The sequence below is a fragment of the Sorangium sp. So ce375 genome (assembly GCF_051473855.1).
Classification (GTDB): domain Bacteria; phylum Myxococcota_A; class Polyangia; order Polyangiales; family Polyangiaceae; genus Sorangium.
The window spans coordinates 692,060-807,402 of record NZ_CP150335.1 but is presented as its reverse complement, the minus strand read 5'-3'; the positions used below and the strand labels follow the sequence as shown (position 1 = coordinate 807,402).

79 protein-coding genes (1 of these 79 cut by a window edge) are annotated in these 115,343 nt (G+C 71.8%); 30 read left to right on the top strand and 49 right to left on the bottom strand.

The genetic code is table 11. The annotated features are described in order from the left end of the window. Positions 1-487: 487 nt before the first annotated feature. Positions 488-1,441: a hypothetical protein gene (locus WME90_RS03170; RefSeq protein ID WP_437279571.1), complete on the bottom strand. Its 954-nt coding sequence runs from the start codon at positions 1,439-1,441 to the stop codon at positions 488-490. A gap of 261 nt (positions 1,442-1,702) precedes the next feature. On the opposite strand from WME90_RS03170, the gene WME90_RS03165 reads away from it, so the two are divergent. The 6 genes from WME90_RS03165 (at position 1,703) to WME90_RS03140 (ending at position 8,148) form a co-directional block, all read left to right on the top strand. After that, positions 1,703-2,248 (top strand): RNA polymerase sigma factor, encoded by a 546-nt coding sequence (locus tag WME90_RS03165; protein WP_437279570.1) that lies wholly within the window; start codon positions 1,703-1,705, stop codon positions 2,246-2,248. Beyond that, positions 2,248-2,997: a tetratricopeptide repeat protein gene (locus WME90_RS03160; protein ID WP_437279569.1), complete on the top strand. Its 750-nt coding sequence runs from the start codon at positions 2,248-2,250 to the stop codon at positions 2,995-2,997. The genes WME90_RS03165 and WME90_RS03160 overlap by 1 nt, the downstream gene beginning before the upstream one ends. Beyond that, positions 2,994-3,701 carry a hypothetical protein gene (locus tag WME90_RS03155; RefSeq protein ID WP_437279568.1) on the top strand — a complete coding sequence of 236 codons (708 nt, stop codon included), beginning with the start codon at positions 2,994-2,996 and terminating at the stop codon, positions 3,699-3,701. Before WME90_RS03160 ends, WME90_RS03155 begins: the two co-directional genes overlap by 4 nt. A gap of 163 nt (positions 3,702-3,864) precedes the next feature. Further along, on the top strand, positions 3,865-5,598 hold the full coding sequence (locus WME90_RS03150) for a DUF1592 domain-containing protein (protein ID WP_437279567.1): 1,734 nt from the start codon (positions 3,865-3,867) through the stop codon (positions 5,596-5,598). Beyond that, complete coding sequence (locus tag WME90_RS03145) at positions 5,595-6,986, top strand: DUF1552 domain-containing protein (RefSeq protein WP_437279566.1); 1,392 nt, start codon at positions 5,595-5,597, stop codon at positions 6,984-6,986. Before WME90_RS03150 ends, WME90_RS03145 begins: the two co-directional genes overlap by 4 nt. A gap of 154 nt (positions 6,987-7,140) precedes the next feature. Beyond that, on the top strand, positions 7,141-8,148 hold the full coding sequence (locus WME90_RS03140; protein ID WP_437279565.1) for an AraC family transcriptional regulator ligand-binding domain-containing protein: 1,008 nt from the start codon (positions 7,141-7,143) through the stop codon (positions 8,146-8,148). Positions 8,149-8,240: 92 nt separating this feature from the next. Here the strand turns inward: WME90_RS03140 and WME90_RS03135 are convergent, their stop codons facing one another. Together WME90_RS03135 and WME90_RS03130 are read right to left on the bottom strand one after the other, a co-directional pair. Further along, complete coding sequence (locus WME90_RS03135) at positions 8,241-9,914, bottom strand: VWA domain-containing protein (RefSeq protein ID WP_437279564.1); 1,674 nt, start codon at positions 9,912-9,914, stop codon at positions 8,241-8,243. A gap of 202 nt (positions 9,915-10,116) precedes the next feature. Then, on the bottom strand, positions 10,117-15,717 hold the full coding sequence (locus WME90_RS03130) for a DNRLRE domain-containing protein (protein WP_437279563.1): 5,601 nt from the start codon (positions 15,715-15,717) through the stop codon (positions 10,117-10,119). Positions 15,718-16,053: 336 nt separating this feature from the next. Between WME90_RS03130 and WME90_RS03125 the strand changes: the two genes are divergently transcribed. The 4 genes from WME90_RS03125 to WME90_RS03110 all read left to right on the top strand — a co-directional run bounded on the left by WME90_RS03125 (position 16,054) and on the right by WME90_RS03110 (position 22,760). Next, entirely contained in the window at positions 16,054-18,519 is a 2,466-nt protein-coding gene (locus WME90_RS03125; RefSeq protein WP_437279562.1) for a membrane dipeptidase, read from the top strand. 476 nt (positions 18,520-18,995) lie between these two features. Beyond that, positions 18,996-20,348: a glycosyltransferase gene (locus WME90_RS03120; RefSeq protein ID WP_437279561.1), complete on the top strand. Its 1,353-nt coding sequence runs from the start codon at positions 18,996-18,998 to the stop codon at positions 20,346-20,348. Positions 20,349-20,421: 73 nt separating this feature from the next. Next, on the top strand, positions 20,422-20,715 hold the full coding sequence (locus WME90_RS03115; RefSeq protein WP_437279560.1) for a hypothetical protein: 294 nt from the start codon (positions 20,422-20,424) through the stop codon (positions 20,713-20,715). After that, positions 20,712-22,760, top strand: a complete 2,049-nt coding sequence (locus WME90_RS03110; protein WP_437279559.1) for a hypothetical protein — start codon at positions 20,712-20,714, stop codon at positions 22,758-22,760. Before WME90_RS03115 ends, WME90_RS03110 begins: the two co-directional genes overlap by 4 nt. A gap of 173 nt (positions 22,761-22,933) precedes the next feature. Here the strand turns inward: WME90_RS03110 and WME90_RS03105 are convergent, their stop codons facing one another. Genes WME90_RS03105 through WME90_RS03095 form a run of 3 tightly spaced genes read right to left on the bottom strand, consistent with a single transcriptional unit; the run spans position 22,934 to position 24,818 of the window. Further along, positions 22,934-23,503 carry a manganese efflux pump MntP gene (locus tag WME90_RS03105; protein WP_437279558.1) on the bottom strand — a complete coding sequence of 190 codons (570 nt, stop codon included), beginning with the start codon at positions 23,501-23,503 and terminating at the stop codon, positions 22,934-22,936. Then, positions 23,500-24,534 (bottom strand): CDF family Co(II)/Ni(II) efflux transporter DmeF, encoded by a 1,035-nt coding sequence (dmeF, locus tag WME90_RS03100; protein ID WP_437279557.1) that lies wholly within the window; start codon positions 24,532-24,534, stop codon positions 23,500-23,502. The genes WME90_RS03105 and dmeF overlap by 4 nt, the downstream gene beginning before the upstream one ends. A gap of 11 nt (positions 24,535-24,545) precedes the next feature. After that, positions 24,546-24,818, bottom strand: a complete 273-nt coding sequence (locus tag WME90_RS03095; RefSeq protein WP_437279556.1) for a metal/formaldehyde-sensitive transcriptional repressor — start codon at positions 24,816-24,818, stop codon at positions 24,546-24,548. A 244-nt stretch (positions 24,819-25,062) separates the two neighbouring features. Here WME90_RS03095 and WME90_RS03090 point away from each other — a divergent pair, with 244 nt between their 5' ends. The 4 genes from WME90_RS03090 (at position 25,063) to WME90_RS03075 (ending at position 31,072) form a co-directional block, all read left to right on the top strand. Beyond that, the gene (locus WME90_RS03090) at positions 25,063-26,244 is read left to right on the top strand and encodes a hypothetical protein (protein WP_437279555.1); all 1,182 of its coding nucleotides are present in this window, start codon (positions 25,063-25,065) and stop codon (positions 26,242-26,244) included. A gap of 145 nt (positions 26,245-26,389) precedes the next feature. Further along, positions 26,390-27,214, top strand: coding sequence for a GNAT family N-acetyltransferase (locus WME90_RS03085; protein WP_437279554.1), 825 nt, complete (start codon positions 26,390-26,392; stop codon positions 27,212-27,214). A 373-nt stretch (positions 27,215-27,587) separates the two neighbouring features. After that, positions 27,588-29,981 carry a DEAD/DEAH box helicase gene (locus tag WME90_RS03080; RefSeq protein ID WP_437279553.1) on the top strand — a complete coding sequence of 798 codons (2,394 nt, stop codon included), beginning with the start codon at positions 27,588-27,590 and terminating at the stop codon, positions 29,979-29,981. Beyond that, positions 29,978-31,072, top strand: a complete 1,095-nt coding sequence (locus WME90_RS03075; RefSeq protein WP_437279552.1) for a hypothetical protein — start codon at positions 29,978-29,980, stop codon at positions 31,070-31,072. Before WME90_RS03080 ends, WME90_RS03075 begins: the two co-directional genes overlap by 4 nt. A gap of 66 nt (positions 31,073-31,138) precedes the next feature. Here WME90_RS03075 and WME90_RS03070 read toward each other — a convergent pair whose 3' ends face one another. From WME90_RS03070 to WME90_RS02980, 19 genes are all read right to left on the bottom strand, one after another. Then, a complete protein-coding gene (locus WME90_RS03070; protein ID WP_437279551.1) occupies positions 31,139-31,534 on the bottom strand; it encodes a hypothetical protein in 396 nt (131 codons plus the stop codon). Positions 31,535-31,809: 275 nt separating this feature from the next. Beyond that, complete coding sequence (locus WME90_RS03065; RefSeq protein WP_437279550.1) at positions 31,810-35,157, bottom strand: GAF domain-containing protein; 3,348 nt, start codon at positions 35,155-35,157, stop codon at positions 31,810-31,812. A gap of 161 nt (positions 35,158-35,318) precedes the next feature. After that, positions 35,319-36,164: a lysophospholipid acyltransferase family protein gene (locus WME90_RS03060; RefSeq protein WP_437279549.1), complete on the bottom strand. Its 846-nt coding sequence runs from the start codon at positions 36,162-36,164 to the stop codon at positions 35,319-35,321. Between the two features lie 156 nt (positions 36,165-36,320). Beyond that, positions 36,321-37,778, bottom strand: a complete 1,458-nt coding sequence (gene gatB, locus WME90_RS03055) for an Asp-tRNA(Asn)/Glu-tRNA(Gln) amidotransferase subunit GatB (RefSeq protein WP_437279548.1) — start codon at positions 37,776-37,778, stop codon at positions 36,321-36,323. Positions 37,779-37,979: 201 nt separating this feature from the next. Beyond that, positions 37,980-38,654, bottom strand: coding sequence for a NuoI/complex I 23 kDa subunit family protein (locus WME90_RS03050; protein ID WP_437279547.1), 675 nt, complete (start codon positions 38,652-38,654; stop codon positions 37,980-37,982). A gap of 12 nt (positions 38,655-38,666) precedes the next feature. Beyond that, positions 38,667-40,433, bottom strand: coding sequence for a complex I subunit 1/NuoH family protein (locus WME90_RS03045; protein WP_437279546.1), 1,767 nt, complete (start codon positions 40,431-40,433; stop codon positions 38,667-38,669). Further along, positions 40,430-42,112 (bottom strand): 2Fe-2S iron-sulfur cluster-binding protein, encoded by a 1,683-nt coding sequence (locus WME90_RS03040; RefSeq protein WP_437279545.1) that lies wholly within the window; start codon positions 42,110-42,112, stop codon positions 40,430-40,432. Before WME90_RS03040 ends, WME90_RS03045 begins: the two co-directional genes overlap by 4 nt. Positions 42,113-42,191: 79 nt before the next feature. After that, positions 42,192-43,406: an NADH-quinone oxidoreductase subunit D gene (locus WME90_RS03035; protein ID WP_437279544.1), complete on the bottom strand. Its 1,215-nt coding sequence runs from the start codon at positions 43,404-43,406 to the stop codon at positions 42,192-42,194. A gap of 3 nt (positions 43,407-43,409) precedes the next feature. Next, positions 43,410-44,075 (bottom strand): NADH-quinone oxidoreductase subunit C, encoded by a 666-nt coding sequence (locus tag WME90_RS03030; protein ID WP_437279543.1) that lies wholly within the window; start codon positions 44,073-44,075, stop codon positions 43,410-43,412. Then, positions 44,072-44,617, bottom strand: a complete 546-nt coding sequence (locus WME90_RS03025) for an NADH-quinone oxidoreductase subunit B (RefSeq protein ID WP_437283553.1) — start codon at positions 44,615-44,617, stop codon at positions 44,072-44,074. The genes WME90_RS03030 and WME90_RS03025 overlap by 4 nt, the downstream gene beginning before the upstream one ends. A 26-nt stretch (positions 44,618-44,643) precedes the next feature. Continuing rightward, positions 44,644-45,000 (bottom strand): NADH-quinone oxidoreductase subunit A, encoded by a 357-nt coding sequence (locus tag WME90_RS03020; protein ID WP_437279542.1) that lies wholly within the window; start codon positions 44,998-45,000, stop codon positions 44,644-44,646. A 277-nt stretch (positions 45,001-45,277) separates the two neighbouring features. Then, positions 45,278-46,384 (bottom strand): hypothetical protein, encoded by a 1,107-nt coding sequence (locus WME90_RS03015; RefSeq protein WP_437279541.1) that lies wholly within the window; start codon positions 46,382-46,384, stop codon positions 45,278-45,280. A 317-nt stretch (positions 46,385-46,701) separates the two neighbouring features. Beyond that, positions 46,702-49,230 carry an MXAN_6577-like cysteine-rich protein gene (locus WME90_RS03010; RefSeq protein ID WP_437279540.1) on the bottom strand — a complete coding sequence of 843 codons (2,529 nt, stop codon included), beginning with the start codon at positions 49,228-49,230 and terminating at the stop codon, positions 46,702-46,704. A 235-nt stretch (positions 49,231-49,465) separates the two neighbouring features. Beyond that, a complete protein-coding gene (locus tag WME90_RS03005) occupies positions 49,466-52,396 on the bottom strand; it encodes an MXAN_6577-like cysteine-rich protein (RefSeq protein ID WP_437279539.1) in 2,931 nt (976 codons plus the stop codon). A gap of 263 nt (positions 52,397-52,659) precedes the next feature. Then, positions 52,660-53,859 (bottom strand): alpha/beta fold hydrolase, encoded by a 1,200-nt coding sequence (locus WME90_RS03000; RefSeq protein WP_437279538.1) that lies wholly within the window; start codon positions 53,857-53,859, stop codon positions 52,660-52,662. 838 nt (positions 53,860-54,697) lie between these two features. Further along, the gene (locus tag WME90_RS02995; RefSeq protein ID WP_437279537.1) at positions 54,698-55,735 is read right to left on the bottom strand and encodes a TIGR02757 family protein; all 1,038 of its coding nucleotides are present in this window, start codon (positions 55,733-55,735) and stop codon (positions 54,698-54,700) included. Continuing rightward, positions 55,732-57,423 (bottom strand): sensor histidine kinase, encoded by a 1,692-nt coding sequence (locus tag WME90_RS02990; RefSeq protein ID WP_437279536.1) that lies wholly within the window; start codon positions 57,421-57,423, stop codon positions 55,732-55,734. Before WME90_RS02990 ends, WME90_RS02995 begins: the two co-directional genes overlap by 4 nt. 12 nt (positions 57,424-57,435) lie before the next feature. Beyond that, positions 57,436-59,133 carry a GAF domain-containing protein gene (locus tag WME90_RS02985; protein WP_437279535.1) on the bottom strand — a complete coding sequence of 566 codons (1,698 nt, stop codon included), beginning with the start codon at positions 59,131-59,133 and terminating at the stop codon, positions 57,436-57,438. Between the two features lie 472 nt (positions 59,134-59,605). Then, entirely contained in the window at positions 59,606-62,056 is a 2,451-nt protein-coding gene (locus tag WME90_RS02980; RefSeq protein WP_437279534.1) for a thioredoxin domain-containing protein, read from the bottom strand. A 552-nt stretch (positions 62,057-62,608) separates the two neighbouring features. On the opposite strand from WME90_RS02980, the gene WME90_RS02975 reads away from it, so the two are divergent. The 8 genes from WME90_RS02975 to WME90_RS02940 all read left to right on the top strand — a co-directional run bounded on the left by WME90_RS02975 (position 62,609) and on the right by WME90_RS02940 (position 74,754). Beyond that, positions 62,609-64,984: a hypothetical protein gene (locus WME90_RS02975; protein WP_437279533.1), complete on the top strand. Its 2,376-nt coding sequence runs from the start codon at positions 62,609-62,611 to the stop codon at positions 64,982-64,984. Between the two features lies 1 nt (position 64,985). Then, on the top strand, positions 64,986-67,433 hold the full coding sequence (locus WME90_RS02970) for a hypothetical protein (RefSeq protein ID WP_437279532.1): 2,448 nt from the start codon (positions 64,986-64,988) through the stop codon (positions 67,431-67,433). A 38-nt stretch (positions 67,434-67,471) separates the two neighbouring features. Next, positions 67,472-67,912: an HU family DNA-binding protein gene (locus tag WME90_RS02965; protein ID WP_437279531.1), complete on the top strand. Its 441-nt coding sequence runs from the start codon at positions 67,472-67,474 to the stop codon at positions 67,910-67,912. A gap of 184 nt (positions 67,913-68,096) precedes the next feature. Then, positions 68,097-69,326: a tyrosine--tRNA ligase gene (tyrS, locus tag WME90_RS02960; protein ID WP_437279530.1), complete on the top strand. Its 1,230-nt coding sequence runs from the start codon at positions 68,097-68,099 to the stop codon at positions 69,324-69,326. Then, a complete protein-coding gene (locus WME90_RS02955; RefSeq protein ID WP_437279529.1) occupies positions 69,319-70,365 on the top strand; it encodes a hypothetical protein in 1,047 nt (348 codons plus the stop codon). The genes tyrS and WME90_RS02955 overlap by 8 nt, the downstream gene beginning before the upstream one ends. A 42-nt stretch (positions 70,366-70,407) precedes the next feature. Further along, on the top strand, positions 70,408-72,546 hold the full coding sequence (locus tag WME90_RS02950; protein WP_437279528.1) for an alpha/beta hydrolase: 2,139 nt from the start codon (positions 70,408-70,410) through the stop codon (positions 72,544-72,546). 179 nt (positions 72,547-72,725) lie between these two features. After that, entirely contained in the window at positions 72,726-74,063 is a 1,338-nt protein-coding gene (locus WME90_RS02945) for a metallophosphoesterase (protein ID WP_437279527.1), read from the top strand. Positions 74,064-74,148: 85 nt separating this feature from the next. Then, positions 74,149-74,754: a Uma2 family endonuclease gene (locus tag WME90_RS02940; protein ID WP_437279526.1), complete on the top strand. Its 606-nt coding sequence runs from the start codon at positions 74,149-74,151 to the stop codon at positions 74,752-74,754. 46 nt (positions 74,755-74,800) lie between these two features. On the opposite strand, the gene WME90_RS02935 is transcribed toward WME90_RS02940, so the two are convergent. The 9 genes from WME90_RS02935 to WME90_RS02895 form a co-directional block, all read right to left on the bottom strand. Next, complete coding sequence (locus tag WME90_RS02935; RefSeq protein ID WP_437279525.1) at positions 74,801-75,439, bottom strand: DUF2914 domain-containing protein; 639 nt, start codon at positions 75,437-75,439, stop codon at positions 74,801-74,803. A 240-nt stretch (positions 75,440-75,679) separates the two neighbouring features. Continuing rightward, positions 75,680-77,020: a multicopper oxidase family protein gene (locus WME90_RS02930; RefSeq protein ID WP_437279524.1), complete on the bottom strand. Its 1,341-nt coding sequence runs from the start codon at positions 77,018-77,020 to the stop codon at positions 75,680-75,682. Between the two features lies 1 nt (position 77,021). Then, entirely contained in the window at positions 77,022-78,503 is a 1,482-nt protein-coding gene (locus WME90_RS02925) for a TolC family protein (protein WP_437279523.1), read from the bottom strand. Then, on the bottom strand, positions 78,493-78,927 hold the full coding sequence (locus WME90_RS02920; protein WP_437279522.1) for a hypothetical protein: 435 nt from the start codon (positions 78,925-78,927) through the stop codon (positions 78,493-78,495). Before WME90_RS02920 ends, WME90_RS02925 begins: the two co-directional genes overlap by 11 nt. Positions 78,928-79,134: 207 nt before the next feature. Then, complete coding sequence (locus WME90_RS02915) at positions 79,135-80,724, bottom strand: L,D-transpeptidase (protein WP_437279521.1); 1,590 nt, start codon at positions 80,722-80,724, stop codon at positions 79,135-79,137. Between the two features lie 663 nt (positions 80,725-81,387). Further along, positions 81,388-81,711 carry a hypothetical protein gene (locus WME90_RS02910; protein WP_437279520.1) on the bottom strand — a complete coding sequence of 108 codons (324 nt, stop codon included), beginning with the start codon at positions 81,709-81,711 and terminating at the stop codon, positions 81,388-81,390. After that, a complete protein-coding gene (locus WME90_RS02905) occupies positions 81,696-82,646 on the bottom strand; it encodes a hypothetical protein (RefSeq protein WP_437279519.1) in 951 nt (316 codons plus the stop codon). The genes WME90_RS02910 and WME90_RS02905 overlap by 16 nt, the downstream gene beginning before the upstream one ends. Before the next feature lie 23 nt (positions 82,647-82,669). Then, positions 82,670-84,274, bottom strand: coding sequence for a S53 family peptidase (locus tag WME90_RS02900; protein WP_437279518.1), 1,605 nt, complete (start codon positions 84,272-84,274; stop codon positions 82,670-82,672). Between the two features lie 46 nt (positions 84,275-84,320). Then, positions 84,321-84,821: a hypothetical protein gene (locus tag WME90_RS02895; protein ID WP_437279517.1), complete on the bottom strand. Its 501-nt coding sequence runs from the start codon at positions 84,819-84,821 to the stop codon at positions 84,321-84,323. Between the two features lie 528 nt (positions 84,822-85,349). Between WME90_RS02895 and WME90_RS02890 the strand changes: the two genes are divergently transcribed. The 3 genes from WME90_RS02890 to WME90_RS02880 all read left to right on the top strand — a co-directional run bounded on the left by WME90_RS02890 (position 85,350) and on the right by WME90_RS02880 (position 88,188). Then, positions 85,350-86,219 carry a homocysteine S-methyltransferase family protein gene (locus WME90_RS02890; protein ID WP_437279516.1) on the top strand — a complete coding sequence of 290 codons (870 nt, stop codon included), beginning with the start codon at positions 85,350-85,352 and terminating at the stop codon, positions 86,217-86,219. A 167-nt stretch (positions 86,220-86,386) separates the two neighbouring features. After that, positions 86,387-87,076: a glutathione S-transferase N-terminal domain-containing protein gene (locus WME90_RS02885; RefSeq protein WP_437279515.1), complete on the top strand. Its 690-nt coding sequence runs from the start codon at positions 86,387-86,389 to the stop codon at positions 87,074-87,076. A gap of 497 nt (positions 87,077-87,573) precedes the next feature. Further along, the gene (locus WME90_RS02880) at positions 87,574-88,188 is read left to right on the top strand and encodes a hypothetical protein (protein ID WP_437279514.1); all 615 of its coding nucleotides are present in this window, start codon (positions 87,574-87,576) and stop codon (positions 88,186-88,188) included. A gap of 104 nt (positions 88,189-88,292) precedes the next feature. Here WME90_RS02880 and purU read toward each other — a convergent pair whose 3' ends face one another. From purU to WME90_RS02865, 3 genes are all read right to left on the bottom strand, one after another. Next, positions 88,293-89,186, bottom strand: a complete 894-nt coding sequence (gene purU / locus WME90_RS02875; RefSeq protein WP_437283552.1) for a formyltetrahydrofolate deformylase — start codon at positions 89,184-89,186, stop codon at positions 88,293-88,295. Between the two features lie 99 nt (positions 89,187-89,285). Next, complete coding sequence (locus tag WME90_RS02870) at positions 89,286-90,023, bottom strand: histidine phosphatase family protein (RefSeq protein WP_437279513.1); 738 nt, start codon at positions 90,021-90,023, stop codon at positions 89,286-89,288. Positions 90,024-90,145: 122 nt separating this feature from the next. Then, complete coding sequence (locus WME90_RS02865; protein WP_437279512.1) at positions 90,146-90,451, bottom strand: hypothetical protein; 306 nt, start codon at positions 90,449-90,451, stop codon at positions 90,146-90,148. Between the two features lie 318 nt (positions 90,452-90,769). Between WME90_RS02865 and WME90_RS02860 the strand changes: the two genes are divergently transcribed. Further along, positions 90,770-91,375: a hypothetical protein gene (locus tag WME90_RS02860; RefSeq protein ID WP_437279511.1), complete on the top strand. Its 606-nt coding sequence runs from the start codon at positions 90,770-90,772 to the stop codon at positions 91,373-91,375. A gap of 78 nt (positions 91,376-91,453) precedes the next feature. On the opposite strand, the gene mgtE is transcribed toward WME90_RS02860, so the two are convergent. Together mgtE and WME90_RS02850 are read right to left on the bottom strand one after the other, a co-directional pair. Next, entirely contained in the window at positions 91,454-92,788 is a 1,335-nt protein-coding gene (gene mgtE, locus WME90_RS02855; RefSeq protein WP_437279510.1) for a magnesium transporter, read from the bottom strand. Positions 92,789-93,156: 368 nt separating this feature from the next. Then, the gene (locus WME90_RS02850) at positions 93,157-93,777 is read right to left on the bottom strand and encodes a Maf family protein (protein WP_437279509.1); all 621 of its coding nucleotides are present in this window, start codon (positions 93,775-93,777) and stop codon (positions 93,157-93,159) included. A gap of 330 nt (positions 93,778-94,107) precedes the next feature. Between WME90_RS02850 and WME90_RS02845 the strand changes: the two genes are divergently transcribed. Continuing rightward, on the top strand, positions 94,108-95,796 hold the full coding sequence (locus tag WME90_RS02845) for a right-handed parallel beta-helix repeat-containing protein (RefSeq protein ID WP_437279508.1): 1,689 nt from the start codon (positions 94,108-94,110) through the stop codon (positions 95,794-95,796). Positions 95,797-95,812: 16 nt separating this feature from the next. On the opposite strand, the gene WME90_RS02840 is transcribed toward WME90_RS02845, so the two are convergent. Then, a complete protein-coding gene (locus WME90_RS02840; protein WP_437279507.1) occupies positions 95,813-98,002 on the bottom strand; it encodes a bifunctional alpha,alpha-trehalose-phosphate synthase (UDP-forming)/trehalose-phosphatase in 2,190 nt (729 codons plus the stop codon). A gap of 99 nt (positions 98,003-98,101) precedes the next feature. Then, the gene (locus WME90_RS02835) at positions 98,102-99,805 is read right to left on the bottom strand and encodes a serine/threonine protein kinase (protein WP_437279506.1); all 1,704 of its coding nucleotides are present in this window, start codon (positions 99,803-99,805) and stop codon (positions 98,102-98,104) included. Between the two features lie 462 nt (positions 99,806-100,267). On the opposite strand from WME90_RS02835, the gene WME90_RS02830 reads away from it, so the two are divergent. Next, complete coding sequence (locus WME90_RS02830; protein WP_437279505.1) at positions 100,268-101,236, top strand: tetratricopeptide repeat protein; 969 nt, start codon at positions 100,268-100,270, stop codon at positions 101,234-101,236. Positions 101,237-101,288: 52 nt separating this feature from the next. Here WME90_RS02830 and WME90_RS02825 read toward each other — a convergent pair whose 3' ends face one another. Next, entirely contained in the window at positions 101,289-102,671 is a 1,383-nt protein-coding gene (locus WME90_RS02825) for a hypothetical protein (RefSeq protein WP_437279504.1), read from the bottom strand. A gap of 407 nt (positions 102,672-103,078) precedes the next feature. On the opposite strand from WME90_RS02825, the gene WME90_RS02820 reads away from it, so the two are divergent. Further along, positions 103,079-104,056 carry a hypothetical protein gene (locus WME90_RS02820; RefSeq protein WP_437279503.1) on the top strand — a complete coding sequence of 326 codons (978 nt, stop codon included), beginning with the start codon at positions 103,079-103,081 and terminating at the stop codon, positions 104,054-104,056. Between the two features lie 60 nt (positions 104,057-104,116). Here WME90_RS02820 and WME90_RS02815 read toward each other — a convergent pair whose 3' ends face one another. Together WME90_RS02815 and WME90_RS02810 are read right to left on the bottom strand one after the other, a co-directional pair. Beyond that, on the bottom strand, positions 104,117-104,881 hold the full coding sequence (locus tag WME90_RS02815) for a hypothetical protein (protein ID WP_437279502.1): 765 nt from the start codon (positions 104,879-104,881) through the stop codon (positions 104,117-104,119). A 43-nt stretch (positions 104,882-104,924) separates the two neighbouring features. Next, positions 104,925-107,633 (bottom strand): hypothetical protein, encoded by a 2,709-nt coding sequence (locus tag WME90_RS02810; protein ID WP_437279501.1) that lies wholly within the window; start codon positions 107,631-107,633, stop codon positions 104,925-104,927. Between the two features lie 120 nt (positions 107,634-107,753). On the opposite strand from WME90_RS02810, the gene WME90_RS02805 reads away from it, so the two are divergent. Beyond that, positions 107,754-109,280, top strand: coding sequence for a WD40/YVTN/BNR-like repeat-containing protein (locus WME90_RS02805; RefSeq protein ID WP_437279500.1), 1,527 nt, complete (start codon positions 107,754-107,756; stop codon positions 109,278-109,280). Between the two features lie 28 nt (positions 109,281-109,308). Here WME90_RS02805 and WME90_RS02800 read toward each other — a convergent pair whose 3' ends face one another. The 5 genes from WME90_RS02800 to WME90_RS02780 all read right to left on the bottom strand — a co-directional run. Next, the gene (locus WME90_RS02800) at positions 109,309-110,214 is read right to left on the bottom strand and encodes a hypothetical protein (RefSeq protein WP_437279499.1); all 906 of its coding nucleotides are present in this window, start codon (positions 110,212-110,214) and stop codon (positions 109,309-109,311) included. A 10-nt stretch (positions 110,215-110,224) separates the two neighbouring features. Then, complete coding sequence (locus WME90_RS02795; protein WP_437279498.1) at positions 110,225-111,076, bottom strand: hypothetical protein; 852 nt, start codon at positions 111,074-111,076, stop codon at positions 110,225-110,227. Between the two features lie 276 nt (positions 111,077-111,352). After that, the gene (locus tag WME90_RS02790) at positions 111,353-112,918 is read right to left on the bottom strand and encodes a vWA domain-containing protein (RefSeq protein WP_437279497.1); all 1,566 of its coding nucleotides are present in this window, start codon (positions 112,916-112,918) and stop codon (positions 111,353-111,355) included. 11 nt (positions 112,919-112,929) lie between these two features. Further along, positions 112,930-114,495, bottom strand: coding sequence for a hypothetical protein (locus tag WME90_RS02785; RefSeq protein WP_437279496.1), 1,566 nt, complete (start codon positions 114,493-114,495; stop codon positions 112,930-112,932). Positions 114,496-114,825: 330 nt separating this feature from the next. Then, positions 114,826-115,343, bottom strand: partial view of a zinc-dependent alcohol dehydrogenase gene (locus WME90_RS02780; RefSeq protein WP_437279495.1) — the end only. The gene runs 640 nt beyond the window's last position; only the last 518 of its 1,158 coding nucleotides appear in the window; the start codon falls outside the window, past its right edge; the stop codon is at positions 114,826-114,828.

Genomic DNA, 115,343 nt, shown 5'->3' with positions numbered 1-115,343 from the left:
CGGTCCTTCCGATGATTCCAGGTCGCCCGTTCGGTTCCGGATCGACCCGCATCCCCTGGCGAGGGGGTGCCGGCACGTCGCGACCTCCCGCGACGGCCTCCGAGGCCCTCCGTTTCGGTTCCAGATCGACCCGGACCCCCTGGCGAGGCGGCGCCGGCACGTCGCGACCTCCCGCGGCGGCCTCCGAGGCCCTCCGTTTCGGTTCCAGATCGACCCGGACCCCCTGGCGAGGCGGCGCCGGCACGTCGCGACCTCCCGCGGCGGCCTCCGAGGCCCTCCGTTTCGGTTCCAGATCGACCCGGACCCCCTGGCGAGGCGGCGCCGGCACGTCGCGACGTCCCACGGCCCTTCAAGGGCGTCGCTTTCGATCCCGATGCTCCGCGACGCGCTCCGCGCCGGCAACCCAGCGCGCGCGGCCGAGCAACTGGTCGCCACCCTGTCTCGAGCGGGTGATCGCGCGGACAGCTGAGCGGCGGCGTGGGAGCATCTAAAGCACCCAGACCCCGACGCCGCGGAGCGACACCAGCACACCGACCGGCGGCGACCTGTACGCGACCCCCACGCCATCCACCGAGAAATCGTTGCGCCGGAGCGGCACCAGCGCGGCGGCACCGACCTCGAAGCCGAGCGGGCCTGCCAGGCTCGCCAGCGACAGCTCGATCGGCACCGCCAGCCACGTTTTCTCGACGGCGTCGTTCCGCGTGAAGCCGCTCGCCGCCGCCTTCAGCCGGCCAGCGTGAATGCCGGAGCACACGTCAAGGCGCAGCACCTCCGTGCCAGCAGCTGCGAAGCAGGCGCGCACGACGCCTCCAAGCATCGTCTCGCGGAGCTCGCCCGGTCCGTGCTCCAGCGTCTGAGGAACGAGCCAGAGCGCGCCAATCGCCGCTCGAAACTGCGCGCCACCGATGCCGACCTCCGCCGAGAGCGCAGGCGCGAAGGGGCGCACCACGCCGAACAGGCCGGCGGCGCCGACCCCCAGCGTGAGCCGCGTGGCGCCACGCTCCGAGCTCGGAGCCTCGCCCCGCGGCTCGCCGCCGGCGCCCGCGGGCTCGGGCCGCGCGAGCGCCGGCGCCGCCGGAGCTTCGGGCGAAGGCGCCGGCGCTGCTGGGGTAGACGCCGCCCCTTCAGGGGCAGTCGGAGACCCGGCGCCCGCGTCGGCCTCCGGAGCTCGCACGGCCGGCTCCCGGGCGTCGGAGTCGAGCAGCAGCGCGAGCGTGACCGCGGTCGCTTGCTCGAGCGCGGCGCAGCTGCGGCTGCGATCGTGCAGCTCGCGCGCGCTGCTCCCGCTGCGGATGGAGGCGTGGAAGCCATCTGGACCACGGGTGAATTCGACGAGGTAGGCGCCGCTCGCACCCGTCTCCGGTCGACCGCGCAGCTGCTCGACGCGCTCGATGAGGCGCGCCGCGTCCGGGCAGCTCTCGGCGCCAGCACCGCGCGTCACGCTCAGAAACGGCTCGGTTTGTGCCGTGGCGGTCCCAGAAGCGGCAAGCATCGCACAAAAGACCACGGAAAGAGCGCGACGCCTCCGCATCGGGACGACGCGAGGGTAGCCGCCCCGCCGTGTACGCGCATTTTTTTGTGATCGTCTCGGGCCGGCATCCCCACTAGCTGGCCGAGTGAACTCGTCCCTGCACAATTCCGCGCCAGAGCTCGCGGTGTCTGCTCATCTCGTTCGCTGACAGGTCACCTCGACGTTACGGGCATGAGCACACCGGACTCCGAGTTTCGAGCCCTCTACGACGCGCACTTCAACTTCGTCTGGTGCTCGCTCAGGCGCCTCGGGGTGCGCGAGGCGGACGTGCTCGACCTGGCGCAGAAGGTGTTCCTGACGGCGCACGTCAAGCTTCCCGAGTTCGAGGGTCGCTCGCTCCTCACGACATGGCTCTTCGGCATCTGCCAGCGGGTGGCGAGCGACTACCGGCGCTCCGCGCGGTTCCGGCGAGAGGTCGCGACGGACGCCGCAGAGATGGACCTCTACGGCGGCGCGTCCGAGGAGCTCGCGCTGAGCGCGGAGTCGCGGCAGCGCGCCCAGGCGGCAGAAGCCATCTTGAACAAGCTGCCGGAGCCGCAGCGCCTCGTGTTCGTCCTGTTCGAGCTCGAGGAGATGTCGGGCCAGGAAATCGCGGACCTTCTGGGCATCTCCGTGGGTACCGTGCGCTCGCGCCTCCGCCTGGCGCGCGAGACGTTCTCGCGCGAGGTCAAGCGCCTCGCGCTGATACAAGACACGAGCCGAAAGGAGGCCGTGTGATGGGCGATCCGGAACGGCTGCTGAGCATCAAGAGCGGAGCGGACCCGATCGAGCGGGAGCTCCTGGGGAGCGTGCGCCACGTCGGTCCGCCCGAAGGCGCGAAGGAGCGCGCATGGCGCGGCATCGCGGGCCAGCTGGCGGCAGGCACCATCGTCGGCGCCGCGGCCGGCTCCAGCGCGGCTGCCGCGACGAAGCCTGGAGTCGGCTCGCTGCTGTCATCGGCGCTCTCGCTCAAGGCAGCGGCGGTGCTCGTGGGCGGCGGCCTGCTGCTCGGCGGAGGGTACTGGGCCCTCTCCTCCTCGGCCGAGGCGCCTGCGCCGCCCCGCGCTGCGGCCCCGGAACGCGCGCCGGCCGAGGCGCCGCAGGCCCCGGTGGCGCCGGCGCCTGAGCCCAAGGCGCTTCCTCCCGAGCCGCCGCTCGATGCCTCCACCGGGGAAGAGCCAACCCGGAGGCCGAGCGGACCGAAGCCGACGGAGACCGATCTGCTGCGCGCGGAGAGCGCGCTGCTCACGGAAGCGCGCGCCGCGCTGCGCTCCGGCGACGCGGCGGCGGCCGCGGCGATCCTCGATCGCCTGCGCGCGCAGTTCCCGAAGGGCGTGCTCCGGCAGGAGCGCGAGGTGCTGGCCATCGACGTGCTGGCCGCGCGCGGCAACGCGCAGGAGGCGAAGCGGCGCGCTCAGGCCTTCGTGAAGCAGTATCCCAAGAGCCCCCACAGCGCGAAGCTGAAGCGGTTTCTGGATCAGCCGTGAAGCGCTGGTCGCCCGCTCGCATCGTGGCGTTCGGCTGCCTTGCGGCCTCCGGGTGTGATGCGGAGATCGCCTCTGTGGGCGCCTGGACGCCCGTCGTGTCCGGATCTTCGTACATCGAGGCGGAGCTCGGAGAGCTGACCGATGGCTTCACCGTGGGTGAAGACAGCCGCGCTTCCGAGGGCCGCTTCATAATGCCCCCCGCCGGGATGACCTCGGACGACGCGCCGGGGCTCGCGCGAGCGCGTTACCGCTTCGACGCGCCGAGCGGCGCAGAGTACCTGATCTGGGGGCGGATCCACGCTCCAAACGCGATCAACAACCGCTTCTGGTTCCAGGTGGACGGCGGCACCTGGTACCTCTGGCGCATCAGCGTCGGCGACATCTGGTTCTGGGACGATTTCCACGACAACACGCGCTACGGCGAGCCGCTCCGCTTCTCCCTCTCGGCCGGAGCTCACGAGCTCGTCATCGCGAACGCCGTCGACGGCGTCCAGCTGGATCGGCTGTACTTCACGCCGGACGGCGACGAGCCTCCCGGGAACGACACGCCCTGCGATCCGCCGCATTCGATCGAGGTGGCCGGTGAATGCCTCCCGAGCTGCGGCTCCTTGAAGGGAACCGCGTGCGGCGACGTCGCGTGCGCCGGGCGTGAATTGCTCGAAGCCTACGATTGCTCGGTGTGCTGTCGTATCGAAGGGCCGTGAGCCGACGGCGCTCCCGCCATCGGGTCGGAGCTCGTCGACCACCGGCACACCTCTTCGTACCCAATCGAAATGCCTCCGCGTTTCGATGACGAAAAAGGTGATCGCGCCCGAGCTGGTCTCCCACCGACCCCGGAGTAGCCAGCAGCCTCGAGCGGAGCACTGAATGACTACATCATCGATTGATAAGTTCACGGTCCACGGAAGCGTGGGCCTGCTCGCCGTGGCGCTCGCGCTGTCGGCGTGCATCGGCAACCTGGGCAGCGAAGACGGCTCGCCGCCCGCGGACGGCACGAGCGGCAGCTCGAGCAGCAGCGGCAGCTCGGGCTCGGGGTCGATGGGCCCTGTCGAGACGCTGCGGTGCGACGCGGACGACATCGATCCTGGGCCTTCTCCGATGCGCCTGCTCTCGCGGGAGCAGTACCTGAACACCGTGCGCGACCTCGTCGGCGACGTGCCCGGCCTCGATGCGGCGCTCGGCCCCGCGAGCGAGGCGTCGGCGTTCGGCCTCTTGCAGCCGGACGTGACGCAGGTCGAGCTCGAGCACTTCCAGACCGCGGCGGACGTCATCGCCGCGGCGATCGTCGGCAATCCGACGGCGCTCGAGGAGATCGCGCCTTGCGAGGCCGGTGCCGAGGCGCGCGAGTGCGCACGCCAGCTCGTCGTGCGCTTCGGCGCCCGCGCCTACCGCGCGCCGATCACGGACGCGGCGGACATCGAGCGACACCTCCAGCTCTTCAGCGTGGGCGCGGAGACGAGCTACGAGCACGGGGTCGAGCTCCTGCTCCGCGGCATGCTGCAATCGCCGCGCTTCCTTTACCGCGTCGAGATCGGCACCTCGGAAAAGGTGAGCGGACGAGCGGTGAAGCTCTCTCCGTACGAGGTGGCGGCTCGCCTCTCCTACATGCTGTGGGGCACCCTGCCAGATGCCAGGCTGAACGAGGCCATCGAAGACGGCAGCCTGACCACCAAGGAGGGCGTCGCCGAGCAGCTCGAATGGATGCTCGAGGACGAGCGCGGCAAGGAGCTCGTCAATCGCTTCCTCGGCAGCTGGATGCACCTGAACGGCCTGAACAGCGCGGTGAAGGACGCGGACGCCTTCCCCGAATGGCAATCGCGGTCGTTCCGAGAGTCGCTGCGCGGGCAGGCCGACGCCTTCTTCGACCACGTGCTCAACAGCGAGGGCGGCACGCTGAGCGCGCTCCTCACCTCGACGACGGTCTTCTACGACAAGGAGCTCGGCGGGTATTACGGCGTCACCGGCGACGACGCCTTCCAGGCGCTCACGCGCACCGACGGCACCGCCTCGGGCATCCTGACGCTCCCGGCGCTGCTCGCCATCCAGGCGAAGCCCGCAGAGAGCTCGCCGATCTACCGCGGGAAGTTCGTGCGCGAGGCCCTGCTCTGCCAGCAGCTGCCGGCCCCGCCGGCCAACATCCCCAAGCCGCCCGAGGTCGACCAGAGCAGCTCGACCCGCGAGCGGCTGAGGCAGCACGAGGTGGACCCGGGCTGCGTCGGCTGCCACCAGCTGCTCGACCCGATCGGCTTCGGCTTCGAGCACTACGACGCGCTCGGCCGCTACCGCGAGCTCGACGGCGGCGAGCCGGTCGACGCGAGCGGCAAGGTCATCGCCACCCGCGACATCGACGGCGATTTCGACGGCGTGACCGAGCTCGGCGAGAGGCTCGCGGGCAGCGCCGAGGTCGAAGAGTGCGTGGCGCGCCAGTGGTTCCGCTTCGCGATCGCCCGCTTCGAGCAGGACATGGATGGTTGCTCGATGAAGCGCTTGCTCGAGACGTTCAAGGCCGCCGGCCAGGATCTGAACGCCCTCCCCCGCGCCGTCGTGGAGACGGACGCCTTCCTTTACCGTCGCGCGATCGACACGAAGGAGACGCCATGAACCGAAGAGGCCCGATCGATCTCCGCACCCAGATCAGCCGCCGCAAGCTGCTGGGTGGGCTGAGCGCCCTCGCCGTCGCGCTCACGAGCCCCGTCTGGCGGAGCGCCACGGTGTTTGGACAGGACGCAAAGCAGCCTGGCGCCAGGCGCTTCATCGGCATCTTCTCGGCGAACGGCACGGTGCCTTCGGCGTTCTTCCCGCCGGGGGACGCGCACGAGGCGCCGCTCTCGCTCGGCCCGATCCTGGCGCCGCTCGAGGAGCACAAACAGAGGATGCTTGTGCTCAAGGGCGTACACATGAACTCGACGGTCGAGGACGAGCTCGGCGTCCCGAGCGAGAACAAGCCCGGCGGCCCCCACATGAAGGGCCCCGGCGCGATGCTCACGGGCGGCTCGCTGCTCGCCGGCAGCTTCACCGGCGCGGGCGGCCCCGCCGGCTGGGCAGATCGCATCTCGGTCGATCAGTACATCGCCAGTCGCATCGGCGGGAACAGCCAGTTCCCGTCGCTCGAGTTCGGCGTGCGCATCGAGGGGCAGGAGCCGCTCCGCGTCATCTCGTATCGCGGTCCGAACCAGCCGAACACGGCGGTCGACGATCCATTCCAGATGTACTCGCGCATCTTCGCCAACGCCGACCTGTCCGAAACGGAGCTGAAGCGGCTGATCGCCGAGCGCCAGAGCGTGCTCGACTTCCTCAAGGACGATATCGGCCGCCTGAAGACGCGCGTCAGCTCCGAGGACAAGGCGCGGCTCGAGGCGCACCTCGGCGGCATCCGCAACATCGAGCAGCGGCTGCAGAGCAGCGCGGTCTCGTGCACGCCGCTCACGATGCCGGAGAAGTTCGACACACGCGCGATGGAGAACTATCCGAAGGTTGGCCGGCTGCAGACCGATCTGATGCTGCTCGCGCACATCTGCGGCATGACCCGCGTGTCCACGTTCATGTGGGCCAACGCCGATAGCTGGCAATATTATCCCTGGATTGGCGTGAACGAGGAGCACCACGAGCTCTCCCACGCCGGCGACGACGACGCGGTCGCGAACGAGAAGCTCGTGAAGATCAACGTCTGGCACAGCGAGCAGGTGAAATACGTGCTGGATCAGCTGGCGCTCGCGAAGGAGGTCGACGGCAGCTCGGTGCTGGACAACACGCTGCTGCTCTGGGGAAACGAGCTCGGCGTCGGCAACACGCACACGTACAGGGACATCCCCTGGGTGCTCGCGGGCGGCGCGGGCGGCTACCTCAAGATGGGCCGCTATCTGAAGTACGCCGACCTGCCGCACAACGACCTGCTCGTGTCGGTGTGCAACGCCATGGGCTTCGACGACGTGACCACGTTCGGCATTCCCGGCGTGTGCACCGGGCCGTTGCCGGGGCTCGTGGCCTGAGCCCCCCTTTTTTCGCCTCGCACGCCCGCGCGCCCCGCGCACGCCGCGAGCGGGGCCGGGCGCGCAGGAATCCAACGCCAGGATCCGGGCTGCCTCGGGTTGCCCCGGGCGGCTTCGGCCCCTACGCTCGGGAACATTTAGCTTGTGAGGAACCTTGGTCCCGGCGCCAGCTCAGTCCGCGTTCTCTGACTTCGTCCTGCTCCTTCTCTCCGCAGCGCCCAAGCTCGGGCTCCCGATCGACGCCGTCCTGCGCGACGCCGCGCTCCCGCCGGGGGCGCTCCGCCAGCGCGGGTTGCCGATCTCCCTGAGCGCAGCGCGGCAGATCTGGTCCTCCGCCGAGAAGATGAGCGGGAACCCTCTGCTCGGGCTGCACGCCGCGGAGCAGCTCGAGGTCGGCTCGCTCGATCTCCTGGACTACCTGACACGGAGCAGCAGCAGCTTTGGCGCAGCGCTGGACCGCGTCATCCGCTTCGCACCGCTGGTCGCCAATGCGGGCGTCCTGAGCCTCCAGGTGACCGGTCGCCGCGCGCACTTCCGCCACGTCTCGCCGGACGGCGTGCCCGCCGTCGCGGATTTCATCGTCAGCTTGATGGTGCTCCGGACCCGGGCGTTCTCGGGCGAGCACATCCGCCCTCTGGCGGTGCGCTTCCGGCACCGCCGCGAGCGCGTCGCAGGCGAGTACGAGCGCGTCTTCGACGCGCGGGTCGAGTTCGACGCCCCCTACGACGAGCTGGTCTTCGATCGGGATCTCCTGGAGCTGCCCTTCCACTCTGCCGAGCCGCGCCTCTGTGAGATCCTCGAGGATTGCGCGGCGGCGCGGCTCCAGGCGCTCGGCAAGGCCGCCAGCGGGGCGCTCGCGCCCGCGGCCGCCGCCGCCGCTCCGTCGAGCTTCGTCGTCGACGTCCGGCAGGCCCTCCAGCTCTGCATCGCCCAGGGCAACCCGAACGTCGATCGCGTCGCCGAGCACCTCGGCGTGAGCTCGCGGACGCTCCAGCGGCAGCTGCGAGAGCAGGGCACGTCGCACCGCGCCCTCTTGACGGAGGCGCGAACCGAGCTGGCGAACAGCTACCTGGCCTCGTCCAACCCAACGCGACGCGCGCTCGCCGCCGGGCTCGGCTATACGAGCACGCGCTCGGTGTCCCGCGCACTGCGCCGCCGGTGAGCCGGAGCTCACCGGCGGTCCCGACAGGGACGCCAGGCGCGCGCGGTCCATGACGGGTCAGCGGCTCACCGCGCCGAGACCGTCGCGCAGCGTCACGGATACCATTGAATCCGAAGCTGCCTGCTGGTCGTCGTGCTCACCTGATAGATCACGTCGTTCGCGGTGCCCGGGAACGGGATCGCCGTCGTCGCGGACCAGCTGTTCGCCGGGGCGTTCTGGGGCGCCCCGCCGTTCGCCGACACGCTGACGCCATTCAGCGGGACGCCGTCCGTCGGGCTCATCTGCAGCGTCAGGGTCGCCGGCGTCCAGCCGGTCGGGAGGCTCGCCCGATCGATCTGGAAGCAAGAGGTGCCGTTGACCGACGCGACGATCGCCGTGCTCATCGCCCCGAGGCTCTGGCAGGGGGGCGCGGGGTTCTTGTAAAACCCGAACGTGTGCTGCCGCGTGAACATCGGGACGGTGGCGCTTCCGGCGTAGTCCGCGAACACCGTGACCTCGTGGCTCCCCGTCTCGGCGAACTGGCCGATCTTGAGCGAGTAGACGCCGTCGTTGGCCGTCGTGTCGCCGTGCGCGGGGGCGCCGTCGTCATGGAACGACAGGGGCGTGACCGCGCCGCTCGGGCCGGTCATCTCCGCGCTGACCGTGGCGCCCAGGACCGGGCTGCCCAGGTGGCTCACCTCGGCCTCCACGATGAGCGGCGCCGTCCCGACGTTCAGCGTGCTCGGCGTGACCCGGAGCGAGATCGTGTCGGCCAGGGTCGACACCGCGGAGTAGAGGTAGATGGGCTGGTCCGAGGTGTTCGTTGCGCAGAACTGCCAGGACCCCTCCTCGTACGACTGCGTCAGGTTCAGGGAGAAACGCTTGAAGTTCTCGGCCGAGAAGAAGGTCAGGTCGGAGCCAGACGCGGCGAAGTTCGTCTCGGTGATCTCGAAAGTCTGGTCCCAAGGGGGCAGCAAGTGGACTTTCGGCGCGGCCGCTCCGACGAAGATCATGGTGAAATCGACGATCTGCGCCGCCGAGACGAACGCGTCCGCGCACGACGTCGACTGCGGCAGGATCTCCGTCAGCACCTGATCGATCATGCCGCCGTCGCGACAGTCGTTCGCCATGCGGTTGAACGCGCCGATCAGCTCGAGCTGGTCGATCGCGGTGTCGCTGTCGGCGCGCAGGTAGAGCCCGGGTGAGACCCCGTAGTTCGCCGCGATGTCGCTCATCATCGCCTCGTCCGCCCCCGATCCGAGCGCGATCGAGTGGACCTCATCCACGCGGCTGTAATAGTCCGCATAGACGTCGCTCGGGGCAGGCGGCGTGTTGTGCTGCCCGTCCGACAGCAGGATGACGCACTCGCGCGCGCCCTTGGTCGGGCTCTCGGCGATCAGCATGTCGAGCGCCTCCTCTAGGCCCGCCCCGATCGAGGTCGACCCGTCCGCGACGAGCGCGTCGACCGCCGTATCCAGGCCGGACGCCGGCAGCGCCGTCAAGGGGTACGTGATCGACGAGGTGTCGGAGTAGCTCGCCACGCCGAGCATCTCCGTGAACGACTGGGACGCGGGCACGTTGCTCGATACGAGCGTGTTCCAGTAGATCTTGGCCGCCTTCTTCGCGAGCGCGAGGCGATCGCCGTACATGCTGCCGGACCGGTCGATGATCACCACATGGTTGGTGTCCAGCGGGGCGACCTGGGCAACCGCGGCGGACACCCCCGTCACGCTCGCGACGAGACCGCCGGCGACGCACGCGAACATTCTGAATGACCTTCTCATCATCTCCAATCCTTCTTGAGTGTCGATCAAAACCAAAGGCCTACAGCGGTTTCTGCCCACCTTTGCACCATGCAGAGCGGCGGTCTCCCGCACAGGAGACGGGCCCAGATCGGCGTTTTCGGCGCGCAGGCGCACTCCGGTGCGCTGAGCACCGAAAATGCCGAGGTGGGCCCGTATCCGAAGCGGGTGACCGTCGCTCCGGCGTTCAGGGCCTCCGGAACACCACCTCGAGCTTGGGGCGCCGCACGTCGACCGCGTAGTCGCTCGACGTGAACGAGACCTCCCGGTGCTTCGCCACCTCGTCCTGGAGCCGCATCAGGAAGCCGTGGTTGCTCGAGGGCGCGCTCAGCATGTCCCGCACGAGCTCCGTCACGTCCACGCCCGCGTAATCCTGACCGTCCGACGTGCTCTGCGGCAGGAGCACCTCGTGGAGCGACGTGGTCGTGGGCTGGTTGGCCCAGGTCACGGTGTTCTCCTGCCACGCCGAGGTGACGCGCTGGAGCAGGAAGGCGTTGGAGCCGCCGAGCGTCGCGTGCCCCGGGCCGAGGCCGTTCGAGGTACCCTGGCCGTAGAGGCGCGCGGCGGGATCGGCGTAGAGGCTGAGGCGCGCCCGCTCGATCGTGGAGCCCGCCGGGATGGGCGACAGATCGAAGCGGAGCAGGCCCCGGTTCGCGTACTTGGTGCCGCCAGAGGTCCACAGCCCCGCGGTCAGGTTCGGGGAATTCCCATTGTTGGTCCCGACACCCGCGCTCAGGCTGGTGATCGTCGCATCGACGCCAGCGCTGCCGGGCTGGAGCGTCAGCCGCTCCGGCTCGTTCTCGCAGTGGCCGCCGACGACGAACACGCCGCTCACCGCGTCGCACTGCGCCTCGTAGGTCGGCGTGTGACAGGCGCCGTCGGGCTCGGTGCACGAGCCGATGGGCTCGGCCCCGCAGGCGTCGATCTGCGCGCAGGTGTAGCCGCTCAGGAAGTAGCCGCCGGCCTCGCGGCAGCTCGCCCTGGAGCTGATGCCGCCCGTGCCGAGGTCGGTGCAGCCCTGGGACTGGCAGCACGCGCCCTTCGTCTCCAGGCGGCAGCTCGACGAGCAGCCGTCGCCGTTCTGCGCATTGCCGTCGTCGCACTGCTCGGACGTTTGCTGCACGCCGTCGCCGCAGCAGCGCTCGACGGTCACGCCCGCGTTCTTCACGACGGAGCACTGGATGATGTCGTCCTCGGGGCCCTGGCACGTCCCGCTCACGCAGGTCTGCCCCGGTCCCGTCGTGCAATCCGCGTCGTCGAGGCACGAGCAAGGCACGGTGTCCTCGGAGTGTTCGTCGAAGCAGGCCTCCACCTCGGCGAGCCACGCCTCGGCCAGAGCGCTGGGGTGCACCAGGTTGGACGCCTCGAGCCCGTTGCTCGTGTCGTACAGCAGCGCGGTCAGATCGAACGTGGGCGTCGGGGTGTTGACGACGGCGCCGCTGAAGGCGCCCACCCGCAGCTGGTTGGCGACGGCGGAGCCCTCCGCGTCGAGGCAGCCCCAGTGCTTGAGCAGGTTGATGTGCGCGTCCTGGCACGGGAAGCTGAGGTTGCCGCGCAAGCCGCTCACGAGTCCGACGTACGTGCAGGTGCCGGTCACGAACTTCTCGGCGAGCGCGTCCTTGTCCTGCAGCCACTCCATCATGGGCCGACCTTCGATGCAGAGGTTCTCCATCGTGGACACCTGCTCTCCCAGGTCGAAGCCGAAGTTGAGGACCTCCTGCACGCCGCCCGTGACGTCCTCCGTGGTGGGGGGCAGCGGGTCCTCCGCGTAGAGCGGCAGCTCGTCCTTGCACCACGCCAGGAAGTCGGCGGTCTCCGACGTGACGGTCGCGTAGCGCTTCACCTGTTCCGGCTGGTAGTTCGTCACCTGGCCGAGCGACGTGCTGTCCCACTGGTACGTCGCCTCGAGCCCGGGCTGGAACTTGGCCTTCTCGACAGAGCCGATATCCCAGGACCGGCGCCAGTCCCAGAGCGTGAACTTCTTCGGCTTCTTGAACAGCTTGACCTCGAGGCCGACGTGAATGCCCGCGTTGAGCGCGGCGATCAGCTCGATCTCGCTCATGCCGTAGGTGGCGATCGCGTGGGCGGGCGCCTCCGGGTTCTTGAGCCCCCAGATCACCTGCTCGGCGAACTGGGCGCCACCCTGCGGCGCGCACGCTCCGTCAGGCGTGCAGACCTGACCGTAGCCGCAGACGGTGTCCGCGGTGGCAACGTCGTAGTTGCAGCGGCGGGCGCACGCGCCCTCGACGCACGTGCGGCCTGGCTCGCTCGCGCAGGTCGGGTTCGGGTCCGCGGTGCACAGGCAGTCGACCGGCGTTCCGCCGACGGTGCACAGCTTCTTCACCGCGTCGCACGTCTCGCCGCTCGCGCAGTCGGCGTTCGACGCGCAACCGCACGCGGACTGGAAGCCCGAGTGGAGCGGGTGGCACCCGGGGCCCCTCCACTCGACGACATCGCTCTTTGTCTCGGTCACGCAGCGGTACGCGCCGAAGTTGCCAGGGCACTCGGCCTCCGTGACGTCGTAGGTGACGGCTCCCGGGATCGTCGAGTCGCAGTTGCTCCCGATCTTGCGGACCGTCGACGGCAGCGTGTCGCTCACGTAGATGTCGCCGGAGGGCAGCACGGCGAGGCCGCCGGGCAGCTCGAGGACGGCGGTCGTGGCCAGGCCGTCTTGCCACACGGTGCCAGGCCCGCCGGCGACCGTGGCCGTGGCGCCGAGCGCCGGGTCGAAGCGCCGGATGCGACCGGGCCTGTTGCCCTCGCCGATGAACACGCTCCCAGAGCCGTCGATCGCGAGCGCCTGCGGGGAGCTGAGCCGAGCGGCCGTCCCGACGCCGTCCGCGGAGCCCGCGGTGCCGTTGCCTGCCACGGTGGTGACCATCGAGGTCGCGATCTCGAACCGGCGCAGCGAGTGATTGAACGCGTCGGCGATGTACAGGTTGCCGTGCCCGTCGGCGACGATGCCGGACGGCTCCGCGAACCGCGCGGTCGTCCCCACGCCGTCGGCGTTCCCGGACGCGGAGGCCAGGCCGGCGACCGCGATGTTCGCGCCCGTCGCGAGGTCGATCCAGACCAGCGTGCGGTCTCCGCTGTTCGTGACGTACAGGCTGCCTCCGACCACGGCCACGTCACGCGGCGTGCCGACAACGGTGCGGTCGGCGATCGTGGTGACCTGGCCGCTGCTCAGCGTGAGCTTGCGGATCGTGCGGCTGCCGCGATCCGCGATGTAGAGGGCGCCGTTGTGGAGCGTGATGCCCGAGATGGTGTTGAACCGCGCGGCGGTGCCCACGCCGTCGGTGGTGCCCGAGGTCGTCGACCCGGCGATCGTCGTCACCGCGCCGCTCGTCAGGTCGATGCGGCGCACGGCGGTCCGGTCCGCGACGTAGAGCATGCGCGTCGACGCGTCGTAGGCAAGGTCGCCGGTCTGGAGGAAGCGGGCCTGAGCGTAGCTGGCGTTCACGAGGCCGCGCGACCCCGCCAGGCCGAAGGGCGATGACGCCACGGGGAGGCAGCAGACGCCGTGCTTCTGGCAGCCCGAGATGTCGCGGAGATCGTCGCTGCGCACGTCGGTCGCGCAGGTGCCGTCGCTGTCGCACTCGTCACAGGTCTTGTTCGCGTTCCACTTGGCGGTGAAGCCTTGCTGGAAGGCGGTCTTGAGCTGCTTCGCCTTCTTCTCCTTCATGAAGGTGGAGAACAGCTCGTACGAGAGCTTGCCGGGATTGCACAGCTCCTGGGTGATCCCCGTCCAGTCGTCGATGCAGGCGCGGCCGCCGGTGATGAAGGAGAGGCAGCAGGAGTTGTTCGTGTCGAGCGGGGAGCAGCCGAGGTTCATCCCGGACTCCTCGACGAAACGGTTCGAGCAGTACGTCTGATCTTTGTAGTTGAAGACGGGCTTGCACTCGAGCGACTCGTCAGGGTTGCTGTTCACGAGCGCCTGCTCGAGCGAGGTGTTGAGGTCGACCACGCCGCCGGAGCCGCTCGGCTTGAGATCCACGGAGAAGCCGATGCTCGCCTCCACGCCGACCTTCAGCCGCTTGCCGAGCGGCACGCCGAGGAAGAGCTTCGCGCCGATCTCCGGGCGCACCGAGATCTGCGTCCCCGCCTCGCCCGTCACGTCCGGCGCCTGGAACGGGTGCATGTTGCGATCGAAATCGACGTTCTCGATCTTGTGGTTCGTGTGCTTGTTGAGCGCCTCCTGCAGGCGCTTGCGCATGAAATAGGCCTCGTCGTACCACTTGACCCCGGCGCCGAGCTTGAAGTACGGGATGAGGAACGCGCCGGGGACCGGGGGGAGCGGGATCTTCGTCAGCTCCTTCTCGATCGGCTTCAGCTGCATATCCAGGTTGAGCGCCGCGGCCATGACGGCGGCGGAGCGCCCCTCCCAGTCCTCGACCGGCTCCGCCGCGTCCCTGGGCCAGGTGGCCGGGCTCGGAGCGCCGGCCGGCGTGTAGTCCGCCGTGTAAGAGAACGGCATGTAGGTCCCGATGAGGAACTCCTGCGGAGACACCCGGCCGTCGTGGTCGGTGTCGAGCGATTCGACCTGTTTCCCGTTCGCGAGGTAGAAGACCCCGTTCTTCTTGGCGGCGGAGAGGCTCAAGCCCCCGCCGCCCGAGTGGCCGAAGGCCGGGATGCCGAGGGGGGCCTCGCGGTTGAACCACTTGTACCCGTCGAGCTGCATGTTGAACTCCATCCCCGGGAGGATGCTCAGCGTCTTGCCGAACGCCGTCACGGCGAAGCCGCCGGTGCGCATCTGGGCACGCCGCTCCTCGCTCAGGTTACGCGACTCGTAGCGGCCGCCGATGCCCCACCTGCCGTCGCCGCTCTCGGCCATCGTGGCGTACGCGCCATGGCCGGCCCAGGGGATGCACATGTGCAGATCGGGCCGCTGCTCGGAGTAGCTGCCGAGGTGGTAGCCCTCGGTGTAGAGGTCGATATAACACTGGATCTTCCCGAGCACCTCCGTCGCGTTCTCGAGCCCACCGCCGACCTGCTCCAGGAAATCGGCGAAGCGCCCGTCGGAGATCTCGCCGGCCATCTTGTCGAGCCACTTGACCACCTTGAAGGCCCATTTCTCCTTGCCCGCCTGGGTCTGCTGGACGTCGTTGGAGAGCCAGACGAGCACGCCCATGCTGCAGGTGTTCGTCGGCGTCGTGGCCGGATCGCAGAAGTCGGAGCACTCCTCGTAGGTCGTCTGGCTCTTCTGGATGACGTCCGTGCACCCGGGGATCACTTGCTGGGTGCAGATGCACCTGCCTTTGCCGGCGTCCTCGATGGTCTCCGTGTCGGCCGAGTTGATGGCCTCGGCCGTCTTGTTGACGATCGACGAGAGGAGCTGCATCGACTGCAGGACATGGAAGTTCGTCGTGATGTTCTGGAGATCGGCGCCCTTCGGGTTCGGGCTCTTCGGCATCTTGCCGAGCAGGTTCGGGTCGCACGCCTTGGGCTTGAACTCGACGCCTGAGCCTCCGCCGGCCCCGCTCGAGCTGCTGGCGCTGCTGGCGCTGCTCGACGCGCTGCTGGCGCTGCTGGAGCTGGCGCTGCTCGACGCGCTCCCGGCGCCCGAGCCGGTCTCGAACTCCTCGAAGACGGCGGCCGGCCGGTCGGGCTGCTGGGACCACCTCGGCCAGCTCGGGGCGCCGCTCTGGCAGCCCACGTCGTCCGCGGAGCAGAGCGCTTGCTGCACGCTTCCGATCGGCTCGCTCGGCTCGTCGGCGCCGCCCGCGCAGGCCGATGTGACGATGCCCAGGCAAAGGAGGAGCGGGAGGCTTCCCGCACGCCTCGAATGCACGAGGGCGTCTCGTGGTTGGATGAGCTGACGTATCAGCAAGGACCTAAGAACTGTCATTGAATCAACCCCAACGGCCTGGTCGGCCGAGATGAGCGGACGTGACGCGGTCGGCCGCCGTGCCCGCTCGCGGAGCGGCTCGCGGTCTCCCATCGTTGCGTGGTTTAGCTGCCTCCGGGCCGGCGGCGAAGGCGACAAATCGCGCCAGGCGCTGACAAAACCCGCCACGCGGCGCGCGGGCCGGTTCACCACTTGAAAACGCGGTGGGAACTACCCCAGCTAACCGGGCGCCCTCAGCGCATGGAACACCCACGACCGAACCCCCGGACCGCGACGCCCATGACCTGCCCCGACGATCGCCTGACCCGTCCTCTATCGGCTCGACCCGGCCCGGCGCCCCGAGATCGCCGCCGGCGCTGGCCGCGCCCCTTCGCGACCGCGGCAGTGGCCGCTTTCGCGCTCATGACGGCCGCCTGCGATCCGGGAGCGCCCTCGCCTCCCGGCGGACAGGCCGCGACGGACGATCTCGCGCTCTCTGCCTCGCTCGGCCTCTCCGCCGGCGCGGAGGCGGCAGGCGACACCGCCGCGGCGCTCCCGGTCCCGGCCCCGGCGGCGCTCGGCGGAGCCCCGGTGAGCGGGTTCGCGGATCTGCACTTCCACATGATGTCGGAGGAGGCGTTCGGGGGTGGATGGCTCCACGGCAGGCACGACGGCGCCGGCGCCCTGGACGATTGCGACGGCGGCAGTCCAGGGAGCGATCACGGCCGCGTTCGACAGGATCTCAGCGCGCTCCTGGACCGGTGCCCTCAGTCGACGATGCTCGATTTCGCCAGCAGCGGCGCGCTGTCGGCGCTGCTCGGCCTGGGAGGCGGCGCCCTCGGCTCGGAGGTGATCGGCGAGACCGAGGGGACGAGCGGCGACACCGGGCTCCACCTCGGGCGAAAGCGCTTCTCCGACGGGTGGCCGCGCTGGGACACCATCGCTCACCAGCAGGGTCATGTGAGCTGGCTGCGCGCGGCCCACGATCGCGGGCTGAGCCTCATCGTCATGTCGGCGGTGAGCTACGACTGGCTCTGCTCGATCTTGCCGGAGCAGAACCGGCAGCGAGGGTGCGACGAGATGGTGGATGTCGATCTCCAGATCCAGATGACCCACGCGCTGGCCGCGCGAAACGCCGGCTGGATGGAGATCGCGCTCTCGCCCTCGCACGCCCGGCAGATCATCGGCGCGGGCAAGCTGGCGGTGGTGCTGTCCATCGAGGCCAGCCACCTGTTCGGCCGAGACGTCGACGCGTCGAAGATGCGCGCGCAGCTCGCCAAGTACCACGCTCTGGGGGTCCGGACGCTCCAGCCGGTGCACCAGGTCGACAACGCCTTTGGCGGGGCGGCGCTGCACAACCCGATCTTCCAGTTCGCGCAGTACACCGAGAGCTGCTTCATCGACACCGACTGCGGCGCCACCCTCGCGGGGGTCACGCTGGGCATGGATGTCGACGCGAGCTGCCGCAACATGCGCGGGCTGACGCCCCTCGGCGAAGCGCTCGTCGGCGAGATGATGGATCGGGGGATGCTGCTCGACGTCGCGCACCTCTCGGAGCGCGGCGTGGATCGGGTGTTCCAGCTGGCGCGGGCGCGCGACTATTATCCGCTCTACATCTCCCACGGTCACTTCCGGGAGATCATGGCCCCTGCGGTGGCGGAGAAGGAGAAGTCCACGCCGGCCCGGATCATCCGGATGCTCCGGCAGACCGGCGGCATCTTCGGCCTGCGCACCGCGCACGACGAGACGCGGCAGTACAGCCGCAGCGCGGTCGAGAACAGCTGCCAGGGCTCGTCGCGCTCCTTCGCGCAGGCGTACGAGTACGGGCGGCTCGGCCTGAAGGTCCCCATGGCCTTCGGGGCCGATCTCAACGGCTTCATCCAGCAGACCCGGCCGCGCTTCGGCGAGGACGGCGCCTGCTCGGCGGCGTTCCGGGCAGAGGCCGATTGCCAGGCATGGGAGCAGCGCGAGCAGGGGCCCGGCCCCCTGGGGACGGAGTTCGACGAGAAGGGCCTGGCCCACGAGGGGATGCTGCCCGATCTCCTGGCCGACCTGGATCGCCTGGGCGTGGACACGGCCGGCCTGAGATCCTCGACCGAGTCCTTCCTCCGCATGTGGGAGCGCGCCCAGGGGCCGCGGGCCGGGATGGCCGATCCCGCGACAGATCTCGACGAGAGCGGCGTCGCGCCCTTCGCGCCGGCCGAGGAGCGGGAGTCTGTCTATCCCACGAAGTGCGGCGCGGCCTACTGCCCCGGATTTCAGGCGCTGGGCGGGAGCTGCCGGTTCGATGAGGAGTGCGAGAGCGGCCAGTGCACGGCCGTCGCCTGCAACGCGATCCCGGGGCGCTGCGTCTGCAACGACGACGCCGATTGCGGCAGCGGCCTCCGCTGCGCGCTCAAGACGCCTGGCGTCGGCGGCGACAACGCGTGCGAGCCGAAGAAGGCCGAGCATCAATTGTGTACGCGCGACAGCGAGTGCGCCTCCGGCCGCTGCGGTGGGCTGGTCGCCGGCGCGGGCTTCTGTTACACGCCCGGCTCGAAGACCATCGGCCAGGGGTGCCGCGTGAACGAGGAGTGCCCCAGCAACCGCTGCGGCGATCTCACCCAGACGTGCCTCTGCCGCTCCGACGCGCACTGCGCGGCGAGCCAGTTCTGCGGGTGGGGGACCAACGAGGGCGAGTGCGTCGGCAAGCGCGGCCGGGGAGCGGCGTGCACGAAGGACAACCAGTGCGCGTCCGACAACTGCAGGTTCCTCTTCTGCCGCTGACCCGTCGCGCGACATGCCACCTTCAATGCCTCTCCGTCCCGTAGGCGCTGGCGCCGCGGGATGAACCGCACGTGGCCGCGGAAGAGACCCGACAGCCTCGCCGAGGCTGGAAGTCGCGAACGGATCCCGTCCAGCCGGAGCGAGCGCACGGCACACGGGCCAGCCTGGACAACAGTCCTCGCGCCCCGCCGTCATCGGGCATTATCGTTTTGCGTTGCCGCATTCCGAGTTCGGCTTATATTCCACATCAATCAAACTTTCTACCGTCCACCGTGCATCGCCCTTGGCGTGCTGCGGCGCTTACGCTTCTCAAGCCTAGGACGTTCGTCCATCATCGCCTCGCTGCGTCGGCCAGGAACGGAGCGGCGCTCCGCCGAGCGGAAGAGCCACATCACGTCCTGAGGAGCCGGACAGCGCAGGCACGCTGGACGAGCGGCACGCGTCGACGCTTTTCCATTCGTTCGAAGGGGGGAGACATGGAGATTCGTGACATTTACGGCGCGGGAGACCGCGACCGGCGCCGGGCGGAGCTTCCATGGAAGCTCGCGATTGCGCACGTGGTGAGCAGCCTGAAGGCCGGCGACGCCGAGCAGATGGTCGTCGATCTGGCGGCGCGCCAGCGCGCTGCCGGCCACGACGTGAGCGTGATCGCCATCGCAGATGATCCGGACGGCCCGCGGGCAGGGCAGCTGCGGCGGCGCGGCGTCGAGGTGCAGCTCCTGCCGAAGCGCCCCGGCTTCGACGTCAGCATGACCGCCCGGCTCGCCGCGCTCTTCAGGGCGAGAGGGCTCTCGCTGGTCCATGTGCACAACCAGCTGCCGCTCATCTATGCCGCGCCCGCGGGCTGGCTGCACCGCGTCCCGGTCGTCCACACGAAGTACGGCGTCTCGGACGACCTGCAAGGCCGGCGATGGCTGCGCAGCGCCGCCGCCGCGTGCGTCGACGCCCATGTCACGGTATCGCGGCCGACCGCCGAGACCCTTGTCAGCCAGGGCCAGGTCGACGCCGGGAAGCTTCACGTCGTCTCCAGCGGCATCGACCTGTCGCGGTTCGCGCCCGATCCGGTGGCCAGGGCCCGCGTCAGGGCCGAGCTCGGCATCTCGCAGCAGGCCTGGGTCCTCGGGAGCGTGGGGCGCCTCTCTGCCGTGAAGAACCACGCATTGCTCCTGCGCGCGGCCGCGCAGGCGCTGCCGAAGGACGGGCGGCTGCTCCTCGTCGGAGATGGCCCGGAGCGCCCGCGGCTCATCGCGCTTGCGCGCGAGCTCGGCCTGTCGGAGCGCGCGCTGTTCGTCGGCCAGCGGTACGGCGCGCCCCACATCCTCGCCGCGCTCGACGCGTTCGCCCTCTCCTCCATCGCCGAGAGCCTGCCGCTCGCCGTCCTCGAGGCGATGGCCGCCGGGCTCCCCATCGTCGCGACCGCCGTGGGCAGCCTCCCCACGGCGCTCACCGACGGGTACACGGGCTTCCTTGTGCCTCCCGGGGACGCCGCGGCGCTCGCGGCCAGGCTGACGGAGCTCCACGACAATCCTGCGCTCGCCGCGCGGATGGGGCGGTACGGCCGGAAGGTGGCGCTCCAGCGCTACTCCGCTGCCCGCATGTTCGAGGGGTATATGGACCTCTACACGCAGCTGCTCCTACGGCAGCTGAACCTCGGCGTGCCTGCCATCCGGCCGAGCGACTTGCTCGCGCAAGTACGGAGCTTGCCCTTGTTGCAGCGCGCGCTCGGCGTCAGCGCGGCCGTCGAGGCGCCGGGGCGCGGCAGGGGCGCGCCGCGCAGCGATGCCGCGGACAGCGCGGGGGGGCGCGCGCCGATAGCGCTGTCGATCTGAACGGGCGCTGCGACGCGACGAGAGCGGGGAGAGAAAGAAAATTTCTTTCGGTCCGCTGGACTATTCTCGGGGCATGGAGCGTACCGCTCTGGTCCCGAACAATCACGTCGTCCCCGGCATGAAGCCCGGCGTCTTCGTGATGGATGTCGGTGGCGGGGCGGAGCCTCCAGCGATCGTGGCGGCGATGGAGCGGGTGACGACCATGCCGGCGGGGACGGAGGCGATGCTGACGGCGATGGGTATCCAGCGCGCCTCCGTCCAGAGACACTCTCCAAGCAAGCCGGCGACAGCCACCCTCTGGAACGGAGAATCGACCTACAACCCCGCAACTCGGATGGGCTTCCTGAACGCGGGAGGACGTCGATGACCGGCTCCTCTTCGCCGCCGGTCGCGCTGTCCTTCCTTCGCGGCCCCGAAGGGGGTTATGCACGCTCGCATCCCGGCCTCGCCGCTTTCTGGCGATCGATTGCCGAAGACGTCCTCTCGCGTCCTGCTTCCGAGGACGGTCGTGCACTGCTCATGCAGCTCGATCGCTGGTTTGCAGAGGGGCCTGCCTGTGCACTCGTCTCAGGCCGAGATCCCGGCGCTCGCACGGCCGTCCTCGCGCGATGGGCCCTGTCGGTGGCCGAGCGACGGGCGGCCGAGGTGATCTTCGTGCCCATCAGCGCTCGGTTCGGGACAGCGGTCGAACGCGACATGCTGAAGCTGTTCTTGGGCCTGTTCAAGGGATCGGCAACGGCCATGTTCAGCCGCCCGCGGAGCCCGGGCGAGCTGATGGCGGCCATCCGGCTGGCCTTGATGGGCGTCGGATGGGTCTCTTCGGTGCCTGACGAGGACAACCCTCAGCTGCTCGTGATCCTCGACGGCGTCGAGCGCGCTGCCGATGGGTGGCCAGATCCACAAGCTGCTTTCATGAGCCAGCCCGGCGACGGCGCGCACATCATCGTGTCCGTTGACGCTGAGGAACACGCTCCGAGCGGCGTGTTGTGGCGAGATAAGCTCGCATGGGCAGCCGAGGAGATGGCCCTGATAGCGTGCCCGGCCAATCGTCCAAGGCTCGACGAGACGGCCGGGGCACGGCACGCTCTCGGGTCGCTGGGTGAGGAGGGGCTGCGCGCCTCGCGTGTCTTCGACGCGCTCGCCGCCGTCCTTGCCCCCGTATCGCGAGAAGATCTCCTCGGGGCCGCGAGCGTTGACCTGGCCGAACTCGAAGCGTTCGAGCGCGCGCCAGATCCGGCGCGTGGACTCGTCGTCACGGGCGACGAGGGGACCTACCGCTTCCGCGATGATGCGGCACGCGCCTGCTGGACGACGTCCGAGCGCCGCGCGGTCATCGAGGACGCCATCGTCGCTCGCGGCTTATCGGCGTTGCGCGGGTGCAAGGCGGCCTCCGAGCCGCGCCGCGCGTGGGCGCCTTACCTGGTGGAGCACCTCGGCGCTCACATGACGCGGCGATCCGCTGGAGTGATCGATCGTATGGAGCTCGTCTCGCCGGCGTGGCTCGAAATGTGGCTTGATAGGCCGGGCGGCCTCGTGGGGTTCTTGACCGACGTCCGTCGGGCTCGCCGCGCCGCACAGGACGCGCTGCTTGACGCCTGTCATTCCGGGACGGAGAGCGACCAAGGGGCCAGAGCCGAAAGGGCCGCTCATCTGGGCGATTTCATCCGGTGTGCGCTCGTGGACGAGACGCTCTGCGCGAAAGAGGGCAGCCGCGATGAAGAGCGCGATCCCACCGAGCCCTACACCGACCCGACCGTGGACCTCACACGGCCGACCGGCGCCGCGCGCGAGCGCGCTGAGGCGCTGATGACGTTCGCATCCCTGTTAACAGGCTCGGAGCAGCAGCTGGTTCAGGGATGGGCAACGGCTGCATGCGCAGGTCTCGGCGAGATCCTTCCCCATCCGATCCCTCACGTGACGACGGACCGGAACGCCGCGGACCCCGAGCGCACCCGTCGGATCCGCGCAGGCGCGACGTACGACGAGGTCGACGCGTACCTGTCGAGGGACATGGAGATTCGACCCACGGATCTCTCGCCCGATGAAGCTTGGCGCCTGGCGGAGAGCCGAGAAGGGGAATCGCGGATGGTCTCCTTCGCGGGCATCTTGCCCGATCTCCCCGAAGAGATGCGCGAGAAGGCCGTGCGAGAGGTCATGTCCGCATACTGGGCCCACGGCGACCGGCTGGCGCTGCGCGTCCTCTCGGCGTGCGCGCCCTGGATGGCCCTCCCCGATGCAGCCAGGGTCATCTGCAACGAGCTCGGCAACGACTGGACCGGCGACCTCCCCGGGATGCTCGTGGGCTTCGGCAGCATCACCGAGCTCGCGCCGCTCCTGCGGCGGCTGGGCGGCACGGCGGCGCTCGTGGGCGCTGCCCGCGCCATCGCCGACGTGGGCCGGTGGCTCCCGTAGTCCCGCCCTAAGCGCGGCCGCAGGTTGAGAACCGAGGAGCCGGCGTCCACGTATGTCGGCCCGTTGGCCCAGCACCCGTTCTACGTTGCCGTAACCTCACCCCCGTCAGGTACCTGGCGAACCAGTTCACTCCGGGGTTGCAAAGCCTTCGGGCGCGGTCGGCGGGGATACGCCTACGACGCCATGAGGTGTTCGATGAGAATCTTGACCCCGAGGCCGATGAGAACGACCCCACCAGCGAGGTCGAGACGCTTGCCGAGCATCGCCCCAAACCGCCGTCCCGCGAACAGCCCCGCTGCGCTGAGCAGCGCCGTGACAACGCCGATCGTCGCTACGGAGAGCGCGAACGGGGCGTTCAACATCGGCAGCGTGATGCCCACGGCGAGGGCGTCGATGCTCGTGGCGATCGCCAGCACGAACATCGAGCTCAACGCGAAGTGATCGGCCGTGGCCTCCCCGTCGCCGCTGTCGTCGCCGCGGGCTTCCCAGAGCATCTTTCCGCCGATGAACCCGAGCAGCACGAACGCGATCCAGTGGTCCCACGCTTGCACGCGGGGACCGATCCGCGCTCCGAGCAGCCAGCCGATGACGGGCATCAGGGCCTGAGCGCCGCCGAAGAACCCCGCGACGAGCAGGACGTGGCGCGCTCGAATCGCTGGAACGGACAGCCCTCGCGCCGCCGAGACAGCGGTCGCGTCCATCGCGAGCCCGAGCGCGAGGAGCAAGATCGCGCCGAAGCTCACGAGGCCCCCCGCGCGTCGCCGACAGAGAGCGGGTGAACCTCGACAGTGACGTGCTGGAGGCTCGCGATCGGGACGAGCGCGTCACGGTAGGTAGAGGGTGCCTGGGGGCTCGGTGCCGCGACCGAAACGATGCAGGCGCGCGCGCCGGGACCGATGTCCCACAGGTGGAGATCGACGACGCTCGCTCCTGCGAAGGTGGACTCGATTCGATCGCGGATGCGCTGGGCAAGGGCCCCGGAAGGGACGACGTCGAGCAGCTGCTTGGCCGCCTGTCGACAGAGCCCGTAGCTCCACTTCGCGATGACGAGCCCGCCGACGATGCCCATCGCGGCGTCGAGGAACGTCCAGCCGAAGTAGCGTCCACCGAGGAGAGCGAGGATCGCGAGCACGCTGGTCAGCGCGTCCGCGAGGACGTGGAAGTAAGCCGCACGCAAGTTGTGGTCGTGCCCATGGTGGTCGTGCCTGTGGTGGTCGTGCCCATGGGCATGCTCGTCGTCGTGATCGCCATGGTCGTGGTCGTGGTGACCGTGGTCGGGATGGTCGTCGTGCGCCTCGTGATGGTGCTCGTCGGCGTGGAGGAGCTTCACGCTGACGAGGTTGACCGCCAGACCAACGACGGCGACGGGGAGCGCCTCGGAGAAGGCGATCGACTCGGGAGTCAGCAAACGGCGCAGCGACGCGACGACCATGAGGAGCGCGATGAGCGCGAGCACGACCGCGCTCGTGTACCCGGCGAGGGCGTGCACCTTGCCCGTCCCGAAGGAGAACGCGCTCGACCCGGACTTCTCTCGCGCGAACCAGTACGCGAAGGCCGCCATGCCGAGCGCGCCCGCATGCGTGGCCATGTGCCAGCCGTCGGCCGCGAGCGCGAGCGAGTTCGTCGCATAGCCGACCACGAGCTCCGCCACCATCATGGCGAAGGTCAGCGCGACGACCCACCGGGTCTTGGCTTCGTGCGAAGAGGCGGCGGCGCCGTGGTCGTGGGAGTGTCGAAACTGGGCGAGCAGATCGGATCCAGCGGAGTCGCTCATCGTTGCTCCCTTCACTTCACATAGGTGCGGACGATCTGAACCAGCTCCTCCGCGGCCTCCCGCTGAGGTGCCGTTGCACGCTCCCCGTCGATGACGTGCGTGCGGATGTGCCCCTCGATGAGCTCGCCCACGAGGCCGTTCAGCGCGCCACGCGCCGAGGTCACCGTCTGCAGGACCTCCGAGCACCCCGCTTCGCCCTCGAGGGCTCGCTCCACCGCCTCGAGCTGCCCGCGGATCCGCCGGACGCGAGCGATGAGCTTCTTTCTGTTCTCGATCGTGTGCACACGGATAGTATAGGGGGGTATATTATCTGAGACAAGCGCCGCGCGCCGGCGCCCCGCGAGCGCATCGCACACATCACCACACTTCGCCAGCGTCCTTGCGCGGCAACGCCGCACGCTTCCGTCCATTTCATACGAGCGTCCGGGCTCGAGCGGGCGGAAGATGGACGCTTCGAGCAGCGAGCTCCGCTCGAAGCGCCGCGGTGACCGCCGTGGTGTTCACCCCGTTCAATGGAGGGAAGCGCCTATGCTGGGATGGTTGGGATTTCTCGCGGGCAGCGCCTTCGGCGCGTACGACATCGCCTCGGTCGAGGTCACGCGACCGCATCCATCGCTCGAGAGGGTCGTCTACGAGGTGGACGCCGGGGACAGCCCCCTCGATCGATTCTCGATCATCCACGTGAGCAAGCGCGGGGCCGGCCGCGGCTGCGGCGAGCCCGTGATCCTCTTCAGCCCCTTCACGTTTCCGGGCGAATTCTACGAGATCAGCGAGTCCGGGAGGTACGCGAAGTCCGCCGCGGGTGAGCTCGCCATGGCCGGTCACGACGTCTGGCTCGTCGACCAGCGGAGGACCGAGCTCCCGCCCGGCGCGTGCGAGTCCGGCGCCGCCGATTGCAGCGTGATGGCCGACTGGGGCTTCGACACCCTCTCGAACGACGGGCTCTTCGCGCTCTCCCTCGTGCGCTCGCAGCACCCCGGCGCGCGGCCCGTCATCGGAGGATTCTCGGCGGGCTCCAACACGGCCATGGCGCTCGTCAATCGGGCGCCCCGCGCCTTCTCGGGTGTGTTTCTCTACGAGGGCACCTTCTACACCGAGGATCCGGAGATCGCCGCGCACAACGACGCGATCTGCAGCAACCTCGAGGGGGCGCTCGCCGCGGGCTCGACCTACGATCCCAGCATCGCCGTCCTCGGGCTCGCCTTGCGCGGCGCCGCCGCCGATCCTCAGGGCGCGTTTCCTCTGCCCATCTTCCCCCCGGGCACGACCAACCAGCTCGCCATGCTGCTCGCCTTCGGCTCCCCGCCTCCCCCGGGCGCGCTCGCCCCGACGCCATCGTTCGTCCGCGTCATCGCCGATTTCGAGACTCAGAGCCTCGTCTATAGCGACGAGTCCCGGCTCGAGCTCGTAGGTCCCCTCTTCGACAACTACGGCGCCATCGCCGGAATCCGCGATCTCGCGTGCGGGCTCTCGGGGCGCGACACAAGCCACTATGCGAACCTCTCCGCCTTCCGCGGCGACGTTCTCATCTACGTCGAGGGAACCGGCTTCGGCCCCGCCATGTTCGACACCGCCGGCCTCTTCGATCGTGCCGCGTCCGTCACCATCGATCACAACCCCGAGCTCGGCGAAGCGGACGTGTACTTCAACGTCCACTGGAAACGGACCTTCCTCGACCCGTTCACGCGCTGGCTTCGCCAGAAGATCTAGCGCTGCCCTCAACGGGCTGCCATCCCAGCGTCGCGGCGAAGAGCCGAGGGCGCCCGTGGCAGGAGGAGCACGACATCAACCATCGTCGCAAAGAGTCTCGTGGCCCCTCGCTCCCAGGCGCAGCCGATGACACACTCGCGATCCAATGAGCGCCCTCCTCACCGCCATCGAGCGGTTCTACGATGCCGTTCCCCGCCGATACGCTGACGCCGAAGACCACGGGCCGCTGACGCTCTTCGTCCGCCGCAGCGAAGGCTGGCCGTACTACGCTCGCCCCACCCTCGGCCATGCCGGCGCGGTGGAGGCGAAGGACGTGGCGGCGATGCGCGCGCGGCAGCGGCAGCTCTCCCTCCCGGAAGCGTTCGAGTGGGTGCTCGAGACCACCCCCGGGCTCGACGCGGCGGCCGAGGCGGCCGGCCTGTGCGTACGGCGCTGTCCGCTGCTCGTGCTCTCCGGCGAGCCCCGCGCGGGGGCTTTGCCAGCGGACATCGCGCTCGCGCTCGTCTCCGCCGAGGACCCGGATCTCGCCGCCTCGCAGGCGGTCCCGCACGTCGCCTTCGGCGCGCTCGGAACCGCGACAGGCGCCGCGGGGCCGGCCGAGCGGGACGCCGCCGCCGCCGCGCTCCCGGCCGGACAGACGGCCGCGTGGCGCGCCGCGCTGATCGAGGGGGCCATGGTCAGCGCGGTCGCCCGGGGTCGCGAGGGCGCGCTTGCCGGCCCGCTCTGCGTCGGCAGCTACCAGCACGCGCACGAGATCGCCGAGATCGTCGGCGTGGGGACGCTGCCGGCGGCCCGCCGCCGAGGCCTCGCCGCCGCGGTCACCGCCGTCCTGGCGCGGCACGCGCTGGACGCCGGGAATCGCACCGTGTTCGTGTCGGCGCACAGCGACGAGGTCGCGCGCGTCTACGAGCAAGTCGGATTCCGTCGCATGGCCACGGCGTGCATCGCCGAGCCTATCGAGCAAGGCTAGCGCCGCACCGCGGCCCTGTTGCCCCATCCTCGAACAGCCAGCTCCACCGCGGAGAGCGCGCCGCGCGCGCCCCCACCCTGGCGCGCGCCCCCTGGCTCTCAGGTGTGCGGCCGACGTGTTCGCAGAACACGTGTTGTCCGGTGCGCGGCTCAATCACCTCCCCCGCCTCCGCGGCGAAACCCCTGAGTCCATGGAGCACCGGCTGCGCCCGCCGGATGGGCAGGCGTAGGGCAGGTCGCCCGAGCTGGCCTGCGAGAACGACGCATTCCGATCAGGGGCCTCAGATTTCCAAAAATAATCGTCCTATTTCCGCCAATCTCGCGCCCATGACACCTCGACATCCCGGAGCCGGGGGAATACACGCGGCCGAGCCATGCAGGTCTCGACGACGCCCATCACGTCGATCTCCTCGAGCGATGTGAGCTGGCTGCTCGCCACGGCGGCGGGCGGCCGGCTGCTCTCCGGCGCCGATCTCTTCACCTTGGCGTTCGCGCTCTCGGGCCGATCGCATAAGGAGCCGCTGACTCTCGACGAGGCGCACGACCTGCTCCTGGCGCACGGCCTTCCACAGGCGCTCGCGGGCAGCGCGCTCATCGAGCGGATGCGCGAATCGACGAGCGCGGATCCGGCGTTCCTTGTCTACAACGCGAGGACATTCTGCATCGACCGCAACGTCGGTATCCCGCGCCGGCTGGGCCAGATCGTCTTTCGTCACGACGTCCAGCGACTCCTCCTGGCCTATCGCGCGGAGCGAGCGCCGTCCCCGGAGCGCCCTGTCACCCGCGCTCAGGCCCGCTCACCCGCGCGGGCTCGGCGGACCGAAGCGCCCGCTGCGCCGTCGCGAAGTCGCCCCACCACCTCGGCCCCGGAGCGCCCGCCGCGCGCCCGCGCAGCCGGCCCGCGCGCCACGTCCGCCGCCTCGGGGCCGCCCGCCGCCCCGGGGCCGCCCGCCGCCCCGGGGCCGCCCGCCGCCTCCAGCGTGGCAGGGCCGGTGCCCCCGCCCGAGCCGGCTTCTCTGCCGGCTCCCCCGCCGAGGAAGCCGGCGACGCTCCTGATGTCCGGCCTCGACCGATCCGAGCTGCTGCAGCGGCTCGCGGGGCCGCCGTCCTCGCTCGCGGCGGTGAGCCACGCTTTGCGCGCCCACCTGCTCGCCTCGGCCGAGCAGTTCGAGGAGCTGCTCGCGCTCGCCGCGCTCACCGGCGTCGAGCCGCACCGCTACCAGATCGAGACCGCGCGCCGCGTCCTCCGCGTGTTCCGCGGGCGCGCGCTGCTCGCCGACGAGGTCGGGCTCGGCAAGACGATCGAGGCGCTGACGATCCTGCGCGAGTACCAGCTCCGCGGCATGGTCCGGCGGGCGCTCGTCCTCGTTCCCCCTGCGCTCGTCGGCCAGTGGACGGGCGAGCTCACGGAGAAGGCAGGGATCGCGGCGCGCACGACCGACGACGCCGCGCGCACGGCGGACCCCGAGGCCTTCTGGCGCGACGAGGGCGTGGTCGTCGCGTCGCTCGCCCTCGCGAGGAGCTCGAAGCACGCGCCGCTCGTCCAGGCCGAGTCGTGGGACCTCGTGATCGTCGACGAGGCCCATCACGTCAAGAGCCGCACGACCGCCGGCTTCAAGCTGGTCGACGGCCTGCACAGCCGGTTCCTCCTGATGCTCACGGCGACCCCGATCGAGACCGATCTCGAGGAGCTCTACAACCTCGTGACGCTGCTCAAGCCCGGGCAGTTCGCGACCCCGGCGGCCTTCCGCGCGCAGTTCGTCGACCCGAAGGATCCGCTGTCGCCGAAGAACCGGGAGCGACTGCGCGCCTTGCTCGCCGAGGTGATGGTGCGCAACACCCGCGCCGACAGCGGCCTGGCGCTGCCGCCGCGCTACGTGAGCACGGCGATGGTCGAGCCGCTCCCGGAGGAGCGCGGGCTCTACGAGCGCGTCCTCGATCTCGTGCGCGCGCACGCGGCCGACGCCAGCTCCCGGATGTTGACCTCGACGCTCCTGCTCGGCGCCGGATCGAGCCCCGCCGCGGTGCGCGGGAGCCTCGAGCGCACGAGCGCGAGCGACAGGCGCGCGCCCGCGCTGCGCGCCGCGCTCGCCGCCCTCGCGAAGCTCGCGGCCTCGGTCCGCGCGTCCCGGAAGGGCGGCGCGCTCGTCGATCTCGTGCGCGCTCACAACGAGCAAGTCCTCGTCTTCACCCGGTTCCGCGACACGCTCTCTTACATCGAGGCCGCGCTCCGCGAGGCCGGCCTGGAGCCCGCGGCGTTCCACGGCGGCCTCTCCGCCGCGGACAAGCGCGCGGCGCTCTCGGCGTTCCGTGACGGCCGCGCGCGCGTGCTCGTGTCCACCGACGCCGGCGGCGAGGGGCACAACCTCCATCACTGCCATGTCCTCGTGAACTTCGATCTTCCCTACAATCCCATGCTCATCGAGCAGCGGATCGGTCGGTTGCACCGGATGGGCCAGCGAGAGGAGGTGCGTGTCTACAACCTCTGCGCGCGCGGCACCGCCGAGGAGCGCGTCCTCGATCTGCTGGACCGCCGCCTGCACCTCTTCGAGCTGGTCGTGGGCGAGATGGATATGGTCCTTGGCAACATGGCCGACGACCGCGACCTGGAGGAGCGGATCGTCTCCCTCTATGCGACATCGCGCTCGGACGAGGAGATCGCGAGCGGCTTCGACGCCATCGCCGAGGAGCTCGCCGCGGCGCGCGGGCGTTACGAGCAGGTGAAGCGCCTCGACGCCAAGCTCTTCGGGAAGGACTACGAGGCGTGATCGCCGCGCCGGGCACGGGTTCGCCTGCGGAAGGCGCGCTGCCCTCTCCGCTCGATTTCGTTGTCGAGGCGCTCGCGGAGGCCGGAGCGCTCGCCGAGCGGGAGGACGCGCGGGCGGTGGCGCTCGTTCCGCCGCGGCTCGCGGCCGAGCTCGAGGTTCCGGAGGAGTGCGCCCTCGCGCTGTACCCCGACAGGCACGGAGACGTCGCGTGCGGCCTTGGCTCGACGCTGCTCGAGCGGCTGATCGCGAAGGCGCGGGGACGGCCGGTGTCCACCTCGGTGCGGCTCGCCGCGGATCCGCCGAGGCCTGCCCATGTGAGGGCGGCGGCGGACCGCTTCGCGCTGCGCAACGGGCTCTGCGAGCCCGGGCAGATCTCCATGGGCACGGCGGTGTACGTCGCTGCCAGCGCCGCTTACGGGGTCGAGGCCGACGACCGGCGCGAGGGGCTCGTGCGGGTGGTGGTGAACGCACACGACGGCGGCGAGCCGGACGCCGCGTTGGCGGCGCACCTCGATCTCGCCTGGCCGAGCGCGCTCGTGCTGCCGAGCGCCGCCCCGCTCTCCGTGGATGACCGCGCGGCGGACTGGATCGCGCTCCGCGCGGAGCGGGCGGTGCGGGCGGCGGTGCAGCCGCTGCTCGGCGAGGTCGAGCGCAGGCACGCGCGGGATCACGATCGAATCGTGTCGTATTTCGCGGACCTGATCGCGGAGGCGCGGGCGCCGCGGCGGCGCGCGGATCCGAAGGCGATCGAGGCCAAGGTCGCGCACCTCGTCGCCGAGCGGAACGCGAAGCTCGAGGCCCTGCCTGCGCGGTTCGCGGCGAAGGTGACGTGCTCGGTCGCCGCGCTGGTGAGCGCCGAGGTCCCGGCGGCGCTCGTGACCCTGCGTCTCCGGCGGCGTAAGGAGGCGCGGGATATCGTCGTGCGGCTCCCGGCGGGCGCGTCGAGCCTGGACCGGCTCACGTGCGAGGCGTGCTACGCCGCGACGGCGAGGCCGGCGGCCTGCGACGATCGGATGCACCTGCTCTGCGAGGCGTGCGCGCCGAACGCGCAGGGCAGGATCGCGTGTCCGGCGTGCGCGAAGCGGCGCTGAGGGCCTGTCCCCCATGCGGTGGCCGCCAACGCTCGGCTGCCCGCTGGTTCAGACACCTCTGGTCAGTCAGCACCGGCCTCCCGGGGTCGCTCTCCACCCGGTGCAGGATGACGCACGTGCCTTAGAAGCCGTCCGCTCGCCTCTCAACCTCGCCCGAGACCCCGGAGATCCAGGGCAAAGCCTCTCGACAGCCTCCGGCCAGAGTTTCAACTCTTCCGGGAGCCTCTCGACAGCTTCCGGCCAGAGGTTCATCCCTCCCGGGAGCCTCTCGACAGCTTCCGGCCAGAGGTTCATCCCTCCCGGGAGCCTCTCGACAGCTTCCGGCCAGAGGTTCATCCCTCCCGGGAGCCTCTCGACAGCCTCCGGCCAGAGTTTCAATTCTCCCGGGAGCCTCTCGGCAGCTTCCGGCCAGAGGTCCATCCCTCCCGGAAGCCTCTCGACGGCTTCCGCGTCGGTTTTCATCGCTCCCGGAGCGCCGGGGTGGGGGTGTGCGCGGCAGCGCGCGGGGGGCGCGCTGGAGCACCGAACGAGGTGCCATAAGGTCCCAGCTGGCTCCGCGTCCCAGGCGCGCCTTGTGTGGCGCGCGACGAAACGTCTCAGAGGGCAATGCCCGAAGTGAGACATGCCGGGCGGTGTTTCATGCGCAAGCTCCCCCGCCCCCGTCTTGGCGGATGGCCAGCGCCCCCCGCGCGCTGCCGCGCACACCCCCACCCCGGCGCGTGCCCTCCGGATCCCCGTCACTCGTCCCGGGACCAGGGCATGAGCCCGGTCGCCAGGCATTTCACCGCCGCCGCCAGCTCGATCGGCTCGATAGGCTTGGGCACGTGCATCTGGTAGCCGGCCGCGAGCGCCCGCACCCGGTCCTCGGTCCGCGCGTACGGCGTCAGCGCCAGCGCCGGCGTGCGCCCCACCTTGCGCGGCAGGAGATCCCGCACCCGCCGGATCAGCGAGTAGCCGTCCTCCCCCGGCATGCCGATGTCGACGACGAGCAGCGACGGCTCCGACGTCTCCAGCAGCTTGAGCGCCTCGTTGCTCGACGTCGCCGTGCTGACCTCGGCCCCGCAGCGCCGCAGCACCGCCGAGAGCATCGCCAGCGTGTCCGGATCGTCGTCCGCGATGAGCACGCGCACGCCCGTGAGCCGCGGGAACGGGTTGCGCGGGTCAGGCGCGATGCCGGCGTTCGTGAGCGCCGTCGCGGTGGCGCCCGTCGAGAGCGGCAGCTGCACCGTGCACGTCGTCCCGCGCCCGGGGCCGGCGCTCGTCACGCGCACCATGCCGCCGTGCAGCCCGATGATGTGCCGCACGATCGACAGCCCCAGCCCGAGCCCCCCGTGCCGGCGCGCGCCGCTGTTGTCCTCCTGCCGGAAGCGCTCGAAGACGTGCGGCAGCGAGTCCGCCGAGATGCCCTCGCCGTCGTCCATCACCTTGACCTCGGCGAACCGCTCGTCCTGCGAGAGCTGCACCTGCACCAGCCCGCCAGGGCGCGCGAACTTCACCGCGTTGGAGAGCAGGTGCCACACGACCTGCTGGAGCCGCGCAGGATCGCCCTCCACGAACACGCCCTCCGGATCGAGCCGGGTCTCGATCGCCACGCCCTTGCCCGCGGCCGAGGGGAGGATCGACTCGACCGCCGTCTGCACCGGCAACGTCAGCTCCACCGCGAGCCGCTCGATCTTCAGCGTGCCCGTCACGACCTGCGACGCGTCGAGCAGCTCGTCGATGAGCGTCACCTGGTGCTCGGCGTTGCGCTCGATCGCCGACAGCGCCCGCGTCTCCGCGACCCGATCGAGCGAGCCCGCCTGCATCATCCTCGCCCAGCCGAGGATCGCGTTGAGCGGCGTGCGCAGCTCGTGCGACACGGTCCCGAGGAACTCGTCCTTCAGCCGGTTGGCGTCCTGCACCTCGCGGTACAGGCGCGCGTTGTCGAGCGCGAGCGCGGCCCGGTGCGCGACCTCCTCGGCGAAGGCGACGTCGGCCCGCTCGAAGAACCGGCCCGACTCCGACGACACGAGCGAGATCGCGCCGAGGATCCGCCCGCGCGCCCGCAGCGCCACGACGAGGTACGAGAGCGGCGCGAGCGTCCGGTTGGCCGTGGCCTCCTCGCTCGTCATCGCGTCGTGCAGCAGCACGTCGCCGCGGACGTCCGCGTAGAGCTCCGACCGGCCCGTGCGCAGCACGCGCGCCACGGGGCCCGGCTCGCCGTCGACCCGGCTCGGGTGGAAATACCGGAGCAGCGGCTCCTTCAGCGGGCTCACGTGCGCGGCCGCGACGTGGCGCAGGCCGAGGCCGTCGTCGATGTCGATCAGGCAGAAATCGGCGAGCACCGGCAAGGCGAGCCGCGCGAGCGACTGGAGCGTCGCCGTGAAGTCCAGCGACGCGGCGAGCGCCGTGCTGAGCTCGGCCAGGAACGCGAACCGCCGCGCCGCCTCCTCGGCCTCGGCCCGCGCCGCCTGCACCCGGATCAGCCGCGCGCGCTCCTCCTCGGCCCGCTTGCGATCGGTGATGTCGCGGTGGATGCCGACGAGGAACAGCGGGCGACCCTCCTGGTCGTGGACCGCGTACGCCGTGATCTCGATCGGCACCTCGGAGCCGTCCCGCCGCACGCACGGGACCTCGCCGACGAAGGTGCGCGCGTCCTCGATCTGCTGGAGGATCCGGGCCGTGGTCTCCTCGCGGACGTCCTCGCGGTGGAGGAGCGCCATGCTCTTGCCGACGATCTCCTCGGACAGGTAGCCGAAGATCGACTCGGCCTCGCCCATCCAGTACCGGATGTTGCCCTCGACGTCCGTGACGAGGATGGCCTCGGGCATCTGCTTCAGCACCTCGTGCGAGAGGTGCATGGCCTCCTCCGTCTGCAGCGCGGAGAGGCGCGCCCGCTCGAGCGCCTGCGCGCTCTGCTGGACCAGCGCGAGCATGAACGCCCGGTCGTCCTCGGAGAACGACTGCAGCGCCGAGAAGCCGAACCCCACGGCCCCGAGCACGCGCCCCTCGAGGAAGAGCGGGATCGCGGCGTACGCGCGCTCGCCCGTGGCGGCGCAGCAGGCCGCGAAGCCCGGCTCGAACTCGCGGAAGCGCTCGTCCGAGTCGAGGAAGATCGGCTGCCGCTCCCGGACCGCGCGCGCGAGCGGCAGCTCCGCGCCGAGGTCGAACATCTTGAACCGCGAGATCTGCGCCTCGAGGTAGCCCGTCGAGCGCACCGTCTCGAGCTCGCCGCCGAGCCCGGCGCGCAGCGCCACCACGCCCGTCATCGCGCCGGCGGCCGCGACGACGTCGCTCGCGAGCACGCGCAGCACCGCGGGCGGCGTGATCGCGTCGGACAGCGCGGCCGTCACGGCGAAGAGCCAGGCGGCCCTGTCCGCGCTCCGCTCCGCGGCGTGGCGCGCCTCCTCCGCCTTCCGGTAGAGGTAGGCGTTGTCGAGCGCCAGCGCCACGCGGTGCGCGAGCTCGGCCGCGAGCACGAGATCGTCCGCGGAGTAGATGCGGTTCGACTCGGAGACGCCGAACGACAGCACGCCGAGCTTGCGGCCGCGCGCGATGAGCGGCACCGCCATCGCCGACCGCGTGCCGAGCTGCTCCAGCGCGGCGGCGCGCTCGGCGGCCTTGTCGCCGTGATCCCGGTCGAGCTCGTGCAACAGCTCGGACTCGCCGCTGTGCAGCACCTTGGCGATGCCGAGGCGCTCCTCGGCGTCGGGCGAGATCGCGCGCAGGAGCCCCTCGCGCTCGGGGTTCACGTGCTTCGCGGCGACACGGCAGAACCTGCGCCTCGCCGCGCCCGCCTGCCCCGCGCGATCGGATCCGGCCGCGTCGGAGTCCACCGCGGCGCGCTGGCGCCGCGCCGCATAGATGCCCGCGACGGGCGCCGGGTCGATCCCGCCCGCTCCGGACGCGAACGTGGGATCGTCGTCGGACGGCGGCAGCGGCGGCACGGAGCCGACGAGGCCCATCGCGTCCGCGGCGCCGCGCTCGATGAGATCGACCGTGCACCAGTCCGCAAGGTAGGGCACCGACAGGCGCGCGAGCCGCTCGAGGATGGTGTGCGGGTCCAGCGATCCGGTGAGCTGCTCGCTCGCGTCCGCCAGGAACATCAGCTCATTATGGATCGCCCCACCGCGGGGCAGTTTAAGGACCTGCCATGCCATGGCGGTCTCGCTAGGGTTGCCTTCACGCTCCATGATGGTCGCCGGCGGCCCGCATCGTAGCGAGGGCCGATCGCAGAAGCCAGCGGCGCAGGAGCGGAGCGCGACGCCTATCCGTCGGCGGCGAGCCGCGCGCGGGCGCGGTGGACGAGCGCCTGGACGGCGCGGTGCGCCTCGTCGCGCGCCGCGCCGACGTCCTGGCCTACCGTGATGATGGGCGAGCCCACCTCGAGCGCCACGGGGATACGTCGCGCACGGCTCACCCGGGCCATATGTGCCGTGAACGACTCGTCGACGTAAGAGGAATCGGCGCCGCCGTACACGAGCCCGACAGGGACGATCTCCGCGCCGACCCGGCACGCCGCGGTGAAGCCGCCCGCGCGGAACGGCCGCACCTCATCTCCGGAGAACGTGGTCCCCTCGGGGTAGACCATCACACCACGGCCGCCCTGGAGCGCGGAGCACATCGCCTGCACGACCGCGGTGCCGCTGCGCTTGCTGGATCGGTCGACGAAGAGCGTTCCGACGCGGCGCGCCGCCATGCCGATGACCGGCCATCCGGCGAGATCGGCCCGGCTCACGACGGTGGCCTCGAAGAAGGCGAGCGTGATCATGACGTCGAGCGCGGAGCGGTGGTTCATCACGAACAGCCGCCCCAGCCCCGCGGAATCGCGGCCGGGGTAGTACCCGGCAGGCGCCGGATCACCCGCGCCGCCGGCGCGACTCCCCGCGAGCTCGCTTTGGCAGAGGCCGCTCGCCCGCGCATCGAGACCGTACAGCTTCAGGAGCGCGCGCCCGTACCGGCGCATCCATGTGTGCAGGACCACCTCGCGGTCGGTCGCGCTCGAGAGCGCGGTGTCGACCTCGAGCAGGCCGTACATGCCGAAGGTGAGGCCGACGAAGCCGGCCGTGCGGAGGGGGAAGCGGAGGGCGTCGAGTGAACGAGCGCTGAGCATGCGTCGGAAGTCCTGCCCGCTCGGGGCGATCGGAGGGCGGGGCGATCTTTCAACCAGGGCTGCAGCGAGGCGGCGGCGCCGGGAACGCCCCGGATCGCGCTGCGGAGCGCCTGCCGTCGCAACCCTATTTCACGCTTGCGCGCGGAGAAAGCGCCGTCACGTGCCCGTGGCGGGAGCTCCCTCGAGCAGTCGCTTCAGCACGTCGTTCACGACCGCCGGGTTCGCGCTGCCCCCCGTCTTCTTCATGATCTGGCCGACGAAGAAGCCGAGCAGCGCGGTCTTGCCGGCGCGGTACGCCGCCGCCTGCTTCTCGTTCGCGGCGATGATCGAGGCGGCGACCGCCTCGATCGCGGCGGCGTCGCTCATCACGGCCATCCCCTTGTCGCGGACGATGTCGCCGGGCGCGCGGTCCGTACCGGCCATCTCCATGTACACCTCCTTGGCCTGCTTGCCGCTGATCGCGCCCTCGTCCACGAGGCGGAGCAGCGCGGCCACCTGCGCCGGGGTGACAGGGAACGTCGCGGAGAGCCCCGTCGTCCGGGTGTCGCGCAGCACCTCGCCCTGGACGAAGTTCGCGACCTTGACGGCGTCGCCGTGGAGGCGCGCCGCCTCCTCGAAGAACTCCGCGATCCGCGGGTGACCGGTCAGGACCGACGCCGCGTACGGGGTGAGGCCGAGCGACTCGGTGAAGCGGCGCCGCTTGTCGACAGGCGGCTCCGGGAGCGCGCCGCGCACCTCGGCGAGGAACGCCTCGTCCACGACGAGCGGCGGCAGATCCGGCTCGGGGAAGTAGCGGTAGCCGGACTCGTTCTCCTTGTCGCGGAGGAGGTACGTCTCCTTCTTCTCGGCGTTGTACCCGCGCGTCTGCTGCCGCACGCGGCCGCCCTGCTCGATGAGCGCGATCTGCCGCCGGATCTCGAGATCGATCGCCTCCGCGACGAAGCGGAACGAGTTGATGTTCTTGAGCTCCGTCCGCGTGCCGAGCTTCGTCTCCCCCACCTTGCGGACCGAGACGTTGGCGTCGCAGCGGAAGCTGCCCTGCTCGAGGTTGCCGTCGTTGACGCCGATGAACATCAGGATCTCGCGCAGCCGCTTCAGGTACTCGGCCGCCTCGGCGCCCGAGCGGAGGTCGGGCTCGCCGACGATCTCGATGAGCGGCGTGCCGGCGCGGTTGAGATCGACGACCGACAGGCCGCCGATGCCGTGGAGGTTCTTGCCGGCGTCCTCCTCCATGTGGACGCGCGTGATCCCCGCCCGCGTCTTGCCCGCCTCGGTCTCGATCTCGAGCTCGCCGCGCAGCGCGAGCGGCCGATCGTACTGGCTGAGCTGGAAGCCCTTCGGCAGGTCCGGGTAGAAGTAGTTCTTCCTCGCGAAGACGCTGCTCTCCTGGATGGCGCAGCCGAGCGCGAGCCCGGCGCTCACCGCCATCCGGACCGCCTCGCGGTTCAGGACCGGGAGCGCCCCCGGGAGACCGAGGCAGACCGGGCACGTGTGCGTGTTCGGCGGATCGCCGAAGCTGGTCGCGCAGCCGCAGAACGCCTTGGTCCGGGTGAGGAGCTGCGCGTGGACCTCGAGCCCGATGACCGCCTCGAAGGAGCCGTAACTCGTCGCCATGACCCGCCCTTCTAGCAGAACCTCGCCCGGACGAGAGGCGAGATGCCCGGGCAAGGGCGCGTGTCGAGCAGCGGCAGCAGCGTCGGGGGGTGACGGGGGCGGGAGCGCGCCCGCTTCACAGCCTGGTCGGCAGGGGGAAGGAGCGCGCCGGCTCCGCCGCGCGGCAGGCGGCGGAGCGCCCGCGCGCGGCGGATGAACGGCTCAGTGATCCGCGTGGTCGCGCGTCAGGCCAGGGTGCGTCGGGTCGCCCGGCTCGTGGCGCGTGTTCGCCGTCAGCCGCGAGCCCGAGCGATCGGAGAGGCTCATGAGGAGATCGCGCCTGTAGATGAACTGCTCGCGCGAGTCGTAAGGCACCGCGTGGAGGCCGGTGTCCATCCGGATGGCGTCGACGGGGCACGCCTCGACACAGAAGCCGCAGAACACGCAGCGGAGCTCGTCGATGACGAAGCTGCTCGGGTAGCGCTCGTAGCCGCGCCGGTGATCGCCGTCGGGGTACTCGGCCGGCTCGATCGCGATGCACTGCGCGGGGCACGCCGTCGAGCAGCAGAGGCACGCGACGCAGCGGGGCGAGTTGTCCTCGCGCAGCGTGAGCCGGTGGACGCCCCGGAACCGCTCCGGGTAGGGGCGCTTCTCCTCGGGGTAGCTGATCGTCGTGACGCCCGGCTCGAGCGCGTGCAGCACCGGGTCGGGCTTCTGGCCGAGCACCATCTCCTTCGTGTTCTTGAAGAAGTGCTTCATCGTGATCCCCAGGCCCTTCACCATCTCGGGGATGTAGGCCTGCACGTCGGCGCTCCGGGAGGGGCGCGGGATCGGCTTGCCGGCGATCGGCTTGCCGGCCGGCTTCGTCCACGTGTTGCTCGGGGTAGCTCTCGCCATGGGATCCTCTTCTTACGCCTGCTGCGGCGACGCCTTGGTGCCCCCCGCCGCGGCCGCGAACCGGGAAGAGGTGGAGTTGACGGTGCGCTGGCGCTCGACCGGCTCGAGGAGGCCGGCGATCAGCGCCACGACCGCCGCGAAGCCGCCCAGGGCGACGACCGCGTGGGAGATGTCGCCCGCGACCTGGAGACCGTCACGGAGCCCCGCGGGCGCCGACTCGACGGCCAGCACGACGATGCCCGTGACCATCATGTTGACGAGCGTGAGGGGCAGGAGCTTCGTCCACCCGAGCCGCATCACCTGGTCGTAACGGAAGCGCGGCAGCGTCCAGCGGAAGAAGACCTGCACCCACGTCATGAGGATCGTCTTGCCGAAGAAGGCGAGCACGTACGTCAGGCTCACGGCGAAGTGGGTCATCTTGTACTGGAAGAGCGTCGCGTCGCCGAAGGCGATGTTGATGCCGTCGCGATCCAGGAACGGCAGGTGGTAGCCGCCGAAGAAGAGCGTGACGAGGAGCGCGCTCGACGTGATGAGCTCCACGTACTCGCCCGTCATGAACATGCCGAATTTCATCCCGGAGTACTCGACGAAGTAGCCGGCGACGATCTCGCTCTCGCCCTCGGGCTGATCGAACGGGATGCGCTTCGTCTCGGCCGCGAGGGCCGCGAGGAACAGGACGAACGCGAGCGGCTGGACGAAGATCCCCCACGCGTGCTCGGCCTGCCACTGCACCATGTCGCCGAGCCGGACGCTGCCGTAGATGATGAAGAGCCCGACGATGCTGAGGCCCATCGCGACCTCGTAGCTGACCATCTGGCTCGCGGCGCGCAGGCCGCCGAGCAGCGAGAACTTGTTGTCGCTCGCCCAGCCCGCGAGCGCGGCGCCGATGATGCCGGTGCCCGCCATCGCGAAGATGTAGAGGATGCCGACGTTGAGGTCCGCGACCTGGAGGTTCACGACGTGGCCGCTGCACGTGAACGCCTGGTCGACCGTCCGCTTGAGCAGCGGGAGGTCTCCGAAGCCGAAGATCCCGTCGCCGTTGTCCTCGAAGCAGAGCTTGTCGCCGAACGGGATGACCGCGAACGTCACCAGCGCCGGGAACATGGCGAGCAGCGGCGCGAGCGAGTGGAGGAGCCGGTCGGCGTTCTTCGGGATGAAGTCCTCCTTCCAGATCATCTTGATCGCGTCGGCGGCGGCGTGGAGCGTGCCGAGGAGCCGCAGCGGGATCTTGCCCTCGGGCACGCGCAGCGCGGCGTAGGCGCCCGTCACGAGCAGCAGCGCGCCGAGCAGCACGCACGCGATCCGCGCGACGACGGGCGCCGCCGAGAGCGGGATCGCCTGCGTCAGGAAGAAGACCGCGATGTGGGCCATGACGCCCCCGTAGAAGATGTTGCGGGGCTCGACGCGGGCGAGCGCCTCCTCGGCCGGGTTGATCGGGCCGCCGCTGCGGGCCGACGCGCAGAACACGATCAGGCCGAGCCAGGCCACGGCCACCGCGAACTGCGCGCCGATCACCATCGTCTCGGCCGCGGCCGGGGCGGACGCCGCGCGCGTCGCCGTGAACACGGAGAGCGCCGCGAGCAGCGCCGGCGGGAAGAACACGATGCCCCGCACGACAAGGGACGGCAGGTAGACGACCGCCCGGTTCGGGCCGACGCGGTCCTGCACCATCGCGCCCTGGCGCCGGTCGGCCCAGGTGGCGATCGCCGCCATGTTCAGCAGGAACATGATGACGATGAGAATCTTGACGATCGCGAGAGCGAGCTCGACGCTGGTCATGCCGTGGCCTCCGTCTTCTTCGGCTCGACCCGCGCGCCGTCGGCGACGGTCGCCGACGCGGCATGCGCGGAGGGCGCCGCAGCGGGCGCGCCTGCCCCGCCGAGCGCCGCGCCGGGCGGCATCGCGCGGCGGAGCTCGGCCAGGGTCTTCCACCCGGTCTCGTACCCGAGCGTGCGCCCGAGCCGGCCGATGAGCTCCCAGGCCGGGCGCGCGTCGCCGTGCGGGAGCAGCGCCCGCTCGCTCCGCTGCGCCAGGCCCTTCCCGTTCACGTACGTCCCCTCGGCCTCGGCCCAGGAGCACGCCGGCAGTGCGACGCGCGCGGCCTTCGCCAGCGGCCCCTCGTGGGCGGCGATCGTCACCACCCCCTTCAGCCGGGAGAACGCCCGCTGCGCCTCGCCCGCGTCGACCTCGAGGTCCGACCCGAGGGCGACCACGTACGCGTACTGCCCGGACGCGATCCCGTGGAGCAGCTCCGCGACCGGGCGCGGCGGGGTCGCCGCCGCGATCTGCACGGCGCCGCGGGTGTTCGGGTTCTTGTCCTCGCTGATGAGGATCTCGTCGCCCTGGCCGAGCGGCTTGCCCGACACGAAGAAGTCGGTCGCGCCGAGGTACGTCGTGGCGAGGTGGTAGAGGGCGAAGTTGTCCTCGTTCGAGTGCTGCGCCGACAGGACGATCGCGACCTTCGACGGGTCGTCGCCGTGGCCGGCGAGCTGCTCCTTGGCCGCTGCGAGCGCGTCGTCGACGCTCGCGTCGTCGTTGCCGACGAGCGCCGTGAGCAGCCGCCCCTCGACCGCGTGCCGGTACGACAGCATGCCCTCGTCGCACATCCAGTACGTGTTGACCGCCATGTTCTCGCGGGGGCGGTGCCTGTACGGCGTGTTGTTGCGCGGATCGTAGTCGAGGTAGGCGTTGCAGCCCGTCGCGCAGCCCTGGCAGACGGTCCGGGCGCTGCGGAGGAACCAGACCCGCGCCTTGAACCGGAAATCGCGCGACGTGAGCGCGCCGACCGGGCAGACGTGCTCGGTCATGAGCGTGTAGTTGTGGTCGAGCTCGCGCCCCGGCGAGACCGTGATCTCCCCGAGGTTGCCGCGCTCGCGGACGGAGAGCACCGGATCCCGGGCGAGCTCGTTGCAGACGCGGATGCACCGCGTGCAGACGATGCAGCGCTCGGCGTCGTAGACGATGGTCGGGCCGAAGGTGACCGCCTTCGGCTTGTGCACCGGCTCCTGCCGCATCCGCTTGCCCTTGCGCTGGTGCTCCAGCCAGTAGTCCTGGAGGCGGCACTCGCCGGCCTGGTCGCAGATCGGGCAGTCGACCGGGTGGTTCAAGAGCAGGAGCTCCTGCACGGCCGAGCGCGCCTCGGACACGTGGTCGCTGTTGTCGGACAGCACCTCCATGCCGTTCGCGCAGGCCATCTGGCAGGCCGGCTGGAGCTTCGGCTTCGCCGCCGGCACGTAGTCCTGCTTCGCCGGATCCCAGCGGAGGATGTCGAGGCTCATCGCCGGTCTCCCCGGCGGCGGCAGCACCTCGACCAGGCACATCCGGCAGTTGGCGGCGACGCTGAGGCCCGGGTGCCAGCAGTAATGGGGGATGTCGATCCCGGCGCGGTGCGCCGCGCGGATGATCGTGTCACCGCTCTCGAAGGGGATCTCCCTTCCGTCGATCTTGATCGTAGGCATCGTGCTCTCGATTCCCGGCGGGGCCGCTCAGGCCCCCTCTTTTCTTACGTCGATGACGGGAGCGCTCCTCGCGCCGTCGCTAGTGGTCGCACTCCCCGCCGATCATGTTGAGGGAGCCGAAGGTCGGCACGACGTCGGGGATCATCAGCCCGGTGATGAGCTGGGTGAGCCCCTGCGTCGTGGCGAAGCACGGCGGGCGGATGCGGACGCGGTACGGCGTGCCGCTGCCGTCGGACACCAGGTAGAAGCCGAGCTCGCCGTTGCCGGCCTCGGTGTACGAGTAGCACTCGCCCGCGGGCACCTTGATGCCCTCCATCACGATCTTGAAGTGCTGGATGGTCGCCTCGATGGTCGTGTAGACCTCCTCCTTCGGCGGCAGCACGATGCGCGGATCGTCGATGTTGATGGGCCCCTCGTCGGGCATCTGATCGAGCGCCTGCTCGATGATCCTGCCCGCCTGGCGGATCTCCTCCTGGCGGCACATGAACCGGTCGTAGTTGTCGCCCCGCGTCCCGACCGGCACGTCGAAGTCGAAGCGGTCGTAGACCATGTACGGGTTCGCCCGGCGCACGTCGTACGGCACGCCGGTCGCCCTGAGCACGACGCCCGTCCAGCCGAGCGCGAGCGCGTCCTCCTGCGAGATCTGCCCGACGCCGTCGAGGCGATCGAGGAAGATGCGGTTCTTGAGGATGAGCTTCTCGGCGTCGTTGACGAGCGCGAGCACGCGCGCGAGGCCCACGCGGACCATCGCCTTGAAGTCGGCCGTGGGCGGCCGCGCCATGCCGCCGACGCGGCCGAAGCTGTGCGTCAGGCGCGCCCCCGTCTCCTCCTCGAAGATCTCCCAGAAGATCTCGCGCGCGCGGCACAGGTAGAGGAACGGCGTGAAGGCGCCGAGCTCCATGCTCATGGCGCCGCTGCAGATCATGTGATCGCAGATGCGCGCCATCTCGCCGAGGATCACGCGGTAGTACTGGCAGCGCTCGGGGACCGTGACGCCGAGCATCTTCTCGACCGCCAGCGCGAAGCCGACGTTGTTGAGCATCGGCGAGACGTAGTTGAGCCGGTCGACGTACGGGAAGACCTGCGACCACGTGCCGCGCTCGCACATCTTCTCGAAGCCGCGGTGCAGGTAGCCGATCTGCACGTCGGCCTTGTTGATCGTCTCACCGGACAGCTCGAGCACGATGCGCACCGTGCCGTGCATCGCCGGGTGGGACGGCCCCATGTTGAGGAGCATCGGCTCGCTCGGTAGGTCGAGCGCGGCCTCGTCCAGCTCGCGATCCAGGGGTTCCATGGGTCAGCTCCGCTCCTCCAGCGCGCCCGCGCCGATGCCATGCGATTTGCCGTTGCTCGCGGCCTCGTCTCCGTCGATCGACGCCCCCGGGCCGCGCAGCGCAAAGTCGTGCGACTGGCGGCCGAAGCTCATGCCCTCGTCCGGGCCGAACGGCGGCAGCTTGCCGGTGTTCGGCACGTCCCGGAACGGGATGAGCGGCTGGATGCGGTTGGCCGGGTAGTCCTTGCGCAGGGGGTGCCCCTCGAACTCGGGGTACATCAGGATGCGCCGGAGATCCGGGTGCCCCTTGAAGACGATGCCGAGCAGGTCGTAGCACTCGCGCTCGAACCAGTTCGCGCCCTTCCACACCGGGACGATCGAGTCGATCTCGGCGCCGTTGCCCTCCTCGTCGCCGACCCGCGCCTTGATCCGGATGCGGTGGTTGCGCTCGAGCGAGCGCAGGTGGCAGACGACCTCGAAGCGGGGCACGTCGCCGCGCCAGAGGTAGTCGACCGCCGTCAGGTCGACGAACATGTTCATCTGGGTCCGCGGGTCGTTGCGGAGGAACAGGGCGGCGTCGCGCCACACGGCGGGGTCGAGCACCGCCGTGTCGTCGCCGAACTGCGAGTGCGTCTCCAGGACGGCGCCGGGGAACTGCGCCGCGAGGAGCTCGAGGACCTTCTTGCTCATGGCAGGCTCCTCTCCTTGCGCTGGAGGGCGATGAGGGTCTCCGTCGTCTGCGCCGGGTCCTCGCGCGGCTTGACGATCGCCGGCGTGCGATCGCCGCGCGCGATCTTGTCCTGGAGCAGCATGAGGCCGTCGAGCACCGCCTCGGGGCGCGGCGGACAGCCGGGCACGTAGACGTCGCAGGGGATGACCTTGTCGATGCCGGCGACGGTCGTGTAGTTGTCGTAGAAGCCGCCGCACGAGGCGCACGTGCCGAAGGCGAGCACCCACTTCGGGTCCGCCATCTGCTCGTAGATGCGCCGGAGCGCCGGCGCCTGGCGCTGGCTGATGGTCCCCACCACCCAGAGCAGGTCGGCCTGGCGCGGCGAGAAGCGCGGCACCTCGGCGCCGAACCGCGCCATGTCGAAGCGCGGGCTCGCCATGGCCATGTACTCCATGCCGCAGCACGCCGTCACGAACGGGTACTGGAACAGCGAGTACTTCTTCGCCCAGTTCAGCAACGCGTCCACCCGGGTGGTCGCGAAGCCGTGCTCGGAGCCCTCCATCACCCGCGTCGAGGGCCCTCCGGCCTTCACTTCTCCCATTCCAGAGCTCCCTTCTTCCACACGTACACGAGCGCCACGACGAGCATCGCGATGAACGAGCTCATCGTCAGGAGGCCCGTCCACCCGAGTGAGCGGAACTGGACCGTCCACGGGTAGATGAGCACCGCCTCGATGTCGAACACGACGAAGAGGATCGCCGTCAGGTAGAACTTCACGCTTGGCTTGACGAATCGCCCGCCCGTCGAGTCGCTGCCGCACTCGTACGGGATCATCTTCTCGGCCGTCGGGTTCTTCGGGCCGAGCAGCGACGTCAGCGTGAACATCGCGAGCGCGATGATCGCGGCGACGAGAAACAGCAGGAACAGGGGGATGTAGGTGGCCATCGAGAGAGCTCTCCTACGGATCGACCCCGGTGAGGGTCGACCATCTCGCCGAGGCGCGCGGCGTCTCGGGGCGAGACCTCGGGGCCCACGGCCCCGAACCATGCAGTCCAAAAAGGTGAGAGCGACGCGGCGATGCTGCCTGAAACAGCAAAAATCCGAGCGATCCCGGCTTAATCCGCGCCGGATCTAGTCGGCCGCCGCGGGGGTGTCAATGGAGGCGGTCGGTCAACCGGTGGGCAGCGGTCGGTCATCGGTCAACAACGCGCGCGCCGCAATCCTAGGAGCGGCTCGCGGCCAGGACCAGCCCTCGCCACGCGGTGAGCGCCGTCCCCAGGCTGGCCTCGATCTCCCGGATCTCCTCCACCATGTCGGCGTCCGCCACGCCCACGCTCCTCGCCTCGCGGACGCAGGCGAGCGCGGCGACGAACTTCTTGCGCTGCACGAACGCCCTCGCGAGCAGCGGCCAGATCTGCTTCGGCGGGGCCCCGAGGTTGGCGGCGCGCCGGAGCGGGCCGATGGCCTCGCCGGCCCGTCCGTCGTCGAGCATGGCCTCGCCCAGCCGGCGGAAGATGTCGCCGGCCGCGGCCCCGTCGTGCGCGTACTGGACGGCGAGGCGCATGACCTCCTCGCCCTGGTGCTCCTCGCCGAGCTTGACGCACGCGGTGCCGAGGAGGCCGAGGCCCTTGGCGATCAGGCTGCGGGCGTCCGGCGTGAGCATCTGCCCCTCGGGCGTGCGCAGGAAGATCGCGAGCGGGGCCGGCCAGGTGCCGAGCAGCTGGATCACCTTCGGGAAGTCGCCGCGCTGCGAGGCGACCTCGGCCTCGGCGACCTTCGTGAGGTCGATGGCGGAGCGCGCGCCGGCCGACGCGCGCTCGAGCTCGTCGCGCACGTGCGAGCGGATGCGGGCGCGGAACTCGTTGAGCTCGTGGGTCTCCTCGATGCCGTCGCGCAGGAGGAGGAGGCGCGAGGTCTTCCCCTCGACGGCGAGCTTGCGCAGGCTGTAGCCGTAGAGCGGGGCGAGCAGCAGGTAGCGGACGCCGATGTGGAGCTGGATGCCCTCGAGGTCGGTGTCCCGCTCGGGGGCGGGGGGCGTGGTGTCCTCCGTGAGGAGGGCGCCGACGAGGCGGTGGCGGAAGTCCGCGAGCGTGAGCCGCTGGACGTCGCCGTCGATATCCTCCTCGCCCGGCGGCGCGATAACGAAGTCGACCAGGGTGTTGTCCGGGTTGCGGCGGTCGACGGTGAGCGCCGTGATGCGGGCGCCCGTAATCATCGAGAAGGCAAAGAACGCTTCGCCCACGATCTCGCAGAGCGCCTGAAAGCTGCCGATGCCGTCGCCTATACGCTCGAACCAGCCGTCAGTCCGAACGGCATCGAGGGAGAACACGCGTTCCTTTGGCATGGTTCGACCCGGATCACAGGGGCGCGTCCCGGATGGCGGGCGCACGTCCCAAGGGGGCCGAGACTCGCACGGGCGGGCGCCGCCCTCAAGAAAACTCCTAGGGCGTACGCTTCATCGCGCCGCCGTCGCCCGCGGTCGCCCGCGTCGCCCGCGTCGCCCGCGGCGCGCACCGACGAGAGCGCCGGCCGGCGTCCATCGCTCCACGCCGGTCCCACCTGCCCCCACGCGCGCCGATCCCCGCCCCGGCCCCCCCTGGCCGGGTCCGCGCAGCGGCCGACCAGTCCCAGCGAACCGCGCCCGGCTCAACGCAGGGCGGCGATGTGGAGGGTGAGGCTGCCGGAGGAGGATGCCCGGCTGTCGCCGACGATCGTGATCACCTGCCCCTGGGCGAGGGTCACCGTCACACGCGAGGTGGCCGCGCCGGGCGCGTTGTCGTTGCACGCGAGCTCGGGGCCCGAGCAGCCGTCGCCATCGTGCACGTGGAGGACGGTGTCGAACGTCGACGACAGCGTGTCGATGACGTAGGTCCCGGCCGCCGGCGCGGTGAAGCGATAGACCCTGTCGTTGCCGCTCGACGTGGTGCAGCTCGGCGTGGCGGAGTTCGGCTGGTTCAGGGTGGAGCCCGTCACCTCCTGCGGGACCGTCGAGCCGAGGTCGACGGGGTTCGCGCAGGTGGCGACGCCTTCGAACAGGCTGATGCCGAGCGTGAACGTGCCCGCGGCCGTGGGCCCGGCGCCATCGACGATGACGACGGTCTCCTGCCCCGCGGCGAGCGGCACCACGACCCGCGACTGGACCCCCGTGTTGTTGTCGTTGCAACCGAGCACCACCCCGCCGCACGTGCCGGCGTGCACGTGGACGAGCGTGTCAAAGCTCGATCCGAACGTATCGAAGACATACAGCCCATCGGACGGCGCCCTGAAGCTGTACGCCGTCTCGGCGCCGCCGACCTTGCCGCACGGAGCGGCCACAAAGTCGCTGCGATCGGCGGTCGTCCCCGTCACGATCTGCGGGACGACCGACTCCAGCGCGTTCGCCGGGCACGGGGGCGCGGGGACGCCGCTCACGTTGAGCTTGTAGGCGCCGGACTTCAAGGCCGCGCCGTCCACGACCACGACCGCGGTCTGCCCCGCCACGAGCGGCGTGGACACCTGCGACCACGACGCGCCCGCCGTGTCGTCGTTGCACCCCAGCAACGCGCCCGTGCAGCTGCCGTCGTGAACGTGGAGCGCCGTGTCGAAGGCCGAGCCGAGCGTATCGAATGTATACCGGCCGGTGATGGGCGCCGTGAAGCTGTAGCTGACCTCGGGGGCAGTGCCCGCAGCGCAGGCCGCCTGGACGGTGTTGTCGAGGCCTGACGTGTGGCCCGTCACCGTCTGCGGGTAGGTGGACTCGAGATCCAGCATCGGGCACGCGGGCGGCGCCCACTCGGCGACGTTCAGCCTATAAGGCCCGCTCGCGCCCTCGAAGCCATCGACGATCGCCACGATCTCCTGGCCGGCGCGGAGATCCACCACGGCGCGCGACTGCGCTCCTTCTCGCGAGTCGTCGGAGCAGGCGAGCACGTCACCATCACACGTGCCCTTCCGCAGCTCCAGGATCGTGTTGAACCCGGAGCCGAAGGTATCGAATACATACTTCCCGTCCGCCGGCGCCGTGAAGGCATAGCTCGCGTCGGGGCCGTTCGGCTGGCCGCAGCTCGGCGTGACCACGTCGCCGAGGAGCTCGGTGTTGCCGGTGACGGTGCTCGGGAGCGCAGCGCCGAGTTTCTCCTTCGCGCAGACCGGCGGCCCGGCCTTCGCCATGTTGAGCGTGAAATCGCCTTCCACCCCGTCGAAGCCGGTCACGACGATGAGCACCGGCTGGCCCGCGTCGAGGACCGCGCGGACCCTGGATTGGCCGACCCCGGCGTCGATGTCGTCGTTGCAGGCGAGCTGGGCGCAGGTGGTCGCTCCCAGCACCCCGATGGCCGTATCGAAGGCGGACCCGACGGTGTCGAGCGTGTATGTCCCCGCCTCGGACGGCGTGAAGCGATAGACCCGCTCCGACGAGCCGGCGGCCACGCACGCGAGGTCGTAGTTCGTCTCGCCGCTGATGGTCGTCCCCGTCACCGTCTGCGGGAACCTATCGCCGAGCTCGTCGTACGTGCCGACGACGCACGTGCAGGCGCCTGCCTGGCAGAACGCCCCTCGCTCGCACGCGACGCCGCAGGCGCCGCAGTGCAGCTGGCTCGTCTGCAGATCGGCGCACGAGCCATCGCAATCCATGAGACCGGCGGGGCAGGCGCAGGCGCCGCCCTCGCAGAGCTGGGCGGGCGCGCAGCCGTTCTTGCAGCGGCCGCAGTTGAGCCTGTCGCTCAGCACATCCACGCAGGCGCCGTCGCACTCCGTGAGATCGCCGGCGCAGGCGCAGGCGCCGCCCGCGCAGACGTGCCCCATCGGGCACTTGACGCCGCAATCGCCGCAGTTCCCTGGGTCGGTCTCGAGGTTCACGCATTTGCCAGAGCAGTCGGTCTGGCCTTCTCTGCACTCCTCCTCGCCCCCCACGCCCTCTCCGATACCGCTGCCGGCGCCGCCCTCGCCGCCGCCGCCCTCGCCGCAGCGGCCCTCCACGCAGAGCTGCCCCTCTTCGCAGGCTTCGCCGCACGCGCCGCAGTGCGCGGGATTGGCCTCCAGCTCCACGCACTCATCACCGCACCGCGACAGCCCATCGGCGCACTTGCTCGACGAGCTCGGGCCCTCGGCGCAAGACGCCGCGAGGACGACCCCCGCGGCCAGGAGCAGCGCAGCGGACGACAGGGCAGGCCTGGGGCGCAATCCGGATCTGTTCATAGCCATCCTTCGGGGGTGCCTGGCCGTTCGAGGCAAGCGGATAACGAGGCGCGCGCCAGGATACGCCTACGGCCCACGTATCCGCAACCGGCGGGGGCGCTCGAGCAGCGCGAGGTTCGGCTCGCTTCGCAGAGGTCGCGCCGCGGCCCGCGCCGCGCCGCGGAGAGGCGCCCTCGCGGGCGCGAAGCGACAGACACCGTCGGCAGATCGGCTCCAGGGCACATGCAGCGTGGACTCAAGGCCTGGCGATGTTCAGCGTGAAATCGCCCGACGCTCCATCAACCCCGTCGACGACCACGGTGATGACCTGACGGGCGGCGAGCTCGAGCTCTACCCTCGACGCTCGTGAGCCGGTGATGTCGTCGTTGCACTTGACCTCATTGCCGCTGCAGCCGGCCGTGTGGACATGAAGGACGGTATTGAAAGACGAACCGACGGTGTTGATGATATAGGTGCCGCGGACCGGGGCAGTGTAGGTGAACACCGTCTCCGGAGACGACGCCGACGTCGCGGAGACGCATTTCGGCCTCACCGCGTCGGGTTGACCGCGCGTGGTGCCGGTCCTGGTGACCGGCAGGCCCGCTCCGAGGTCGATCGCCGTCGCGCAGGTCCCCGGACCGGTGAACCGGTCCACCTGGAGCACGTAGTCGCCGGAGCTCGTGCCGCGGCCATCGACGACGACGAGGACGGTCTGACCGGCTGCCAGGCGGAGGGTGACGCGCGACTGCTGGCCGTCCGTGTTGTCGTTGCACCCGAGCGGCATCCCCGAGCAGCTCTCATTCAAGACCTGGAGCACGGTGTCGAAGGTCGATCCGAACGTATTGAAGATGTAGAGCCCGTCCGCCGGCGCGGTGAAGCGGTAGATCATGTCGGGAGCATTCGAGAGACCGCAGCTCGGGCGAACGGACTCGGGCCGATCCACGGTGCTCCCCGTCACGATCTGCGGGACGACAGAGCCGAGATCGATCGCCGTCGAGCAGGTCCCGCCGCCGGAGAACGGCGCGATGGTGAGCGTGAAATCGCCCGACGCGTCCGCGGACCTGCCCTCCACGAGGAGGATGACCGTTTGCCCCTCGTCGAGGTCCAGCGTCAGCCGCGACTGCTCGCCTCCCGCCGCGTCGTCGTTGCACGCGAGCGCGTCCCCGGAGCAGCTGCCGTCGAGAACGGAGAGGACCGTGTTGAAGCTCGATCCGAACGTATCGACGACGTACGTGCCGGCCGCGGGCGCGGTGAAGCTGTAGGTCACCTCGCCGGCGCCGGTGCTTCCGCAGCTCGGGTGCAGGATATCGACCGCCTCCGCGGTGGTGCCCGTCACGGTCTGAGGCGCTGTCGACCCGAGATCGATCAGCGGGCACGGAGGGACGATGGTCTGGCTCACGTTGAGCTTGAAATCGCCCGAGGTGACTGCGGAGTAGCCGTCCACGACGGCGATGATGGTCTCCCCCTCGTCGAGCATCAAGCTCACCTTCGATTGCAGGCCAGACGTGTCGTCGTTGCACGCGAGGCTCTCCCCGCTGCACGTCCCCGCGTGGACGTGCAGGACCGTGTCGAAGGAGGAGCCGAAGGTATCGAAGGTGTAGAGTGCGGTCGCCGGCGCGGTGAAACCATAGGTGACCTCCGGGCCGCCGCCGTTGGCGCAGGGCGACGGGAGGATGCTCACGCGATCCAGGACGGCGGTGGTGCCCGTCACCGACCGTGGAAACGTGGCGCCGAGCGTGAACTCCGGACACGAAGGCGGCATGTACTCGGTGACGTTGAGCGTGAACGGCCCGGATCCGCCGTCGATGCCGTCGACGATCACGACCACCGTCTGACCCGCGGTGAGGCTCGTGACGAGGCGCGACGTCTCGGTGTCCGTGGCGTTGTCGTTGCAGGAGATCAACGAGCCGGTGCAGGACCGGCGCAGCTCGAGGACGGTATCGTACGAGGAGCCGGCCGTGTCGAAGATGTACCTGCCGGCGCGCGGCGCGGTGAACGTGTAGCTCGCGTCGGGCGTGTCGATCGAGCCGCAACGCGTCGACATGCCGTCGCCGAGCCCCCAGGTGTCGCCCGTGATCCTCTGCGGGAGCGTCGACGGGATGCTGCCGAGCGGGCACGCCGGCGGCGCCACCCGGTCGAGGCGAAGGGCGAAATCGCCTTGCGCGCCGTTGTAACCCGAGACGACGACGAAGACGCTCTGCCCTTCCTCGAGGACCACCGAGGTGCTGCCCGTATCGGCTCCCCCGCCATCGTCATTGCACGCCAGCTCCTCGCAAGCGTCGAAATCCAGGACGGCGATGGCGGTGTCGTAGCTCGATCCGGCGGTGTCGAACTTGTACCTGCCGGCCTCCTCGGCCGTGAACCGGTAGACGAACTCGGACGAGCCGGCGGCCATGCAGGTGAGCGAGAAATAGGTCTCCGCGCCGACCGTGGTGCCCCTCACGAGCTGCGGGACCGTCGAGCCGATGTCCTCGTAGTCGCCGGCGGCGCAGGTACACGCGCCCTCGTGGCAGAACAGCCCCGGGGCGCACGCCGCGCCGCACGCGCCGCAATGCGCCGGGTCGGCGGTCAGATCGACGCACTTGCCGTCGCAGACCGCGAAGCCCTCGTTGCAGACGCACGCCCCCTCGGTGCACGTCTCGCGGAAGGCGCACCGGGCCTCGCAGCTCCCGCAATGCAGCGGATCGCTCTCCAGGTCCACGCAGGCGCCGCCGCACTCGGTGAGGCCGGAGTCGCAGCGGCAGGCGCCGCCCTCGCACAGCTGCCCGACCGTGCATTCCTTGCCGCAGCCCCCGCAATGGTGGACGTCGACGCCGATGTCGACGCACGCGCCGCTGCACGCCACGAGGCCGGAGGCGCACAGCTCGCCGCTCGCGCCGCCCGCCGAGGCGGCGTCCGCGCCCCCCGCTCCGCCCCCGCCGCCCCCGCCGCCCCCGCCGTCCCCGACGCACGCGCCCGCCTCGCACCGCTGCCCGCTCGTGCAGACGCCGTCGCAGCCGCCGCAGTGGTCCGGATCGGCCCGCGTGTCGGTGCACTTTCCCCCGCACGGCGTAAGGCCGTCATCACACGACACGGCGTCCTCGTCCCCGGCCGCGCAGGACGCGGCGAGGGCGAGGAGGGCCGCGACCGTCAGCCAGAGCGCCATCGACGACAGCTCGACTCTGGCGCGCAATCCGGGGTGACTCATGAACATCCTTCTGCGGACACGCCGGCCACCGTGGGGCTCCGAGAGATCCGGCATCGAGGATACGCCTCTTCGCTTTCGCTCTGCAATCATGGATCACCGCACTTCGACGCGAGTTCGTTCGACCTCAGCGCGACTGGATGCGTGAACGCGACCGGATGAGGTGGAGCGCACCGGCCTTGGCGCAGCGCGCGGCCCGGCGCGCGCCACGAGGAGAGGAGCGGCCTCTCCAAGGGTGAATGAGCCGTCCGCGAGGGCCGCAGGCGTCAGGCGGCCGGGAGATCCGGCAGCGGAGCGGCCTCGTCGGATGTCGGCTGACGCGCGTGGATGGCCTCCAGCGCTGGAGCGCCCACCTCGGGCCCCGGCGCGTCTTCGGGCTGCGGATCCGGACCGAGGAAGCGAGCGATCGGCTCGAAGAGCTCGACACCGGTATAGGCGCCCACAGCCAGATCTCCGTGGCCGTAATCTTCCCGTGCCCCGAAGTCGCGCCCGAGCACGAGGAAGCGCTTCGGCGTCTCCGGGCGGTCACGTCCCCACGCGTCGAAGGCCGCGCGCACCGACGAGGCGGGGGCGATCCTGTCGGCGCTGCCCGCGATGAACAGGGCCGGCGCCGCGACCGACGCGAGGCCGTCCAGGACTCTCTCGCCGTCCACGCGGATCTCCCCGTCGCTGGCCATCCAGCCGGCGAAGTCCGCGTTCAGCGCTGCGGGGATGTCTTCGATGCAGTTGACGAGCGCGAGCCGCGTGACGCCGGGAGGCACGTTGCGCGGATTGGCCACGGCGTGGTGGATCGGCGTCGGCAGCCACTCCGAGGCGAACGCGACGCTGCGTGCCATGAAGCGGAGCGGGACGCCCGGCAGCAGCCGGCCCGGCAGGAAGCGCATGAGGCGCACGGGCGTGGTGAGGCGGCCCGGCGAGCCGACGATGACGACGCGGCGGACCCGATCTCCGGGCACGCTCCGGCCCAGCGCGGCATAGAGCAGCATCCCGCCCATGGAGAAGCCCACATAATCGAGCGAACGGGCGCCGGTGCGCTTCAGGATCGCCTCGAAGGCGCACGGGAGATCGTACTGGACCATGGCCGAGAACCGGACGCCGCGCCGCTCGGCACGTGTGAGGAGGCGGCCGCTGCGCAACGTCAGCAACCAGACGTCGCGTCCGAGCGTGGCGAGGTGACGAGCCAGCGAGTAATCGGGGTGGATGTCCTGGTTCCTGTGGTTCGCCGCGATCCCGTGGACCAGCAGGATCGGCGGCAGATCCGGCTGCACCTCTGCGCCGCTCGGGCACGGGACGCGGCGGATCTCGATCGGCGCACCATCCTCGGTCCTCAGGACCTCTTCCACGCTGTACTCGAGCGGCAGGGTCAGCCGCTTGACCCAGTAAAGGAGGTGCGCCCAGAGCGCGATCGCCGCCACCACAGCGAGCGCCAGCGCCACCAGGAGATAAGCCCCGAATGTCCAGACCATACGTTCAATCTACCTGCTGGCGCCGCTTCCGCATGCGAGCAACCTCGACATTCTTTTACACCAAGGAGGACGGAACACAGGCCAGCCGCTCGTCGAGGCTGCAACCCGGTTCGCTCGTCTGGAGGATCATGAATCCGTGCAAACAGCACGTTTCACGATCATCTCCTGCAGCGCGTGAAAAAGTCACACAGCGTTCCGGAATCGACTCCGCCGCACCGATCAGGACAGCGTGCTCGTCGACTGCCTCTGGCGGAAACGCACGTTGGCAACGGCTCGTTTTCACGGCGGTTCGCGTCGCGCAAGGACATGCCCGTGTGCCCGGGCCTACCGCGGTGCGAGATCGAGATCTCCAGCACAGGCGTGCACAAAAGTTCCAGATCCGCCGCCCCGGAACGTGGCATGCGCGTCGCATCGGCCAAGGCGAGGAGAGAGAGCTGGCAAGGGTCCCGTAAGCATCCCGGGAACGGGGGCACGGTACGAAGAACGCCGCAGCAGAGCTCGGGGGGGCTCGGTTGCGGCGCTCTTCGTGCCGTGCTGCCGTGCCGAACGGTCGAGCGCAACCGCGCACCGGAGCGGCGAGAACCGAAGACAAAATGAAAAAAGCGCCTCGCGGACCTGGGGGGGGAAGGTCTCCGCGACGGCGCTCGACTGCTCTTTTGCAGGCCCTGTGCCGCTCCTCCCGAATCAGGATTTCGAATACTTATAGCCCACCGCACCAGCCGTCGTTTCACTTCTGCAAATTAAATTTGCAATCTGATTCAAACTCGAAGGACTCCATGTTCTCGATCTGATCAGGTACGTGATTGTTCCGGACGGAAATCTGTCGTGTGTGGCGTGTTCACTTGTCCCAGTGACGGCAGACCGGCTTCACGCCGCACCCCTCGCAGCGGACCGGATCGCGCCGCGACGGGCATTGCTGGAGCATGCCGAGGTGGCAGAGGGCGAAGTCGTACTTGACGGGGTCGGCCGGATCGAAGCCGCGGAGGGCCGCGGTGATCTCCTCTGCCGTCCTCCAGGTGGCGCCCCTTCGGTCGGTGAGCCCGATGTTGTAGCCGAGCTTCTCGATGTGGGTGTCGACAGGGATGAGGAGGGCCGACGGCGGCACGGGCCACAGGCCGAGGTCCACGCCGTCGGCGGGGCGGATCATCCACCGCAGCAGGAGCATGAGCCGCTTGGCGGCGCTGCCCTTCTCGGGGTCGGGGAGGATGTGGGCTGCTCCGCGGTCGTCTGGACGTCGATCGAGGCCGCCCGCGCGCCGGATCGCCCGCACCCAGGCCCCGAGGGCCTGGCGCAGGTCGTGGCACCGCGAGAGCTCGGCCGCGAAGGCCGCGCCGAGCGAGCCCGAGGCCCGCTGCACCCGGCGCGCGCCGACGATCAGCGCGGCGAGGTCGCGATCGCGGTAGATCCGGTGCCGGAAGCCGCGCAGCCGCGCCGAGACGACCCGGGCGTCGTCGGCCGTGAGCGCGATGTCGGGCCCGAGCCGGTCGAGCGCCTCACCGATCTTGGCGTGCAGCGCCTTCACGTTGCCGAAGGCGAGCGACGCGGCGATGAGCGCCACGAGCTCCTGATCGGCCGGGTCGGTGTAGCGATGGACGAAGGACACGGGATCTCGGGCGCGGCGCTCCTCGACGGCGCACCGCGCGCGCACCCCGTCGAGCGCCGCCTTGACCGCGGCGCTCCGCGCGGAGTCCCTCGGCTCGGGCTCCACGTTGCGCGCGGCGTCCCTCCGCTGGGGCTCCGGCTTGCGCGCAGCGCTCCGCGCGGCCTCTCTCCGCTGGGGCGCCGCCTTGACCGGGGCGCCCTCCGGCCGGGGCGCCGCCTTGACCGGGGCGCCCTCCGGCCGGGGCGCCGCCTTACCGCTCCCGCGCGCCCTCACGGCGCCCCCGTGTCCGGCGCCGGCTCGGCGGCGAGCGGCTCGGGCTTCGCGGCGCCCTCCGGCGCCTCCCGGTCGTGCTCCAGCGCGGGGAGCGACACGACGAAGGCGCTGCCGCGCCCGTCGTCGGTCAGCGGGCTCTCGACCCGCACGGCGCCGCCGTGGCTCTCGGCGATGTGCTTCACGAGCGCGAGCCCGATCCCGCTGCCGCGCACCTGCCGCTCGCTCGCTCGCCGCCCGCGCGCGAAGCGCTCGAAGATGTGCTTCTGCTCGTCGGGATCGATGCCCGGCCCGCGGTCGCTCACCCGGATGGCGACCCGCCTCGCCTTGCGCGTGAGCGCGGAGAGGCGCCCGCCGCCGCCGCCCTCGACCTCCACCGCGACGGCGACGCGGCCGCCGTCCTTCGCGTACTTGAGCGCGTTGTCGAGCAGGTTCACGAGGGCGAGCTCGAGCGCGCGCGCGTCGATGAGCGCCTCGGGCAGCCCCTCGGCGATCGTGAGCTCGACGGTCATCTCCTCGCGCTCGGCGCGGTAGCGGTACATGTCGACGGCGCGCGCCGCCACATCGGCGACGCTCCCGCGCGCGAACTCGTAGGCGGCCTTGCCCCGCTCGACGCGGGCGAAATCGAGGACGTTCTCGATGAGCGCGGTGAGCCGCTCGCTCTCGCTCACGATGATCTGCAGGTACTGGCGGCGCTTCTCGTCGTTGGGCACGCGGTCGCCGAGGAGGAGCTCGCCGAACATGCGGACCAGCGAGAGCGGCGTCTTGAGCTCGTGGGACACGTTCGCGACGAAATCGCTCTTCAGCGCCGCGAGCCGCCGCTCGTTCACGGAGGCGAGCACCACGATCGCGAGCCCGGCCAGCGCGACAAGGGCCGAGAAGCCGACCATCAGGATCTCGATCAGGCGCTGCCGCTCGACCTTCTCGCCGAGCTCCTCGGCCGTGGTGAGCGCCATCTGGAGGCGCCAGTTGTAGAGCGTGGTCGGGAACGGCCGCCCGACGGTGAACTCGCCGCCGATGATGGGCGGGCCGAACACGATGCGGCCCTCCTCGTCGATGACGTTCATCCGGCTCTTCTCGCGATCGAGGTCGCGGAAGAGCCGGGGCATCACCTCGTGGACCAGGCGCGGCACCTCGTGCCACGCGACGATGAGGCAGCGGTGCCCCATGTGCTCGCGCTGCCAGTAGCTCACGAGCAGGCTCTGCTGATCGATGACGTGGTGGAGGTGGCGCAGCTCGGTCGTGTCGTCCGAGAAGTTCATCTGCGGCAAGAGGCGCGAGAGCAGGAGCTTGCGGAACGCGTCGTCCTCCCGCCCGGACGCGCCGCGCGAGGCGAACGCGAGCACGTCGTGGGCCTCGTGGTCCATGTCGAGGACCAGGATGGCGCGCACGGTCGGCGTCTCGCGGGCCGCCGTGGGGAGCCACCTCCGGGCGATGACCGAGAGGTTCGCCACGTCGACGTGCGCGGCGACGACGTTGTCCTGGGCGATGATCAGCTTGTCGAGGCGGTCGACGCGCTCGTCGGCGAGCGTGAGCGTCGCGTCGAAGACGGTCTGCTGCCGCGCCTTCTCGATCTGCAGCGTCGTGCGCAGCGCGATCCCTCCGAGCACGAGCACCGCGACGACGATGGCGGGGACGAGGGCGAAGTACGGGACGCGATGGCGCTGCCCGGCGGAGGGGAGGAGGTCCATCGCGCGGCCCCGCTAGCGGGCGGCCTTCTTCGTCCCTGCAGTCACGAGGCCGGGATCGAGGACGACGCCGCGCGCCCCGACGAACTCCGCGAACTGCTGGCCGATGTACGTGAGCGCGTTGCCGTCGCTCTCGGAGAAGGGCCTTCCATCGAGCGGATTGCCGATCTCGAGGAGGCCGAGGTAGCGGCCCGCGAGCTCGACGGGGGCGCAGATGACGCTCCGGAGCTCGACGCCGATCGCCTTCCAGCGCTCGTCCATGGCGCGCTCGTCCTTCGACGCGTCGGGCACCACGACGGCGCGCCTCGACCGCATCGCGGCGAGCGGGAGCGGCGCCCGCTCGGACAGCCTGGCGAGGAGCGCGCTCTTGCCGCCGTACTGCCGGACGACGACGAACTCGCGCCGGTTGATGTCGAACAGCGACACGAGGCCGAGCGCACACGGGATCTTGTCGAGCGTGAGCGCGAGGATGAAGTCTGCGCCGGCGAGGGTGTCCTGGAGGAAGTGCAGATCGCTGCACGCCTCGAACAGCTCGGCGATGAGGTCGTCGCCGGAGAGGCGCCCGTTCTTGGGAGGAAAGGAGGAGCGCCGCCGCGGCGGCGGGGCCGGCGTGGGAGCAGGGGCATCGAGCGGCTCCGGAACGAGCTCGAGACGGGGCAGCGCGCCCTGCTCGCCGGACGGCGCGGAGAGCAGCACCACATCGGCCGACGGCGCGACGGCCGGCCGCGGCACGTCCGCGGGCGGCGCGGCGTCCGCAGACGCCGTGGCCGGCGGCGCAGCAACCGGCGGCGCAGCGTCCGCAGACGCCGTGGCCGGCGGCGCAGCAACCGGCGGCGCAGCGTCCGCAGACGCCGTGGCCGGCGGCGCAGCAACCGGCGGCGCAGGGTTCGCAGGCGGCATGGCCGGCGGCGGTGTGGTGCCGCCGGTGCGCGGGCGGAACTGGATCTCGGGCTCGGCCGAGCGCCAGTCTTTCCAGGCGAGGGTCGCGAGCGGGCCGCGCTGAGGCCGGCCGTCGAAGACATGATCGAACACGGCGATATGGATGAACTTGCCCGGGCGCGCGTCGTCGATGAGCTGCCGTGCGTGCTCGAGCCGGTCGACAAGCAGCGCGCCGACGAGATCGCGCGGGGTGCCCGTCGCGACCGCATAGACGAGCTCTCGGTAGGTGAGCGGCGAGCGATCGGACGGATTCTCCTCGCGCTGCGAGACGAGCTTGTAAGGCGGCAGCGCCGCGGGCGCTCGCTCCGGCGCGGCGGGTCGCTCCGGCGGCGCGTCCCGCCCCGGCGCGGCCTCCGCGCCTTTCGCCGGCTGTGCCGGGGCGCCCGCCTGCTCCGGGACGAGGAGCGCGGTCCCCATCGAGATGAACGGAACCGTGGCCGCGACCGGGCGCTTCCCGGGGAGACGCCCCGCAGGATCGGCCTGCCTGGGAGAAGCCGCCCCGGCCGGCGAAGCGCCCGCTGGAGCGTCCGTCCCATCCGTCAGCGCCGCGTCATCCGGCGCGCGCTGCACGACGTACCGCACGCGCGTCGCCGGATCGATCGCTCGGTAGCCGCTCTCCAGCAGATCGATGGAGAAATTGTTGAGCGGGCCCCCATCGCCGCGGAGCGCCCGGGCCTTCTGCAGCGCGGGCTGCCACTGCGGGGCCTCGACGCACACCTTCCTGCTCGGCGGTGCGTTCTGGCCTAACGATGAGATCTCGACGAACCAACGCATCGTTTGCGGTTCCAATCCGCGCTGGCGCTGACTGGGTCGCGCGCTCTGGCGCGAACATCGTTCTACTCGACGCGCGCGAGAGGGGTCAACGCGCAGACCGCACGGGGAGCGCGCCGGGAGCGCGCGGACCCCTTTGGAGGATGGCGCGAAATGTTCTCAACCGGGACCGGCAAGAAGAATCGGGCCTGTCCTGAAATCATACCGCCCGTGCGGCGAGGCGCCGCGGACGAACCCGTTCGTCCACTGAACGGCCGCCGGGTGTCCCCCGTGGCAGGAGGTCCCCCGCTGCCGATCCGCGCCATCGCGCTGAAAGGGGCCACTCCGCCTCGCTCGTCGCCACGCGATCCGCCGTTCCCTTCGCGGGCGGGATACCGGTCCTACATCCGATCCAGCCCGGGGGACGATCCGGGAGGCCCGACTTTGTAACTCCCCACGTGCGCTGATCCACCCCTGCGGGGGCCGCGCACGCTCGCTATTGGGTCCGCAGGATGATGTGGAAGCCGAACGGCGTCTCCACGACCCCGCTCAGCGCGCCGACAGCGGTGTTCTCCACCGCCCGCTCGAACTCGGGCACCATCATACCCTTCCGGAACGTGCCGAGATCGCCGCCGCGCGCGCGGGCAGACGGCTCGTCGCTGTACTGGGCCGCGAGGTCCTCGAACCTCGCCCCCCGCTGCGCCCTCACGAGCAGCTGCTCGGCAAGCACACGCGCCTCGTCCCGCGTGCGAACGATGTGCGCCGGGGCCCGTCGTGCTCCCACATACATGATGAGCAGGTGCTTGGCCCCCATCTGGCCGGCCGTTGCAGGCGGCTGGGCCGGCGTCGGCTGCGCTGCTCCTGGCTGGGCCGGCGTCGGCTGCGCTGCACCCGGCTGGGCCGGCGTCGGCTGCGCTGCACCCGGCTGGGCCGCGGGCTTGCCCGCGCCGTGGAGCGACTCCTTCGTGGGGGGATCGTGCGGGCCGAGCGCCCTGTCGACGAGCTGCTTGAAGCGCGCGGTCGGCAGCGCGCCGCTGAGAAAGTAGTCGTTGATGGCGAAGGACGGCGTGGCGGCGATGTGCAGGCGCTCGGCGAGCTTCTGGTCCGCCTCCACCGCCGCGCGGTGCGCTCCCGAGTCGAGCGCGGCGCTGAACTTCGCCACGTCGAGGCCGACCGCGGCCGCGTGGCGCTCGAGCGCCTCGCGGCCGAGCCCGTTCTCGGACTGATCCTCCCACAGGCGCTGCGCCATCGCCCAGAAGCCCGCCTCGCCCTTCTGCCGGAACGCCTCGATCGACGCCTCGGCGGCGAGGGGCGCCCGCGTGTGGAAGGGGAGCGGCAGGTGCCTGAAGACGACGCGGACCTTGCCCGGATAAGCGGCGAGGATCTCGTCGATCGTGGGCTGGACGCGCTTGCAGAAAGGGCACTGGAAGTCGGCGAACATCTGGATCGTCACCTTCGCGCCGGGCTTCGCCCCCTTGCCGGGGTTGTCCCTGGTCGGCGCGGGGACGAGGATCCGCTCGGGCGCGTTGCCAGCCCTCGCCTCCTTCTGCAGCGCGTCGTAGACCTTCCCGGGCGGCGTGCCCGCCGCGACGAGCTTCGCTGCGAGCGCGAGCTGCTCGTCGATGAGGGCCTCGAACCTCTCCGCCGGCTGGGCGCCGGCGAGCCGCCTGCCGTTGATGAAGAAATAAGGCGTCCCCGTCGCCTGGAGATCCTGGGCGAGGCGCTGATCGCGCTCGATGCGCGCCGCGTGTCGCCGGGCGGCGATGGCCCTCTGCGCGCGGGCCGCGTCGAGGCCCAGCGACGTCGCGTGCGCCGCGAGGTCTGCATCCTCGAGGCCCCCGGTCTTCAAGAGCTCGCACGCCTTCCAGAACGCCGCGTCGCCCTTCTGCGCCTTGGCCTCCAGCGCGAGCTCTGCGGCGGGCTCGGCCCGCTTGTGGAAGGAGAGCGGGTTGTGCTTGAAGACGACGCGCAGCTGAGCGCCGTACTTCTTTTCGAGGCCGTCGACGGTCGCGGCGACCTTGCGACAGAACGGACACTCGAAGTCAGAGAACATGACCAGCGTGACCGGCGCGCTCGGGTTGCCCCGGATCGGCGACCCGTCGACAGGCACCTTCCACACGATCGTGTCCTCGGGGGCCGGCGGCGAGGGCGGCTTCGGGGCCGGAGCGCGCGCCTTGTTCTGCTCGGACAGGGCCGCGTAGATGCGCTCCTGAGGGACGCCGGTCCGCCGGAGCTCTTCGGCCGCCCGGAGCTGCTCGTCGACGATGGGCCGGAGCTCGTCGATGGGCCGCGCCCCGCTGACGAACACCCCGTTGACGAAGCTCGCCGGGGTCCCCCGGACGCCTGCGGACTGGCCGGCCTCGAGGTCCCGATCGATCTTCGGCGCGTGCCGCTGCGCCTCGAAGGACGCTCGGAACGCCGCCTGATCGGCGCCCGCCTCGGCGGCCCACGCCTCGAACGACTCCGGCGTGAGCGAGCGCTGGTTGGCGAAGGCGAGCTGATGAAACTTCCAGAACGCCTGGGCCCCGCCGAGCCGGAACACCGTCTCGGCCGCCAGGTGCGCCGGGCGCGCGTTCTTGTGGAACGCGAGCGGGAAGTGCTTCCAGACGATGCGCAGCCGATCGGGGCCGTAGGCCTGCTTCAGCTGCTCCAGCGTCGCCATGTACCTGGACGTGAAGGGGCACTCGTAATCGCCCCACACCACGAGGGTGACCGGCGCGAGCGGCTCACCCCACCACGGATCCTCGCGGGTGACGGGCACGGCGGTGCCCGGCTCCGGCTCGGGATCGGCCGCTATGACAGCGGCCGGCGCGGCGAGCGGCGGGAGGACCACAGTCTTCGGCGGCTCGACCGCAGGCGCGGTCCCCGCGCCAGACGCGCAGGCAGCGAGGAAGCTCCAGAGGAGCAGCAGCAACAAGAGACGGGAAGACGGCGGTGACGCAGGCATGAGCCCCCTCGAGTGGCGCGATCCGGCGAGGGATCCTACACGGACGGCCACGGCTCAGGTCGCCCGGGCCACCGTGTCCCGGACCGCGGACGGGGCGCACGACGAGACCCGGCCGGCAAGACAGCGAACACCCGCCAAGAGGCCCCCGCAGGTCCGTCCGCCAACAGGCCGAGCAGCGAGGGATGAAGACAAAAAAAAGAGCGCCCGCTCGACGGTGGGGGGGGAAACCGTCACGGGCGCTCTGCCCGCATCACTCAGCAGGATGCGGGCCAACGGCGTCCGTGCCGAGTTCGGGGACTTTCGCTAGTAAAGTGCCTTGCCCATTTCAATCCTGAAGCAACCGCTTGCAAACGTGCTGGGCAGAGCTGGCGGCCTCATGTGTTCCGCCGCCGGCCGGCAGGCGGGCAGGTCGAGGCCCTCCCGGGGGCTTCCCCGCGCGCCCTCGGGGAGGGGCTCCACGGCTCGGGTCGCGTGAAAGTCGTGTAAAAGAGCCGCGTGTCACCGTCCAGCGCCGACCCCGTATCCTCCTCGCCGCCCGGAGGAGCCGCGCCTTTGCCTCGGCCAAGCAACACCTCCCCCGACGGAACGGACGGGACCGAGGGAACCGAGAGCACGGCCTCCCCGGTCGCCGGCCCGACGACGCCCCCAGGCCGGCTCGATCGCCTTGTCGCGGCCTGGCCGCGCGTCGATCCGGTCCTGTTCGCGGCCTACGCGGGCGCGTGCGTGCTCTACGCCGCGGTCGCGTTCTACAGCGCGATGCACCAGCAGACGGGCGGCATGTGGTCGGCGCCGCTCGACGACGTCTTCATCCACTTCGATTACGCCCGCGCCACCGCGCGCGGGTACCCGTTCGAGTGGTCCGAGGGCAACGGCTTCTCGAGCGGGAACACGAGCCTGAGCTACCCGTTCGTCCTCGCCCTCGGCTACTTCGTCGGCTTCCGCGACGTCCTGCTGATGCAGTGGGCGGCGATCGTCGCCTGCACCTCGACGCTCGGCTTCCTGCTCGTCGGCGCGCGGCTCCTCGAGCCCGTGGGGCGCTGGGCGAAGTACCTGCTGCCGCCGGTCGCGCTCTCCATCGGCGCGCTCGACTGGTCGCTCTTCAGCGGGATGGAAAACGCCTTCCACCTCGGCGTCTGGGCCCTCGCCACCCTCGCGGCGCTCTCGGTCGCCCGCGCGGCCGACGCGCCGCGCGACCCCTCCGCGCGGGCGACGGAGCGCGAGCGCGCCGCGGCGCCGCCGAAGCGCCTCGCCCACCTCGGCTGGGCTGCCGGCCTCGCCGGCGCGCTCCTCTACGTCACCCGGCCGGAGTCGGTCGTCTGCGTGGCGGCGCTGAGCGTGTACGCGGCCATCGCCGTGAGGCGGAGCCACGGCGCGCGCGCGGCGATCGCGACCTTGCTCCGGACGTCGGTGCCCGGCGCGATCGCGTGCCTCGCCCAGGCGGTCGCCAACCGCGTTTTTACCGGCGAGTGGGCGGCGAGCGGCGCCATCGCGAAGCTCGCGCTGAACAACCCGTACATGACGTCCGCCGAGAAGTGGGACACCTACGAGTTCCTCGCGACGTACGTCGTCGCCCGCAACACAAACCACCACTTCTCGGACGCCCTCCCCTGGGGCTGGCTCGTCCCCGCCCTCGCGCTCGTCCCCCTCGCCTCGCGCAGGACCCGCGGGATCGCGGCGCTGCTCTGGGTCCAGGTCGTCGGGTGGCTCGCGCTCGTGGCCCTGAACGGTCAGGTCCGCTGGCAGAACGAGCGCTACACCATGCCCGCGGTCGCCTGGCTGCTGGTGCTCGCGGCGATGGGGCTCGCGCTGCTCGTCGCGCGCGCCGCGTGGGCCGCGGCGGACACCAGCGAGCGCCGCCAGGAGAGGCCCGAGGGCGCCCCGGCCGGGCCCCGGGCGCGGCGCGTAGCCCTCGGCCGCCTCGCGGCCGCCGCGCGCAGCGACGCCGCGGCGCGCGGCCTCTGGTGCGCGCGCGTCGCGCTCGCCCTCGCCCTGGCCGCGATCTTCTGGGCCCACCAGCTGCCCAGGATGCGCGACCAGATCTGGTTCTTCGGCCGCGCCAGCCGCAACATCCGCGATCAGCACATCGTCGCCGGCAAGATCCTCGCCCAGCTCGACGTGCACCGCGTCCTCGTCGGCGACGCGGGCGCGCTCCTCTACGCGTCGGACCGGCCCGGGCTCGACCTCATCGGGCTCGGCGGCTACCACGACCTCCCGTTCGCGCGCGCGGGTGTCCACGGGCTGGGCGCCTCGCTGGAGCTCATCGAGCGCATCCCCGCCGACGACCGCCCCGACACGCTGGCCATCTACCCGGGCTGGTGGGGCGACCTCCCGGCCATCTTCGGCAAGCGGATCGCCGCGATCCCCGTCGTCGGCAACGTGATCTGCGGCGGCGCGGAGAAGGTCATCTACCAGGCCGACTGGAGCCCGCTCGCGTACGGCGAGGCGCCCGCGTCGATGCGCGCGGACGAGCGGATCGTCGACGAGCTCGACGTCGCCGACCTCGTGAGCGAGCGGGACCACGGCTACGCCTTCCCGCGGCCGCAGGCCGGCTTCGTCAGCTTCAGCGTCCTCCGGGATCGGCGCGGCTCCGGGGGCGATCGCTTCGACGCGGGGCGCGTCATCCCGGGCGGCAGGACCGAGACGGCCCGCCTCCGCGCCCCCCGCGACGGCCAGGGCAGGCTCGTGATCCGCACCGCCGCGCCCCGCGCCGCCGTGGTCCGCGCGGCGGCGGACGGCCGGGAGCTCGGCGACCTCGCGCTCCACAAGAGCGGCGGCTGGACCGAGGCCTCGCTCGACCTGCCCAAGGACCTGCCCGAGACGTTCACGCTCACGCTCACGCCGGTCGACGGGGACTGGGTGGATCACCACGTCTGGATCCTCGAGCGCCCCGCGCGCGGCGTCGGCGCGCGCCCGCTCGCCGGGCAGTGACGTGCGCGCCGGCCTGCCCCGCGACCCAGCGCAGTGGATCGCGCTCGCGCTCGCCCTCGCCGCGCTGCTCGCCGGGGCCTGGCTACTCCGCCGCGGCCGCTCGCCCGCGATCGAGCGCGCCGCCCCCGAGCCTCCGCGTCCCGGCGCCGCGCGATCGGGCCCCGGCCCCGCACCCGGCGCCGGCGCGGCCCCGGGCGCCGCGATCGCCGCGGCCCTCGCGGCCGTCGCCGCGCTGCTCTCGGCCGCGTACGTCGCGGTCTACCTGCGGGGCGGCCCCCGGATCATCGACGCGACGAGCTACTGGCTCGAGGCGCGCGCGATGGCGGCCGGCTACCTCGCGTGGCCGCTCGACGAGCCCGCGGCGTCCGTGCTGGGCCGCTTCCTCGTCCGCAGCGACGCGATGGCCGACACGATGGCCCGGCGCGGCGCGGCCGAGGTCGCGGTCCTCTTTCCGCCGGGCTACCCCGCCCTGCTCGCGCTGGGCTTCCTCGCGGGCGCGCCGCTCGCGGTCGGTCCGGTGCTCGCCGCCGCGCTCGCGATCGCCACGTACGACCTGGCCGCGCGGTTCGCGCCGGAGGACCCGGCCCCGGCCGGGAGCGCCGCCCCGATCCGCTTCGTGCCGATCGTCGCCGCGCTCTTCTCGGCGCTCTGCGCCGCGCTCCGCTACCACACGGCCGACACGATGTCGCACGGGCTCGCGGCCCTCTGCTTCACGGTCGCGCTGGCGTCGACGCGGCGGGCGCTCGACGACGCCCGCGCCGCCACGGCGACGGGCGCCCCGACGGGGCCTCTGGGTCCGGCGGTCCGCGCCGCCGCGCTCGCCGGGCTCGCCGCAGGCTGGCTCGCGGCGACGCGCCCGCCGAGCGCGCTCGCCCTCGCCGCGACGCTGCCCTTCGTGCTGCTGCCGGCGGGCGCGCCGGAGCGCGCTGCGGCCGGTCCTCGCGACGGCGATCCGGCGCCGCGCCGCTCGCGCGGGCTCGCGCGGCTCGCCGCGGCGATGGCGATCGGCGCCCTCCCCGGCCTCGCGCTGCTCGCGGCCCACCAGCGCGCCGCCACGGGCGCCTTCGCCTCGTCGCAGGCCGCGTACTACGCGGTCTCGGACGGCCCGCCCGGCTGCTTCCGCTACGGCTTCGGCGCCGGCGTCGGCTGCGTCGGCGAGCACGGCGACTTCGTCCGTCATAACCTCCCGGAAGGATACGGCTTTCTAGCCGCTGCCGGCACCACGCTGCGCCGCCTGAAGCTCCACCTCGTCGACGCGCTCAACGCCGAGCCGCTCGCGCTGCTCGTGATCGTCGGCGCCGCGATCGCCTTGCGGCGGCGGCGCTCGCGCGCCCTCGCGATCGCCCCGCTCCTCCAGATCGCCGCCTACGCCCCCTTCTATTTCGACGGCAACTACCCGGGAGGCGGCGCGCGCTTCTTCGCGGACGTGCTGCCGGTGGAGCACGTCCTCGCCGCCATGGCCGCCCTCGCGCTCGCGGAGCGCGCCGCGACGGCGGCGCCCATGGAGCGCGGCCCGGCGCGCCGGCGTGGCGCGCTCCTCCCGGCGGCGCTCCTCGCGGCGGCGCTCCCGCTCGCCGGCTTCGCGTTCCGCGCTGGCTTCGAGCACGCCGCGCTCCGCGATCGCGAGGGCGGCCTGCCCATGTTCGATCCCGCCGCCGTCGCGCGCGCGGGCGTCTCGCGCGGCCTCGTGTTCGTCGACACGGATCACGGCTTCAACCTCGGCTTCGACCCCGCCCCTGGCGACGTCGCGGTGCTGCGCTACCGGGGCGACGCCATCGATCGGATGGCATGGGAGGCCCGCGGTCGTCCCCCCGCTTACCGCTACCGCTTCTCGATCCCGGACGGCGGCGGCCTCGCCTCGGTCTCGATCACGCCGCTCGCCTTCGACGCCGCGCCGCCCCGCGAGGCCCGCATCGAGGGCGAGTCGCTGTGGCCGCCCCGCGAGCAGCGCGGCGCCTTCGCGCTGCCCGAGCACGCCGGCGGCACGTGCGCGTCAGGCGGGCGCCTCCTCGCGGTGCACGCGGCGGGGCGCGGCGAGGCCGTCGTCCGGGTCGGCCTGCCCGCCCCGTGGCTCCGCGGCGCCCGGGTCAGCCCGCGCGTGGCGGTGTCGGGCAACGGCGCCGGCGAGGTGCGCCTCCTCGTCGACGGCGCCCTGCTCCACGTCTGGCGGGTCGAGCCCGCCACGCCGGGCTCCCCGGGCGAGCCGCTCGCCTGCGCCGAGCTCCCCCCAACTCCGATCCCCGAGCACGCCGTCGGGACCGTCGAAATCGAGCTCGCCCTCGCCCGCGGCACGGCCGCGAGCCCTCCTGGAGGCCCGGACCGCCCGGAACCGGGACCGGAGCCGAAATCGAGGCCAGAGAAGACTAAGGAGAGGCCTGAGGAGGAGACTGGAGGCCTCTTCGCGCTCGACGCGCTCTCGGTTGTGGGCGGGAATTCGGTTGACCGCTAGTCCCGTAACATGCGAGCTTTTCATAGGATTCTGTTGTCGTGCGGCTCCTGGAGCGGCGCATCCCCTGGAGCTCTGCGGTGGAAAGCGGCAAGTCGAGCGCCGGCGGCGGTCCGCTCGGGTGGGGGAGGTGGACCATGACGAAAAGCGAGCTCATCGACGCGATCGCGGGACGGGGAGAGCTCACCAAGGCTCGAGCGGAGCTCGTTGTGAACTGCGTCTTCGACGCGATGACGCAGGCGCTCCAGCGCAACGAAGGCATCGAGATCCGCGGGTTCGGAAGCTTCACCGTCAGGCCGTACAAGCCTTACAGCGGCAGGAACCCGCGCACGGGCCAGCCGGTGCCCGTGCCCGCCAAGCGCCTCCCGTTCTTCAAGGTCGGCAAGGAGCTCAAGGAGCTCGTCAACGCGAGCCGCGCCTACGCGATCTCGGGCGACGACGATGACGAGGACGAGGACGACGACGAGACCGACGACGAATGAGGCGACGCGCGGGCACGTCCATGACGTGACTTGCCCCACGACGTGACGACGTCGTTCGCTGCGCCCTCGCCGATCGCCGCCGCCTGATCGCCCCCACGCCCTCTTCGCTTCCACGCCCTCGCCGCGCGCCGAGGCGCGTCGCCCCCTGGCGGGCGGTTCCGCTGCGCGGTAGAAGCGGGCCCCCATGGTCCCCGCCGAACGTCAGCTCCAGATCCTCTGCAAGGGTGTCGTCGACCTCCACGTCCGGGCCGAGCTCGAGGAGCGGATCCGCGAGGGCAAGCCGCTGCGCGTGAAGGCCGGCTTCGACCCGACCCGCCCCGATCTCCACCTCGGTCACACGGTGGTGATGCAGAAGATGCGGGAGTTCCAGGAGCTCGGACACCACGTCGTCTTCGTGGTCGGCGACTTCACGGCGATGGTCGGCGATCCGACCGGCAAGAACGAGCTGCGCCCGCGGCTCTCGCGCGAGGAGGTCGTCGCCGCGGCGGAGACGTACCAGGCGCAGGCGTTCAAGGTCCTCGACCGGAACAAGACCGAGGTCCGCTACAACTCCGAGTGGCTGAACAAGCTCGATCCGACGCAGATGATCGAGCTCTGCGCGAAGTACACGGTCGCCCGCATGCTGGAGCGCGACGACTTCAAGAAGCGCTACGAGGAGGCGCGGCCCATCTACGTGCACGAGTTCATGTACCCGCTCCTCCAGGCGTACGACTCGGTCGAGCTCGAGGCCGACATCGAGCTCGGCGGCACCGATCAGCTCTTCAACCTGCTCGTGGCGCGCGACCTGATGCCCCGCTACGGCAAGCGGGCCCAGATGGTCATGACGATGCCGCTCCTCGAGGGCACGAACGCCCGCGTCGAGGACGGGAAGGTCGTCGGCGCCAAGATGTCGAAGAGCGCGGACAACTACGTCGGCATCACCGAGCCGCCGTTCGACATGCTGCAGAAGCTGATGCTCGTCGATGACGGCGTGATCTGGCGGTACATGGAGCTCCTGTCGTCGCGCCCGCCCGAGGAGATCGCCGGCCTGCGGGACGCCGTCCGCCGCGGCGAGCAGGGCGTCATCGCGGTGAAGGAGCTCTTCGCGCAGGAGATCGTCACGCGCTTCCACTCGGCCGAGGACGCGAGCGCGGCCCTCGAGCGGCGCCGCAGCGTCGCGGCCGGCGGCCTGCCGGAGAACATCGAGGAGCTCCACGTGGCGAGCGACCGCGACACGATCCCGATCGGCAACGCGCTGGCGCTGGCGGGGCTCGCCGAGTCGACCTCCGCGGCGCGGCGCCTCGTGAAGGGCGGCGCGGTCCACCTCGACGGCGAGGTGGTCAAGGACGAGCAGCTCAAGCTCGAGCGTGGGAAGCGCTTCCTGGTCCGCGTCGGCTCGAAGAACCGCCGCTTCGCCTACCTCGTCGTTGGCTGACGCGCCCGGGCGAGGGCCTCTCCGGCGCGCCGTGCTCGGCGGCGTCCTGGGCTGCATCGCCGGCCTCGCGCTGCCCTCGTGCGGCGGCGCGCCGCGTCCGCCCGCCCGGTCGAGCCCGCCGCTGCCGCCGCTCGCCACGGCGGACCTGACGCGCCTCTTGCCGCAGGCGGGGCTGAGGTGGCTGCTCCTCGTCCGGCCCCGCGAGGTCGCGGCGGTGCCCTGGCTCATCCCGTCGATCGCGCTCGTGGCGCCCGAGGAGAACCTGGCCCGCCACGCCCGCGCGACGGGCGTGGATCTGCGGCAGGTGCGCGAGGCCGCGATCGCGTCGTACGCGGGCCCGGGGACGGCGGGCGACGCCACGTTCTACGTGGCGCGCCACAGCGGCGATCCGCGCGCCATCGAGCGCCTCTTCCGGCAGCGGCTCACGGGCAAGGAGCGGCGCGCGCTCGATCGTCCGGACGTCGTGCGGGTGACGGGCGACATCGGCACGACGCCGCACGCGCTGGTGCTGCTCGGCGAGGACGTGGCCGGCGTGCAGGACGGCGGCAGCCCGCTGCGCGGGCCGGCGCGCGTCGCGTCGCTGTACGCGCTCGGGCGCCTCAAGCGCTCGCCCGCGGCGCTCTCGGACGGCCCGCTGCGCGCGCTCGAGGCCCGCCTCGGCCCGGCGCCCGTGCGCGCGTTCGCGCCGGGGCCGTTCGACGGGGAGCTCGCCCGCGGCGCGCGGGGGCTGCTCGCGGCGGCGACCGCCGTGGGCGCGGCCGCGAGGCCGAGCGCGCGCGAGGGGATCGCGCTCGCGATCGCGGTGGCGGGCGACTTCTCGACGAGCGGGGAGGCCGCCTCGGAGGAGCTGCTCGCGGCCTGGAACGAGCTCGCGCGCGGCTCGTTCGGCCACCTGCTCGGGCTGGACACGCCGGTCGAGCCGCCGCTCGGCACCCACGCGCCGGACGCGGTGGCCGTCGCGGTCGAGCTGAACCCGCGGGCGCTCGCCCGGGGGCTCGCTGCGGCGACCGGCGAGCGCGTCGCGGAGATGCTGAGGTAGGCGCGGCGGCGCCTCGCCGGTAAATTGGGTGCCGTGAGCGCCATGCCCACCACGACCAGCGGCTTCTTCCTGCAGTGCGCCTCCCGCGGCACGCTCGAGCTCGTCTTGCCCGCCGCCGACGCGCCGTTCGGCGTCGAGCACCACCGCCGCGACGAGGCCTCCGGGCCGTGGCGTCACGTGGCGACGTTCGCCAGCGGCCTCGGGCCGGTCGAGGCGGTGTCGCTCATCCAGAGCAACTTCGGCGATCCAGGCCACCTCGAGGCGGTGGTGCGCGCCGGGGATCGGCTGGCCGCGTTCTGGTGCGCGCCCTCGAGCGAGCCAAAGTGGAGCGAGCCGCGCTTCTTCGCGCAGGGCGCGGCCGGCGATCCCGCCCTGATCCAGGGCGGCTTCGGGGGCAAAGGCAACTTCGAGCTCGTGGTGCCTCACGCGAGCGGCGGGATCGCGCACTACCACCGCGACAACGACACCGCCGAGCTCGGCTGGCATGGCCCGGTGATCTTCGGCGAGGGGCTCGGTCGATTCGAGGCGGTCGCGATGATCCAGCGCGTGGTCAACGCGCCGCACGCGCCGCACGGACCGCGCGTGCCCGGCGACCTCGAGGTCGTCGCGCGCGTCGGCGATCGCCTTCTGATATTCTGGCGCTCTCCCGGGCTCGGGGCTGCATGGCAAGGCCCGGACGAGGTGGTCTCCGGGGTCCGCGGCACACCGGCGCTCTTCCGGAGCCCGTCCGGCGGACATGGCGCGCTCGAGCTGTTCTCGCCGCTCGCGCGCGTGGGGCTCGCGCGGTGGTGCCGCGACGACGGGGCGCGCTTCCGCGGACCGACCGTGTTCGCCACCGATCTGGGCCAGTGCGAGGCGGTATCGGTGATCGAGAGCTGGCCGCTCGCTCGAATCGAGCTCGCCGTGCGCGCCGAAGGGCGGATCGTCCACGCGGCGCGCGAGGGTGCGGTCTGGTCGCAGCGAGCGATCCTCGGCGCCGCGTCCCCTTCCCCGGCGGACGTCTCCGCTCCGGCGACGCCGCCGCCCGCTGCAACGAGCTCTCGCCCGCCCCCCTCCACGAGCTCTCGCCCACCTGCCGCTACGACCTCTCGTCCACCTGCCGCCACCGCATCTCGTCCACCTGCCGCCACGACCGCTCGCCCGCCTGCCGCCACGGCCTCTCGCCCGCCCCCCTCCACGAGCTCGCCTCCGCCTGCGCCGCTCCCTACCGGCGCTGCACCGCGGCTGCGCACCGGACCGCACCGGGCGGGGTTCCGGCGCATCGGCGCGCTCTCGCTGTCGGCGGACGCCCGCTACACGGACGCGTGGCCGTTCCAGGGTGCGATCTACGGATGTCCCGCGCGGGGCGCCGCGCTGCTCTACTACCCAGCGTCCGCGGACGGCGAGGAGGCGCCGCTCTCGCCGGGAGGCCCGTTCCCGGTCATCGCGATCGCCCACGAGCGGCGCCTCGCCACGAGCGCGGCCACCGCCGGGTCGCCCACGGGTCTCGGCCAGGACTACCGCCAGCTCGCCGGCGTGATGGCGCACCTCGCGCGGTGGGGCTTCGTCGTCGTCGCGCCCGATCTCTCGTGGCTCACGCCCGACGACGCGCCGCTGCGCCGCGCGGCGACGCTCCGGGATGCGCTCTCGTACCTCCGGGCCGGCTCGCGGGGCCCGCTCCTGGCCGACTTCGATCGGGTGGGCCTGCTCGGCCACGGGCTCGGCGCGCAGGCCGCTCTCGCGCTCGCGCTCGACGCCGCCTGCCCGTTCGATGTTCGCGCCCTCGCGCTGCTCGCGCCGGTGGGCACCCCCGAGCGACCGCCGCTCATCGACACGCTCTCGCCTCGCCCTGTGCTCGTCGTCCGCGGCACCGCGGACCCCATCGCCGCCGCCGTCCCGGCGGCGCTCTACGACCGCGCGCGCGCTCCGAAGCACCTCGTGACCCTGCCCGGCGCGAACCATTTCAGCTACACGACGTCGCTCGGCCTCGTCGAGCCGCTCGACGGCCACGCCGGGCTCTCGCGGCGCGAGCAGCAGGCGATCGCGATGGGCTACCTCGCCGCGTTCTTCAGCGGCTACCTCCGGGACGCGCGCGACGGCCTCGACGCGCTCTCGGGCAAGGAGCCGCTCGAGGGGCTCGAAGCAAGGGAGATCCCGGTCAGCGCCGAGCTGCCCGACGGCGGCGCTGGCTCCCAGGGCTAGCCGCGCGGCCTGCCGCCGGCGCACCGGCCGCTGACCGCTCGCGGCGCCCTCGACGCCTTGCGGGTGAAAGACATCCGCGCGCTCGCCACGGTGTATCCCTGCCCAGAGAGCCCTGCGCGCAGCGCTGCCGGCGCCGTCGCGGCCGAGCGCGCGAGCAACGCAATGCTACTTTCGATCGCGTGTACCAGCTCGGCGGCCTCGCGGTCACGCTCGTCAACGGCCTCCTCGGCCTGATCCTCTGGCGGCGGCTGCGCGCGGCGTCCCCTCGATATGGAGCGCTCATCAGCGGGCTCTGCGCCGCGGGGCTGCTGCTGGCCACGCTCCCGGCGCTGCTCATGGCCGCGGCGAGCTTCTCGGGGCTGCGCGCGCTCCAGCGCCACGCCCCGGAACCGCTGGTGCTGATGGCCATGGGCGCCCAGGTGGGCCTGCTCCTGTACGGGCTGTTGCTTTGGCTCGCCGCGCTCGCGAGCGCGGCCGTCCGGGCGCTCCGCCGGCTACGGCCGCCCCGCGACGCCCGGGCTGCGATCGATGCTCGAACCGCCACAAACACGCAGGCCACCGCAGGCGCTCAGGCCGATCCGACCGCTCAGGACATCCGGACGCCTGGGGGCAGCGAGACCAGGCAGGAAGCCGTCGACGAGCGCCGACGCCGCCTCGTCGTCGGCGCGACATGGGCGCTGCCCGCCGCGGCGGTCGCGGTGTCGATGGGCGGCGTGCTCGCCTCGCGACAGCGTCCGGTCGTGGTGAGGCTCGCGCTGCCTGTGCGCCGAGAGCTGACGAGCCTGCACGGCATCACCATCGCGCAGCTCAGCGACGTCCACGTCGGCAGCTTCATGGACGCGGAGCGGCTCGACGAGCTCCGCGACGCCATGAACGCGCTCCGCGCGGACATCCACGTCGTCACCGGCGATCTGCTCGATCACCACGTCTCGCAGCTCGAGCTGTCCACGCGGCTGCTCCGGGGCCTGCGCCCCGCCCGCGGGCAGCTCTTCTTCTGCATGGGAAACCACGAGTACATCGCCGCGCGGTCGGCCGCCGTGGGGACGATCGTGGAGGGCCTCGAGGAAGCGGGCGCCCAGGTGCTCGTCGACGAGGCGCGGGAGGTCCGCCTCGGCGGTGATCACCTGTGGATGGGCGCCATCGATTACCCGAGCCGCGCGCGCCCGGGAGAGCCCGCCCGGCGCCCGACGCGCGACGGCCTGGAACGAGCGCTCGGCCAGATGCGGGACGACGGCGCGCCGCGCGTCCTCCTCAGCCACCACCCGGGCACGTTTCGCACCGCGCGCGAGCTCCCCTTCGATCTGATGCTGTCCGGCCACACCCACGGCGGGCAGATCTCGCTGGGCCGGATCGGCGATTACGCCCTCACGCCGATGTTGCCCGCCGGTCTCTACCACAACGGGCACTACGAGCACCGCGGCCGTCGGCTCCACGTCAACGCCGGCGCCGGGGGCTGGCTGCCGGTCCGCATCAACTGCCCGCCCGAGATCACGCTCGTCGAGCTCGTGCCCGCCTGACGCCGCAGGAAGGGTCCCGCCCTCGGCGCGCCTGCGGAGCCCTCGCCCGTGGACGCGCTCCGTCTCTCGGGTGAAACTGCGGGACATGGCACAAGCCGCGGTCCGCACCGGCCTTTCGCCGCAGGAATACCTGGACTTCGAGCGTTCGTCGCCGCTTCGCCACGAATACGCGGACGGTGAGCTCTTCGCCATGGCGGGCGGCACGCTGGAGCACAGCGCTATCGCCGCGAACATCCTCGGTGAGCTGCGGAACGCGCTCCGTGGTCGGGGGTGCCGGGTGCTCACCTCCGACATGCGCATCAAAATCGCTGCGACGCGCCGCTACGTGTACCCCGACGGCGCCGTCGTTTGCGCACGTCCCGAGTTCGAAGACGAGCAGCGCGACTCGCTCCTGAACCCACGCGTCGTCGTCGAGGTGCTCTCCGACTCCAGCGAGGCCTATGATCGCGGGGACAAGTTCGCCCAGTACAGGACGCTGCCGTCGCTCGAGGAGTACGTGCTCGCGTCGCAGAAGGCGCCGCGAATCGAGGTGTTCACGCGGCAGCCGGACGGGAGCTGGCTGCTCCGGATCCACGGCCCCGGCGAGCGCGCGGAGCTGTCCTCCCTCGACGGCGCGCTCGACGTCGACCGGGTGTACCTGGACGTCTTCGAACAGGACGCGACGGCAGGAGCGCCGCAGGACGCGCCCTGAACCGCGAACGCCACACGTGTGGCTCCAGCGCCAGCTCCAACGTCGGCTACAGCGTCACCTCGAACGGCGCGCGCGCGAGCTCCTCGCCCGTCTCCGACCGCACGACCGCCGTCCACTCCCCCGCCTTCTGCGCCCCGCGCGTGAACGCCCACGTCCGCCACCGCGGCGACGGCCCGACCCCGAGCGTCACGTTCCCGACCGGCGCCCCGCCGCCCGGCGGGACGAACGCCACCGTGATCTCGCCCTCCACATCGCTCCGGTTCTCGACCTCCAGGAACGCATAGAGCCGCGGCGTCTCCGGCACGTGGAACGTCGTCCCCGGCGCCACCGGCTCGCGGTCCTTCACCCCTCCCGCGATCACCAGCCGCTTCACCTTCAGCTCCGCCGCCCCCCTCCCCTTCTCCTTCGTGTCACGGCTCCCCTTGCCCCCCTTGTCGGCCACGACGCTCGCGGCCTGCGCGGGCGCCGTCATCGTCGCGGCCTGCGCGGGCGCCATCACCGCCGCGGCCGGCTGGCCCGCGGGCGCCGCCGCCGCGGCGGCCGCTGGCTCGGGGCACTGCGTCGCCGCGGGGCTCGCGGCGGCGGTCGGCGCCGGAGGCCGCGCGTCGTGACGCTCGCCGCAACCAGCGAGCGAAACCGTGCAAAGCGCCAGAAACGTCATCCGTCGAGCCGTCTTCATCGCCATCGAAGCACTCCTCCGCAATCCGGGGTGTCCCCGCCTCGCCACCGGATATGGCAAGGCGTGGACCGCTTCTGGCTCGTTGAAATCGTTGAAGATTTTGGCTGACCTGTGGTCGCTCGACCGCGCCCTGTGTGTCCATCGAGACGGCCGACACGCAACGCCGCAGCCAGCCCGATCCGCCGGCCCTCTCGATTGGATGCGACGAGGAGATACAGACCGCGAGCTGGCGCTCGCGTCGAGGGATCACCCGCCCGGCTTCCCTCCCGGAGGCGGCTCGATCCCGTCCGCCCGCATCCGCTCGGCGCTCGCCGGCCCGGCCACGGTGCCGGCCGGGTGCGCATACCAACCGGCCGGGTCCGCCTTGTCCGGATCGTCGCGGACCTTGAGCACCGTGAACATTCCCCCCATGTCGATGTACGAGAACGGCCCGTCCCCGCCGCGCATCGGCAGGCTGTTCGGGGGGATCCGCATGGGCATCTCGCCCATGCCGCCCATTCCCGTGGTCCCCATCGTCATGTAGCCGGGCATCACGCGGCTCATCCGCCGATCGAGCGCGCCGGTCGCGGCGCCGACCATGTTCGGCAGGCCATGGGCCATCTGCATCATCGTGTGATGCGTCATGTGACAGTGCACCGCCCAGTCGCCCGGCTCCTCGGGGACGAACTCGATGACCCGCGTGCTGCCGACCGGGACGAGGACCGTCGTCTCCGGGTACTGCGCCGACTCGGGGACATACCCGCCGTCCGTCGCCGTGACCTGGAACGACAGGCCGTGAAGGTGGATGGGGTGGTGATCCATCGGGCCGAGATTGCCGAGGCGCACGCGCACGCGCTCGCCGCGGCCGACGACGAGCGGCGCCGTCGCGGGGAACGCCTTGCCATTGAACGTGAGGACGTTGAAATCGCTCATCGCGTTCGGGTCGGGCCGGCGCGCCCCCGCGTTGATCTTCCACTCGTGCGTCATCAGCACGAAATCCCGATCCACGCGCGGGCCCCTGGGCTTCCTCGGGTGCACGACGAACATCCCCACCGCGCCCAGCGCGATCTGGGTCATCTCGTCGAAATGGGAGTGATACATGTACGTCCCCGGATACCGCACGACGAACTCGTAAACATACGTCTCGCCGGGCGCGATCGGGCGCTGGGTGAGCCCCGCGACTCCATCCATCCCGTTCGGCAGCACGAGGCCGTGCCAGTGGACGGTGGTGGCCTCCGGCAGGGAGTTCGTGACGTAGATGCGCAGGCGATCGCCCTCGACCGCCTCGATGGTCGGGCCGGGCGTGCTCCCGTTGTAGCCCCACACCTCGCTCTTCAGGCCAGGAGCGATCTCGTGCTCGAGGGGACCCGCGACGAGGTGGCCGACCTTCACGCCGTCCACCACCCGCAGCGGGAGCGTGCTGCCGTTCGGCGTCACCACGGCGGGCTGCCCCCCGGGCGCCGCGGTCCGGCGAGGCGGCGGCGTGGCCGACGCGGCGCCCGCGCCGGACGGCGCGCCCGGGCGCTGCTGCGCGTGGGCGAGCCCATGCGTGAGGATGGCGGCGCCGGCGGCCAGACCGCCCGCGTGGATGAAAGCACGTCGGTCCATGTCAATGCCCTCCTTCGCCGGTGGCCGAGGCCCTCGGCATCGCAGCGGGAGCCCCCGCCCCCGCGGCCTCGACGCGGCGCCCTGCCAGGAGCGCGTCGAACGCAGCCTTCGCCGTCCATTGCTCGCGCAGCGCCTCGACCGCCGCGAGCTCGGCGTCGAGCTGCTCCCGGCGCGCCGAGAGCAGCTGGAAGACGCCGACCTGCATCGCGTTGTACTGGAGCAACGTCTGCTCCATGACCCGCTTGCGCGCCGGGAGGATCACGCCCGCGTAGTGCCGCGCGCGCGCGTGCGCGAACATGAGCCGGCTCTGCGCCTCGCGGACCGCAGAGCGGATGTCGACGGCGCGCCCGTGGTAGCGCTCGAGCAGGCTGTCGAACTCCGCCGCCTGCGCGGCCTCGGCGCCTTGCCGCCGATCGAAGAGCGGGAGCGAGAGGCGGACCCCGGCGCCGAGGACCCACGGGTGCTCGTGCGCCTCGCCGCTCGCGTTGAGCTCCCGCTCGCCGTGTATGCCGACGGCCACGTCCGGCACCCAGCCCTGGGCGCGCAGGGCCCCGGCGCGCCCCGCCGCCGCGTCCAGCCGGCTGCGCAGCTCCGCGAGCTCGAGGCTCGCCCGCACGGCCAGGGCCTCGGCGCGCGGCGGCGTCGCGAGCGCCTCGGGCGCCGCCGGGACCGCGCCGGCGATCGTCCAGGAGGTCGCTGCGCCGGAGAGGCCGAGCAGCCGATTGAGCCGCTCGCGCTGCGAGAGGAGCTCCATCTCGACCTGCGCGGCCGTGACGCGGGCCTCCTCGTAGCCCGCCTCCTGCGTCGCCACGTCGAGCTCCGGGACATTGCCCGCCTCGAAGAGCGCGCGGGCCGCGTCGCGGGCGGCGGCGAACGCGTCGAGCGCGCGGTTCGCGATGCCGACGCGCTGCTCCGCCGCCTGCACGGCGTAGAACGCGGCGCGCACCTGGTAGCCGAGCTCGACGACCGCGCCCGCGGCGCGGTAGCGCTCGGCCTCGTGCTCCGACCGCGCCGCCCGCGCGTGGAGCGGCGAGAGGAGCGCCGAGGTGAGGTCGATCTCGACCGCGAGCTCCACGTGCGCGTGCTCGACCCCCTCCTGCTTCGGCGTCACCCCGATCTCGATCTCCGGGTTCGGCAGCTTGCCCGCCTGCTCGAGGTTGCCCCGGGCGACGCCGACCTCCTTGAGCACGGCGCGCAGCTCGCGGTTGTTGAGCAGCGCGATGCGCACCGCGGCGTCCGCGGTGAGCGGCTGCCGCGGCGCCTTGCCGAGGGCGCGCGCGCCGTCGGCCGGCTCCGGATCGACCTCCTCCGACGCCGCGCTCGGCGGGAGCTCGGCGCGGGAGAGCTCGCGGATCCGCGCCATGTCGGCGGTCGACGACGGGGCGGCGCAGCCGGCCGCGGCCGCCGAGGAGAGCGCGAGGCTCGCCATGAGCGGCAGGAGGCGCGAGGAGAGCGCGCGCGATCGCCGGCGTTCAGTGCGCATGGACAGGCTCCTCGGGCTTGGCGGGCGCCGTGCCGCCCTCCGGCGGCCTCGCCGTCGCCGTGCCGCCCTCCGGCGGCCTCGGCGTCGCCGTGCCGCCCTCCGGCGGCCTCGGCGTCGCCGTGCCGCCCTCCGGCGGCGTCGCCGGCGCAGGACCGTGATGATGGTGGTGGTGATGGTGAGGGTCAGCGCCGGCGCCCGCGGCCCCCGCCGGAGCGAGCCCGACCCATCCCGCGGCGGGCTCGCCAGGCAGCGGAGGATCCTCCGAGAGGGCGACGCCGATCCGCGGCGAGGGGGCTTCCGCGGCCTGCGGTGAGGCAGCAGACGACGCGGGGAAGCTCGCGGGAAGGCTGCGCGGCGCGCAGCCGGCGAGCGCAGCGACGAGCATGAGCAGGGCGTTGGGACCGGCGAGGTGAGGTGATTTCATGGAAGCCGCTCCAGCATGGCGAGTGCGATCACGTGCGGGGCCCGATGACGACCGCGCCCCGCAGCAGCTTCATGCCGCATTTGAGCCCGACAGCTCCAGAGCTCAGCGCGGGGAGTTCGATCGCCAACAGGTTCGTTCCGGGTTGTGTGCCTGGCTGACGCGCGCGCTCCGGCGGCATTACACGCCGCCGCCCCGGGACGCGCGCGGTCAGGCGTGGATGTACACGAGCGTCCCGCCCTTGTCGTTGAACGCGGCGTGCCACCCTTCCGGGACGGGGGGATCGGTCCACGCGAACAGCCACGCCGCGTCGGCGGGCGAGAGGTTCACGCAGCCGCTGCTCCGCACCTTGCCGAACGCGTCGTGCCAGTAGACGCCGTGCAGCGCATAGCTGTTGTGGAAGTACTGGACATAGGGCACGTCGCGCAGGTCGACGGACGACTCGCTGAGATCGTCGCCATCCATCGTCGCCGTCACGTGCTTCTCCCGGATGAAGAACGTGCCCTGCACGGTGGCGCTGGTGGTCGCGGGATCGCCGAGCTCGCCCCTGCCCGTCGAGACGAGGGTCGCGAAGACGGGGCGCTCGCCCTCGTACGCGACAAGCGTCTGGAGCTCGATCGAGATGTCGATCCACTTCCGGCCGCGCGCCGCGTGCCCCCAGAAGTCGCGGCCGAGCCGCGCGACCCGGAGCGCGGACGCGGGGATCCACACGCCCGCGTCCGTCTCCGCATAGGCGCCGCCGGCGGCCGTCTTGCCGGTGAGCACCCAGCCGGAGCGGTGCGCCGCCCAGCCGTCCGGCTTGAGCTCGCCCGAGGCGTCGGGCTTCAGCGTGCGCACCCCGTGGTGCATGACGAACGCGGGGGTCCCCTGGCTCTTCACCTCCACGCCGCGCATCGCCGTGGGAACGACGGCCGAGGTGCGATCGATCGGGATGAGGTCGAGCTCGGTCGTCAGGCCGAAGCGCCGCCCGGTCCACTCGAAGGTGGAGATCAAGCCGAAGGCCGAGTCCGCCCGCGCGCGCCCGCGGTGCGCGGGGAAGCGGACCTTCTCCGCGGCGCCGAAGGGCTTGGGCAGGTCGCGGCGGCTCGCGAAGAAGGGCGTGAGCGGCTCCGGCTCGCCGAGGAGCGCCTCGTCGCGGCGGGACCACGCAGGCGTGCCCTGGGCGCGCGAGCGCCCCTCGACGCGCCGCTGCTCCGCCTCGCTGGGCAGGTGGACATAGAGGTGCGGCGGCGGCTTTCGCGACACGACATAGCGGTACGGATACGGCTCGCCGCGGCGCGGGCCGGCCGGCGTCGCGGCGACGATCTCGTGGTCCAGGTCGAGCGAGGCACCCTTGCCGACACACACGAAGCCGCGGGGGTGGACGGCGTACCAGCCGCCGGCGCAGCCCGCGTCGCCCGACGGCGCCGCGGCGCGCTCGACGAGCGCGCCCGCCCGCAGGTAACCGAGCTTGAGCGCGCCGCGCTCGGGCGCGGCGTACACGAACGTGCGCATGGCGATGCTCGCGAGCTTGTCGCCGCGCCCGGGCCGCAGCGCCTCCTTGGAGGCGGCGGGCTCGGCCGTGGCGGCCGCGCCGCCGTCGATCCTCGCGGAGAGCAGCTCGGCGGGGCCGGCGGCTGCCGGCGACGGCTCGGGAGCCGCCGACGCCCAAGCGGCCGATCGCGCCGATCGCCCCGGCGGCTCCTCGCCGGGACCGCAGGCGACCGCGAACGCAGCCGCCGCGAACGCCGCGGCGCGGAGCGACTGGCCCGGGCCACCGCGATGCCGCGCGCGCGCCTCCGGAAAAGAGCAAGCCGTCATCGACAACGGGCCTCGTCTAGCTCAGAGGCCGCCCGCCGGCCAGAGCCAGCGGGCCCGCCGCGCTCGCCATGCCGCAGGGTCCGTCCGCTCGCGCCACCGGCCCAGCGCGCTCCACGCCAGAGATGGAAGAGCCCCTCGCGCGCGTAGCCGTACCTCTTCACACCTCGGTCCGACGCGCGCTCGCTCGGACGGAGGCATCGCAATCCAATCAGCAGCGATCGGTGTTGCTGGCCGCCCGTGGGATTCTTGGTGCGCGCTCGGCGCGCTACGCGGGGAGATCCGGGCGGGCTGATACCGGCTGTTGAATCCGACCCAATTCACGTGACCCGCGGAAGAGCCATGGCCGAACCTACCGAGCTTCGAAGCGTGATCGAGCAGCTGCGCAAGGATCTCCCGGCAGGACCTCGCGCTGCCGGGGGTCGCCGAGTACATCGACCTGGTGCGGGCCGTGACCAGACTCGGATTGCGTTAATAGGCTGCTGCTGCGTGACGACGAAGAGCCCCGTCCGCGTAACCATCGTATTGGTCTGCGTCTCCTCACCACCCGGTAAGTGACGGCAGCCACCCGGACCGCGGCTCCGAGCCTCGCGGACCGCGATCCCGGGAACCCAGAAAGTGTCACCCAGGCTCTCGGTCTAAAGTGTTACCAGGGCTCCCGGTCGTTCAGTCCAGGAACCAAGCACCGTCGTCCAGGAACCAAGCACCGTCGTCCAGGAACCAAGCACCGTCGTCCAGGAACCGAGCACCGTCGTCCAGGAACCGAGCACCGTCGTCCAGGAACCGAGCACCGTCGTCCAGGAACCGAGCACCGTCGTCCAGGAACCGAGCACCGTCGTCCAGGAACCGAGCACCGTCGTCCAGGAACCGAGCGCCGTCGTCCAGGAACCAGGTGCCGCGCTCCAGCGCCGACTTCGCGTCTCGACGAGGCGCGCCTGCCCGCCACGACAGCGCCTCCGCTCGCCGTCCCTCGCTCAGCGCGAGCTCCACCGCGCGTCGTCCTCGATCAACCAGCCGAGCGCCCGCCTCGTCTCCTCGGCGACCGGGCCGTCGTACCGGTGGCCGGCCTCCTTGCTGCGCGCCACGCGAGCGGGCACCCCCGCCTTCTCGAGGCGCGCGGCGGCCGCGGAAGCGGCCGCGCTGCACCCGGCTTGCGCGCAGACGAAGAGGACCCGCTGCCCGCCGCCGTCCGCGAACGCCTTGGCCGTTTGGGGGGTCCACTTGTCGTGTCCGCCCTCGACCAGCACGAGGCGCGGGAAGAGCGCCGCCCGGCGCGCGGCGATCGCTGAGCCCATGATCGCGCCCAGCGAGAAGCCCGTGTAGAGCACCGCGCCGGGGTCCACGTGCTCGGGAAAGCGCGCCCGCAGCGCCGCGAGCCCCGCGTCGATCTCCCGCTCCAGGCGGGCGTTGCTCTCGTACGTGAAGCGGACGTCGCTCGCCGACGGCGAATCGGACCGCGCGACGCCCCGTGGGCACAGGACGAAGGCGCCGTCCGCCACGATGTCGCGCCACACCTCGCACTGCCACTCGGGCCGATCGTAGTTGCCGTGCGACGCGATGAGCACGGGACGCCGCGCCGTGGCGCCGATCGGCACCGACACCACCGCGCTCGGGAACCCCTCGACAGGGAGCTCCACGAACGGCGCCTCCGCGCGAAGGGGCGCGATCCCCGCGGCAGCGCCCGCTGCGTCGCCAGCAGCGCCCGCTGCGTCGCCAGCAGCAGTCGCGGCGTCCCCAGCAGCGGCCGCCGGCGTGGCGCCGCCGTCCGAGGCCCGCGGTGCGCCCTCCCGCGCCGGGGCGGGCGCGACGCTGGGCGGCGCGGGCGCCGGACCGGCGGCGCGGCCCGGACGGTCGCAGCCGACCGCCGCCGCGACGAGCGGGAGCGACGCGAGCGAGAGCGCGAGGAACGCGACGGGGAGCGCCATCCGACCCAGAGGATGACGCTCTTTTACGGGAGCGCCTCCGCGAGCTTGTCGGCGAGCGGAGCGCCCCAGCCGGTCGGATAGTCCCAGCCGGGCCCTGCGCTGAACCCCTCGGCGGTCTTTCCCTCCGTGATGTCGCGGAAGGCCGCCTGCACGCCCGCGTCGGTGTAGAGCGCCGGGTTCAGCCAGCCCACGACGGGCTTGCCCTGCGCGATCCGGTGGCTGTTCACCGACGCCATCAGCCCGGCGAACACCGGGGCAGCAAACGAGGTGCCGCCACGCTGATCCCACTCGCCCAGGAAGTAGAGCCAGTAGGGGGAGTCCGACGACGCGCTCAGCGCGACATCGGAGACCGCGCGCGTGCCCTGCGCGTCCGTCACGACGCTCTCCTGCCACCACGGCGTATCGAAGGCGCGCGATCGGCCCGAGCCCGAGCCGCTCCACGCCACCTCGCGCGCGACCTCGCCACCGCCGCCGAGCTCGAGCACCGTCCCGCCGACGCACGTCACGTACGGGCTCGACGACGGCACGTCGGGCCTGCTGGAGTCGCCTGCCGCGACGACGATCGTCATCCCGAGCGCCGCGCCCATGCGCGCCGCCTCGTTGTACTGCTCCCGGATCAGCTGCCCCTCCGTCTCCTCGCGGTGCGCGAACGACGTCGAGAGCACCGACACCTCGCCGGCAGCGATCGCCTCGTTCCACGCAAAGAGGATGGAGTGCGTGCGCGCGTCCGGCCCCTCGTACGCGATGAGCTCCGCCTCGGGCGCCATCACGCCCGACCACTGCATGTCAAGCGTGCTCTCGACATAACGCGTGGAGATCGGATCCGCGGTGACCACCTCCTCGGGGTTGTCGCGCGAGACGCCGAACGATCGCCAGAACGACTGGAGATCCCGGGTCTTGTACGTCGCCCCGACCACGACGCCGAGCTTCACGCCCTGCCCGCTGTGGCCGCCGGCGTGGAGCGCTTCGACCCCATAGGCGCGCGCGATCTGCGCCGGCGTGAACCCCTGCTCCCCTTCCGGCGGGGGGTCCGTCTCGATCGAGCCCCCCTCGGCCTGCAGCGGATCGGTGTCCGCGGGGATCTCCAGCGAGACGACGCCCGAGGCGAGGTCGATGATCCGCTGCGGCGGCCTGAGCGGATCGAGCGCGCCGTACGTGCGGAGCGGCTTGCCGCCGGCCGAGGGGTTCTCGCGCTCGAAGTCGCGGAGCTCGGTGTCGAACGCGGCGTTGAACTTCGCGACCGTGCCCGCGAACTCGATCATGAGCCGGTTCGCGGACCGTCGCCGGATCTCCATCCCCTGCTGGGTGAGCCAGTCTTCGACGGCCGCGACGTCGCTCTCGGACGGGGCGTGGCGCTCCATCCAGGTCTCGACCGACATGTACTTCCGGAACGTGTCCGGCTTCCCGGGATCGTACATGTCGTCGATCGCGCGCTCGAGCCCGGGGACATCCCGGGTCGGGAACCCCATGAGCGCGCGGAAGCGGCCCTCCTCCGGCGCCTCGCCGAAGTCGAAGTAGATCCCGGCCTGCGGCCGCGGAACGCCGCTCGGGAGCACCGGTCCGTCTTCTCCGCACGCCGTGCCCCCGAGGGCGAGCAGCGCAACGCACCAAACCGAGAGCGAACGCATCAACGATGCCCTGCGAGCGAGGGGGGAGGTGTCCGTCAGCCGAGGCTCAGCACCAGACGTGCTCGATGAGGTAGCAGGTGAAGGTCCCCGGCAACCAGGTCTCGGGGTGCCCGCCGGTCGTGTTGTCGGTGCATATCTCGCAGTAGGCGTGGACGCAGTCGGGGTCGGTGCTCTGCGGCTTCGCCCCGGGGGCCGACACGGGCTTCTCGGAGTAGAAGAACCCGTCGACCCTCAGCTGGTCGAGCTCGCTCTGCGACAGCTTCCCGAAGGCGGCCTCGTCCGAGGAGATGCTGAACCGATCGTCCGACGCGTCGGTCAGGGCGGGCGCCGGGTAGTCGCCGTAGTCCGCCGCTTCGATGGCGGCCATCTGCTCCGAGAGCAAGATCTCCTTGCCGTTGCCGGTGGAGAGCTTGATGCGCGCGTAGTCGATGGGCCCCCCCGAGTAGTCGAGGGCGTAGACCGTGTCTTGGCTCATGTCGAGGCTCAGGAACTCGCTCGTCTCGAGGGCCTTCGAGACCTCCGCCTGGGTGATCCGCTCATGTTCCACCGCGTCATCGACGGGAGCCTCCTCCGACGCGGCGCATCCGGCAAAGCCGGCAGCTGCGATGACGCCGAGCGCAACACTGAGAGCGAGCGATTTGGAAGAACGGATGGTCTGTCGAATCATGATGGCGTTCCTTTCGTTAGGCTCACTGACTGCGCTCGCCTGGCCTCGCGCGGGCCAGAGGGAGCTCCCTCATGTCGGTCCTGCGAACGTTCGCTTTGCTTGTCGGACCCTACGACCCGGGCGAGTCGAGTGGAATGAGGGGAAGATGAATTCATTTCAACGGTGCCGCAGGCCCCCCATACCTGGCAAGTCATTTCCCGGGTCGAAAGATAATTCCATCGCTCTTTCTGCGGCACAGTGGTCGGGACGGTGCACAGCGCGGGGGCTCGCATACCCCGAGCGACGGACGGGACATGACCGGAGTCAGGGGTTGCCGTTGAAGCCGGTCGCGCACATACCGGAGCCTACATGGAGGACGCGCCCAGAACGTCGTTCAGGTCAGCTGCTGAGACCGCTGAGACTGCCATCGTGGTCCTCGACGGCCCGCTCGGGACCGAGCTCGCCGCGCGCGGTATCGAGACGCCGGCGCCGCTCTGGAGCGCTGCGGCCCTGCTCGATGCGCGCGGCTGCGACGTCGTCCGCGCGATCCACCGGGATTACGCGCGCGCGGGCGCGACGGTGCACACGGCGAACACGTTCCGCACCAAGCGGAGGCAGGCGGGCGCCGCGTGGGCCGAGCTGACGGCGCGGGCGGTCTCGCTCGCGCGCGAGGCCGTCCGCGACGTGGGCTCGGGGCACCGGATCGCCGGCAGCGTCGCGCCGCTCGAGGATTGCTACCGGCCGGATCTCAGCCCCGCCGAGGCCCGACAGGAGCACCGCGCGATGGCGCAGGCGCTCGCGAGGGCGGGCGTCGACGTCCTCCTCTGCGAGACGTTCCCGCACGTCGGCGAGGCGCTCGTGGCGCTCGAGGAGGCGGTCGCCACGGGCATCGAAGCGTGGGTGTCGTTCACGGCGGGTCCGGGGTCTGATCTGCTCTCGCCCGAGGACATCGGCCTCGCCGCGCGGGAGGCCGCCTCCCGCGGCGCAGGGGCTGTGCTCGTCAACTGCACCCCTGCGGCGCGCACGCTCGCTCACGTCGAGCGGCTCGCGGGGTGCGGCGTCCCGTTCGGGGCCTACGCGAACGCGGGCGCGGAGACCGAGGGGCTCGGCTGGGGCGCGGGCGTCGACCAGCGCGGCTCGGGAGCCGCTCGTTATGCGGAGCTCGCCCGCCGCTGGCTCGACGCGGGCGCCACGATCGTGGGCGGGTGCTGCGGGACGGGGCCCGGGCACATCGCGGCGCTGCGCGCGCTCGTCGACGGGGCGAGGCTCGCGCCCGGCGCCGGGGGATCGCCGCGCTGAGGCGATGCACAGAATCGTCGGTTGCTCCCCACGGTGCGACGTGCCACCGATGCCCGACGAGCCGGGCAACGCCAGCGCCAAGCGCCGCCGCGCCCGGTAGACACGACCGCTAGCCTGAGACAGCACGCCGTCGCGATCGGCGACGACCCACGGAGACGGAGCGCAAGATGATCGATCTCTATTACTGGCCCACCCCGAACGGCTGGAAGATCAGCATGATGCTCGAGGAGACGGGCCTCCCGTACAAACTCATCCCGATCAACATCGGGCGGGGCGAGCAGTTCAAGCCGGAGTTCCTCGCGATCAGCCCCAACAACCGGATGCCCGCCATCGTCGATCACGACCCGGCGGGCGGCGGGGCGCCGATCTCCGTGTTCGAGTCGGGCGCGATCCTGCTCTATCTCGCGGAGAAGACGGGCCAGTTCCTGCCTTCGGACCTCCGCGGCCGTTACGAGGTGACCCAGTGGCTCATGTGGCAGATGGGCGGTCTTGGCCCCATGAGCGGCCAGGCGGGCCATTTCAATCTCTATGCGCCGGAGAAGATCCCCTATGCGATCGAGCGCTACACGAAGGAGGTGCGCCGGCTCTACGGCGTGATGGACAAGCGGCTCGCGGACCGGCCTTTCCTGGCTGGCGAGTACTCGATCGCCGACATGGCGAGCTATCCCTGGGCGATGGCGCACGAGCGGTTCGGGGTGTCGGCCGACGAGTATCCGAACTTCAAGCGGTGGCTCGAGGCGGTGCGCGCGAGGCCGGCCGTCGTGCGAGGGCTCGCGGTCGGAGAAGAGCTGCGGAACCCGACCCAGCCGATGGACGACGAGGCGAAGAAGTGGCTGTTCGGGAAGAAGCCCGAGTGAGCCGCCCGTCCCGCTGGCGCGCGGGCCGCGCCTTCCACGGCCGCCCGGTCGTGCGCCCCGGGCGCGCAGCGCCTCGCTGACGGGCTGCGACCGGGGCGGACGCGTCGCGATCGAACGATCCGCTCCGGCGCTGTACGCGCGACACGCCACAGAGCGTCCTGAGCAGCGCGGGACCACCAGCGCAGCGCGCCTTGCGATCAGGGTTCCGCCGGGCGCGCAGGGTCGTTGGTGCGCCCTGGCTGCATCCCGCGCTTCCTCTCGTCGAAGAAAGGGGGAACGAACGCTCCTCGGAGATCCGCTCAGCTCGGATCGCGGGGGCTCCGCCGCGAGGCGGGGATCGCGCGAGCGCGCTTGCATTCCCCGCCTGGCGGACGTCAAGCACGCCGCGAGCGGAAACGTCTGCACAGCTCCGCCAGGCACACACTCTGCTCTGGGGTGAGCCGAGATGTCTGGGCCTCGTAAGCCCTCACGGACATCGGGGGGAAGCGATCATGTCGATGCATAGCAAGATGCTTGTGCCTGCGTTTCTTTTCGCTGCTCTGGCCGCCGGTTGCATGGCGAATACGGACGATGCGGACCTCGATCAAACCGATCTCGATGAGGGGATCGGGGCCGTCGAGCAAGCGTTGGGGGAGGAGACAGGCGGATACCTGGGGATGGGCGGGGCCCAGCTCGCGCACGGACAGGCCCAGATCGGCCCCAGCAAGGCTGGACTCGGCCCCAGCAAGGGCGCGCTCGTGCCCAGCCAGGCAGGGGCGTTCCCCGGCAAGGGCGCGCTTGGACCGAGCAAGGGTCAGATGTTCCCCGGCAAGGGCTCGCTCGTGCCCAGCCAGGCAGGGACGTTCCCCGGCAAGGGCTCGCTCGTGCCCAGCCAGGCAGGGGCGTTCCCCGGCAAGGGTGGGATGCCGTCCAAGATCGGTTTCGGCGGTCCTACCGGCCAGCAATCGAGCCATGGGATCCAGGGTTATGCTGGTCAGCACGCCGGCCATGGCCAGTCGGCCATCTCTCAATCGGGTGCTTATGGCCAGTCGGCTGGCATCGGGCAGTCGCCCGCCTTCGCACCGGGCGTCACCGGTCAGGCCACCTCGCCCGGCCAACACGGCCGCCCGTGACCCCCCGCGCGCGCTCTTCGGGCCCCGAGGAGCGCGCGCCTCACCCGCCCTCGATGACCGGATTGCCCCGATGGTTCGGCCCAGCCGGGGCATTGTTCGGAGACCTAAAAAACGACGGTCCGGCGGCCCTCGACGATGACCCGCCGCTCCAGGTGCGCCCGGACGGCGCGGGAGAGGACGAGCCGCTCCACGTCACGCCCCATCCGGGTCATCTCGTCAGGGCCCATCTGGTGATTCACGCGCGCCACGTCCTGCTCGATGATCGGCCCCTGATCCAGGTCCCGGGTGGCATAGTGCGCCGTCGCGCCGATGAGCTTCACGCCGCGCGCGTGCGCCTGATGATAAGGCTTCGCGCCCTGGAACGCGGGCAGGAACCCGTGATGGATGTTGATGACGGGCGGCCCTTCATCGAGCATCTGCTCCGAGAGGATTTGCATGTACCGCGCCAGCACGACGAGATCGACATGGTGCCTCTTCAGCAGGTGAAGCACCTGACGCTCCTGCTCGCGCTTTGTCTCCGCGGTGATCGGGAGACAGAAGAATGGGATTCGAAAGCTCTCGGCCACCGCCTCGAGCGTCGGGTGGTTGGAGATGACGAGCGGGATCTCGCAGCGGAGCTCGCCCGCGCGCTGCCGAAGCACCAGATCGTAGAGGCACGCGGGATCCTTGGTGACGAGGATCGCCATCTTCGGGACGTGATCGCTGTACTCCACCGACCAGCGCGCCGAGAGCGACACGGCGAGCTCGCGAAAGGCGGCCTCGATCGCGCCGCGCGTGGCCGAGCCGCCCAGGGCGGTGACGGCGGCCGGCGAGGCGAGGCCGGACAGATCGACGACGAGACGCATGAAGAAGCGCGGGCCCTCGTCCATGAACGCATCCGTGTGATTGCTCGCGTCGATGATGTTCAGGCCGATGTCGTAGAAGAACCCTGCGAGTCGCGCGACGAGCCCGGGCTGGTCGGGAGCGGCGACGAGGAAGGTTGCGTGAACTGGACCCATCATGCGGGTCATGTAGCTCGCCCCGAGGCGGCGGCGCAAGCGCGAGGGCCGAGGGGGGACCGGGGGGCGGGAGAGGCCCGCCCGTGCGGGCGACGAGCGCTAGCGCCCCTCGCCGCTCTCCGAAGACGGCGGCCCAGACGGATCCTCCGCGATCCTGGGCGCCAGCGTGGAGAGCTCCGCCCAGGGGATGCGCACGGTCCGCTCGACGTCGCGCAGGTGCGCGCTGTCGTTGTAATAGATGAGATGCCAGGCCTCGGCCCGACCCCAGCGCCGCCTTCGCTGCCAGTGGGTGAGCGAGGTGTGGCGGGTGGCGAAGTGCGCGTTCGGGAAGGCGAGCGCGTTCATCCTGAAGAAGTGGAGAAACGCGACGTCGATGAGGCCTCCGTGCGTGACGACGACAATCGTCCGTCCCTCGTGCTCACGGGTGATGCGATCGAGGGCGACGGAGACCCGCAGCATGAACTGAGCCCAGCTCTCTCCGCCGGGGCTCGCCGGCCGGTACGGCTCGCGCTCGAAATCGATCGCGTAGCGCACCATCGCCTCGCCGACCGGCATCCCGTCTGCCTCGCCGGGGCGGAGCTCCTGGACCTCGTCATCGAGCGTGACGGGCAGCCCCAGGGCGGGAGCGACGATCTCGGCCGTCTGCTGCGCCCTGCGATACGTGCTGGCGATCAGGACGTCGGCGGGGATCTCGCGCGTCGCGGCCAGGCGATCGCGCAGGCGCTCCGCCTGGAGGACACCGAGCTGCGTCAGCCCGGTGTCCCCGCGCATCCCGCCCACGATACGGTTCACGTTGACCTGCGCTTCACCGTGCCGGATGAGATAGAGGTTCGTCACGATCTGAGCCTCCGAGGCGCGCGACCTCGCGGGGGGAGGGCCGCGCGGGGCGGTCCGCGCTCGCTAGGAAGAGCAAGGCCCCCCTCGAATGTCAAGCGTTTGTGCCGCCGCCGCGCGGGCGCTCAGGGACAGCCGTGGAAGAGCGCGAAGAGGGCCGCGCTCTCGGAGCAGACCTGCTCGTCGCGCAGGGCGCTGCAGAAATCGCCCTGCGTGAGAAACGTCTTCTTTCCCGTGCTGCCCTCGATGCAGGAGATCGAATAGGCGAACCGCGAGGCGCCCTCCCCGGGCACGCCGGGGATCTCCAGCTCGGAGCCTTCGCCCACCTGCGCGCCGCTGCCACCGGCGTCCTCCGGCGGGTCGACCTCGAGCGACGGGAATACCAAGATGGGCAAAATGCCGAAGAGACCGGCGACGAAATGCGGAATCATGGGTTCACCTCCAACGTCGATAGAAAGGCATCCTCGAACGAGGTAGCCATTTCAGCTGCCGAATCCAACATGCATTCGACAGGCCAGCTCGGGTCATGTCCGCCCATTGCACAGCGGCGCGCGAGCCCGCGCCCTTTCGCGCGCGGGCTCCCTGCCCCGTCCGGGTCGGAGGGGGCGCTCGGGCAGCTGCCGCGCCGGCGCGGCGCTCGGGACCGGCCGCGCGCCGCGCCGGCGTGGCGCGCGGCGCGCCGGGCTGGACCGCCCTTGCCAGCTCGCTCGGACCTGGCCTACAAGGCGGGCCATCTGAAGGAGACCCTCATGCACCGTCGCATCTTCATCGCGGCCGCGCTGCTCGGCTTCGCAGCCCTCTCCGGGTGCGGACCGCACTGGCGCGTCGTGACCCAGGCGAGCCCCGACACGTTCGTCGGCCAGCGGCATTTCGCCCTGATGCCCATCGACTACGTGGGCCTCTTCATCCTCGACCAGCGCGAGGACCAGTACCTCGCCAGCAAGGACGCGGACGAGCACCAGCGCTTCGTGGCGGACAAGGAGTCCATCAACGAGGAGTTCACGAAGGCCCTCGTCGCCCGCGCCCAGGAGGAGGGCATCGAGATCACGCCGACCGACAGCCCCACGTCGGCGTCGTTCGTGCTCAAGCCCTATGTCGGCTACATGAATCCAGGCTTCTACGCCGTCGTCTCCTCGGCCCCGAGCCAGATCCGGATGACGCTCCGGATCACGACGCCGGACGGCCGGGTGCTCGATGAGGTCCAGTTCTCGAGCCGCACGGCGTCGCCCATCCCGAACACGAACCTGAGCCCCGCGGAGGCGGACATGCTGAAGAGCGGCGGCCGCTGGCGCGAGGACGCGCGCGTCATCGGCGCGTACGCGGCCCGCTACCTCGCGTCGCGCGTCAATCCCTAGCGCGGCCCTCCCCGGGCCCCCGACGGCGCGTCCTCGCGGCGCGTCCTTGCGGCGCGCCGCGCGGAGCGCTCGGCCGCTTCACAGGAGCACCCCGCGGAGCAGGAGCTCTGCCACGCTGAAGTAGATCACGAGGCCGGAGACGTCGACGAGGGTCGCGACGAACGGGGCCGAGGCGCTCGCCGGGTCGAAGCGGAGCGCCCGGAGCACGAACGGCAGGAGCGCCCCCGCCAGCGTGCCCCACGTCACGACGCCGACCAGGCTGATCGCGACGGCCAGCGCGAGGAGCGTGTAGTGCGGGCCATAGGCCCCGAACAGCTTCTCCCAGGCGATGACGCGCGCGAAGCCGATCGCGCCGAGGATCCCGCCGAGCGCGAGGCCCGACGCGAGCTCCCGGCGGCTGACACGCCAGAAGTCGGTGAGCCGGATCTCGCCGAGCGCCATCGCCCGGATGACAAGCGTCGTCGCCTGAGAGCCGGAGTTGCCCCCGCTCGAGATGATGAGCGGAACGAAGAGGGCCAGCACGACGGCGCGGGCGATCTCGCTCTCGTAGTGGCCCATCGCGGTGGCGGTCAGGAGCTCGCCCACGAACAGCGCGGACAGCCAGCCCGCGCGCTTGCCGAGCATCCTGGAGATCGGGGTCCGGAGGTAGGGCGCGTCGAGCGCCTGCATACCGCCGAGCTTCTGGATGTCCTCGGTCGCCTCCTCCTCCACGACATCCACGATGTCGTCGGCGGTGACGATCCCCTTCATCCGACCCTCGCTGTCGACGACGGGTATCGCCACGAGATCGTGCTCGGCGAAGAGCCGCGCCACCGCCTCCTGGTCGGCGTCCTCGTTGACCGACACGACGTCGGTCTTCATGACGTCGCTGACGCGCCGGTCGCCGGGGGCGATCATGAGCTGTCTCAGCGACACGACGCCGCGCAGCCGCTGCGCGGCGTCGAGCACATAGCCGTAGTAGATGGTCTCGAGGTGATCCCTGGCCTGCCGCTTGAGGTAGCTGATCGCCTGGTCGACCGTCGCCTCCGGCCGCACGCGCGCGAACCACGGGCTCATGAGCCCGCCGGCCTCGTCCTCGGCATACGCGAGGAGCGCGCTCACCTCGCGCCCCGTCGGCTCCTCGAGCAGGGAGAGGAGCTCCGCCTGCTCGTCCGGCGACACCTCGAGGAGGATGTCCGCCACGTCATCGGGCGCGAGCAGGCGGATCCACAGCCTGCGCTCGCCCTTCGTGAGGCCCGCGAGGAGCGCGGCCTGGTCGGCGGTGGGGAGGCCCTCGAAGAAATCCTCCGCCTCCTCGCTCCGCAGGCGGCGATAGGCCTGCACCCGCTCCTCGTTCTGCAGGGCGGACCACGACAGGGTCAGATCGGCCGCCGTGAGCGTCTCGGCCGCGTTGAAGGGCGGGCGTTCCATCATCGCCTCACCTCGTCGAGCGCCTGGCCCGCCCTGTCGGCGTCGCCCGGCAGAAGATGCTCAGTCGTGCGGGCAGAGCGGCAGGCTCGACCCTGGAACCACGATTAGCAACGCGCGCGCCACGGGCGCCCCTCCCTGGAAGCCCCTGCGCGCACACAGCGCCACGGCCCCCCGCCTGCGCCGTCGGCCAGCGTAGCGCCTGGGGCGGCCGGCAGATTCCTGGTTCCCGCAGACTTCTTCTCGGCGCTCCGATCGCGTCGGCGCGCAATGGCGCGGTTTGGCGGGAACCTACCGTATCTCCTGCGATGCACTCTCTTTCTTGGCCCGCGTGAAGCCTGCAGGCGCTCGCGTCCTCACGCGCGCTCGTGCGCTCACGCGGGCGCGCCCAGGAGATCGACCCCGAAGCGGCGAAGGAGGCGGCAGAGCGGGACGAGGGGCAGACCCACGATGGCCGCCTCGTCGGCGTGGCGCACGTCGTCGAACAGCCACGGTCCGTGCTTCTCGAAGAGGTACCCGCCCGCGCTGCCGATCGGCCGATCCAGCTCGACGTAGCGGCGGATCTGCGCGCGGTCGAGCGGGCGGACGCGGAGCTCCACCGTGACGATCTCGGCCAGCGTCCGCGGCCCGCCGGCCACGAGCGGCGCGAGCGTCACCCCCGGCGGCGCGTGCACCGCGACGGCGGTATGGAGCGCGTGGACCCGCCCGGCGAGCCGCCCGAGCTGCTCCGCCGCCTCGTCGAGCGACGCGGGCTTGCGGAGCAGCTCGCCATCGAGCTCGAGCGCCTGATCGGCGCCGATGATCAGGGCGCCCTGCCGCGCGCGCGCGAGGCTCTGCGCCTTCCCCTCCGCGAAGAGCCGGGCGCACGCGAGGGGCGACACCCCCTCGGGCGCGATCTCGTCGAACGCAGGCGCGACGGCCTCGTACGCGAGCCCGAGGCGATCGAGGAGCGCCCTCCGGAAGGGCGACGTGGAGGCGAGGACAACCGGGAACATGGTCAGATCCATGGCACGGAACGACGCGCGTGCCGAGGGGAACCGCCCGCCCCGCGCATCGCGCTCCTCCTGCCCGTGGCGCTCCTCCCGCTCCTCTCGCTCCTCACCTGCTCTTCACGCTCTTCGCGCCGTTTGCACCGACTTGCTCTTATTTACCAAAATTTATCGAGAAATGGCAGACGCCGCGGATTCTCAGCAATGGTGACAGCGGCTGGGCAGCCAGAAATAACGACAGGACTTCCCGCCGTCAGGTGTCGCCTGAATTACCCATCATGCATTTCATTAAAAAGCAGCTTGCACTCGGACTCTACAGCACGCGACAGTACGCCTATGCAGCAACTCAACACAAGGCACCTCGTCACCCTCTCTCTCGTCGCGCCGGGCATCGGGCTCTCCGTGTTGCTCGCGGCCTCGCCGGCGAGCGCGGCGACGTACGAGGTGGGGCGGGGCAAGCCTTATGCGAGCCTCGCGGAGGTCGCCCCTCGCCTCGCTGCCGGGGATGTGGTCCAGGTCGAGGGCGACGCGACCTATCCGGGGGATTTGTTCTTCAAGAAGTCGGGCACCGAGGCGCAGAAGATCACGATCCGCGGCGTTCGCGTGAACGGCCGCCGCCCCGTCCTATCCGGGGGGTCGAATACGGTGGTCTTCGCTGGCAATCACTATACCTTCGAAGGCTTCGAGATCACCGGCGGATCGAGCCGCTGCGTGTTCAACCGCGCGCACGACATCACGATCCGCGACTCGGTGGTGCACGACTGCGCCGGGCACGGGATCCTCGGCGCCGACTCCGAGTCGGGCACGTTCACGCTGGAGTACGTCGAGGTCTATGCCTGCGGCTCGGGCGACACCCGGCACCCCATTTACATCGCGACCGACGAGGAGACGCGCCTCGGCTCGGTGTTCCGCATGAGGAACTGCTATGTGCACGACGGCAACGGCGGCAATAGCGTGAAGAGCCGCGCCGAGCGCAACGAGATCTATTACAACTGGATCGAGGGCGCGAAATACCACGAGCTCGAGCTGATCGGGCCGGACGGCCAGGACGAGGGGCTCGCGCGCGAGGACTCCGACGTCGTCGGCAACGTCATCCGCAAGACCGGCCAGCACTTCGCCGTGCGCGTCGGGGGCGACGGCACGGGGCAGACGTGGGGTCGCTTCCGGTTCGTCAACAACACGTTCCTGCTCGCCCCCGGGTCGCGGCCGGCGATCAGGATGTTCGACGGGATCGAGAGCGTCGAGATGAGCAACAACGTGTTCTATCGGCTCGGCGGCGGCGGCGTGGAGGTCTATGTCGACAGGAGCGCGAGCTGGAAGACGGGAACGGCGTTGATCTCGGGCGCGAACAACTGGGTGCCCAGCGGCTCTTCGGCCCTCCCCGCGGCGTGGACAGGCACGCTCCAGGGCGCCGACCCCGGCTTCACGAACGTCGGCTCGCTGGACCTCCGCCCGGCATCGAACAGCCCGCTCGTCGACGCCGGCTCCAGGTCGACGCCGAGCCCGGCAGGACACCCCTTCCCGAAGCCGCTCGCCGCGCCGCAGTCCTCGCCGATGAGGAGCGCGCGCGCGGCCAGCGGACCGCTGCAGCGGCCGGCCGCTGGCGCGATCGACATCGGGGCCTACGAGGCCGGCTCCAGCCTCGCGGCGTTCGCCATGAGGGCGGCGGACAGCGAGCTCGACCTCGACGTCGGCGACAGCGGCGCCGCGGACGGTGAGCGGAACGTCGACGGCGACGCCACCCCGACCAAGCGTGACGCCGACGCGAGCGACGCCGACGCCGCCGACGCCGACGCCGTCGATGCCAACGACGCCGACGCCAACGACGCCGACGGCAGCGACGCCGCCGCCAACGACACAGACGCCAACGAGGCGGACGCCTCGCACGACGCCCACGCCAGCTCGTGCAGCGTCGGCGGGGCGCTCGCGGGCGGCCCGGGCGCCGGCTCGGGCGCGCTCCTCGCCGGGGCGACGGCGCTCCTCGGGGCCGCCCTTCGGCGGCGCGGTCGCCGCGCCGAGGCGTGAGCCGCAGCGCGAGCCCTCAGGCGACGAGCGCGCGCAGCAGGCGACGCGCCGACGCCGGGTCGGGCAGCTGAAACGCCGCGGAGCTCTCCCCGCCGCCCACGTGGATGGTGAGCGCGGTCGGGGGGAGCGCCGCGAACAGATCCTCGTCGGTCCTGTCGTCGCCGAGCGCGATCGCCACCGCGTCAGGACCCATCGTCGCGAGCACCCGCGGCACGATCACCCCCTTGTTGACCCCGCGGAGCCGCGCCTCCAGCACCTTCCGGCCAGGGATGAGCTCGAGATCGTGCTCGCGCAGCGCCTCGTCGAGCTCCGCGGGCACCTCGCGGGCCATCTGGCTCGCGAGCTCCGGATCGGCGTTCCGGTAGTGCCACGCGATCGACACCATCTTCTCCTCGATGAAGCTGCCCGCCGTGCGGTCGACGAAGCCCTGGAGGCGCTCGCGGACCTTCGGCTTCCAGTCGAGCGCGGCGTCGCGGAGCGCGACCCAGGGCTCGCCGGGCGCGGCGCGGGAGAAGAACCCGTGCTCCGCGTGGAGGCTGATGGGCAGCTCGCCCAGCCACCGCTCGAGGTCCTCGCGCGGCCTGCCGCTCACGACGTGCACCTGCGTCCGCGGGCGCGCCGCGAGCTCGCGCAGCTCGGTGATGAGCTCCTCGTCGGGCTGCGCGAGCTCGGGCATGGCCGCGAGCGGGACGAGCGTTCCGTCGTAGTCGAGCATCACGATCAGCGACGGCGCGCTCCGCGCGCTCGCGATCGTGTTCAGCTGGGGCGCGCCCTCGCGCCGCCGGGCGGACCCCACCGCGGGCGGAGCGCCGCTCGCGCGCTCGAGATCGTTCAGGAAGCAGTGCGACCAGCGGTGCGCGTCGTGCGTCACGACGCGGCGCCGGAGCGCCTGCATCCGGACGCGCTGCTCGGACGGCGACATGACGAGCGCCCGCTGGATCGTCGACGCCACCGCGTCGATGTCGTGCGGGTTGACCTGGAGCGCCTCGATCAGCTCGGCGGCCGCGCCCGCGAACTCGCTCAGCACGAGGACGCCGGTGTCGTCGATCCGCGAGGCCACGTACTCCTTGCAGACGAGGTTCATCCCGTCGCGCAGCGGCGTCACCATCATCACGTCGGCAGCTAGGTAGAGCGCGACGACATCGGCCATGGGCATCGACCGGTGCAGGAAGTGGATCGGGACGTCGTCGAGCGTCCCGTAGCTGCCGTTGATGCGGCCGACGAGCTCGTTCACGACGCGCCGGAAGTCGGCGTAGGCGTCGACCTTCTCGCGCGTCGGCACCGCGAGCTGGATGAACCGCACCTTGCTCCGGAGCTCGGGCTCGCGCTCCAGGAAGCGCTCGATCGCGAGCATGCGCCGCGGGATCCCCTTCGTATAGTCGAGCCGATCGACGCCGAGCACGATCTTCCGTCCCTGGGCGCGCTCGCGGATGCGCCGCGCCTCGGCGCGGACCTCCTCGTCCCGCGCGAGCCGCACGAACTCGTCGACGTCGATGCTGACCGGATAGGCGCCGAGCCGCACCCTCCGCCCCTCGTACGCGAGCGTCTCCAGCTCGGGATCGAGCCCGAGCACGCGCGCGGCGGAGTAGACGAAATGGTACCGATAGGACGTCGTGTGGAACCCGACGACGTCGGCGCCGAGCATGCCGCGCAGCACCTGCTCCCGCCAGGGCAGGATCCGGAAGACCTCGGCCGCGGGGAAAGGGATGTGCAGGAAGAAGCCGATCCGCGCGTCGGGGATGCGCCTCCGCAGCATCGCCGGCACGAGCGTGAGCTGGTAGTCGTGGATCCACACCCTGTCGCCCGGCCTGTACCGGGCGACGATCGCGTCGGCGAAGCGCTCGTTCACCGCGCGGTAGCTCTCCCAGTCGTGCCGGGCGTCGAGGTGCAGCTTCTCGACGAGGTAGTGGAACAGCGGCCACAGGACGCCGTTCGAGAAGCCGTCGTAGTAACGGCTCACCTCGGCCGAGGTGAGGTGGACGGGGACCGCGCCGAGCTGCTCGAGCCGCTCCTCGACGTCGCGGCGCTGCTCCTCGGTGAGGCGCTCGAGGTCGCCCGGCCAGCCGAGCCAGAGGCCGCCGTGACGCTCGTGGGGGCCCCGGAGCGCGGTCACGAGGCCGCCCGCCGAGGGGACGACGGAGACGTCTCCCTGCTCGGCGTGGACGGTCACGGGAAGGCGGTTCGAGACGATGAGCAGGCGGGACATGCGCAGCCAGGAAGCTAGCGCATGGCCCCTGCACCGCGCCCTTGCGGCGCGGTGAAATCAGGGGCGAGCCGACGACGCTCGTCAGGCGCGCCCTGATCTCTACCTGTCGATCCGGATCGACGGCGCCGTGTTCTCGGGAGCGCTCGGCTTCGACGTGGCCGTGGGCGCAGCGGGGCGGGTGGGGCGACCCCAGTTTCTCCTGCCGCCCGAGCTTGGTTGCGACGGCTCCTCTGTCTTCGCAGGCGCGGCCACCTGCGCGAGCCGTGCGACGGTCTGCACGGACATCTCCGACGGCCCCTGGACGATGGAGTAGGGCTGGAAGCCTTCCTTCTGCAGGGTCAGCCGGCGAGGCGACGCGCGCACCTGGTCGTTCGCGATCGAGAGCTGCAGCGGCGTCTGCCCGAGCGACTTCCCGTCCTCGAGGACGTCGGCGCCGGCCGGGATCGACTCGATGATCAGCATGAACGAGGGCGCGCCCTTGTGTTCGCTGGGCGCTTCGGTCGCCGCGGGCGCCGTCGTGGGCGCGGCCGTGGGCACCGGCGTGGCCTCGCTCTGCGCGGGGTTGCGCGTCAGCACGAACGCGACCGCCGCCACGATGACCGCGCCGATGGCGGCGAGGATCGCCGCCTTGCGCCCCCCGCCGGAGCGGGTCTCCTGCGCGCCGGCTACGGTCTTGGACGCGTCCGTCGCGGTCGCAGCGGCGCCCGGCCCCGAACCGACGCCGGAGGTGCGCCCGCTCGCCTCGTCGTCGCTCGACGGCGCCGGGAGCGTCACCGCGTCCTTCAGCGCTTGCACCGTGGACGAACGCGACGAGATCTGCACGCCCGGCAGCGACTCGAACGAGGTGATCTGCGTGCCGCCGAAGGCGGTCGTCACACCCATGCCGCGGGCGCACTCGCCGAGGCCCTGGATGAGGGCGTCCATCGTCGCGGGCCGGCCGTCCGGATCCTTGGCGAGGCAGCGCATCACGAGCGCCTCGAGCGGCTCCGGGATGTCGACGTCCGGGTTCCGCTCCTTCATGCGCGGCACCGGCTGCTGGAGGTGCGCCATCAGGATCTGGATCGACTTCTCGGACTCGAACGGGACCTTCCCGCAAAGCATCTGATAGAGGATGACGCCGAGCGAGTAGATGTCGGTCCTGAGATCGACCTTGCCGTGGGAGATCTGCTCCGGCGACATGAAGCGGGGCGAGCCAAGGAACGCGCCCTGCTGCGTGAGCTCCTCCGAGTCGTCGCCGAGCTGCTTCACGAGGCCGAAGTCGAGGATCTTGACGGCCTCTTCCGCGTCCTCGTTCGACACGAGCATGACGTTCGACGGCTTGAGGTCGCGATGGACGACGCCGTGCTTGTGCGCCTCGCGCAGCCCGCGCGCGATCTGCCGCGCGATGCGCATGGCCTCGGGCGGCGGCAGGCGCCCTTGCCGGCGCACGCGCCGGAAGAGCGTCTCGCCCTCGAGGAACTCCATCGCCATGAAGAACCGGTCCTGATCATCGGCCTCGATGCGGCCGTAATCGAAGACGGTGACGATGTTCGGGTGCTGGAGGCGCGCGAGGATGCTCGCTTCGAGGAAGAAGCGCTTGTGGAAGTTCGGGTCGAGCTGCCGCGAGGCCTGGTTCGGGATCAAGACCTTGATCGCCACCGGGCGCCCGAGCGGGATCTGCTCGCCGCGATAGATCGTGCCCATGCCGCCGGTCGCGAGCTGGGAAAGGATCTTGAACTTTCCGTTGAGCACCTTTCCGAGCAACGGATCGATCGGCTCGCTGCGCGCTACTTCATCGACGACGTTTTCGTTGGCACCACTCATATGAACTCCGTCGCCTTCCCCGTGCGGGCGCGGGCGAGCCCTCCCCTCGGTGACGATGCCTCGCGATGCGTGAGCCTGGACCTCATGATCGTGGGGAACGTCGGCGCGTGGGGCCGTCGGGGCAGTCTAAACGGAAGAAATGTCCTTGGCGACCTTTCCTCGATCGCCACGACGATCGCCCCGCTCGTGAGGCCGGGACCCCCGACAAAGACGCCGTCCGGGAGGCGCTGCACCATGCGCCGTGCGCCATAGCCCCGATCGGCGGGAACCGCCAGTTGCTGGCATCGAGCCTCTGCATCGCACCTTCGCGCCACGAGATCCTGCGAGCAGAGTACACTGCTCCGCGCCCGCGCGATGCCCTTCCGAGCGTCCTTGTCAGGTCCGCCTCCGGACGCCCCAGCGCGCCGGACGTCCCTGCCGGTCCTCTCACCCTTCCGGGCGGGGGCGAGGTAGTAGAGAAGGATGCGACCGGATCGCGCCATACTGCGCTGGTGGAGGGGGAGAGAGTACCGGCGCCTACTCGACGCGGCCGCGTCCGAGCTCGCCGGCTCGCGCCACGCCGACGCGGAGGCGACGTGCGCGCGGGCGCTCCGGATCGCCGAGGAGATCTACGGCGCCGGGGACGCCGAGCTGACCGCGCCGCTCTATGCGCTGAGCTCGGCGCAGCTCGCGCAAGGGCGGCTGGACGAGGCGCGCGCGAGCTCCGCGAGGGCGATCTCCATCGCCGAGGCGGCGGCGAGCACCGATCCCCCGCTGCCGAGGCTGCTCGAGCAGCTCGCCGCCATCCTCGAGCGGCAAGGTGAGCTCGATGACGTCGAGGCGCTGTTCCGCCGGATGCTCGCGGGTTACGAGCGGATGCGCGAGCCCGACGCCATCGAGCTGTCGGCGCTGCTGAACCGGCTCGGCTTGCTGCTCGGCAGGCGGGGGGCGCGCGCCGAGGCGGCGACGCTCTTCCGGCGGGCGATCGCGCTGCGGGAGGGCGCGCTCGGCGCCTGTCACGCGCTCGTCGCAGAGGCGCTCTACAACGCCGCCACGTTCCTCGAGGACGGCCGCCCGGCCGACGAGCGGGAGGCGATGCTCCGGAGGGCGCTGGAGATCGCCGAGGCGGACTCCGGCGTGGAGGGGGCGCTCCTCGCGTCGATCCTGCACAACCTGGCGGCCGCGCGGGAGGCGCTCGGGGACGCGGCCGAGGCGGCGACGCTGTACGAGCGCGCGCTCGCCGCGCGGGAGGCGCTGGCCGGGGCCGCCCACCCGTCGCTCCGGCCGACGCTGGTCCGGCTCGCGCAGGTCCACCACGCCGCGGGGCGGCCGTCCGCGGCGCTGCCGCTGTACGAGCGCGCGCTCGCGCTCGCCGAGCAGGAGCTCGGGGCGGAGCACCCGGTGGCCACGGCGATCGGGGCCTGGATGGAGGAGGCGCGGAGCCGGAGCTGACGCCGCCGCTCTCGCGCGGGCGGGCGGTGGACAGGCCGGCGGAGCGGCGTGCTCAGCGGTCGACCGGCGGCGGATCGGCGCCTTCGTGCCAGCGCGTGACGAGCTCCGGAAGGACGGTCGAGGCCATCTGGAGCAGGTGCGCCATGTGGTGCTCGGGCGTGTTCCCCCGGAACCCGCGGACGTGGAGCTTGCCCACGCTCGCCTCGGTGGTCGGGATCATCTGCTTCTCGAGCTTCTTCGAGACGGCGCCCTCGGCCGCGCGGAGCCGCAGGTGCGGCGGCGCGTCCGACGCGGGCGACCGCTCGACGTGGTGCCCTGCCGCCGCGTCGAGCAGGTAGCTGGCCGTCGCGGAGGAGCTGGCGTACGCGATCGGGTCGATCTCCGAGTGCGTGATGGTGAAGAGCAGCTGCCCGGAGGCGGCGAGCTGCGCGGAGCGCGCGAACGAGGCGAGCTGCAGAGGGTTGAGCCCGCTCGGCTGCTCCGGGACGAAGCCGCAGTGGATGCCGTCCGTGACGAGGATCGCGTCGAGGGTCTCGGTGCCGCGGCGGAGCTCCAGGATCTTGGCGACCGCGCCGTAGCCCGCGCTCCACGAGGAGAGGGCGACCCGGCGGAGACGCGGGGTCGGCAGCCCGCGCTGCGCGAGCGCCCGGTCGATGTCCGCGAGCAGGCTCTCGTACACGCCCGGCGTCGCGTAGAAGTCCTCGTAGGCGCCCGAGCCGATGCCGAGGTTGATGACGGCGACCGCGGCGTTCAGCCCGGCGACCTCGGCGCTCTCGCGGACGAGCTGGGTGTTGCCGTGGAAGTGCAGCAGGAGATCGTAGCTCGACCCGGTGGGCCTGAACGTCTCGGGCGTGAAGAGCACGCCGCCGCGGATCGACGCGTACCCGTCGTGCCGGATCGCGGGCGGGGGCGTCGCCGGCGAGGGCGGGAGCGTCGCCGGCGCGGGCGTCGTCTGATGCCAGCGCGCGAGCCCCTCGGGCGCGACGGCCGCGTTCGCCCCGGCCTCCTCGCGCGCAGAGCGCAGCGTGAGGAGCGACGCGCGGCTGACAGGCGCCATGGTCCGGAAGGCCTCGGCGGAGGCGGCCGGGATCCTCGCGGCGATCCCGCGCGCGGCGGCGACGACGACGACGATCACCGTGGCCGCGGCCAGGACGAACGCCCCGAGGGCACGCCACACGCGCGCGCGGCGCTCGCCCGGCGAGGGCGCGGACCAGGAGCCGTAGGGCCCGACCCCGGCGACGGGGAAAGGCGGTGGCGCCCCCTGCAGCGTTGGAGCGGCGAAGCCGGGAGGAAACGCTTGCTCCTGCGGCACGGGGACCGTGCCGAGGGGTGGAGGGTCGAAGGGGAGACCGCGATCCGGGCAACCCTGGACCACGGTGACGGGCGGCGGCGTGGGCGTCGGCGACAGGTCCGAAAGCGCCCCATCAGCGCGCACGTTTCCCTTCATTTTCGATACCCCTCCCTTACAACGGGGACACGGCGCCCGGCCTTGGCTCGCCAGGCGCTGCTTCTGTTCCGTGAGCGCGTTGCTTGGCGGCGACGCGCTGCGTTTCTGCTCCTGCCGTGAGCCCGGAAGGCGTCGCGGCAGGCGGAGCATCGACCAGTACGGTCTCGAGCTCAAGCGACAACCGTTCTGTACGCGCATATTTAAGCGTGGCCGTAATACCCTGGCCCCTTGTGGAACACGCGTGGAGCGCGCGTGGGCGAGCCTGCCGGGCCGCAGAGCGAGGGGCGGGCGGGATGTGCCTGCGGCCGTGCAGGTGCGCGCGCGGTGGCGCGAGCACGCCGGCGACGAAACGCACACTTGCGCCCCTCTCCCGCACCCACCAAGGTGCTCCGCGCTTGCTCTCCCGCGAGGTCCGCTTCCTGCTCGCAGCGACGCTGCTCCATGCCGCCATCCCGCTGCTCGCGCGGGTCGCGGGCAAGCCGGGGCCGGCGCTGGAGGCCCGCTCGAGCGACGCGCGCACGGAGGTGGAGATCGAGGTGGAGCCCGTCGCGCCGCCCCGACCGGAGCAACCGGAGCAGGACGAGGCGCGCGCGTTGCAGCCACGCGCGCCGGACGGGGCGCGGCCGCAGGAAGCGGAGCCGGTGCTCGGACGGACGGCGCGACGCGAGCGGCGCGTGCTGGAGGCGCCGGCGCCGCCGGAGGCTCCGAGCGAGCCCCGGGAGGGTCCCGTCGCGCCTCCGGCCCCGGCGCCATCGAACGAGTACGACGGGCCGCCGACCACCGAGGGGCCGCGGGGCGTGGCCGGGCTCGGGGGTGCGCCTGTGTGGCAGCTGCCCGGCGTCCTGCCGGACCGCGCGCGGCCTGCGCCGGCGCCGACCGCGCCGACCGCGCCGCGCGAGGTCTCGGTGGACCGGGCTGGCGAGGTGCTGCGCCAGGCGATGCGCGATCGAGACAAGACGCTGGGGCTGGATCTGCCCGCCGCCGGCACGGTCGCGTCCGTGGTGGCGGACGTGGTGCGCGCCGCCGAGACGCCCGCGACGGCGCGCGCGGTGTTCGAGGTCCAGCTGAGCGGCGCGGGCGCGGTGCTCGGGGTGCGCGCGCTGTCATCGACCGCCGGAGCGGCGGCGCTCTGGGCGCGGGTGGCGCGCGAGGCGGCCGCGCAGCTCGCCGGGCGCGTGCTCGCGATGACCGCCGCGTTCGCCAAGGGGGCGAAGGTCTACGTCACGGTGAGCTCGTCGGTGCAGATGCCGAGCGGCGCGACGTCGGGCGGGATCCACCAGCAGGGCTCGGGCTTCGGGTTCGACGTCGCCGACATCGGCGCCCGGCCCCGCCCCCTGGTCCAGTCGAGCTTTCGCGTCGAAGCGATCGACTGAGGCGCGCGGCGCGACGGAGGCGAGGCCACCGACGCGCGCGGCGACCGTGCGCGCGGGCGATCAGCGGTGCCGCTGCGCCGTCCAGCGCCTGTAGCGCGCGGCGCTCGCGGTAAGGCCGATCCAGAGCAGCCCGAGCACGCTCAGCGCCGCCGGGACGCCCGCGAGCCAGACGAGCACGGGCAGCGGGGGGCGCGTCGGACAGGGGCGCCTCGTGTCGAAGCGGCAAGCCTGGTGCCGCTCGATCTCGTCCGCTGCGGCGCGGACCTCGGCGACGTCGTCAGGCAGGCCCCGCAGGGCCGCAGCGGCCATCATGTAGGCCGCAGAGGCCGCTCGGTCGTGCGCCGGATCGGCCGGTACGCGGTCGCGCACGAGCTCGAGCAGCCGGGCGGCGCGCTGCGCCGGAGCCTGCTCGGCCAGCGCTCCGGCGAGGTGCCGCGCGAGCGCCTCGTCGAGCTGCAAGGCGCAGGCGACGGCGCGATCTTCGCCGAGCGTGAGGTAGACCGTCTCGCCCGACGCGGTCTGGCGCGGCTCCGTACCGGACACCGCGGCCGGCTTGCGCAGCGCGACCCGCGCCCCGCGGACGCAGATCGGGACCTTCGGGAGGGCGCGCAGGTGCACCGCGGCATAGCGCTGGTACGCGACGCCCGCGATCGCGCCGAGCGAGAGCGCCAGCGCGAGGAGCGCGGCGACCCCGCGAGCGACGGCGCCGGAGCCCGCGCCAACGCTGGCGCGCGTGGGCGGCGCGGCGCGCGCGGGCGGCGCGGCGCGCTCGTCGCCGGTCCCCGGCGCGGGAGCCGGCTCGCCGGAGGGCTCTCGGGACGACATGGCCGGCGGTATGGACAGCCGCGACGACGCTGTCAATGCGCCATCACGAAGGGGGCGCCGCGCCGGCGAGGCGCGCCACCTGCGCCCACGTGCGGGCCGCCTCCTCGTGCCCGGTCGCGGCCGCGAGCTGCGCCAGGAACTGCGCGCACGCCTGCTCGCCGTGGTGATCCTCGGCCTCGCGGGCGCGCGCGAGGGCGCTCAGCGCCTCGAGGAGCGCGCCCTCCGTGCGGCCCGCGGCAGCCAGCGCGACGCCGTACGCGAGCAGCGCCCGGGCCCTCTGCGAAGGCGACGCCTCGGCCTCCGCGGCGATCCGGAAGCGTCGGAGCGCCTCCTCCTTCGCGCCGCGCCCGAGCGAGATCAGGCCGGTCATGCGCTCGGCCAGATCGAGGTGCTCGCCGGTGCGGCGGAGCTCGCCCACGAGCCGCTCGAGCGTGCGGAGATCGCCTTGAACGAGCGCCTGCTTGGCCAGCTCCGCGAGGCGGACCGCGATGTCGTTCATCGACAGGACGGGCGACTCGGTGGTCTTCGCCAGCAGATCGCTGGGGGCGTCGCAGAACGGGAGGCCGACGTCCGGAGCCGTCGCGTCGGAGAAGTCCTCGGGCGCGTCGTCCTCGGGCGCCGCGAGAGCGCCGTCCGGCCGCGGCGCGCCCGGCGCGACGTCGCCCTCGCCCTCTGCATCGAGCGCGGAGCGCCTGCGGGGCACCGCGCGCGCCGAGCTGTCCGTCGCCCCGCCGGGCGCGTCGGGGCCGGAGCGCTCCCCGAGCGGCGCCGCGCGCTTCGGCTCCGGCGCGTCGCCGACCACCTCGATGGGCGTGCGGTAGGTCGGCGGCTGGCTCGAGGAGCTGTCCGGCGCCGCGTCCCGGTGCTCTCTCCCGGTCTCCTGCTCGTCGGCGAACGCGAGCAGCTCCGCGGCGGAAGCCTCGAGCAGCGCGTCGCCGGCGGCGCGCCCGGCGCGCCCGGCGAGCTCGGCCGCGGAGCGCCGGTCGCCCGCCTTCGCGGCGTGCCACGCGGCGTCGGCGAGGCCGAGCACGCTGGCGTGGTCCTCGACGACCCGCGCCGCGGCCAGGTGCCACGCGGCGCGCTCGCCCGGCGGGACGGCCGCGATCAGGGCGTCGCGCAGCGTGCGCGAGGAGAGCCGCAGCCAGCCTGGCTCCGGCCGGAAGACCCAGCCGGCGCCGAGCAGCGCCGCCTGCACCGCGGAGACCTTCGGCGCGCCGGTGCCGTCGCACAGCGCGTCGATCGCCGCGTCCGACGCGTCCCCGCCGAGCGTCGCGAGCGCGGTGAGCACCGTGCGATGGCCGATCGCGAGCAGGCGCAGGCGACCCTCGATCGAGCGGAACGCGGGGGGCGCCGCGAGCTCGGCGCCGGTCATGGTGCGCGCGGGCTTGCCCCGCCCGGCGCTGCGCCGGCGCGGCCCGACGCTCCTGCCGATCCAGCGCAGCGCGCCGCTCTCCAGGGCCTCGCACAGGAGCTCGCGCACGGCGAGCGGGAAGGCGGGCGCGCGCGCGGCCCAGCGGCGCGCGCCCGCCTCGTCGATGCAGCCGTCGAGGAGCCCGCGGACGAGATCCTGGGCGCCCGGCGCGGGGAGCGGCCCCAGCGCGACCGTCGCGGCGGGCGTGAGCGCGGTGAGCGGCGCGGGGAGCGGCTCCGAGCGCCCGAGCCGGACGACCGCGCGCAGGCCGACGCCCTGCTCCAGGGCGAGGGCGATCGCGTCGAGGCTCGCGGCGTCGACCTCGGAGGCGTCGTCGACGGCGAGCAGGCCGACGCGGACGTCGGACGGCGCGAGCCACGCGGCGAGCACCTCGGCGGCGCTCCTCGGCTCGACGCCCTCGCCGGCGAGGAGCCGCGCGAGCGCGGGCTTCAGCCGATCCGGGAGCGCCGGCGCGCGAGCGCGGCTCTTCTCGGCGCGGAGCGCCGCGCGCGCGAGGGCGCGCCGGAGCGCGCCGAACGGCTCGCGCGAGGCCCCGATCGGCGCGACGAAGAGGCTCCGCGACGGCGCGAGGAGCCTCTCCAGCTCGTGGAGCAGCCGCGTGCCGCCGGCGCCGGGCTCGGCGCGGACGATCGCGAGGGAGCCGGGGGGCACGGCGAGCTCGGCGAGCTCGGCGTCGCGGCCGACGAGAGGCGGCTTGCACAGGCGCGCCACGCTCTCGGCGACCTGCCTGCGCAGCGGCTGCTGCGCGTCGAGGCGGAGGCCGCGCACCCGGCGCGCGCCGTCGACGCCGCGGTGGACGCCGAGGGTCATGAGCTCGCCCGAGAGCACGGCGGGGAGCGCGGGATCGAGGAGCACGTCGCCGGGGAGCGCGACGCGGGCGAGCATGACGGCGACGAGCAGCGGCTGCCCCCAGGAGAGCGCGGTGAAGCGCCCCGCCTCGCTGACGTAGGTCATCTCCCCCTGCGCGATGCCGACCGCGAAGCGCGCGTCGGGGTGCACGGCCGCGTCCTCCGCGGCGAGGGCGGCGAGCAGCACGGCTTCCTCGCTGTCGTCGGGGGTGAACTCGAACGAGAAGGTCTGCGCGCTCCAGGCGCACAGGGTGGCGCCGAGCGCCTCGGCGCGCTTCTTCAGCGCGAGCGCCCTCGGGAGGTAGCTCGCGTCGCCGCACGCCGCGCCGTCCGGCGCGCCCTTCTGGCGCGACGGTGGCCGCTGCGCCCGCGGCGCGCCGCGGCGGCCGGGCCACGGCGCGACCGCGTCCGTGCTGTCTGGCTGCGAGAGGGCCGCAGTACCTCGAAAGGACACGACGATGCGCGCCGGCATTGCCGCAAGTGTAGCGGGGCGCGGAGGGCGCGTGGGCGGTTCTCGGCGCGCGGCGCGCATGGGCGCGACGCCGATCGGCGTCGCGCGGCGCCCCGCGCGCGGCGGTACGATGGCCGCTCGATGCAGTCTCTTTCCACGCCGGCCCGCCGGCAGCCGCCTCGCCCGGCGTGCGGCGCCGCGCTCGTCGCCGCGGCGCTCGCGACGGCGCCCTCCCCTGCCGCTGCGAACGGCGTCTTCCCCGCCGCGGACCAGATCGTGTTCGACCCGGCGGACCCGGCGCGCGCCATCGCCCGGATGACGTACGGCCTGCTCGCCACGCAGGACGGCGGCGCGAGCTGGCGTTGGATCTGCGAGGGCGCGGTCGGGTACGACGACACGGGCGGCCAGTCCCCGCCCATCGCCGCGGCGTCGGACGGCAGGGTGCTCGCCGCGCTGAGCGATGGGCTCGCGATCGGCACGGAGGGCGGCTGCGCCTGGACGGGCGCCGCGGAGCTGGCGGGGCAGGCGGTGATCGATCTCTCGGTCCAGCAGGGCGATCCGTCGCACGTCGTCGCGGTCGCCGCGGGGATCAGGCACGCCCTCTGGGCGTCGCGCGACGGCGGCGCGCGCTGGGCCAGCGCGGGGACGCCGCTCCCGCCGGAATTTCTGGCGAGGACGGTCGACGTCGCCCCGTCGGATCCGCGGCGCGTCTATGTGAGCGGACTCGCGCGCGAGGAAGGCTCGGTCAAGGGGGTGATCGCGCGCTCGTTCGACGGCGGAGAGACGTGGGCGACCTCGGCGGTGCCGGGGAGCACGACCTCGCGCGAGCCGTACATCGCAGGGGTCGACCCGCGCGACGCCGACGTGCTGTACGTGCGGATCGCGAGCGCGCCGGGGCGCCTCTTCGTTTCGAGGGACGGCGGCGGGTCGTTCGCGCCGGTGTTCGAGACGGAGGGCTTCGTGCGCGCGTTCGCGATCTCGCCCGACGGCGCGGCGGTGGCGGTGGGCAGCGACATCGACGGCGTCTTTCGCGCGCCCTCGGCGACGCTCGCGTTCGAGCGCGTCTCTGGCGTGGCGCCGCGCTGCTTCGCGTGGACGGAGGCAGGCCTTTACGCGTGCGCCAGCGAGTTCCTGGACGGCTTCACGATCGGCCGCTCGCTCGACGGCGGCGCGACGTTCGAGCCGCTGCTCCGGCAGGCGTGCCTCCGCGGCCCGCTCGACTGCGCGGCGAGCACGGCGGTAGGGACCCTCTGCCCGACGGACTGGCCGCGCGTTGCGCTGATGACGGGCCACGAGGACTGCACCCCGGACGCCGGCGCGCCCGAGGGCGGCAGCGACACCGGCGCTGGAGCGAGCGGCGCGGCCGGCGCGAGCGGCGCGGCCGGCGCGGCCGGCGCGAGCGGCGCGGCCGGCGCGAGCGGCGCGACCGGCGGCGGAGCGACGGCCGCGAGCGGCGGAGGAGCGGGAGCAGGCGCCGGCACGGGTCCGGAAGGGCTGGGCAGAGGCGCCGGGCCGAGCGATGCGGGCGGGTGCGGCGCCGGCGGCGCGGGCGCCGGCTGGGCGGGCGTGCTCGCCGCGGCGAGCCTGCCGGCGATCGCGGCCGCACGCCGGCGCAAGGCCGGCGGCATCACGGGGGGCGCTGCCAGCGGGGATCGAGGCCGCAGGTAGAAGGCGGGGTAGAACGAGGAGCGCGCCGTCAGGGAGCGATGACGACCCGCTGCGTGGCCGTCGCGACATCGCCGTTCGGATCCTCCAGGGTGATCTCGACGTCGAGCGCTTGCCCCCGGACGGCCTCGACCGGGAGCCCCCGGTCCACCTGAAAGCGCACGCCATCGATCTCGCAGACTTCCTCTCCTGCCCTGTGCAGCGTGACCTGCGCGGTGAAGGGGAGGAGCTCGAACTCCAGCTCGGGGAAGTACCCCTCCACGGTCAGCCGCGAGCCCATCTGGCGAAGGCCGGTCACGCGCAGCGCGAGCCACACGTGGTGGCCCCCTTGAGGGCCCGCTTCGATCGGCACCACCTCGCCATCCTCCAGCGAGGCGAACGCGCTTTGCCCCTGCCCGATTTCGACCGCGGGATCGCCAGAGGATGGCGTCTTGCACGCGTCGCTCGCCGACGCGATCCACAGCGGATCGTGGTCGGCGAGGGCGGAGGGCGCGATGAAAGGATCGACGCACGCCCCCGCAGCGCAGGTCGCGCTCGCAGCGCACGTGGTCGCGCAGCACGCCTCGTCGAGCGAGACGGGCAAAAGCACGCTCCGCCCGCCGGCCGCGCGGGTCGCGGCCCTCCGCGTCACGAGGGGAGAGTCCTCGCCCTCGCGGAACGCCGCGATGGACAGCTCGACCTCCGCGCCGTCCCGCGCCGGCCCCACAGGGAGCTCCGCCGGGAGCGACAGCTCTCCCTTCCGATAGGAGAGGCGCTCGGTGCGCGTGACGACGCCGTCCACCTTCGTGATCGTCTCGATGTGATGGAACTCGAAGCCGACCGCCATATCCGTCGTGAGGCCGACCACCACGAGCGCATCGGCCGCGTCGCTCCCACAACCTGCGGAGCACAGGAGGAGCAGCGCGAGCAGCGTCTCGGGGGTCGGCCGCACGCTCACCTGAAGACGATCAGCCCGACGTGTGCGATGAACGCTTGCGACGCCGCGCGGCCCAGCCCGCCGCGGCCGCGAGCGCGGCGAACGGCGCCACGAGGGATGTCTTGCTCGCGGGCCTGTAGGCGCACATGCCGGCGGAGAGGTCCCCGTCGATGCCATCTGGACCGATGGTGACCTCCCCCTCCACCTCGGCCTCCACGCTGATGCCCTGCGCGAGCAGCGCGTTCACGCACGCGGGGATCTGCGAGCCGGAGATGATGTACTTCCCACCACAGAAGAGCGCGCCGTCGCCGCTGCAGGAAGCATCGCAGTTCGCCCGGAACTCGTGCTCGCAGTCCTCGAACTCCTCGTTCTGGCATGTGGTCTGGCAATCCATGTTCGCGTCGGCCGTGCACGAGCCGCCGCAGCACTCGATGCAGTGCTGATAGCAGTCGCCATCCACCGTCACGCACTGGGCGTCGCACTCGCTGTCGCAGTTCGCATCCCACGTGGCGGCGCACTGGGCGGCATCGACGGCGCCGGAGCACTCGACGTCCCGCGTGGTGGTGCACTCCGTGAAGCAGTTGTGGGAGCAGGTGATCGCGACGCCGCGGTCACATTCCCCCGAGCACTGCTCGGTGCAGCTGTCCGTGCAGGTCGCCTCCGCCGAGAGGGTGCACTCCGTCTTGCAGACCGGTACGAGCCTCGTGGCGCACGCGGTCTTGTAGATCCCGAGCTCGCTGCAGCCCGCGGAGCACTCGCCCGTGACGCGCACTTCGCAGTTCGACAGCCCTTCGAAGCGAATGTTGCCGCACTCCGGGACACCCGCGCTCGCCGGGAGAGCGGCCGTCAGACAGACGGTGATACTCGCCAACCCAAGAAGCATGGATCTTCGCATAGGTGAACTCTCCTCCTCGACGGCCGCCGAAATTCGATCCTACACAAGGCCATTGCCGCACGGAAGCGACATCTCCGCGGCGCACGTTTGCGGCACACCGGACGCGTTGTTGAGCACGCGGGCACGCCGAGCGCATGTGGAGACGTGGAGACGTCGAACGGCGTGATGAGGGGATCGAGGTGAATGCGGGGCGACGGGCGCGGCGCCTGCGTCGTTTGCGCGTCGTCGTCACCTAGCGCGCGCTGGCGGCGCGGCGCGCGGGGCTCAATCGGCGGGCCAGGGGTTCGGCGGATCGGCCGGCGTGTAGGGCTGCACGTTCGCCTCCGCCGTGATGAGGTTCTCGATGAACAGATCGACGTAGCGCAGGTCGTCCTCGACGTCGGGGTCCGGATGATCCGCGAGCCACGCCTCGACGTTCGGCCGCAGCGCCTCGAGCGTGCGCCGCGCGGTGCGCGGATCGGCGTCCGCGGCGAGCTGGGCGGCGAGCTTGAACCCGGCGAACAGGTTCAGCATCACGAAGCCCTTCTCGACGGTATCGCCGGAGAAATAGCCGGCCTCGGGCGGCGCGTCGGGCGCGCTCGGCGCCTCGATGTCGACCTCTTGCGCGTGCGCCTCGCCCGTCAGCGGGTGCTTCCATGACAGCGCGAGGCTGCCCACGGCGCGAGGGTCTTCGACGCCTCGCTGGTCGGGCTTCGGCACGAGCTCGAGCAGGATGGCGCCTCCCCCGCCGCGCCGACCGGAGCCGACCGGCTCCGCCGCGCTCGTCCGGCCGGCGAGGAAGAGGCTCGGGATGTGCACTGCGCCGCCGCGCTCGCCGCCCTGCCAGCCGTTCGTGCCGTAGGCGCCGCGCACGGCGTAGCCGTCGCCCACGGCCACGTCGAGCTCGACGTCGAGCGCCAGGGGCACGAGGAACGTCTTCACCTCCTCGGTGAAGACCTCCTCCACCGCCTTCGGGTCCTCGAGGAAGTAGAAGTTGCCCGCGCCGACCTCGCTGATCCCGCGCATCGCGTCGACGTCGAACTCGGCCCCGACGCCGACGGCCGTAAGGCCGATCCCCTTCTCCGCGTACCCAGCCGCCAGCGACACGAGCCGCTGAGGCGAGGTGAGCCCGGCCGTGGCCACGCCGTCGGACAGGAAGATCACGCGGTTCTGCCACGCCGGATCGAGGTGCCGCTCGGCGAGCGCATACGCGGTGAAGAGCCCCTCGTACAGGTTGGTCGACCCCCGCGCGGTCAAGCCCTCGAACGCCTCCGTAAGCGCCTCCCTGTCCGAGCCCTCCACCTGCTCGAGGACGACCTCGGCGGCGTCCGAGTAGCGGACGAGCGAGATCCGGTCGGTCGGCTCGAGGGCGTCGATCATCTCGACGAGCCCCGCCCTCACGTAGGCGATCGGGTCCCCTTCCATCGAGCCGCTCGTGTCGACGGCGATGACGAGGTGCAGCGGCGGCCGCTCGATCGCGCCGAGGTCCACGGGCGAGTTCATCCCGATCTGGATGAGCGTGCAGGGCGACCCGCTGATCATGTTGCCCATGATCCCGAGCAGCCCGTGCATGCACACGTCCTCGCCGCAGGTCGCGGCCGGGTAATCGAGCTTGTGCTCGGCGAAGAAGCCGACGTCGTCGAGCGTGTCCGGCCCGGGGATCTCGCCGTCCTCCAGGATCTGCCGGAACAGGCCGAAGTCCTGCGATCCTCCCTGGGAGACGCCCACGCTGCCCGGGGACCCGGGATCCGCGGGCATGGCGGCGCGCTCTGATGAGCTGTCGGCGCAGCCGGCCGCGCCGAGGGCGGCGGCGGCGCCGAGCGCGAGGATGTCATGGATTCGGAGCTTCATGGCGTGACCTCCTACGGCGCCGCGGTGGCGGCGACCAAGACCGACTCGAGAAGGCGCGGTTGATCGATGGGAACGGTGAAGCACTCCGCGTCGCGCACGGGCATGTCGTCGGCGCGCACGAGGAAGAGCGTTCCGGCGCCCCCGGCGAGCTCCGCGCTCTCGCCGGGCCGCAGCGAGACGACCCCGGAGACGCCCTCGCCGAGGAGCGACGCCTCCAGCGGCTCGACGAGGCTGCCGCAGGCATCGTGGAACGCATCGCAGCCCTCGAGCGGCGAGAGATCGGCCGTGAAATCGGCGGTGGCCTGCCGATCGACCATCGACCAGCGGGCGAGCACGTTGCCTCGCAGCGCGAGCACGGCGTGCGTCGCGCTCTCGATGTGGATGCCGCGCGCGAACGCGGGCTGGCTCCGCGGGAGCTCCGGGTACTCGCCGCTGCCGTCGATCGCGACGGAGCTCACGCGGAGGACGTCGCCCTCGCTGAACGGGATCGCCTCGGCAGGAGCGCAGAGGAAGAAGGTCTCGCCGCGATCGAGCGTGAGCGCATGGCAGCCGTCCGGAGACGATGTCACGCCGGTGAGGACCCCTGTCGCGTGGAGGGGCACGGTCCAGTCGAGCCCGATCTCCGTGGCGGGATCGCCGCATGCGCCCGCGGGAGACGGCGTCTCGAGGGGCGGCGCCGGGAACACCGCCGGGTGCTCGGCGAGCTCGAGCCTGGCCCCGGCGCGCCGAAGCGCGATCATCCGAGTCGGCTGCGGGTTCTCCGTCGACGTGACGAGCACCTGCTCCGGAAACGCCGCCGCGGACCACGCGAGGAGCGTGAGCGGCAGCCCGTCGGCGTCTATCATATAAGCGTCGCACCCCGCGTTGCGCAGCGGGAGCGCGCGGCCGGGCGCGATGAGCCAGGTCTCGGCGCTCGCGAACAGCTCGCGCGAGAGGGAGCTCGTCGGGTCGGCGAGCACGACGCTGCAGTCGACCCGCACCGACTCCCGGAGGCGCCGCACGCGGATGAGCTGCTCGGTCTCCGTCGTGTTGCCGATCACGAGCGACGCGAGCTCCTGCGGCTGGGGCGGCACGCACCCCTCGGCCCCATCGCACGGAGGCGGCTCGTAGCTCGTGGCCACGCACGCCAGGCTGCCCGCCATCAGCGCCAGTCGGTGCGCGACCGGGCGCGCGGGCTCCGGCCGCGCCATCGCCTCGCCGAGCACACGGTACGAGGCGAGGAGGACCGGAAGCGCGATGAGGTCCGTCGGGTCGACGGTGATCCGCCACGGGAGCGGCGTGAGCGCCATGAGCCCCTCGACCGCACGGGCGGCCTCCGGAGCGAGCTTGATGGCCGAGAAGACCACGCCCGTGACGACGTGCGCGCCGAGGAAGCCGCGGCGCGAGGTGACGCGGAGGAGCGAGGCGAGGACCGCGGGCGCGACAAGGAGCCCCGCGAAATCGCTGAGCTTCCCCGTCAACCAACCAGGGAGCAGGCCGGAGCCCTTGAGGGCATGATCGTTGAGGACGAGGAAGGCCAGGGCTCCTATCCATACGGGGTGAAGGAGCGTTCGAGTTGAGCGCAGATCTCGATCCATCGGAGCTGTCCTTCCGTGTGATCAGAGGCCATCACGGGGCCGAGCAAGCGATCGAGCCGCTGGCCGAGGAGCGGCCCGAAGCAAGCGTCATACCCAGAGCAAACAACCCTAAAATCGATACGTTACAACCCTGCGCCGCGGCGCGCCCCCTGACGCCGATGTCAGGCGTCGGGGTCGCGGTGGGCTACGAGTCGCGGCGCCCGAGCGCCTGGGCCGCTCCCGAGCACCGGACCGGCAGGCGGAGAGTCGCCCTCCGACCTGGCGGAGCGAGGATGGTGCGCGAGGGCGGAGGGCGCGCCGGAGCGCCGGATGGGCGCTCTGCGCCCTGCGTCAGGGCCTGAGGATGACCTTGACGCAGTCGTCGAGCTTCTTGTTGAAGATCTCGTAGCCGTGCGGGGCGCGCGAGAGCGGCAGGCGATGGGTGATGATGTCGTCCGCCCGGAGGTGGCCGTCCTCGATGTGCTTGAGGATCCGATCGACGTAGTTGTGCGCCGGCGCCTGGCCGGCTCGGAGCCTCAGGCCCTTGTCGAAGAATTGGCCCAGCGGGAAGTTGTCATAGGACACCCCGTAGACCCCCACGACCGGCACGATCCCGCCCCGGCGCACGGCGCTGAACGCGAGCCGGAGGGCCGATATCGTCCCGACCTGGCCGTGGAGGGCGCTGGAGGCCTTCTCGAGGAGGCCGCGGTGCGCCTCCATCCCGACCGCGTCGACGCACACGTCCGCGCCGCGCCCGCCCGTCATCGAGCGGATCGCCTCGACGACATTGTCCTTGTCGACGTTGAGGGTCTCGGCCTGGGCGACCTCGCGGGCTTTCTTCAGGCGATACTCCTCCCGATCGACGCCGA

What these genes read in the sequence shown, in the direction of transcription:
- WME90_RS03005 (WP_437279539.1), bottom strand. Translation starts at nt 52,396, where the DNA reads ATGAGTCACCCCGGATTGCGCGCCAGAGTCGAGCTGTCGTCGATGGCG.
- WME90_RS03030 (WP_437279543.1), bottom strand. Translation starts at nt 44,075, where the DNA reads ATGAGCAAGAAGGTCCTCGAGCTCCTCGCGGCGCAGTTCCCCGGCGCC.
- WME90_RS03085 (WP_437279554.1), top strand. Translation starts at nt 26,390, where the DNA reads ATGAGCGCCCTCCTCACCGCCATCGAGCGGTTCTACGATGCCGTTCCC.
- WME90_RS03000 (WP_437279538.1), bottom strand. Translation starts at nt 53,859, where the DNA reads ATGGTCTGGACATTCGGGGCTTATCTCCTGGTGGCGCTGGCGCTCGCT.
- WME90_RS02865 (WP_437279512.1), bottom strand. Translation starts at nt 90,451, where the DNA reads ATGATTCCGCATTTCGTCGCCGGTCTCTTCGGCATTTTGCCCATCTTG.
- WME90_RS02925 (WP_437279523.1), bottom strand. Translation starts at nt 78,503, where the DNA reads ATGCGCACTGAACGCCGGCGATCGCGCGCGCTCTCCTCGCGCCTCCTG.
- WME90_RS03120 (WP_437279561.1), top strand. Translation starts at nt 18,996, where the DNA reads ATGGAGATTCGTGACATTTACGGCGCGGGAGACCGCGACCGGCGCCGG.
- WME90_RS02845 (WP_437279508.1), top strand. Translation starts at nt 94,108, where the DNA reads ATGCAGCAACTCAACACAAGGCACCTCGTCACCCTCTCTCTCGTCGCG.
- WME90_RS03150 (WP_437279567.1), top strand. Translation starts at nt 3,865, where the DNA reads ATGACTACATCATCGATTGATAAGTTCACGGTCCACGGAAGCGTGGGC.
- gatB (WP_437279548.1), bottom strand. Translation starts at nt 37,778, where the DNA reads ATGGCGACGAGTTACGGCTCCTTCGAGGCGGTCATCGGGCTCGAGGTC.
- WME90_RS02980 (WP_437279534.1), bottom strand. Translation starts at nt 62,056, where the DNA reads ATGCCTGCGTCACCGCCGTCTTCCCGTCTCTTGTTGCTGCTGCTCCTC.
- WME90_RS03145 (WP_437279566.1), top strand. Translation starts at nt 5,595, where the DNA reads ATGAACCGAAGAGGCCCGATCGATCTCCGCACCCAGATCAGCCGCCGC.
- WME90_RS02815 (WP_437279502.1), bottom strand. Translation starts at nt 104,881, where the DNA reads ATGTCGTCCCGAGAGCCCTCCGGCGAGCCGGCTCCCGCGCCGGGGACC.
- WME90_RS03060 (WP_437279549.1), bottom strand. Translation starts at nt 36,164, where the DNA reads ATGCTCAGCGCTCGTTCACTCGACGCCCTCCGCTTCCCCCTCCGCACG.
- WME90_RS02840 (WP_437279507.1), bottom strand. Translation starts at nt 98,002, where the DNA reads ATGTCCCGCCTGCTCATCGTCTCGAACCGCCTTCCCGTGACCGTCCAC.
- WME90_RS03040 (WP_437279545.1), bottom strand. Translation starts at nt 42,112, where the DNA reads ATGCCTACGATCAAGATCGACGGAAGGGAGATCCCCTTCGAGAGCGGT.
- WME90_RS03160 (WP_437279569.1), top strand. Translation starts at nt 2,248, where the DNA reads ATGGGCGATCCGGAACGGCTGCTGAGCATCAAGAGCGGAGCGGACCCG.
- WME90_RS03065 (WP_437279550.1), bottom strand. Translation starts at nt 35,157, where the DNA reads ATGTTCCTGGCGGACGCGAGCGAGCAGCTCACCGGATCGCTGGACCCG.
- WME90_RS02920 (WP_437279522.1), bottom strand. Translation starts at nt 78,927, where the DNA reads ATGAAATCACCTCACCTCGCCGGTCCCAACGCCCTGCTCATGCTCGTC.
- WME90_RS02885 (WP_437279515.1), top strand. Translation starts at nt 86,387, where the DNA reads ATGATCGATCTCTATTACTGGCCCACCCCGAACGGCTGGAAGATCAGC.
- WME90_RS03035 (WP_437279544.1), bottom strand. Translation starts at nt 43,406, where the DNA reads ATGGAACCCCTGGATCGCGAGCTGGACGAGGCCGCGCTCGACCTACCG.
- WME90_RS02990 (WP_437279536.1), bottom strand. Translation starts at nt 57,423, where the DNA reads ATGGACCTCCTCCCCTCCGCCGGGCAGCGCCATCGCGTCCCGTACTTC.
- WME90_RS03080 (WP_437279553.1), top strand. Translation starts at nt 27,588, where the DNA reads ATGCAGGTCTCGACGACGCCCATCACGTCGATCTCCTCGAGCGATGTG.
- WME90_RS03045 (WP_437279546.1), bottom strand. Translation starts at nt 40,433, where the DNA reads ATGACCAGCGTCGAGCTCGCTCTCGCGATCGTCAAGATTCTCATCGTC.
- tyrS (WP_437279530.1), top strand. Translation starts at nt 68,097, where the DNA reads ATGGTCCCCGCCGAACGTCAGCTCCAGATCCTCTGCAAGGGTGTCGTC.
- WME90_RS02795 (WP_437279498.1), bottom strand. Translation starts at nt 111,076, where the DNA reads ATGCTTCTTGGGTTGGCGAGTATCACCGTCTGTCTGACGGCCGCTCTC.
- WME90_RS02930 (WP_437279524.1), bottom strand. Translation starts at nt 77,020, where the DNA reads ATGGACCGACGTGCTTTCATCCACGCGGGCGGTCTGGCCGCCGGCGCC.
- WME90_RS02850 (WP_437279509.1), bottom strand. Translation starts at nt 93,777, where the DNA reads ATGTTCCCGGTTGTCCTCGCCTCCACGTCGCCCTTCCGGAGGGCGCTC.
- WME90_RS03070 (WP_437279551.1), bottom strand. Translation starts at nt 31,534, where the DNA reads ATGAAAACCGACGCGGAAGCCGTCGAGAGGCTTCCGGGAGGGATGGAC.
- WME90_RS02805 (WP_437279500.1), top strand. Translation starts at nt 107,754, where the DNA reads ATGCAGTCTCTTTCCACGCCGGCCCGCCGGCAGCCGCCTCGCCCGGCG.
- WME90_RS03050 (WP_437279547.1), bottom strand. Translation starts at nt 38,654, where the DNA reads ATGGCGAGAGCTACCCCGAGCAACACGTGGACGAAGCCGGCCGGCAAG.
- WME90_RS02860 (WP_437279511.1), top strand. Translation starts at nt 90,770, where the DNA reads ATGCACCGTCGCATCTTCATCGCGGCCGCGCTGCTCGGCTTCGCAGCC.
- WME90_RS03025 (WP_437283553.1), bottom strand. Translation starts at nt 44,617, where the DNA reads ATGGAGGGCTCCGAGCACGGCTTCGCGACCACCCGGGTGGACGCGTTG.
- WME90_RS02900 (WP_437279518.1), bottom strand. Translation starts at nt 84,274, where the DNA reads ATGCGTTCGCTCTCGGTTTGGTGCGTTGCGCTGCTCGCCCTCGGGGGC.
- WME90_RS03110 (WP_437279559.1), top strand. Translation starts at nt 20,712, where the DNA reads ATGACCGGCTCCTCTTCGCCGCCGGTCGCGCTGTCCTTCCTTCGCGGC.
- WME90_RS03010 (WP_437279540.1), bottom strand. Translation starts at nt 49,230, where the DNA reads ATGAACAGATCCGGATTGCGCCCCAGGCCTGCCCTGTCGTCCGCTGCG.
- WME90_RS02950 (WP_437279528.1), top strand. Translation starts at nt 70,408, where the DNA reads ATGCCCACCACGACCAGCGGCTTCTTCCTGCAGTGCGCCTCCCGCGGC.
- WME90_RS03135 (WP_437279564.1), bottom strand. Translation starts at nt 9,914, where the DNA reads ATGATGAGAAGGTCATTCAGAATGTTCGCGTGCGTCGCCGGCGGTCTC.
- WME90_RS03090 (WP_437279555.1), top strand. Translation starts at nt 25,063, where the DNA reads ATGCTGGGATGGTTGGGATTTCTCGCGGGCAGCGCCTTCGGCGCGTAC.
- WME90_RS02830 (WP_437279505.1), top strand. Translation starts at nt 100,268, where the DNA reads ATGCGACCGGATCGCGCCATACTGCGCTGGTGGAGGGGGAGAGAGTAC.
- WME90_RS02985 (WP_437279535.1), bottom strand. Translation starts at nt 59,133, where the DNA reads ATGCGTTGGTTCGTCGAGATCTCATCGTTAGGCCAGAACGCACCGCCG.
- WME90_RS03020 (WP_437279542.1), bottom strand. Translation starts at nt 45,000, where the DNA reads ATGGCCACCTACATCCCCCTGTTCCTGCTGTTTCTCGTCGCCGCGATC.
- WME90_RS03125 (WP_437279562.1), top strand. Translation starts at nt 16,054, where the DNA reads ATGACCTGCCCCGACGATCGCCTGACCCGTCCTCTATCGGCTCGACCC.
- mgtE (WP_437279510.1), bottom strand. Translation starts at nt 92,788, where the DNA reads ATGATGGAACGCCCGCCCTTCAACGCGGCCGAGACGCTCACGGCGGCC.
- WME90_RS02810 (WP_437279501.1), bottom strand. Translation starts at nt 107,633, where the DNA reads ATGCCGGCGCGCATCGTCGTGTCCTTTCGAGGTACTGCGGCCCTCTCG.
- WME90_RS02835 (WP_437279506.1), bottom strand. Translation starts at nt 99,805, where the DNA reads ATGAGTGGTGCCAACGAAAACGTCGTCGATGAAGTAGCGCGCAGCGAG.
- WME90_RS02785 (WP_437279496.1), bottom strand. Translation starts at nt 114,495, where the DNA reads ATGGATCGAGATCTGCGCTCAACTCGAACGCTCCTTCACCCCGTATGG.
- WME90_RS02905 (WP_437279519.1), bottom strand. Translation starts at nt 82,646, where the DNA reads ATGGCGCTCCCCGTCGCGTTCCTCGCGCTCTCGCTCGCGTCGCTCCCG.
- WME90_RS02940 (WP_437279526.1), top strand. Translation starts at nt 74,149, where the DNA reads ATGGCACAAGCCGCGGTCCGCACCGGCCTTTCGCCGCAGGAATACCTG.
- dmeF (WP_437279557.1), bottom strand. Translation starts at nt 24,534, where the DNA reads ATGAGCGACTCCGCTGGATCCGATCTGCTCGCCCAGTTTCGACACTCC.
- WME90_RS02880 (WP_437279514.1), top strand. Translation starts at nt 87,574, where the DNA reads ATGCATAGCAAGATGCTTGTGCCTGCGTTTCTTTTCGCTGCTCTGGCC.
- WME90_RS02790 (WP_437279497.1), bottom strand. Translation starts at nt 112,918, where the DNA reads ATGAAGCTCCGAATCCATGACATCCTCGCGCTCGGCGCCGCCGCCGCC.
- purU (WP_437283552.1), bottom strand. Translation starts at nt 89,186, where the DNA reads ATGGGTCCAGTTCACGCAACCTTCCTCGTCGCCGCTCCCGACCAGCCC.
- WME90_RS02935 (WP_437279525.1), bottom strand. Translation starts at nt 75,439, where the DNA reads ATGGCGATGAAGACGGCTCGACGGATGACGTTTCTGGCGCTTTGCACG.
- WME90_RS03165 (WP_437279570.1), top strand. Translation starts at nt 1,703, where the DNA reads ATGAGCACACCGGACTCCGAGTTTCGAGCCCTCTACGACGCGCACTTC.
- WME90_RS03115 (WP_437279560.1), top strand. Translation starts at nt 20,422, where the DNA reads ATGGAGCGTACCGCTCTGGTCCCGAACAATCACGTCGTCCCCGGCATG.
- WME90_RS02915 (WP_437279521.1), bottom strand. Translation starts at nt 80,724, where the DNA reads ATGACGGCTTGCTCTTTTCCGGAGGCGCGCGCGCGGCATCGCGGTGGC.